Origin of the sequence: Stappia sp. WLB 29 (assembly GCF_023507705.1) — a bacterium.
Classification (GTDB): Bacteria; Pseudomonadota; Alphaproteobacteria; order Rhizobiales; family Stappiaceae; genus Stappia.
The window spans coordinates 512582-626231 of record NZ_JALBGD010000002.1 but is presented as its reverse complement, the minus strand read 5'-3'; the positions used below and the strand labels follow the sequence as shown (position 1 = coordinate 626231).

At 67.3% G+C, this 113650-nt stretch carries 104 protein-coding genes and 1 pseudogene (2 of these 105 cut by a window edge); 54 read left to right on the top strand and 51 right to left on the bottom strand.

What is annotated here, in order from left to right; genetic code table 11:
- The 10 genes from phnE to phnG all read right to left on the bottom strand — a co-directional run.
- Nucleotides 1-244 carry the 5' end (the start) of a phosphonate ABC transporter, permease protein PhnE gene (gene phnE / locus MNI96_RS06255; protein ID WP_249691334.1) on the bottom strand. Its footprint begins 614 nt before the window's first position, so the window shows 244 of its 858 coding nt (coding positions 1-244); it begins with the start codon at nt 242-244; its stop codon lies off the left edge, out of view.
- Between the two features lie 79 nt (nt 245-323).
- Nucleotides 324-1229 (bottom strand): phosphonate ABC transporter substrate-binding protein, encoded by a 906-nt coding sequence (phnD, locus tag MNI96_RS06250; RefSeq protein ID WP_249691333.1) that lies wholly within the window; start codon nt 1227-1229, stop codon nt 324-326.
- Between the two features lie 75 nt (nt 1230-1304).
- The gene (phnC, locus tag MNI96_RS06245; RefSeq protein ID WP_249691330.1) at nt 1305-2156 is read right to left on the bottom strand and encodes a phosphonate ABC transporter ATP-binding protein; all 852 of its coding nucleotides are present in this window, start codon (nt 2154-2156) and stop codon (nt 1305-1307) included.
- A gap of 122 nt (nt 2157-2278) precedes the next feature.
- The gene (locus tag MNI96_RS06240) at nt 2279-2899 is read right to left on the bottom strand and encodes a DapH/DapD/GlmU-related protein (protein ID WP_249691328.1); all 621 of its coding nucleotides are present in this window, start codon (nt 2897-2899) and stop codon (nt 2279-2281) included.
- 13 nt (nt 2900-2912) lie between these two features.
- Nucleotides 2913-3638, bottom strand: coding sequence for a phosphonate C-P lyase system protein PhnL (gene phnL, locus MNI96_RS06235; RefSeq protein WP_249691326.1), 726 nt, complete (start codon nt 3636-3638; stop codon nt 2913-2915).
- 2 nt (nt 3639-3640) lie between these two features.
- Complete coding sequence (gene phnK, locus MNI96_RS06230; RefSeq protein ID WP_249691390.1) at nt 3641-4417, bottom strand: phosphonate C-P lyase system protein PhnK; 777 nt, start codon at nt 4415-4417, stop codon at nt 3641-3643.
- A gap of 5 nt (nt 4418-4422) precedes the next feature.
- Entirely contained in the window at nt 4423-5352 is a 930-nt protein-coding gene (locus MNI96_RS06225) for an alpha-D-ribose 1-methylphosphonate 5-phosphate C-P-lyase PhnJ (protein ID WP_249691324.1), read from the bottom strand.
- Complete coding sequence (locus tag MNI96_RS06220; protein WP_249691322.1) at nt 5349-6467, bottom strand: carbon-phosphorus lyase complex subunit; 1119 nt, start codon at nt 6465-6467, stop codon at nt 5349-5351. Before MNI96_RS06220 ends, MNI96_RS06225 begins: the two co-directional genes overlap by 4 nt.
- Nucleotides 6467-7093: a phosphonate C-P lyase system protein PhnH gene (gene phnH / locus MNI96_RS06215; RefSeq protein WP_249691321.1), complete on the bottom strand. Its 627-nt coding sequence runs from the start codon at nt 7091-7093 to the stop codon at nt 6467-6469. Before phnH ends, MNI96_RS06220 begins: the two co-directional genes overlap by 1 nt.
- Nucleotides 7093-7560: a phosphonate C-P lyase system protein PhnG gene (gene phnG / locus MNI96_RS06210; RefSeq protein WP_249691320.1), complete on the bottom strand. Its 468-nt coding sequence runs from the start codon at nt 7558-7560 to the stop codon at nt 7093-7095. The genes phnH and phnG overlap by 1 nt, the downstream gene beginning before the upstream one ends.
- A gap of 287 nt (nt 7561-7847) precedes the next feature.
- Here phnG and phnF point away from each other — a divergent pair, with 287 nt between their 5' ends.
- The 3 genes from phnF (at nt 7848) to MNI96_RS06195 (ending at nt 10412) form a co-directional block, all read left to right on the top strand.
- Nucleotides 7848-8606, top strand: a complete 759-nt coding sequence (phnF, locus tag MNI96_RS06205; RefSeq protein WP_249691319.1) for a phosphonate metabolism transcriptional regulator PhnF — start codon at nt 7848-7850, stop codon at nt 8604-8606.
- 138 nt (nt 8607-8744) lie between these two features.
- Nucleotides 8745-10049 carry an NAD(P)/FAD-dependent oxidoreductase gene (locus MNI96_RS06200; RefSeq protein WP_249691317.1) on the top strand — a complete coding sequence of 435 codons (1305 nt, stop codon included), beginning with the start codon at nt 8745-8747 and terminating at the stop codon, nt 10047-10049.
- Nucleotides 10050-10061: 12 nt separating this feature from the next.
- On the top strand, nt 10062-10412 hold the full coding sequence (locus MNI96_RS06195) for a DUF5368 domain-containing protein (protein WP_249691315.1): 351 nt from the start codon (nt 10062-10064) through the stop codon (nt 10410-10412).
- Between the two features lie 31 nt (nt 10413-10443).
- On the opposite strand, the gene argE is transcribed toward MNI96_RS06195, so the two are convergent.
- Together argE and doeA are read right to left on the bottom strand one after the other, a co-directional pair.
- Nucleotides 10444-11607: an acetylornithine deacetylase gene (gene argE, locus MNI96_RS06190; protein WP_249691312.1), complete on the bottom strand. Its 1164-nt coding sequence runs from the start codon at nt 11605-11607 to the stop codon at nt 10444-10446.
- 19 nt (nt 11608-11626) lie between these two features.
- On the bottom strand, nt 11627-12811 hold the full coding sequence (gene doeA / locus MNI96_RS06185) for an ectoine hydrolase DoeA (protein WP_249691310.1): 1185 nt from the start codon (nt 12809-12811) through the stop codon (nt 11627-11629).
- Nucleotides 12812-12991: 180 nt separating this feature from the next.
- Between doeA and MNI96_RS06180 the strand changes: the two genes are divergently transcribed.
- The 3 genes from MNI96_RS06180 (at nt 12992) to MNI96_RS06170 (ending at nt 16513) form a co-directional block, all read left to right on the top strand.
- Complete coding sequence (locus tag MNI96_RS06180) at nt 12992-13477, top strand: Lrp/AsnC family transcriptional regulator (RefSeq protein ID WP_249691308.1); 486 nt, start codon at nt 12992-12994, stop codon at nt 13475-13477.
- Between the two features lie 146 nt (nt 13478-13623).
- Nucleotides 13624-15111 (top strand): NAD-dependent succinate-semialdehyde dehydrogenase, encoded by a 1488-nt coding sequence (locus MNI96_RS06175; RefSeq protein WP_249691306.1) that lies wholly within the window; start codon nt 13624-13626, stop codon nt 15109-15111.
- Nucleotides 15112-15142: 31 nt separating this feature from the next.
- The gene (locus tag MNI96_RS06170) at nt 15143-16513 is read left to right on the top strand and encodes an aspartate aminotransferase family protein (protein ID WP_249691304.1); all 1371 of its coding nucleotides are present in this window, start codon (nt 15143-15145) and stop codon (nt 16511-16513) included.
- 74 nt (nt 16514-16587) lie between these two features.
- Here MNI96_RS06170 and MNI96_RS06165 read toward each other — a convergent pair whose 3' ends face one another.
- Complete coding sequence (locus MNI96_RS06165; RefSeq protein WP_249691303.1) at nt 16588-17088, bottom strand: MarR family winged helix-turn-helix transcriptional regulator; 501 nt, start codon at nt 17086-17088, stop codon at nt 16588-16590.
- Nucleotides 17089-17303: 215 nt separating this feature from the next.
- On the opposite strand from MNI96_RS06165, the gene MNI96_RS06160 reads away from it, so the two are divergent.
- The 3 genes from MNI96_RS06160 to MNI96_RS06150 all read left to right on the top strand — a co-directional run bounded on the left by MNI96_RS06160 (nt 17304) and on the right by MNI96_RS06150 (nt 22127).
- Nucleotides 17304-19079 (top strand): N-acetylglutaminylglutamine amidotransferase, encoded by a 1776-nt coding sequence (locus tag MNI96_RS06160; protein ID WP_249691301.1) that lies wholly within the window; start codon nt 17304-17306, stop codon nt 19077-19079.
- Nucleotides 19080-19212: 133 nt separating this feature from the next.
- Nucleotides 19213-20964: an N-acetylglutaminylglutamine synthetase gene (gene ngg, locus MNI96_RS06155; protein WP_249691388.1), complete on the top strand. Its 1752-nt coding sequence runs from the start codon at nt 19213-19215 to the stop codon at nt 20962-20964.
- Nucleotides 20961-22127, top strand: coding sequence for an osmoprotectant NAGGN system M42 family peptidase (locus tag MNI96_RS06150; protein ID WP_249691299.1), 1167 nt, complete (start codon nt 20961-20963; stop codon nt 22125-22127). Before ngg ends, MNI96_RS06150 begins: the two co-directional genes overlap by 4 nt.
- 16 nt (nt 22128-22143) lie before the next feature.
- On the opposite strand, the gene MNI96_RS06145 is transcribed toward MNI96_RS06150, so the two are convergent.
- Both MNI96_RS06145 and MNI96_RS06140 read right to left on the bottom strand, forming a co-directional pair.
- Entirely contained in the window at nt 22144-23097 is a 954-nt protein-coding gene (locus MNI96_RS06145; RefSeq protein ID WP_249691297.1) for a dihydrodipicolinate synthase family protein, read from the bottom strand.
- A gap of 5 nt (nt 23098-23102) precedes the next feature.
- Nucleotides 23103-25298: a xanthine dehydrogenase family protein molybdopterin-binding subunit gene (locus MNI96_RS06140; RefSeq protein ID WP_249691385.1), complete on the bottom strand. Its 2196-nt coding sequence runs from the start codon at nt 25296-25298 to the stop codon at nt 23103-23105.
- Between the two features lie 186 nt (nt 25299-25484).
- Here MNI96_RS06140 and MNI96_RS06135 point away from each other — a divergent pair, with 186 nt between their 5' ends.
- On the top strand, nt 25485-26285 hold the full coding sequence (locus tag MNI96_RS06135; RefSeq protein ID WP_249691294.1) for an aspartate dehydrogenase: 801 nt from the start codon (nt 25485-25487) through the stop codon (nt 26283-26285).
- 53 nt (nt 26286-26338) lie between these two features.
- Nucleotides 26339-27292 (top strand): LysR substrate-binding domain-containing protein, encoded by a 954-nt coding sequence (locus MNI96_RS06130; protein ID WP_158193456.1) that lies wholly within the window; start codon nt 26339-26341, stop codon nt 27290-27292.
- Between the two features lie 7 nt (nt 27293-27299).
- Here MNI96_RS06130 and MNI96_RS06125 read toward each other — a convergent pair whose 3' ends face one another.
- The 15 genes from MNI96_RS06125 to MNI96_RS06055 form a co-directional block, all read right to left on the bottom strand.
- Nucleotides 27300-28562 (bottom strand): TRAP transporter large permease, encoded by a 1263-nt coding sequence (locus tag MNI96_RS06125; protein ID WP_249691292.1) that lies wholly within the window; start codon nt 28560-28562, stop codon nt 27300-27302.
- Nucleotides 28559-29107 carry a TRAP transporter small permease gene (locus MNI96_RS06120; protein WP_249691290.1) on the bottom strand — a complete coding sequence of 183 codons (549 nt, stop codon included), beginning with the start codon at nt 29105-29107 and terminating at the stop codon, nt 28559-28561. Before MNI96_RS06120 ends, MNI96_RS06125 begins: the two co-directional genes overlap by 4 nt.
- A 119-nt stretch (nt 29108-29226) precedes the next feature.
- A complete protein-coding gene (locus tag MNI96_RS06115; protein ID WP_249691289.1) occupies nt 29227-30228 on the bottom strand; it encodes a TRAP transporter substrate-binding protein in 1002 nt (333 codons plus the stop codon).
- Between the two features lie 89 nt (nt 30229-30317).
- Nucleotides 30318-30860 (bottom strand): 3-hydroxyanthranilate 3,4-dioxygenase, encoded by a 543-nt coding sequence (locus MNI96_RS06110; RefSeq protein WP_249691287.1) that lies wholly within the window; start codon nt 30858-30860, stop codon nt 30318-30320.
- A 137-nt stretch (nt 30861-30997) separates the two neighbouring features.
- On the bottom strand, nt 30998-32122 hold the full coding sequence (locus MNI96_RS06105; protein WP_249691285.1) for an NAD(P)-dependent oxidoreductase: 1125 nt from the start codon (nt 32120-32122) through the stop codon (nt 30998-31000).
- Nucleotides 32097-34772: a nitrate reductase gene (locus MNI96_RS06100; protein ID WP_249691283.1), complete on the bottom strand. Its 2676-nt coding sequence runs from the start codon at nt 34770-34772 to the stop codon at nt 32097-32099. The genes MNI96_RS06105 and MNI96_RS06100 overlap by 26 nt, the downstream gene beginning before the upstream one ends.
- 4 nt (nt 34773-34776) lie before the next feature.
- Nucleotides 34777-35112 carry a nitrite reductase small subunit NirD gene (nirD, locus tag MNI96_RS06095; protein ID WP_249691383.1) on the bottom strand — a complete coding sequence of 112 codons (336 nt, stop codon included), beginning with the start codon at nt 35110-35112 and terminating at the stop codon, nt 34777-34779.
- A gap of 5 nt (nt 35113-35117) precedes the next feature.
- Nucleotides 35118-37568, bottom strand: a complete 2451-nt coding sequence (gene nirB / locus MNI96_RS06090) for a nitrite reductase large subunit NirB (protein ID WP_249691281.1) — start codon at nt 37566-37568, stop codon at nt 35118-35120.
- Between the two features lie 4 nt (nt 37569-37572).
- The gene (locus tag MNI96_RS06085; protein WP_249691279.1) at nt 37573-39303 is read right to left on the bottom strand and encodes an ABC transporter ATP-binding protein; all 1731 of its coding nucleotides are present in this window, start codon (nt 39301-39303) and stop codon (nt 37573-37575) included.
- 4 nt (nt 39304-39307) lie between these two features.
- Complete coding sequence (locus MNI96_RS06080) at nt 39308-40387, bottom strand: ABC transporter permease (RefSeq protein WP_249691278.1); 1080 nt, start codon at nt 40385-40387, stop codon at nt 39308-39310.
- Between the two features lie 35 nt (nt 40388-40422).
- The gene (locus tag MNI96_RS06075) at nt 40423-41814 is read right to left on the bottom strand and encodes an ABC transporter substrate-binding protein (protein WP_249691276.1); all 1392 of its coding nucleotides are present in this window, start codon (nt 41812-41814) and stop codon (nt 40423-40425) included.
- A gap of 359 nt (nt 41815-42173) precedes the next feature.
- Nucleotides 42174-43322 carry a CmpA/NrtA family ABC transporter substrate-binding protein gene (locus MNI96_RS06070; RefSeq protein ID WP_249691274.1) on the bottom strand — a complete coding sequence of 383 codons (1149 nt, stop codon included), beginning with the start codon at nt 43320-43322 and terminating at the stop codon, nt 42174-42176.
- Complete coding sequence (locus tag MNI96_RS06065) at nt 43319-43918, bottom strand: ANTAR domain-containing response regulator (RefSeq protein WP_249691271.1); 600 nt, start codon at nt 43916-43918, stop codon at nt 43319-43321. The genes MNI96_RS06070 and MNI96_RS06065 overlap by 4 nt, the downstream gene beginning before the upstream one ends.
- A gap of 94 nt (nt 43919-44012) precedes the next feature.
- The gene (locus MNI96_RS06060) at nt 44013-44894 is read right to left on the bottom strand and encodes a MurR/RpiR family transcriptional regulator (RefSeq protein ID WP_249691270.1); all 882 of its coding nucleotides are present in this window, start codon (nt 44892-44894) and stop codon (nt 44013-44015) included.
- A 46-nt stretch (nt 44895-44940) separates the two neighbouring features.
- On the bottom strand, nt 44941-45330 hold the full coding sequence (locus MNI96_RS06055) for a RidA family protein (RefSeq protein WP_249691268.1): 390 nt from the start codon (nt 45328-45330) through the stop codon (nt 44941-44943).
- A 227-nt stretch (nt 45331-45557) separates the two neighbouring features.
- Between MNI96_RS06055 and MNI96_RS06050 the strand changes: the two genes are divergently transcribed.
- From MNI96_RS06050 to MNI96_RS06015, 7 genes and pseudogenes are all read left to right on the top strand, one after another.
- Nucleotides 45558-47099: an ABC transporter substrate-binding protein gene (locus MNI96_RS06050; RefSeq protein WP_249691266.1), complete on the top strand. Its 1542-nt coding sequence runs from the start codon at nt 45558-45560 to the stop codon at nt 47097-47099.
- Nucleotides 47100-47214: 115 nt separating this feature from the next.
- Nucleotides 47215-48162 carry an ABC transporter permease gene (locus tag MNI96_RS06045; protein WP_067219777.1) on the top strand — a complete coding sequence of 316 codons (948 nt, stop codon included), beginning with the start codon at nt 47215-47217 and terminating at the stop codon, nt 48160-48162.
- Nucleotides 48163-48205: 43 nt separating this feature from the next.
- On the top strand, nt 48206-49057 hold the full coding sequence (locus MNI96_RS06040) for an ABC transporter permease (protein ID WP_249691264.1): 852 nt from the start codon (nt 48206-48208) through the stop codon (nt 49055-49057).
- Between the two features lies 1 nt (nt 49058).
- A pseudogene (locus MNI96_RS22070) lies at nt 49059-50122 on the top strand (ABC transporter ATP-binding protein).
- Nucleotides 50119-51120, top strand: a complete 1002-nt coding sequence (locus MNI96_RS06025; protein ID WP_249691258.1) for an ABC transporter ATP-binding protein — start codon at nt 50119-50121, stop codon at nt 51118-51120. The pseudogene MNI96_RS22070 and the gene MNI96_RS06025 overlap by 4 nt, the downstream one beginning before the upstream one ends.
- The gene (locus tag MNI96_RS06020) at nt 51120-52589 is read left to right on the top strand and encodes a M81 family metallopeptidase (protein ID WP_249691256.1); all 1470 of its coding nucleotides are present in this window, start codon (nt 51120-51122) and stop codon (nt 52587-52589) included. The genes MNI96_RS06025 and MNI96_RS06020 overlap by 1 nt, the downstream gene beginning before the upstream one ends.
- Nucleotides 52590-52607: 18 nt before the next feature.
- Nucleotides 52608-53687, top strand: a complete 1080-nt coding sequence (locus MNI96_RS06015; RefSeq protein ID WP_249691253.1) for a D-TA family PLP-dependent enzyme — start codon at nt 52608-52610, stop codon at nt 53685-53687.
- Between the two features lie 25 nt (nt 53688-53712).
- Here MNI96_RS06015 and MNI96_RS06010 read toward each other — a convergent pair whose 3' ends face one another.
- On the bottom strand, nt 53713-54414 hold the full coding sequence (locus MNI96_RS06010; protein ID WP_249691251.1) for a GntR family transcriptional regulator: 702 nt from the start codon (nt 54412-54414) through the stop codon (nt 53713-53715).
- A gap of 268 nt (nt 54415-54682) precedes the next feature.
- On the opposite strand from MNI96_RS06010, the gene uxaC reads away from it, so the two are divergent.
- The 10 genes from uxaC to MNI96_RS05960 all read left to right on the top strand — a co-directional run bounded on the left by uxaC (nt 54683) and on the right by MNI96_RS05960 (nt 65089).
- Nucleotides 54683-56089, top strand: coding sequence for a glucuronate isomerase (uxaC, locus tag MNI96_RS06005; protein ID WP_249691249.1), 1407 nt, complete (start codon nt 54683-54685; stop codon nt 56087-56089).
- A 33-nt stretch (nt 56090-56122) separates the two neighbouring features.
- Nucleotides 56123-57103, top strand: a complete 981-nt coding sequence (locus tag MNI96_RS06000) for a TRAP transporter substrate-binding protein (protein WP_502960304.1) — start codon at nt 56123-56125, stop codon at nt 57101-57103.
- 80 nt (nt 57104-57183) lie between these two features.
- Nucleotides 57184-57693: a TRAP transporter small permease gene (locus tag MNI96_RS05995; RefSeq protein ID WP_249691247.1), complete on the top strand. Its 510-nt coding sequence runs from the start codon at nt 57184-57186 to the stop codon at nt 57691-57693.
- Nucleotides 57694-57696: 3 nt separating this feature from the next.
- A complete protein-coding gene (locus tag MNI96_RS05990; RefSeq protein ID WP_249691244.1) occupies nt 57697-58977 on the top strand; it encodes a TRAP transporter large permease in 1281 nt (426 codons plus the stop codon).
- A gap of 18 nt (nt 58978-58995) precedes the next feature.
- Entirely contained in the window at nt 58996-59313 is a 318-nt protein-coding gene (locus MNI96_RS05985) for a cupin domain-containing protein (protein WP_249691242.1), read from the top strand.
- 32 nt (nt 59314-59345) lie between these two features.
- Nucleotides 59346-60170: a 5-dehydro-4-deoxy-D-glucuronate isomerase gene (gene kduI / locus MNI96_RS05980; RefSeq protein WP_249691240.1), complete on the top strand. Its 825-nt coding sequence runs from the start codon at nt 59346-59348 to the stop codon at nt 60168-60170.
- Nucleotides 60167-60910: a 2-dehydro-3-deoxy-D-gluconate 5-dehydrogenase KduD gene (kduD, locus tag MNI96_RS05975; RefSeq protein WP_249691238.1), complete on the top strand. Its 744-nt coding sequence runs from the start codon at nt 60167-60169 to the stop codon at nt 60908-60910. The genes kduI and kduD overlap by 4 nt, the downstream gene beginning before the upstream one ends.
- Complete coding sequence (locus tag MNI96_RS05970) at nt 60900-62348, top strand: mannitol dehydrogenase family protein (RefSeq protein WP_249691236.1); 1449 nt, start codon at nt 60900-60902, stop codon at nt 62346-62348. Before kduD ends, MNI96_RS05970 begins: the two co-directional genes overlap by 11 nt.
- Nucleotides 62341-63534: a mannonate dehydratase gene (gene uxuA, locus MNI96_RS05965; RefSeq protein ID WP_249691234.1), complete on the top strand. Its 1194-nt coding sequence runs from the start codon at nt 62341-62343 to the stop codon at nt 63532-63534. Before MNI96_RS05970 ends, uxuA begins: the two co-directional genes overlap by 8 nt.
- On the top strand, nt 63527-65089 hold the full coding sequence (locus MNI96_RS05960) for a UxaA family hydrolase (RefSeq protein WP_249691232.1): 1563 nt from the start codon (nt 63527-63529) through the stop codon (nt 65087-65089). The genes uxuA and MNI96_RS05960 overlap by 8 nt, the downstream gene beginning before the upstream one ends.
- A gap of 46 nt (nt 65090-65135) precedes the next feature.
- On the opposite strand, the gene MNI96_RS05955 is transcribed toward MNI96_RS05960, so the two are convergent.
- From MNI96_RS05955 to MNI96_RS05925, 7 genes are all read right to left on the bottom strand, one after another.
- On the bottom strand, nt 65136-65885 hold the full coding sequence (locus MNI96_RS05955) for a class I SAM-dependent methyltransferase (RefSeq protein WP_249691230.1): 750 nt from the start codon (nt 65883-65885) through the stop codon (nt 65136-65138).
- Nucleotides 65886-66135: 250 nt separating this feature from the next.
- Nucleotides 66136-66345: a cold-shock protein gene (locus MNI96_RS05950; RefSeq protein WP_120269336.1), complete on the bottom strand. Its 210-nt coding sequence runs from the start codon at nt 66343-66345 to the stop codon at nt 66136-66138.
- Nucleotides 66346-66780: 435 nt separating this feature from the next.
- Nucleotides 66781-67692, bottom strand: coding sequence for a LysR family transcriptional regulator (locus tag MNI96_RS05945; protein WP_249691228.1), 912 nt, complete (start codon nt 67690-67692; stop codon nt 66781-66783).
- Between the two features lie 155 nt (nt 67693-67847).
- The gene (gene arsH, locus MNI96_RS05940) at nt 67848-68540 is read right to left on the bottom strand and encodes an arsenical resistance protein ArsH (protein WP_349629128.1); all 693 of its coding nucleotides are present in this window, start codon (nt 68538-68540) and stop codon (nt 67848-67850) included.
- Nucleotides 68541-68578: 38 nt separating this feature from the next.
- Nucleotides 68579-69004 (bottom strand): arsenate reductase (glutaredoxin), encoded by a 426-nt coding sequence (arsC, locus tag MNI96_RS05935; RefSeq protein ID WP_249691226.1) that lies wholly within the window; start codon nt 69002-69004, stop codon nt 68579-68581.
- On the bottom strand, nt 69001-69366 hold the full coding sequence (locus MNI96_RS05930) for an ArsR/SmtB family transcription factor (protein ID WP_249691224.1): 366 nt from the start codon (nt 69364-69366) through the stop codon (nt 69001-69003). The genes arsC and MNI96_RS05930 overlap by 4 nt, the downstream gene beginning before the upstream one ends.
- A 128-nt stretch (nt 69367-69494) precedes the next feature.
- Nucleotides 69495-71222 carry a Na/Pi cotransporter family protein gene (locus MNI96_RS05925; protein WP_249691222.1) on the bottom strand — a complete coding sequence of 576 codons (1728 nt, stop codon included), beginning with the start codon at nt 71220-71222 and terminating at the stop codon, nt 69495-69497.
- Nucleotides 71223-71483: 261 nt separating this feature from the next.
- On the opposite strand from MNI96_RS05925, the gene MNI96_RS05920 reads away from it, so the two are divergent.
- From MNI96_RS05920 to MNI96_RS05890, 7 genes are all read left to right on the top strand, one after another.
- The gene (locus MNI96_RS05920; protein WP_249691220.1) at nt 71484-72320 is read left to right on the top strand and encodes an inositol monophosphatase family protein; all 837 of its coding nucleotides are present in this window, start codon (nt 71484-71486) and stop codon (nt 72318-72320) included.
- Nucleotides 72321-72397: 77 nt separating this feature from the next.
- Nucleotides 72398-73441 carry an ABC transporter substrate-binding protein gene (locus MNI96_RS05915; protein WP_349629123.1) on the top strand — a complete coding sequence of 348 codons (1044 nt, stop codon included), beginning with the start codon at nt 72398-72400 and terminating at the stop codon, nt 73439-73441.
- The gene (locus MNI96_RS05910) at nt 73425-75596 is read left to right on the top strand and encodes an ABC transporter permease (RefSeq protein WP_249691218.1); all 2172 of its coding nucleotides are present in this window, start codon (nt 73425-73427) and stop codon (nt 75594-75596) included. The genes MNI96_RS05915 and MNI96_RS05910 overlap by 17 nt, the downstream gene beginning before the upstream one ends.
- On the top strand, nt 75596-76657 hold the full coding sequence (locus MNI96_RS05905) for an ABC transporter ATP-binding protein (protein ID WP_249691216.1): 1062 nt from the start codon (nt 75596-75598) through the stop codon (nt 76655-76657). The genes MNI96_RS05910 and MNI96_RS05905 overlap by 1 nt, the downstream gene beginning before the upstream one ends.
- Nucleotides 76658-76895: 238 nt before the next feature.
- Entirely contained in the window at nt 76896-78077 is a 1182-nt protein-coding gene (locus MNI96_RS05900) for an acyl-CoA dehydrogenase family protein (protein WP_249691214.1), read from the top strand.
- Nucleotides 78074-79393: an MmgE/PrpD family protein gene (locus tag MNI96_RS05895; RefSeq protein WP_249691211.1), complete on the top strand. Its 1320-nt coding sequence runs from the start codon at nt 78074-78076 to the stop codon at nt 79391-79393. Before MNI96_RS05900 ends, MNI96_RS05895 begins: the two co-directional genes overlap by 4 nt.
- Nucleotides 79390-80214 carry an HTD2 family dehydratase gene (locus MNI96_RS05890; protein ID WP_249691209.1) on the top strand — a complete coding sequence of 275 codons (825 nt, stop codon included), beginning with the start codon at nt 79390-79392 and terminating at the stop codon, nt 80212-80214. The genes MNI96_RS05895 and MNI96_RS05890 overlap by 4 nt, the downstream gene beginning before the upstream one ends.
- A gap of 8 nt (nt 80215-80222) precedes the next feature.
- On the opposite strand, the gene MNI96_RS05885 is transcribed toward MNI96_RS05890, so the two are convergent.
- Both MNI96_RS05885 and MNI96_RS05880 read right to left on the bottom strand, forming a co-directional pair.
- The gene (locus tag MNI96_RS05885; protein WP_249691207.1) at nt 80223-81161 is read right to left on the bottom strand and encodes a LysR family transcriptional regulator; all 939 of its coding nucleotides are present in this window, start codon (nt 81159-81161) and stop codon (nt 80223-80225) included.
- Between the two features lie 21 nt (nt 81162-81182).
- Nucleotides 81183-82307: a zinc-binding dehydrogenase gene (locus MNI96_RS05880; protein WP_067335824.1), complete on the bottom strand. Its 1125-nt coding sequence runs from the start codon at nt 82305-82307 to the stop codon at nt 81183-81185.
- A 271-nt stretch (nt 82308-82578) separates the two neighbouring features.
- On the opposite strand from MNI96_RS05880, the gene MNI96_RS05875 reads away from it, so the two are divergent.
- The 8 genes from MNI96_RS05875 (at nt 82579) to MNI96_RS05840 (ending at nt 90568) form a co-directional block, all read left to right on the top strand.
- Nucleotides 82579-83544: a cyclase family protein gene (locus MNI96_RS05875; protein ID WP_249691205.1), complete on the top strand. Its 966-nt coding sequence runs from the start codon at nt 82579-82581 to the stop codon at nt 83542-83544.
- A 62-nt stretch (nt 83545-83606) separates the two neighbouring features.
- On the top strand, nt 83607-84893 hold the full coding sequence (locus tag MNI96_RS05870; RefSeq protein WP_249691203.1) for an ABC transporter substrate-binding protein: 1287 nt from the start codon (nt 83607-83609) through the stop codon (nt 84891-84893).
- A gap of 165 nt (nt 84894-85058) precedes the next feature.
- Nucleotides 85059-85964 (top strand): branched-chain amino acid ABC transporter permease, encoded by a 906-nt coding sequence (locus MNI96_RS05865; RefSeq protein ID WP_067219993.1) that lies wholly within the window; start codon nt 85059-85061, stop codon nt 85962-85964.
- 10 nt (nt 85965-85974) lie between these two features.
- Complete coding sequence (locus MNI96_RS05860) at nt 85975-86928, top strand: branched-chain amino acid ABC transporter permease (protein WP_249691200.1); 954 nt, start codon at nt 85975-85977, stop codon at nt 86926-86928.
- Nucleotides 86925-87674, top strand: a complete 750-nt coding sequence (locus MNI96_RS05855) for an ABC transporter ATP-binding protein (protein WP_249691199.1) — start codon at nt 86925-86927, stop codon at nt 87672-87674. The genes MNI96_RS05860 and MNI96_RS05855 overlap by 4 nt, the downstream gene beginning before the upstream one ends.
- On the top strand, nt 87674-88351 hold the full coding sequence (locus MNI96_RS05850) for an ABC transporter ATP-binding protein (protein WP_249691196.1): 678 nt from the start codon (nt 87674-87676) through the stop codon (nt 88349-88351). Before MNI96_RS05855 ends, MNI96_RS05850 begins: the two co-directional genes overlap by 1 nt.
- Nucleotides 88351-89805, top strand: a complete 1455-nt coding sequence (locus tag MNI96_RS05845) for an aldehyde dehydrogenase family protein (protein WP_249691194.1) — start codon at nt 88351-88353, stop codon at nt 89803-89805. The genes MNI96_RS05850 and MNI96_RS05845 overlap by 1 nt, the downstream gene beginning before the upstream one ends.
- A gap of 13 nt (nt 89806-89818) precedes the next feature.
- Nucleotides 89819-90568 (top strand): SDR family oxidoreductase, encoded by a 750-nt coding sequence (locus tag MNI96_RS05840; protein WP_249691192.1) that lies wholly within the window; start codon nt 89819-89821, stop codon nt 90566-90568.
- A 114-nt stretch (nt 90569-90682) separates the two neighbouring features.
- Here the strand turns inward: MNI96_RS05840 and MNI96_RS05835 are convergent, their stop codons facing one another.
- Nucleotides 90683-91522: an HpcH/HpaI aldolase/citrate lyase family protein gene (locus MNI96_RS05835; protein WP_249691190.1), complete on the bottom strand. Its 840-nt coding sequence runs from the start codon at nt 91520-91522 to the stop codon at nt 90683-90685.
- A gap of 241 nt (nt 91523-91763) precedes the next feature.
- Between MNI96_RS05835 and MNI96_RS05830 the strand changes: the two genes are divergently transcribed.
- From MNI96_RS05830 to MNI96_RS05820, 3 genes are all read left to right on the top strand, one after another.
- Nucleotides 91764-92897, top strand: coding sequence for a CaiB/BaiF CoA transferase family protein (locus MNI96_RS05830; protein ID WP_249691188.1), 1134 nt, complete (start codon nt 91764-91766; stop codon nt 92895-92897).
- Nucleotides 92884-93588, top strand: coding sequence for a class I SAM-dependent methyltransferase (locus MNI96_RS05825; RefSeq protein ID WP_249691186.1), 705 nt, complete (start codon nt 92884-92886; stop codon nt 93586-93588). Before MNI96_RS05830 ends, MNI96_RS05825 begins: the two co-directional genes overlap by 14 nt.
- 122 nt (nt 93589-93710) lie before the next feature.
- Entirely contained in the window at nt 93711-94517 is an 807-nt protein-coding gene (locus tag MNI96_RS05820) for a class I SAM-dependent methyltransferase (RefSeq protein ID WP_249691184.1), read from the top strand.
- A 3-nt stretch (nt 94518-94520) separates the two neighbouring features.
- On the opposite strand, the gene MNI96_RS05815 is transcribed toward MNI96_RS05820, so the two are convergent.
- Nucleotides 94521-95453, bottom strand: a complete 933-nt coding sequence (locus MNI96_RS05815) for a LysR family transcriptional regulator (RefSeq protein ID WP_249691182.1) — start codon at nt 95451-95453, stop codon at nt 94521-94523.
- A gap of 163 nt (nt 95454-95616) precedes the next feature.
- On the opposite strand from MNI96_RS05815, the gene MNI96_RS05810 reads away from it, so the two are divergent.
- Genes MNI96_RS05810 through MNI96_RS05795 form a run of 4 tightly spaced genes read left to right on the top strand, consistent with a single transcriptional unit; the run spans nt 95617 to nt 100124 of the window.
- Entirely contained in the window at nt 95617-96585 is a 969-nt protein-coding gene (locus MNI96_RS05810) for a TAXI family TRAP transporter solute-binding subunit (RefSeq protein ID WP_249691180.1), read from the top strand.
- A gap of 24 nt (nt 96586-96609) precedes the next feature.
- On the top strand, nt 96610-98475 hold the full coding sequence (locus MNI96_RS05805; RefSeq protein WP_249691178.1) for a TRAP transporter permease: 1866 nt from the start codon (nt 96610-96612) through the stop codon (nt 98473-98475).
- Nucleotides 98472-99809 carry an acyclic terpene utilization AtuA family protein gene (locus MNI96_RS05800; protein WP_249691175.1) on the top strand — a complete coding sequence of 446 codons (1338 nt, stop codon included), beginning with the start codon at nt 98472-98474 and terminating at the stop codon, nt 99807-99809. The genes MNI96_RS05805 and MNI96_RS05800 overlap by 4 nt, the downstream gene beginning before the upstream one ends.
- 3 nt (nt 99810-99812) lie before the next feature.
- On the top strand, nt 99813-100124 hold the full coding sequence (locus MNI96_RS05795) for an AtuA-related protein (RefSeq protein WP_249691173.1): 312 nt from the start codon (nt 99813-99815) through the stop codon (nt 100122-100124).
- Between the two features lie 7 nt (nt 100125-100131).
- On the opposite strand, the gene MNI96_RS05790 is transcribed toward MNI96_RS05795, so the two are convergent.
- The 7 genes from MNI96_RS05790 to MNI96_RS05760 all read right to left on the bottom strand — a co-directional run bounded on the left by MNI96_RS05790 (nt 100132) and on the right by MNI96_RS05760 (nt 108181).
- Nucleotides 100132-102018 (bottom strand): bifunctional sugar phosphate isomerase/epimerase/4-hydroxyphenylpyruvate dioxygenase family protein, encoded by a 1887-nt coding sequence (locus MNI96_RS05790; protein WP_249691171.1) that lies wholly within the window; start codon nt 102016-102018, stop codon nt 100132-100134.
- Nucleotides 102015-103127, bottom strand: a complete 1113-nt coding sequence (locus MNI96_RS05785; RefSeq protein ID WP_249691169.1) for a Gfo/Idh/MocA family protein — start codon at nt 103125-103127, stop codon at nt 102015-102017. The genes MNI96_RS05790 and MNI96_RS05785 overlap by 4 nt, the downstream gene beginning before the upstream one ends.
- Nucleotides 103128-103205: 78 nt before the next feature.
- On the bottom strand, nt 103206-104732 hold the full coding sequence (locus MNI96_RS05780; RefSeq protein ID WP_249691166.1) for a tripartite tricarboxylate transporter permease: 1527 nt from the start codon (nt 104730-104732) through the stop codon (nt 103206-103208).
- Nucleotide 104733: 1 nt separating this feature from the next.
- Nucleotides 104734-105219 carry a tripartite tricarboxylate transporter TctB family protein gene (locus tag MNI96_RS05775; RefSeq protein WP_249691164.1) on the bottom strand — a complete coding sequence of 162 codons (486 nt, stop codon included), beginning with the start codon at nt 105217-105219 and terminating at the stop codon, nt 104734-104736.
- Between the two features lie 64 nt (nt 105220-105283).
- A complete protein-coding gene (locus MNI96_RS05770) occupies nt 105284-106276 on the bottom strand; it encodes a tripartite tricarboxylate transporter substrate binding protein (RefSeq protein WP_249691162.1) in 993 nt (330 codons plus the stop codon).
- Between the two features lie 138 nt (nt 106277-106414).
- Entirely contained in the window at nt 106415-107341 is a 927-nt protein-coding gene (locus MNI96_RS05765; RefSeq protein WP_249691160.1) for a LysR family transcriptional regulator, read from the bottom strand.
- 60 nt (nt 107342-107401) lie between these two features.
- Nucleotides 107402-108181 (bottom strand): amidohydrolase family protein, encoded by a 780-nt coding sequence (locus MNI96_RS05760; protein WP_249691157.1) that lies wholly within the window; start codon nt 108179-108181, stop codon nt 107402-107404.
- 86 nt (nt 108182-108267) lie between these two features.
- Here MNI96_RS05760 and MNI96_RS05755 point away from each other — a divergent pair, with 86 nt between their 5' ends.
- Genes MNI96_RS05755 through MNI96_RS05740 form a run of 4 tightly spaced genes read left to right on the top strand, consistent with a single transcriptional unit; the run spans nt 108268 to nt 111943 of the window.
- Nucleotides 108268-108999: a GntR family transcriptional regulator gene (locus tag MNI96_RS05755; RefSeq protein WP_249691155.1), complete on the top strand. Its 732-nt coding sequence runs from the start codon at nt 108268-108270 to the stop codon at nt 108997-108999.
- A 29-nt stretch (nt 109000-109028) separates the two neighbouring features.
- On the top strand, nt 109029-109985 hold the full coding sequence (locus tag MNI96_RS05750; RefSeq protein ID WP_249691153.1) for a tripartite tricarboxylate transporter substrate binding protein: 957 nt from the start codon (nt 109029-109031) through the stop codon (nt 109983-109985).
- Nucleotide 109986: 1 nt separating this feature from the next.
- Nucleotides 109987-110433, top strand: a complete 447-nt coding sequence (locus MNI96_RS05745) for a tripartite tricarboxylate transporter TctB family protein (RefSeq protein ID WP_249691150.1) — start codon at nt 109987-109989, stop codon at nt 110431-110433.
- Nucleotide 110434: 1 nt separating this feature from the next.
- Nucleotides 110435-111943, top strand: a complete 1509-nt coding sequence (locus MNI96_RS05740; RefSeq protein WP_249691148.1) for a tripartite tricarboxylate transporter permease — start codon at nt 110435-110437, stop codon at nt 111941-111943.
- A gap of 267 nt (nt 111944-112210) precedes the next feature.
- On the opposite strand, the gene MNI96_RS05735 is transcribed toward MNI96_RS05740, so the two are convergent.
- Both MNI96_RS05735 and MNI96_RS05730 read right to left on the bottom strand, forming a co-directional pair.
- Nucleotides 112211-113626 (bottom strand): M20 family metallopeptidase, encoded by a 1416-nt coding sequence (locus MNI96_RS05735; RefSeq protein WP_249691146.1) that lies wholly within the window; start codon nt 113624-113626, stop codon nt 112211-112213.
- Between the two features lies 1 nt (nt 113627).
- On the bottom strand, nt 113628-113650 hold the final stretch of the coding sequence (locus MNI96_RS05730; protein ID WP_249691144.1) for a gamma-glutamyltransferase. The gene runs 1561 nt beyond the window's last position; the window shows 23 of its 1584 coding nt (coding positions 1562-1584); its start codon lies off the right edge, out of view; the stop codon is at nt 113628-113630.

Here is a 113650-nt window from a genome sequence, read left to right as displayed (position 1 = left end):
TCAGGCCGGGCAGGTTTGCGGCCTTGGCCACGGCTTCCGAAACCACTTCGGAGGGGAAGTCGAAGAACTGGTGAATACCGGTCCAGAAACCGCCGGCATTTCGGGCATCGGCAAGCTGAAAACCCGACACCATCAACAGCACGAAGACGAGCAGCAGGATGCCGCTGTACATCTGCCGTTGGCGGGCATGGGCGAGATAGTCGGCGCGGATATCGCCCGATTTTGCGGAAGCCGTGTCCGTCATGAAGTCCTGCTGCAGGTACCTGTGGCAAAGCGCGCGGGCGGGACCTAAGTCCCGCCCGGCAATCACGAAGGTCGTTCGATCAGTTGCTCTTGGCCTTGCGGACCGCGATGATCGACTCGTAGGCGTCGTGGGTGATCGGGGCAAAGCCTGCGGTCTCGCCGGCTGCCACATTGTAGGCGCACTCCGGGTCCTTGCCGTGCAGGTCCTTCAGCAGAGCGGTGACCTTCTCCTTGGCGTCGGCCGGCAGGGCGCGGCGCAGGACGATCGGGCCTTCCGGTATCGGCTTGGAACGCCAGATCTCGACCAGGTCGTTCATGTCGATGAGACCGGCATCGACCGCCTTGCGCAGCGCACCGGAATTGTACCCGTCGATCCACTCGCCCTGGCCGTCGGCCCAGGTCACGCCGCCGTCGACATCGCCGTTCTTCACGGCGACGATGGTCTGCTCATGACCGCCGGTGAAGACGACCTCGCCGAAATAGGCGCCGTTCTCCATGGACGAACCCGTCTGCTGCGGGATCTCGATGGACGGGATCAGGTAGCCGGAGGTCGAGTTCGGATCGCCGAAGCCGAACTTCTTGCCCTTCATGTCTTCCAGCGAGGCGATGCCGCTGTCCTTGCGGGCAAAACCGATGGAGTGATACGAGAACGAGCCGTCGAGATTGGTCTTGACCAGAACGACGTCGACCGCTTCCGGATCGGTCAGATAGGTCTTCGCGTAGCCGGATGCGCCGAGCCAGGCGAGATCGATCGAGCCGCCGAGCAGGCCCTGGATGACGCCGTCATAGTCGGCTGGGGTGAAGATCTTGGTCTCCACGCCGAGCAGATCCTGAACATAGGCGCGCAGGCACTCGTTGGAGGCCAGGCGGTCCTGAGCGTTTTCGCCGCCGAGTACACCGATGCGGAACTCGTTGATGTCCTGCGCCGCGGCGCCGACGGACATGGTCGCAACCGCAGTGGCGGCCAAGAGAAGCTTCTTGAGCATGTGACGTCTCCTGAAAGAGTCGTTGGATGATTCTTGTGTTCGACCGCGCGCGGACGCCGCGCCGGATCCTGCGGCTCAGGCGGAGGCGGAGGCCGTCCGCAGCAAGGCCGGGGATGGGGTGGTCACCGCCGCCGGCACCGGCCGGGCGTCGATGCTTGTCGAGGTGATGGCCTCGGAGATTTCATTGCCGTCGCCGTCGGTCCCGTAGATCTCGCGCACCGCGTCAGCCGTCAGTTCGTCCGCCGTACCGTCGAATACGACCCGCCCCTGCGACATGCCGATGATCCGCTCGCAATAGGTGCGTGCGGTATCCAGCGTATGCAGGTTGGTGATGACGGTGATCCCCTCGCGCTCGTTGATGTCCTTGAGCGCATCCATGACGATCTTGGCGTTCAGCGGATCGAGCGAAGCGATGGGCTCGTCGGCCAGCAGCACCTTCGGAGACTGCATCAGCGCCCGCGCAATCGCCACGCGCTGCTGCTGGCCGCCCGACAAGGCCTCGGCGCGCTTCAGCGCATGCTCCGCAACGCCCAGTCGCTCCAGGATGTCGATAGCGCGCAGGATATCGGCCTTGGGGAACAGGTTGAACACGGTCGAGAGCGTCGAGCGGGTGTTCAGCGTGCCATGCAACACGTTGGAAACGACGTCGAGGCGCGGTACGAGGTTGAACTGCTGGAACACCATCGCGCAGTCGCGACGCCACGAGCGCAGAGCGGATCCCGACAGGGCCGAGACCTCCGTGTCGCGAAACACGATTCGTCCGCCATTGGGATCGACGAGCCTGTTGAGCATCCGCAGCAGCGTGGATTTTCCCGCACCCGAGCGGCCGATGACACCCACCATCTGTCCGTCCGGAATGTCGAGCGTCACGGCATCGACCGCGGTCAGCAATCCGAACTTTCGCGTCACACCGTCGAGCTTGAACATCTGCGCCTCAATCCTGATGATTGAAGTTTGCGTACTCGGTATAGATGACAGGGAATCTGCGGTTTTATGACAATTCCCTGACGTTTGCCGGATACAACGCAGTAATTCGACGGCTCACGACTTCATTTGACAGCCTCGTAACGTTCCAGGAAGGCTTCCGCATCGATATTTCGGAAGTCTTCAAGCGTTTCGCGCAAGCGTTCGTGGCTCCAGTGCCACCAGGCGAGCGCCTGCATTCGCGCAACGACATCGGCCGGAAAACGCTCGCGGATCAGCCGCGCCGGAACACCGCCGACGATGGTGTAGGGCGCGACGTTCCGGGACACGACCGCACCCGATCCGATCACCGCACCATCGCCCACAGACACGCCGGGAAGGACGGTGGCGCCATGGCCGATCCAGGTGTCGTGACCGATCCGCACTCGCAGCGCCCGTCGGCGGCGGAAGAAGTCAGCCTCCTGGTCGGCATCGTCCCAGTAATCGTTCGCACGATAGGTGAAATGGTGCAGCGTCGCCCGCTCCATCGGATGATGGGTGGCATTGATCCGTACGCAGGCGGCTATGTTCGCGAACTTGCCGATCTCCGCGTTCCATATCATCGCATCGCGCATCACGTAGGAATAGTCGTCCATGCGGGTCTCGCTGATGCTGACCCGCGCATCCACCTCCGTGTAGCGGCCGAACTCGCAGTCGCTGACCTCGGCCGTCGGATGGATGTAAGGGGTTTCGGAAAGTCGCGCCATCGCCCTCGCCTCCTCAGGCCGCATGCGCCGGCGCGAAGCCGCGCACGTCGATGATCCGGTCGGCAACGGCCTCGCGCACTTCCTCGTCGTGGAAGATGCCGATCTGCGCCACGCCCTGTGCCTTCTTCTCCGCGATCATCTCGATCACGACACGCCGGTTGGCCGCATCGAGCGAGGCCGTCGGCTCGTCGAGCAGCAGCACCGGATGGTCCGTGATGAAGCCCCGGGCGATGTTCACGCGCTGCTGCTCGCCGCCGGAAAAGGTCGCCGGCGGCAGCTGCCAGAGCCGCTGCGGCAGATTGAGCCGCTCGAGCGTCAGTCCGGCCCGCTCCCGCGCGGTGCCCGCATCGATGCCGCGCGCCACCAGCGGCTCGGCGACCACATCGACCGCCGCAACACGCGGGACGGTGCGCAGGAATTGGCTGACATAACCCAGCGTCTCGCGGCGGATGGCCAGCACCAACCGCGGTGAGGCCGCGGCAAGGTCGACCATCGCATCGCCGTGCCGGATCAGGATCTCGCCGCTGCTGGCTGCGTAGTTGCCGTAGAGCATCTTGAGGATGGAGCTCTTGCCGGCGCCGGACGGGCCGCCGAGCACGACGCACTCTCCGGCGCGCACCTCGAAGGACGCCCCCTCCACCACCGGCAGCTCGAGGCCGCCCTGCAGGTGCATGCAGAAGGACTTGGACAGAGAGCTCGCCCGCACGGCAATGGCATCTCGATTGACGGGATCGGGCATGGTCACACCTGCAGAATGGAAGAGACGAGAAGCTGGGTGTAGGGCGCCTGCGGATCGTCGAGCACCCGGTCGGTCAACCCTTCCTCGACCACGCGGCCATCCTTCATCACGATCATCCGGTGCGACAGCAGCCGTGCGACCGCGAGATCGTGGGTGACGACGATGGCGGCAAGGCCGAGATCGTTGACGAGGCCGCGCAGAAGGTCGAGCAGACGCGCCTGCACCGACACGTCGAGACCGCCCGTCGGCTCGTCCATGAACACGAGGCGCGGCCCGGTCACGAGGTTTCGGGCGATCTGCAACCGCTGGCGCATGCCGCCGGAAAAGGCGCGCGGCTGATCGTCGATGCGGTCCGCGGCGATCTCCACCCGCGACAGCCAGTGGGTGGCGGTGTCGCGAATGCGGCCGTAGTGGCGCTCGCCGACGGCCATCAGCCGCTCGCCGACATTGGCGCCGGCCGACACGGTCATGCGCAGCCCGTCCGCCGGGTTCTGGTGCACAAAGCCCCAGTCCGTGCGCATCAAGAGACGCCGCTCGGCCTCGCTCATCCGGTAGAGATCGCGGCTTTCGCCGTCCCGCATGCGGTAGCTGACGCACCCTGCGCTCGGCTCCAGCCGGGTCGAGATGCAGTTGAGCAGCGTCGTCTTGCCCGAACCGCTCTCGCCGACAATGGCCAGCACCTCGCCCGGATAGACCTCGAACGAGATGTCCCGGCAGCCGACCCGCTCGCCGTAGTAGCGAGATAGTCCCGTAACGCTCAGCAGCGGCGTTTCATCCAGCATCGTCATCGCACCGCCTCTCCTTCGGTCTTGCCATGGCCTGCATAGGCCTCGTCCGGCGACAGGCGGCCGCGATGGCCATCGGCCCGGCGGCTCTCGCAATGATCGGTGTCGGAGCAGACGAACATCCGCCCACCGCGGTCGTCGAGGATCACCTCATCGAGATAGACGCCCTCGGCACCGCACAGGGCGCAGGGTTCGTCGAATGTCTGGATCTCGAAGGGATGGTCCTCGAAGTCGAGACTGACGACCTTTGTGTGCGGCGGAATGGCGTAGATCCGCTTCTCGCGGCCGGCGCCGAACAGTTGCAGCGCCTCGCTCATGTCCATCTTCGGATTGTCGAACTTCGGCGTCGGCGAGGGGTCCATCACATAGCGACCCGACACCAGCACCGGATAGGCATAGGTGGTCGCGATATGGCCGTGACGGGCGATGTCCTCGTAAAGCTTGACGTGCATCAGCCCGTATTCCTCGAGCGCATGCATCTTGCGCGTTTCCGTCTCGCGCGGCTCCAGGAAGCGCAGCGGCTCGGGGATCGGCACCTGGTAGACCAGCACCTGCCCGGCCTGCAGCTTTTCTTCCGGAATGCGGTGGCGCGTCTGGATGATGCTCGCCTCGCGCGTCTTCGTCGTCACCGACACATTGGCGACTTTCTGGAAGAAGGCGCGGATCGACACCGCATTGGTGGTGTCGTCCGCTCCCTGGTCGATGACCTTCAGGACGTCCTGCGGCCCGATGATCGAGGCGGTGACCTGCACGCCGCCCGTGCCCCATCCATAGGGCATCGGCATCTCGCGGCTGGCAAAGGGCACCTGGTAGCCGGGAATGGCGATGGCCTTGAGGATCGCCCGGCGGATCATCCGCTTCGTCTGCTCGTCCAGATAAGCGAAATTGTAGGTGGCGAGGTCCCCGCCGAGTGCGGTTGCAGCGCTCATTCGGCGGCCTCCTGCGTGTCGCTTTCGCTTCTCTGCCGCGCCTCGAACTCCGCCCGCATCCGGCGGACGAGATCGAGTTCCGCCTGGAAGTCGACGTAATGCGGCAATTTCAGATGCTCGACGAAGCCCGTCGCCTGGACGTTGTCGGCATGGGAGATGACGAATTCCTCGTCCTGCGCCGGGGCGACGCGGTCCTCACCCAACTCCCCGGCGCGCAGCGATCGGTCGACCAGCGCCATCGCCATCGCCTTGCGCTCCGACTGGCCGAACACGAGGCCGTAGCCGCGGGTGAACTGCGGCGGCAGTTTCGCCGAGCCGGCGAACTGGTTGACCATCTGGCATTCGGTCACGCGGATGCGGCCGAGCGAGACGGCAAAACCGAGTTCCGGCACGTCCACCTCCACCTCGACCTCGCCGATGCGGATCTCGCCGGCGAAGGGGTGCGTGCGTCCATAGCCACGCTGGGTGGAATAGCCGAGCGCCAGCAGAAAGCCCTCGTCGCCGCGCGCCAGCGCCTGGAGACGCAGGTCCCGAGCCATCGGGAACTCCATCGGCTCGCGCGTCAAGTCGCCGGAGGGTTCCTGCGGCATCTCGGTCGGGTCTCCCGCATAGGCCCGCTCGATCAGGTCTTCCTGCGCGAGAATGTCGGCGACGCGGGTTAGCGGTTCGCCTTCGCTCTCGCGCGCCGGCGCAGCCTCGACCGCCTCGTCGCCGACAAGGGCAGGATCGAGCAGGCGATGCGTATAGTCGAAGGTCGGCCCGAGAACTTGCCCGCCCGGCAGGTCTTTGTAGGTCGCCGAAACCCGGCGCTCGGCAATCATCTCGCCGGTCTCCACCGGCTGCGAGGCGCCGAAGCGCGGCAGGGTCGTGCGATAGGCGCGCAGCAGGAAGATCGCCTCGATCATGTCGCCCCGTGCCTGCTTGACCGCCAGCGCGGCAAGTTCGGGCGCGTAAAGGGAGGCTTCGGCCATCACCCGGTCGACGGCCAGCGCCAATTGCTCGACGAGCTGCTCGACGGTGATCGAGGGAAGGGACCGGTCGCCGCGGCGGCGGTCGGCCAGCATCTTGTGGGCGTTGGCGATGGCCGCCTCGCCGCCCTTGACTGCGACATACATCAGCCCGCCTCCGTCTCGTTGTCATGGGATACGACCGTGCTGCGCGGCAGCGCCATCATGCGCAGCCCCGCGACGAGCACGATGTCGACCCCGCGAGGAAAGAGCGCCCGGCTCGCACTGCGCTGCGCCGCGAAATCCTCAGGCAGGCCCATCGGTTTCACCGTCCGCTGCCCGTCGATGCCGGGACCTTCCAGTATCAGTCGCGGGCCGCCCTCCAGCGCCTCCACCTCGACCACCAGCGTCGTCGAGCGATCGGGATATTCCTGCGTCCCCAGGGCGAGGGCATTTAGCGCCGGCATGGCGCCGGCCCGCACGAAAGCGAAGGTGGACTTGTCCGGCTCCTGCACCACCGGCGCACCACACTGGAAGGACAGCCAGGCCCGCACGCCCTCGCTGTCGGCGCCATCGCCCAGCCAGACCGGCGTGTCGGGATCGCACATCGACACCGCGATGGCCCCCGAGCCCGGCCCCAGGGGAGCGGGCGGCGCGACGGAGGCGGGAAGATCGTGAAGGGTACCGGGGCGCGCGGTCGCATCCATCAGGGCGCGAAAGACGCCCTGCGCCTCGAACACTGGATCGTTGAAACCGCCGGACACGGCGAGCGTGGAAAGAACGGCTTCGGTCATCAGTCGTCTCCGCGAACCATAGTGAAGAAGTCGACGCGGGTTGCGGCGGCCTCGCGCTTGACGCGGGAGACCTCATCGGCGCGGGCGGCAGCCAGCGGCGCCAACACTTGCGCCTCTATGTCGGCGCGGCGAGCGCCGTCGCTCCACATGGCCGCAAGCACCGCAGAAAGGCGCGCCTTCGCCCGGTCCTGCCCCAGCGCATAGGCGTGGCCGACGGTGCCACCGGCGAGCCGGACGGTGGCCCGCGTCACCGCCGCCTCTCCGAGGTTGAAAGGCGCACCGTCGCCGCCGATGCGGCCGCGCACCATGATCAGCCCGATCTCCGGTCCGCGCACCGGTATCGACTCCGGCAACGCACCGAGCGCGGCTGCGCAGGCGGCGATCTCGTCGCCGGGAGAGGCCGCCAGCACGTCCATCAGCCGCTTGAGGCCAGCCTCAGCCTCGCTTCGCGCTTCCGCTTCCCTCATGTGCCGCTCCGTTTCAGTTTCGCACTCGCCCGGAAGGCCCTCATGCCCCGCAATGGCAACAGCCAGACCTTCATACCCAGCGTGCCTACACCCAGCATTCATATTTGTCTAGTATTATAGACAACCGACAATCTCGACCTTACAAGCTACGCGTGACGGCGCCATGACAGGGCAAGCCACCCCGTGCCGGTCAGCGAAACCCCACCACCCCGGCTCCGCATCTGTTGGCTGTCGGCCTCCTGGCTTGCTAGAAGGGCGAAGGCCGAAGCGCCGGCGAAAGGACACGCATGAGCGGAATTGAACGGCAGACCGGCGTCGCCCTGTGGCGGCAGATCGCCGACGAGATTCGCGCCGGCATCGGCAACGGCGATCATGACGACACGGGACGCCTGCCGACCGAGGCCGTGCTGGCCGCGCGTTTCGACGTCAACCGCCACACGGTACGGCAGGCCCTGGCGGCACTTGCCCGGGAAGGCGTCGTGGAGACCGTGCAGGGGCGCGGCACCACAATCATTCCGCGCCGCCGCGTGACCTATCCGATCGGCACCCGCACCCGCTTTTCCGCCGGCCTCGGTGGCCAGGTGACCCAGGCCGTTACTCGTCTGGTCGGTGTCTCGCAGGAGAACGCGACGCCCGAACTTGCGGCACAGCTCCGGCTCGCTGCCGGCGCACCCCTGCTTCGGCTCGAAACACTGGGCGAGGCGGACGGCGTTCCCCTGTCTCGTGCGGTCCACTGGTTCGACGCGGAACGGTTTTCCGGCTTGCCCGAGGCCTATCACCGGGAACGCTCGATCACACGAGCCCTAGCGGCCTGCGGCGTTACCGACTACGTGCGCCAGTCGACCGAGATTTCGGCAGCACCGGCAACCGCCTCCGACAGGGAGGATCTTGCCCTGCAGCCGGGCGCGGTGGTGCTGCTCACCCGTTCGCTGAACGTCGACGGGCAGGGCTATCCCATCCAGGCCAGCCACAGCCGCTTTGCGGCGGACCGCGTCAGTCTTTCGGTCGCAACCAATCCCGCCAGCGCGCAGTCGGCCTCCGGCTGAAATTTCAGCAAGCTTGCGGCAGATCAATGCGTCGCATTTTTATATTCGATAATTAGAAATAAACAATGCATTCGGCGCTGCGCCGCGTGCAGTTGCCTTCATTCAAGCTGCCTTCATTGGGACGGGAGGACAGGCCCCTTGCTTGCAAACAGACGACAGTTTCTCGCCCTTGTGGCCGCAGCTTCGGCCACGGCGACACACAGCGGGCCGATACAGGCCCAGCCAGTACCGACCGGCGCACGTATCGTCATCCTCGGCGCCGGTGCAGCCGGAACCGCGCTCGCGAACCGCTTGACGGCCCGTTTGCCGGGCGCACGCATCACGCTGCTGGATCCGCGTCGGGCACATCTCTATCAACCCGGCTTCACTCTGATCGCCGCAGGCCTCAAGCCAGCCTCCTACTCGGTCTCGACGACAGCGGAGTGGTTGCCCCGCAAGGCGGAATGGATCCAGGAAGCGGCAGCTGAGATCGATCCGGAAGCCAGACGTGTCGTCACCACGTCGGGCCGCGCGCTTACCTATGACTTCCTCGTGGTCGCAACCGGCCTGAAACTTGACTACGAGGCCATCGAAGGCATGTCGACCGACCTTATCGGCAGCAACGGCATGGGCTCGGTCTATGCAGGGCCCGATCAGGCGGCCGCCACCTTCGCCGAAATGAGCCGCTTCGTGGAAAAGGGAGGTACCGCTCTCTTCACCCGGCCGGCAACGGAGATGAAATGCGCCGGCGCACCGCTCAAATACGCCTTCCTCACGGATGACGCCGCGCGTCGCAAGGGCACCCGCGACAAGATGAAGATCGTCTACGCGGCCCATTCGGGCGCGTTCTTCTCGGTGCCGATCGTCAACGAGAAGGTCCGCATGCTGTTCGAGGACCGCGGCTTCGACACGGTCAAGAACCACGTGATGGTCGCCATCGACCCCGGCAAGCGCATCGCAACCTTCGACACGCCCGATGGGCGCAAGGAGATCGGCTACGACTTCACCAACGTGATCCCTCCGATGCGAGCGCCCGACGCGATTCGCTTCAACAGCCCGCTCTCTTGGCAGGAAGGCCCATTTGCGGCTGACGGCTGGGTCGAGGTCGACAAGCACACGCTGCGCCACCTGCGTTATCCGGAAGTCTTCGCCATCGGCGACATCGCCGGCGTCCCCAAGGGAAAGACAGCCGCCAGCGTCAAATGGCAAGTGCCAGTGGTCGAAGACCATCTCGCGGCCCAGATCGCCGGCAAGGAAAGCACCGCCCGCTATGACGGTTATACATCCTGCCCGCTGATCACCCGAGTCGGCCGGGCGATGCTCGTCGAGTTCGACTACAAGGACAATCTCGTCCCGTCCTTCCCCGGGCTCATCGCTCCGCTGGAAGAACTCTGGGTGTCTTGGCTGATGAAGGAGATCGCCCTCAAGGCCACCTACAACGCAATGCTGCGCGGACGCGCCTGACAGGAGGACGCCATGAAGGAAATGACGCTTTCCACCCTGCTGGCCGTGTTCGAAGAAATGTTCGGCACCGGCCTGTTCTGGACCCTCGTCGCAGCGGCCGCGCTTGTCACCGCGGCGTTCCTCTTCGTCCTGCTGCGTGAGCGGCGGCTCGTCGGCCGCTGGCTTCTGCGGGCAGAATTGCTGGCACCGGTCGGCGCCGTCGCCGCGATCTTCTTCGTGCTGATGATCTCCAACTCGGGATTTTCCGACCTGGGAGGACCCATCGACGTGATCTTCATGATCCTGATCGGCGCCGCAGGGGCGGTCGGTCTGACGATTCTCGCCTATGTGATGCAGGCACTGCTGCTCGGCCACAGGCAATGATAGGCCCCGCTGCGAGGCCGGGACTGAACGCCTAGGAAACCGTCAGCCGCCCGGCCAACCGCTCCAGCATCGCAAGGCACGCCTGCAGCTGATCGAGCGACACGAACTCGTCCGGCTTGTGCGCCTGCGCGATCGAACCCGGCCCGCAGACGACGACCGACATTCCGAGCTGCTGGAAAAGGCCAGCCTCGGTTCCGAAGGAGACCACATCGGCGCCGTTGGCACCCGTCAGTTCGGCGACGATACGGCGCGCCTCGTTTTCCTCGACCGGCTCGAGGCCGGCGACCTCGCCCACCACCTCGCGGCGGATCGAGGCCTGCGGATGCACGCTGCGCATGGCCGGCAACAGTTCGTCATGGACATAGGCGTCGATGGCCTCGCAGACGAAAGCCCGGTCGGCCTCGGTGACGGGACGCATTTCCCAGTCGAGATTGGCGAGCCCGGGGATGACGTTGTGCGCCACCCCTCCCATCAGCCGCCCGAGCTGCAGCGTCGTCCAGGGCGGGTCGAAGCGGCTGGTGGCCGGCGCCCTCCCCTTCAACTGCTCCTTCAGCTCCATCAGCCGCATGCCATAGCGCAGGGCGAATTCCACCGCGTTGACGCCCGCATCGGGAACGGAGCCATGCCCCTCCAAGCCGCGAAATGTCGTTGTGTATTCGCAGCAGCCCTTGTGCCCCTCGATGATCCGCATTTCCGTCGGCTCGCCGATCACCGCGAGCGCCGGCCGCACGCCCATGCCGGGCAGCTCGCTCACCAGCTTGCGCGCGCCGAGGCAGCCCACCTCCTCATCATAGGTCAGGCAGATGTGCACCGGCCGCGACAGTTTCGCCGCGGCAAAGAGCGGGGCCGTGGCCAGGACCGCGGCGATGAACCCCTTCATATCGCAGGTACCGCGCCCGTATAACAGCCCGTCCGCCTCGCGCATGCGGAACGGGTCGGAGGACCAGTCCTGGTCCGCCACCGGCACGACATCGCTGTGGCCGGACAGCACGATGCCGCCATCCTCGTTCGGACCGATGGTCGCGAACAAGTTGGCCTTGCTGCCGGTCTCGTCGACCATCACCCGGGTCTCGGCGCCGAGATCTCCCAGCCGGTCGGCAGCCCAGGCGATGAGCTCCAGGTTGCCCTCGCTGGAGACGGTGGCGAAGGAGATCAACTCTTCGAGCAGGGTCTTGGTATCGTCGATCAGCGCCATGCCGGTCCGTCCCGCCGCCTCAATCCTTGACGAAGAGCGCGCGCGGGCGGTTGCACAGGCACTCCGCCGGCCCGTCTTCCTGGATCAAGATGCTCTCGGTGATCTCGAGGCCCCAATTGTCCATCCAGAGGCCCGGCATGAAGTGGAAGGTCATCCCCGCCTCCAGCACCGTGTCGTCCCCCGGCCGCAGGGAGATCGTCCGCTCACCCCAGTCCGGCGGATAGGAAACGCCGATCGGATAGCCGCAGCGCGCCGCGCGGTCGATGCCGGCCCGCTCCAGCGGAGCACCCAGCGCCTGCGCGATGTCGCTGGCCCGGTTGCCGGCTCGAGCCGCCTCAAGACCGGCCTCCAGCCCCTCGACCAGCGCCTTTTCCGCGTCGAGCAGAAATTGCGGCGGCTTGCCGAGATAAACCGTTCGGCAGAACGGCACGTGGTAGCGCCGATAGCAGCCGGCGATCTCGAAGAACGTCGCGGTGTCGGCGGCGATGTGGCGGCCGTCCCAGGTAAGGTGGGGAGCGGCGGCATCCGATCCGCTCGGCAACAGGGGAACGATGGAGGGATAGTCGCCCCAAGCATCCTCCGTGCCGCGGATCGCATCGGCATAGATGTCGGCGACGAGATCCGTCTTGCGCATGCCGGGATGGATCCGGTCGAAGATGCCGTCGATGATCTTCTCCGAGATCCGCGCAGCCCGGCGCATGAACACCAGCTCCTCGTCGGACTTCACTGCGCGCTGCCAGTTCACCAGCGCCGTCGCATCGACAAAGGTCGCCTGCGGCAGTTCTTCCTGCAAGGTAAGGAACGCCTTGGCGGAAAAATAGTAGTTCTCCAACTCGACGCCGATCCGCGCATTGCCGTAGCCGGCCTCGCGGATCAGCTCCGCCAGGGTCTGCATCGGGTGGCGGACGGTCGACTGCACATAGTGGTCTGGATAGAAGGCGACCCGCTCGTCCGGCATCCACACCGTGCGCACCGCGCCGTTGGCGTCCTGCCGACGTCCCCACCAAAGCGGATCCGCATCGTGGAAGACGAGAACACCCTGATGGACGTAGAAGGACCAGCCGTCATAGCCGGTCAGCCAGGACATGTTGGCAGGGTCCTCGACGAACAGCACGTCGATGTCCTGCTCGCGCATTGCCTTGCGCACCTTTTCAAGTCGCCTCGAGAATTCCGCATCGGAAAACGGAAGTTCAGTCGCCGGCATTCCTGTCACTCCCCAACGGCCGGATGCTCGCATGGCGATCCGGCAAATCATCGGCGTACTGTGCACGCTCTCCCTGCCACTTGAAAACCCGTCAGAATGAAGCGTCCCGGCCGCAGCTTGAATGCTACGGCATCCTCTGGCAGATGGACTCTCCTGTCCCAATCCCGCTATGACGCCTGCATGATCCGCCTCGACGACCGCGACATCGCCATCCTGAAGGTGCTTTCCCGCGAGGGCCGCCTGTCCAAGGCGGAGCTGGCGCGCCGGATAAACCTCAGCCCGACCCCCTGCTGGGAGCGGCTCAAGCGGCTCGAAAAAGCCGGGGTCATCGAGGGCTATCGGGCAGAGGTCGCCCTGCGCAAGACCGCCGCCCATGTCACGGTCTTCGTCACCCTGGAGCTGGAAAACCACAGTTCCGCGGCCTTCCAGGCCTTCGAGCGGGCCGTGGAGGCCTATCCGGAGATCGTTCAGTGCTGGGCCCTTGGCGGTGGCTTCGACTACCTGCTGCAGGTGGTCACGCGCGACGTCGACAGCTATCAGCGGCTGATCGACCGCCTGCTCGACCAGGGCCTCGGGCTCGCCCGCTACTACACCTACATCGTCACCAAGCCGGTAAAGACAGGGCATGCCCCTCCCTTCGATCTGCTGCTCGGTAAGTTAGACTGATCGGTCTACCGGCCAGCCGCAAAAAAGACGAATCGTCTACACGAGCGGCCCGCTTCAGACGCTTGTTCCCCTGTTTTTGCCCCATCCTCTCCCTGTCGCGGCCCCAGGCTGCGCACTGACCCTCAGTCATATGCGGGAGACGGAACATGACGGCACCGAACACCAGGTCCGCGGAACGGACCGCCCCCCTTCTCGACGACGCCCGCCTGCTCAGGCAGTTTTCCTACATTGCCGGCCGCTGGTCCGCGGCAACGGATGGCCGCACCTTCCCGGTGCGCAACCCGGCCGATGGTAGCCGGCTGGGCGACGTGGCGAGCCTGTCCGCCGGGGAGGCGCGCGCCGCCATCGAACCTGCCCACAAGGCCTTCTCAAGCTGGTCCGCCCTCCTGCCGCAGGAGCGGGCACACCTGCTGCGCCGCTGGTTCGAGCTCATCTGCGACAATCGCGAGGATCTCGCCCGGCTGATGACGCTGGAGCAGGGCAAGCCGATTTCCGAAGCGCGCGGCGAGATCGATTATGCCGCCGCTTTCATCGAATTCTATGCCGAGGAAGCCCGCCGGCCCGACACGCAGAGCGTCACCTCGCACCTGCCGGATGCGGAGATGGAGACCTGGCTCGAGCCGGTCGGCGTCGCCGCTCTCGTCACGCCCTGGAACTTCCCTTGCGCGATGATCACCCGCAAGGCCGCAGCGGCCCTTGCCGCCGGCTGCACCGTCCTCGTCCACCCCTCGCACGAAACCCCGTTCTCGGCCCTGGCGCTGGCAGAGCTCGCCGAGCGTGCCGGTTTTCCGGCGGGCGTGTTCAACGTGGTGACCGGCGATGCGGCGACCATTGTCGGCGCCTGGATGGACGATGCCCGCGTGCGTGCCGTGTCCTTCACCGGCTCCACCGAGATCGGACGGCTAATCTACCGGCAAGCAGCTTCGACGGTGAAGCGCCTGGTGCTGGAACTGGGCGGCCATGCTCCCTTCCTGGTCTTCTCCGATGCGGATCTCGACCGCGCGGTCGCGGAAGCGGTCAAGGCGAAATTCGCGACCTCCGGCCAGGATTGCCTGGGCGCGAACCGCTTCCTCGTCGCCCGCCCGCTCTACAAGGCCTTCTGCAAGCGCTTCGCCGAGGCGAGTGCCGCGCTCACCGTCGGACCGGGTCTTGAAGATCCGGCCATCGGCCCGTTGATGAACGAGCGCGCCGTCGCCAAGCAGGAGGCACATGTCGCCGATGCGCTGGAGCGCGGCGCGAAGCTTCTTGCCGGCGGCAAGCGCCTTGCGGCCGGCCCGCTGTTCTACGCACCGACCGTGCTGAGCGACGTACCCGATGACGCACTGATCATGCGCGAGGAGACCTTCGGCCCGGTTGCGGCGATCCGCCCCTTCGACAGCGAGGAGGAAGCTGTCAGGATCGCCAATGACAGCGAGTACGGCCTGATCGCCTATGTGCACAGCGAGGACCCGCGCCGCATCTACCGCCTGTCGCGGGCCCTGCGCTACGGCATGATCGCCGTCAACCGCACCAAGGTGACCGGCGCGCCGATCCCCTTCGGCGGCATGAAGCAATCCGGCATCGGCCGGGAGGGCGCTGCCGACGGCATGCGCGCCTTCATGGATCTCAAATATGTCTGCCGCGACTGGGCCTGATGCCCGCCGGCCTCAACCAAGGGAGCTATTCATGCTGACCAACGACCAACTCGACAAGTGGGACCGGGAGAACTTCTTCCATCCCTCCACCCATCTGGCGCAGCATGCGCGCGGCGAAAGCCCCTCGCGCATCGTCACCGGCGGTGACGGCGTGTTCATCCAGGATCGCGACGGCAATCGCCTCCTCGATGCCTTCGCCGGGCTTTACTGCGTCAATGTCGGTTACGGCCGCACCGAGATCGCCGAAGCCATCGCCGCCCAGGCGAAGGAACTCGCCTATTATCACGCCTATGTCGGCCACGGCACCGAGACGTCCATCACGCTGGCGAAGATGGTCGTGGAACGCGCGCCTGCGAACATGTCGAAGGTCTATTTCGGCCTCGGCGGTTCGGATGCCAACGAGACCAACGTCAAGCTGGTCTGGTACTACAACAATATCCTGGGCCGGCCGGAGAAGAAGAAGATCATCTCGCGCTGGCGCGGCTATCATGGCTCCGGTCTGATGACCGGCTCGCTCACCGGCCTTGAGCTCTTCCACAAGAAGTTCGACCTGCCCTTCGCCCAGGTGCTCCACACCGAGGCGCCCTACTATTTCCGCCGTCCCGATCTCGACATGAGCGAAGCCGACTTCACGGCCCATTGCGTCGCCGAGTTGGAAGAGCTGATCGCCAACGAGGGCGCAGACACCATCGCCGCCTTCATCGCCGAGCCGGTGCTGGGCACCGGCGGCATCGTGCCGCCGCCCGCCGGCTACTGGGAGCAGATCCAGCGCGTCCTGAAGAAGCACGACATCCTGATGATCGCCGACGAAGTGGTCACCGGCTTCGGGCGTCTCGGCACCATGTTCGGCTCGGATCACTACGGCATCGAAGCCGACATCATCACCATCGCCAAGGGCCTGACTTCGGCCTATGCGCCGCTGTCCGGCTCGATCATCTCCAGGAAGGTCTGGGAAGTTCTGGAACGCGGCACGGACGAGAACGGACCGATCGGCCACGGCTGGACGTATTCCGCCCATCCGATCGGGGCGGCTGCCGGCGTCGCCAATCTCAAGCTGATCGACGACATGGGCCTCGTGGCCAATGCCGGTGAGACGGGCGCCTATTTCAACGAGGCGATGCGCGCCGCCCTTGCCGGCCATGCGAAGGTCGGCGACGTGCGCGGCGAAGGCCTTCTGTGCGCGGTGGAATTCGTCGACGACAAGGCCTCGCGCCGCTTCTTCGACCCCTCCGCGAAAGTCGGCCCGGCGGTTGCCAGCGCACTGCTGAAGCGCGGCGTCATCGGCCGCGCCATGCCCCAGGGCGACATCCTCGGCTTCGCGCCGCCGCTCTGTCTGACCAGGGCCGAGGCCGACAGCATAGTCGAGGCCACGCGCGCCGCGGTCACCGAGGTCTTTGCCTGACCCGGCAACCCGGCATCACGACACAAGAAGGGCCGGAGCACATGCTCCGGCCCTTTTCCTTTTTGAAAGGCTTTTCAGGCGGACAGGCCCGCTTCCGCAGAGCCGTTGCCGGTTCCCCCGCCCGGCTCGTCCGGCTCCAGCAGGTCGGCCACCGTGTGAAACGCGCGGATGATCGATGCCTGATCCTCGGCGCTCATCGCCGCCATCCCGGAAAAGAATCGCTTGTGAATGAGCGGCGGGGCCTCGGCAAGAACCGCCTTGCCGGTTTCGGTCAATTCCGTGTGGACGATGCGGCGGTCCACGGTGCTCCGGCGCCGGGTGATGAGACCGCGCAATTCGAGCTTCTCCAGGATCGTCACCGTTGTCGGCGGGCTGATATTGGCAACGCGCGAAATTTCCGCCGTCGTCGCGGCCTCGAAGTCCCGAACGGCATTGAGCACCACGATCTGAGGGATCGTCAGACCCGTCTCTCGCGCCACCCGCTTCGACCGGACATCCATCGCCTGCACGATCCGCCGGATCGAGCGAATGACATCGCTTGCATCCTTTTGGGCGGCTGCGCGTTCATCCGTCACGAGGTCTCTCCTTGCGTTGGGTCTTGTCCAGCGGCTTGCACGAATAATTACACCACAAAAGATTTGATTTCAAATTATTTGTACTCTAACTAATAACGCAAGCCAGCCACCGGATGCGGTGGGCCCTGCGCCCGCCCCGATGGCAGAAGTCACCCGCAAGTCACGGAAAACCGGATCTTGCGGCACCACGATAAGCAGCAAAGGGGCTTCCTTTCATGTGCGGTATTGCCGGCGAATTTCGCTTCGATGGACAGTTTGCGGATGCGGAGGCGGTTGCCCGGATGACGGAACGCCTGTCGCCGCGCGGCCCCGACGGATCCGGCGTGATGGCACAGGGGCCCGTCGCGCTCGGCCATCGGCGGCTGAAGATCATCGACCTGTCGGAAAAGGCGTCCCAGCCCATGGCTGACCCGGCGCTGGAGCTGTCCATCGTCTTCAACGGCTGCATCTACAACTACCCGGAGCTGCGTAAGGAGCTGGAGGCCAAGGGCTACAGCTTCTTCTCGCATGGCGACACCGAGGTGATCCTTAAAGCGTATCACGCCTGGGGCGCTGACTGCGTGAAGCGCTTCCACGGCATGTTCGCCTTCGCCGTCCATGACCGCCGCGACGGCTCGGTCACGCTCGCCCGCGACCGCTTCGGCATCAAGCCGCTCTATCTGGCGGAAAAGGGCAAGCGCATCCGCTTCGCCTCCACCTTGCAGGCGCTGCTGGCCGGCGGCGATGTCGACACCGGCATCGACCGGGCGGCGCTGACCTGCTTCATGAGCTTCCATGCGGTCGTGCCCGCCCCGCGCACCATCCTGTCGGGTGTGCGCAAGCTGCCGCCTGCGACCGTACGCCGGATCGAGGCCGACGGCCGCTCCAGCGAGCACCGCTACTGGAATGCGTCCTACACCCGCCGCGAGGAGGACAACGGCCTGTCCGCCGACGACTGGCGCGACCGGGTGCTGGAGGCGCTGCGTCTTGCCGTGCGTCGCCGCATGGTCTCGGACGTTCCGGTCGGCGTGCTGCTGTCCGGCGGCGTCGACAGCTCGCTGATCGTCGGCCTCCTTGCCGAGGAAGGCCAGAAAGACCTGATGACCTTCTCCATCGGCTTCGAGGAAGCCAATGGCGAAAAAGGCGACGAGTTCGTTTACTCGGACCTGATCGCCCAGCGCTTCGGCACCGACCATCACAAGATCTTCGTGCCCTCGGCCGACCTGATGACGTCGCTGCCGGACACCATCGCCGCCCAGTCGGAGCCGATGGTCTCCTACGACAATATCGGCTTCTTCCTGCTCAGCCGCGAGGTATCCAAGCACATCAAGGTGGTGCAGTCGGGCCAGGGTGCCGACGAGGTGTTCGGCGGCTATCACTGGTATCCCCCGCTGGCCGGCTCCAACGACGTCGTCGCCGACTATGCCCGCGTCTTCTTCGACCGCTCGGGCGAGACGATGGGCCGCCACCTGTCGCCCGAGTGGATGGCGGACAAGGACGAGGCTCTCGACTTCGTCGCGGCCCACCTGATGCAGGACGGGGCCGAAACCCCGGTCGACCGGGCGCTGCGTCTCGACGCCGAGATCATGCTCGTCGACGATCCGGTCAAGCGGGTCGATAACATGACCATGGCCTGGGGCCTGGAGGCGCGCGTTCCCTTCCTCGACCACGAACTGGTCGAGCTGGCCGCGCGCATTCCGCCGGAGCTGAAGCTGGCGCAGGGCGGCAAGGGCGTCCTCAAGGAAGCTGCCCGCAAGGTCGTCCCGCATGAGGTGATCGACCGCAAGAAGGGCTACTTCCCCGTGCCCCAGCTGAAATACATCCAGGGCCCCTATCTCGACATGGTGCGAGATGCCCTGACCTCGGCGCCGGCGCGCGAACGCGGGCTGTTCCAGAAGGACTATCTCGACAGTCTCTTCACCGACCCGACGGCCCACATCACGCCGCTCCAGGGCTCCGAGCTCTGGCAGGTGGCCCTGCTGGAACTCTGGCTGCAGACCAACGACATCTGAGGACACGACGATGACGGCAAGCAAGACCGGCGGCTCCGGCGGGAAGCGTGGCGAAGGATCGGGGCGAACGCCCCGTGAATCCCGCCAGAAGGACGCACGGCACCGGGACGCCTATTCGCATCGGCTCAAGCGCATGCGCGAGCACGGCCTCAAGCCGCCCATCGACAACCAGCCGAGCGATGCGCCGGCGGTCACCGCCAACTGCGCGCTAGACCTCGGCTGGGGGCGCCTGATCTTCGGGCAGACCTTCTCGGAGCCCGAGCGGCTTGTCGCGACGCTGGAGGGCGAGTTGCCCGACCGCCGCGACATCGCTGTCTATGTGCGCGATCCGCATGTGCTGCTGGCCAACGCCCCGCAGGAGATCTTTCTCGATCCCTCCCATACGTTCCGCCTCGACCTCTCCACCTACCGAGCGTCCAAGCGGGCGCCCTCAGGCTTCTTCCTGCGCCGGCTCACTTCGCAGGCGGATGCGGAAGAGATCAACCGCATCTACGCTGGCCGCGGCATGGTCCCCGTGCCTCCGGACTTCTTCTGGTCCAAGCGCGATGCCCGCTCGATCTGCTATTTCGTGGCGGAGGACGAGGTCAGCGGCGAGATCCTTGGCACCGTGACCGGGGTCGATCACCTTCGCGCGTTCAACGATCCCGAGCGAGGCGGCTCGCTGTGGTGCCTTGCGGTCGACCCGCAGGCGCGCCATCCCGGCGTCGGCCAGGCCCTCGTACGACATCTGGCGGAATATTTCGCGGCGCGCGGTCTCTCCTATCTCGACCTGTCGGTCATGCACGACAACGAGCAGGCCATCGCGCTCTACGAAAAGCTCGGCTTCCAACGGGTGCCCTATTTCACCGTCAAGCGGAAGAACTTCATCAACGAGACGCTCTACACCGGTCCGGATGTCGACGACGCGCTGAACCCCTATGCCACGATCATCGTGCGCGAGGCGCGCCGACGCGGCATCCGCGTCGAGGTGACCGACGCCGAACACGGCTTCTTCTCGCTGTCCCAGGGCGGTCGCACGATCCGCTGCCGCGAGAGCCTCAGCGAACTGACCAGCGCCGTGGCCATGTCGATCTGCGACGACAAGACCGCGACGCGAAAGGTGGTCGAGGGCGCCGGCGTGCATGTGCCGGCACAGATCCTCGCGAGTGCCGGCGACGACGCACTCGAAGGATTCCTGCGGGAGCACGGCAAGGTCGTCGTCAAACCTGCCCGCGGCGAGCAGGGACGCGGCGTTTCCGTGGGCCTGACGTCGATTGACGACATGCGCGCTGCCATCAATGAGGCCCGCCAGCTCTGCGATACGGTGCTGGTGGAGGAATGCGTCGAGGGCCAGGACCTTCGGTTGATCGTCATCAACTACCGACTGGTCGCCGCCGCCGTCCGCCGCCCCCCGACCATCGTCGGCAATGGCCGCAGCACCATTCGCGAGTTGATCGAGGCCCAGAGTCGCCGCCGCGGCGCGGCAACGGGCGGCGAATCCCACATTCCGCTCGACGCGGAGACCGGGCGTACCATCGCCCAGGCCGGCTATACGCTGGACGATGTTCTGGACAGCGGCACACAGCTGCAGGTGCGCCGGACCGCGAACCTGCATACCGGCGGCACCATCCACGATGTCACGGACATCGTTCATCCGGCGCTTGTCGAGGCGGCAGTGCGCTCGGCCCGCGCCATCGACATCCCGGTAACCGGCATCGACCTGATGGTCGCCTCCCCCACGGAGGCCGACTACCGCTTCATCGAGGCGAACGAACGGCCAGGCCTGGCGAACCACGAACCGCAGCCGACGGCAGAGCGCTTCGTCGACCTGCTGTTCCCGCTGTCCATGCCGGCCACCGCCCGCCAGGTCGTCGCCGACCAGCATGCCAACCAGGGGGCTACATGACACGACTGAGCATCGATACGGACTATCTTTCTGAGACCCTCAAGGCGCTGCTCGCGATCCCGAGCCCCACGGGCTACACGGACACGGTGGTACGGTATGTCTCGGCCCAGCTGGAACAGCTGGGGTTGCCGGTCGAGCTGACACGCCGCGGTGCCATCCGCGCGATCCGGCGCGGCCATCAGGACCGCGGCGCCCGGGCGCTCGTCTCGCATCTCGACACGCTCGGCGCCCAGGTAAAGTTCGTCAAGGACAATGGCCGACTGGCGCTGGTGCCCATCGGCAACTGGTCCGCACGCTTCGCCGAAGGCGCACGTGCGACCCTGTTCTCCTATTCCGGTGCCTATCGCGGAACCATCCTGCCGCTCAAATCCTCCGGCCACACCTTCAACGAGGAGATCGACACCTCGCCCATCGGCTGGGATCACGTGGAGCTGCGCGTCGATGCCCTCGCCTTTGGCCGCGCAGATCTCGTTCGTCTCGGCATCGAGGTCGGCGACATCATCGCCATCGACCCGCAGCCGGAGTTCCTGGACAACGGCTTCATCATCTCCCGGCATCTCGACAACAAGGCGGGCGTCGCAGTCATGCTCGCCGCGCTGAAATCCATGACCGAGGCCAAGGCCGAAACGCCCGTCGACATCCATTGGCTCTTCACGATCGCCGAGGAAGTCGGCGTCGGCGCCTCGTCGATCATCACCAATGACGTTGCCTCGCTGGTTGCCGTCGACAACGGCACCACGGCGCCGGGGCAGAACTCGAGCGAGTTCGGCGTCACCTTCTCGATGGCCGACCAGACAGGCCCGTTCGACTACCATCTGACGAAGAAGCTGGTCGAGCTGTGCCAGGAGCACGACATCCGCTACCAGAAGGACGTCTTCCGCTACTACCGCTCGGACTCCGCCAGCGCCATCGAGGCCGGTGCCGACGTGCGCACCGCACTGATCACCTTCGGCGTCGACAGCTCGCACGGCTACGAGCGCATCCACATGCATGCGCTGCGCTCGCTGGCCGAACTGATCACCGCCTATGCCTCCAGCCCGGTGGAAATCCCCCGCGACTATGAGGAAACGGCCGGCGTCTCCGGTTTCACCCGCCAGCCGACAGCCGAAGCGGAGCAGACGCTGACGCCGGACGCGGAGAACACCGACCTGCCGCAGACCTGAGCCCGCGGCAGATGCCTCAGAGCGTCAGTCCGCAAGCCTCGAAGGCGGCGCGGGTCGCCTCCCGCTCCGCATCGGTCAGCTGCAGCAAGGGCGGGCGCACCGGCCCGCCGACCTGGCCCAGGAGCTCCTGCCAGTATTTCTGGTGCGCCTGCGGCTTGCCGCCGGGCCGCGTGCCGCGCAGCGCCTTGCGCACCGGATCGAGGCTGGCGCTGATCGCCCTCGCCCGCTCCGCGTCGCCGGCAAAGGCGGCCTGCGTGTAGTCGTGCATGCGCCGATCCTTCGCCGTCTGCAGCAGGTAGGGCGGCGAGGAACACAGGTAGAGCTGCCAGCCGAGCTCGAGAATGTTGTCGAGCCACTCCTCTTCCGAGGCGGTGGAGACGAGGATCTTGTCGCCGACCATTTCTGTCAGCTTCACATACATCGGCCGCGGCACGCTGTACTTGATGGCGACGATGTTCGGCAGCTCCGCAACGCGCGCGCACAGTTCCGGGCTCATCAGATAGCCCGAATCCGGGTGGCTCCACATGGCGATGCCGATGTTCACGCGCTCGCAGATCGCCTTGTAATATTCGTAGACCGTGTCGTCCTGATCGCTGATGAAATGCAGGATCGGCGCATGCACCACGATGTAGTCGGCGCCCACTGCCTCCGCGTGCCGGGCGAGCTCGATCACCGTGTCGAAGTTCTGGTCGGAGCAGGACATGATCGTCCCCGCCTTGCCCGCCGTCTCCTCCACCGCGATCTCGAAGTTGCGCTTGCGCTCGGCGAGCGACATGGAGAAGAACTCGCCCTGCTTGCCGGCGATGAACAGCCCGGCGATGGCAAGATCGTCCACCCAGTGGCGAATGTTCGACCGCAAGCCCTCCTCGTCGAAGGAGAAATCCTCGCGGAACGGATTGAGCGCCGCAGCCCAGATCCCCTTCATGTTGGCACGGGCATAGGCCTTGGCGTCGAGCCTCGAATAGTTCATTTCGGTCACCTCATTGGAGCCGAGCGCAGGGCGCGCCACAGCGCCTCGGCGGTCAGCGGCATGGACAGTATCGCGGCGCCATGGGGGCGCAGCGCGTCGTTGGCGGCATTGAGGATTGCGGCCGGGGCACCGATGGTGCCGGCCTCGCCGACCCCCTTGGCGCCGAGCGCGTTGGCGGGCGATGGCGTCGACATCTTGCCGATGGAAAGGTGCGGCATGTCGGAGGCGCGCGGCAGCGCGTAGTCCATCAGCGAGCCGGTCAGCAGCTGACCGTCGGCGTCATAGACGATCCGCTCCATCAAGGCCTCGCCGATCCCTTGCGCAAAGCCGCCCCGGATCTGCCCCTCGACCATCATCGGGTTGATCACCGTGCCGATGTCGTCGCAGCAATGCGCCTCCTCGATGGTTGGCGTGCCGGTGTCCGGATCGATGGTCAGAAGAACGAGATAGGCGCCGTAGCCCCAGGCCTCGCCCTTGGCCTCGTAGACCACCTTGGCGCTCACCGGCTTGCCGCGATCCGCACCGTCCGAAAGCTTCGCCAGCACTGCATCGCAGGCCTCCACAACCGCGCTTCCGCCGATCGGCGTGCTGCGGCTGGCCAGCGCGCCGATGCCGGTGGGGCAATCTTCGGTGGACCCGTGCAGCACGCGCACCCGCTCGAACGACAGGGACAGCCGGTCGGCGGCGATCTGGGCGAAGGCCGTTTCGCGGCCGTGCCCCTGGCTGCTGCCGCCGCTCGCCACCTCCGCGCGCCCGTCCGGATGCAGCGTCACCCGCGCGCTTTCCCAGCCCGTCCCGCAGGGCTCGACATAGAAGGCAAGGCCGAGGCCGGCGACGCCGCCCTCTGCCCGGATCCAGTCGCGCCGCTCCTTCAGCCGGTCGTAGTCCGCATCCCCTGCCAGCTTGTCGAGCAGTTCGGCATAGCGGCCGGAATCGAGCTTTGTACCGGTCGGCCCCGCATGCGACAGCCGGTCAGGTGCCAGCAAATTGCGGCGGCGGATTTCCAGCGGATCGATACCGCTGGCGCTTGCCGCCTCGTCGACGAGCCGCTCCATCAGGCAATTGGCCTCCGGACGCCCCGCACCGCGATAGATGCCGACCGCCGCGCTGTGCGTGAGCTTTGCTCGGGAATGGATATCGACCGCAGGAATGTCGTAGCCGCCCGGCAGGATCCGCCCTGCATTCCAGGCCGGAATGCCGGCGCTGTTGGGCAGCCAGTGGCCGAGCGGGCAGTCCACCTCGGCCGCCAGCGCGAGAAAGCGGCCCTCGGAGTCGAGCGCCAGCCGCCCCCGGCTGCGCGCGCCGCGCCCATGCGTTGCGGAGATCAGGTCCTCGCTGCGGCTGGATGCCCAGCGGATGGAACGGCGAAAACGGAAGGCGGCCCAGACGGCGAATACCTCTTCCGGATACAGCGAAGCCTTCATGCCGAAGGCGCCGCCGACATCCGGCGCCCGGACCGCGATCCGCGCCTCTTCGATGCCGAGTATCCGGCAGAGTTCACGCCTCGCCCGGTGCGGTGTCTGGCTCGAGTACCAGACCAGCACACAATCCCGCTCCGCATCGTAGTCGACGGCAATCGCGCGCGGCTCGAGAGGAGACGGCGCAAGACGCGGATGCTGCACCTCCACCTCGACCACAAGGGCGGCCGCGGCAAAGGCTGCGTCAACGTCGCCGCTGGACCAGTCGCCGCGAAAGCCCGGCACATCCCCGCCGGAATAGTCCGGCGCCGCGCCGTCCTCATCGATGTCGACGCCGACCAGGTCCGCGGCATCCTGCGCAATGGAACGCCCGCTCGCGAGAACCGCCGCAACCGGTTGGCCGACGGCCGCAACAAAACCGCGCGCAAGAACAGGAAACTCGGCCTCGCCCTCGAACGGCAGGACCGGGTTGACGGCGAGCCTGCCGAGGGCATCGCCTTCCCGCGGACCAAAGCCGGAAAGATCCTCGCCCGTCACCACGTGGGCGACCCCATCCATCTCCCGCGCGGCCTCGACATCGCAGCTCAGGATGGTCCCGCGCGGCAAGGGGCTGCGGACGAAGGCGATATGCAGCGCATCATGAAGCGGAATGTCGGAAACGTAACGGCCCCGCCCGGTCACAAGCGCATCGTCCTCGCGGCGGCGCACGGCACGCCCGACGAGCGCATTGGCGGCGGATTCGTCCCCGTCCCGCAGCGTCTGCGAAGCGTGCCCGGTCTTCATCGTCACGGCTGCCACCCGTCCTCCCACGGCCTGCCCTTACAACGGGCCGGCATCTGTCTGGCGGAGAGTGGCGTCGTTCAGATATCGCAGCAAATATCATGTTTCAAATCTGCTATCTGGATATTGGATAGCAAACCGCCTGTCGATCGCGCAGGATGGACGACAGGATATCCTTCGGAGTCTTGCATGAAACACGTCGCGATCATCGGCTACGGTGCCATCGCCAGCCACGTCATCCGCGCCATTTCCGCGTCCTCCGCCGTACAGCTCGGCGGAGTGATCGGCCGCGCCGGGCGCCTTGCCGCGGCACGGGAGGCGGCCGGCCCGAACGTCGCCGTGGCAGAAGACATCGGCGGCCTCGCGACACGTCCCGACTTGGTGCTGGACTGCGCCGGCCATCCCGGCCTGATCGCTCATGGCGTCGCCATCCTGCAATGCGGCATCGATCTCGTCAGCGTCTCCGCCGGAGCGCTGGCCGATGAGGAGCTTTACAAAACGCTGGCACGGGCGGCTTCAGCATCCGGCGCCCGCCTTCGCATCGCCTCCGGCGCCATCGGCGGTCTCGACGTCCTTTCGGCAGCGCGGCGCGGCGGGCTCGACCGGGTGACCTATCGCGGCCGCAAGCCGGTCGCCAGCTGGCGCGGCACACCGGCCGAAACCGTGCTCGACCTCGACAGTCTCGCGGACGCGCGGACCCATTTTCGCGGTACGGCGCGCGAGGCCGCGCGCCTTTATCCGAAGAACGCCAATGTCACCGCCAGCGTCGCCCTTGCCGGCATCGGCTTCGACGCGACCGGGGTGGAACTCGTCGCCGATCCGGCCTGCATCTCCAACTGCCACGAGTTGGAAGCGGAAGGCGCCTTCGGCAGTTTCTCTCTGCGCCTCAACGGACACCAGTTGGCGGACAATCCGAAGTCGTCGGCCCTGACCGCCATGAGTATGATCAATGCCGCGCTTTCGCTGGAAGAGCCGATCCTGGTTGCGTGAGCCCGGACGATCAGGTACCGGCTGAAGGCGCGCCTCTCGCGCAAGGACGGCCGATGAGCGAACCGACACCGAAGCATTTCCGCATTGTCGAGCGGATTCTGACCCGGCTCAAGCTGAAGCAGCTTCGTCTGCTGGTCGCGGTCGAGCGACACAATTCGATCCTGCATGCCGCACGCGAGCTGAACCTGTCGCAGCCGGCCGCCACAAAGCTGATCAAGGATCTGGAGACCGACTTCGGCGTCATGCTCTTCGAGCGGACCAACCGGGGCGTCGTCCCGACCATCTACGGCGAGGCGCTGGCCCGCCATGGCAAGCTGATCTTCGCGCAGATCTCGCACGCTGCGCAGGAACTCGACGACCTGTCGGAAGGCTCCAGCGGCCGGATCGTCGTCGGAACCCTGCTGGCTGCCTCGGCTCTCTTGCTGCCCCGTACCATCGCCCGGGTCCTGGCGGAAAAGCCCAACCTGTCGATCAAGATCCAGGAAGGCACCAACGAGGTGCTGATGCCGGCGTTGCGGTCCGGCGAACTGGACCTCGTGGTCGGGCGCCTGCCCACGCACCGGCATCGGGACGAGCTGCTGCAGGAACGGCTCTACGAGGAGAAGGTCATAGCCGTCACCCGCGTCGGCCATCCGCTGCAGGAGCGCAAGAAGGTCACCTTCGCCGACATGATGGAATACGGCTGGATCCTGCCGCCGCCGGAGACGACCCTGCGCCGGCAGATCGACATGGTCTTCCTCGACCACGGCCTGTCCTCGCCGATCAATGCGGTGGAATCGGTGTCGTTCCTCGCCAATCGCAGCCTGCTGGTCAATTCCAGCATGATCGGCGTCCTGCCGAGCCACGTCGCCGAGCAGGACATCGCCGCCGGCATCCTCGCCCGTGTCCCCTGGGACGTGCCGATCCCCATTGGCCCGGTCGGCGTCTCCTACCGCAAGGGCCGCAGCCTGACGCCGGCCGCAAGCTTCTTCCTGGAGCAGCTGCGCCAGGTCGCCGCGACCTTCTGAACGGGTTTCAGCGGATCATTACGGTCGAGATCGACGGCGCCCAGCTCAGCAGTAGCAGCACCGCAGCAACCGCCGCCAGGAACGGATAGAGCGCGCGGAAGATCGCCATCGGCTTCGCCCCGCTCATCGCCGAGGCGATATAGAGCCCTGCGCCCACCGGCGGGGTCAGAAGCCCCAGCACCAGGTTGAGGCAGACGATCACCCCGAACTGGAACGGGTCGATGGCATAGTGGGTCTGCGCGATCGGCAGTAGGATCGGCACCACCAGGATCACCGCGGCGATGCCGTCGATCACCATGCCGATCAGGAACAGCGCCAGGTTGACGATCAGCAGGAAGACGAAGGGATCCGAGGTCAGCGTGGTGATCTCAGCCGCCAGCTTCTGGGGGATCGCCTCGTAGATGATCACCCAGCCGAACACATTGGCCGAGGCGATCAGGAAGATCACGAGACTGGAATTGGCGGCGGTGCGAACGAACAGCGCGCCGAGCCGGGTGATCTTCAACTCGCCATAGACGAAACGGCCGATCACGAAGGCCACCAGCGAGGCGACGGCCGCGGACTCCGTCGGCGTCGCGATGCCTAGGAGAATGCCGCCGACGATGGCGAGCGGAATGAGCGCGGCCGGCAGGCAATCGCGGATCGCGGCAAGCGCCGCGCCTGTCGACATCCACTCGCCCTTCGGGAACTGCTCCTTGAGGCCCACCAGCGCGACGATGACGAAGAAGCTCGCCGAGAGGATAAGCCCTGGCAGAATACCGGCCATGAACATGTCGCCGATGGGGATCTGCGCCAGCACGCCGTAGATGACGAACAGCATGGACGGAGGGATGATCGGCGACAGCAGCCCTCCGGCCGCCGTCGTCGCGGCGGCGAACTCCCGGCGGTAGCCCTCCTCCTCCATCGCCGGCACCATGGCCCGCGACATCACCGCGATCTGCGAGGCGGCCGAGCCGATGATCGCCGCCATGAACATGTTGGCGAGCAGGTTGATATAGGCAAGACCCCCGCGGAAGCCGCCGACGAAGACCCGCGCCGCCTGGATCAGCCGCTGGGTCAGGCCGCCCTCGTTCATCAGCTCGCCGGTCAGCATGAACAGCGGGATCGCTAGCAATCCGTAGCTCTCGACACCGGCGAAAAGTTGCTGCGCAAAGCTGGAATACAGCACCTCGTTGCCGCTTGCCTGGATGTACCAGACCGCCGACAGGCACAGTACGAGGCTGATCGGCACGCCGGCAAACAACAGGACCAGAAAAACGACGCCGGTCATTCGCCGCTCCTGCCTGCTGTCCCGAGCGCAGGAAGCGAACGCGACAGGTTCGCCGCCGCATGCAGCAAGAAACCGAAGGTAAAGACGATCATGATCAGCCAGACCCAGGCCTTGCGGATCCCCAGCGTGGTGGTCGGTTCCGCATAGATGAAGTTGAACGTGTTGCCCTGGAACGCCTCGATGTCGAAGTCGGCGGCCGCAAGGCCGGCGGGATCGAACCACAGCCAGCAGAACCAGCCGAGCGCGAGGGCGAAGCCGAGCGCCACCAGGTCGAGCGCCGCGGTAAGCCGCGCTCTCGCCCGGTCCGACAGCATGTCGCCGACCAGCGTGACCGCAACGGCGCTGCGATCATGCACGGCAGCGGATGCGGCCAGGAAGGTCATCCAGATCATCGTGTAGATCGCTGCCTCATCGATCCAGTAGATCGCCATGCGGGCGGTGCGCGTGGCGACGTTGATCACGATCAGAACGGTAATAGCCCCCGCAAGCACGGCGGCCACGGCAATTTCGCAGCGCGCCCACAGGGCCGACAGGCGGTAGAGCATCGCGGGACCTCCCTCCCTCTGACCCGAAACGGCGCGGGCGACGACGTAACGCCATCCCGCGCCGGCAATCTCCGGCGGATCGGCCGGGCGGCGCGACGGCCGGCCCGGCGCATCCGTCCTCAGCGGGTTTCTTCGGCCACCTTGCGCAGATCGGCAAGCGCCGGGGCCTTCTGGGTCCAGATCGCCTCCCACTTGGCGATGGCATCGGCGAAGAATGCGGCATCCGCCTCGACGACCGTCTTGCCCGTGCCCTCGATGGACAGCAACCATTCGCCTTCCTTCTGGACGTAGGTGTCGATGGCCCCGTCGAGATGGCGCTTCATCAGGTCCGCGACCATCTTGCGGTCGCCCTCGGACAGGCCCTGCCACACCTTGGCCGAGACCAGCCCGACCATCGGGAACATCATGTGGTTGGACAACAGGATCGTATCGGCGTGCTCATAATACTTGAGCCCCCAGATCAGCTCCGCATCCATGTCGATCGCATCGACCTGTCCGTTCGCGAGCGCATCATAGACCGCCGGCAGCGGCATCGGCGTCGAGGCCGCACCGAGCGCATTGTAGAAGTCCTTGATCGGCTCGAACGGGGTGATGCGCAGCTTCTTGCCCGAAAGGTCCGCCGCCGCCGTCACCGGCGAACGGCTGACGATCTGGCGAAGTCCGCCCATCGAGTAACCGATGCCGACCACACCCGCCTTCTGCGGCAGGCCCTGGAGCAGGCCGGTGGCAACGTCGGAGCGCAGGATGCGGGCCGCATGGCCGACATCGTCGGCGAGATACGGCGCGTAGAAGGCGCCGAAATCGGGCACGCGGTTCGACACTTCAGCGATGGTCAGGAAGGCCATGTCGAGCGCACCGGTCTGCAGCTGCTGCATCATCTGTGCCTCGTTGCCGAGCTGCTGCGAGGGAAACACGGTGACGCTGTGCTCGCCGCCGGAGGCCGACTTCACTTCGTCGGCGAACGAGTTGGCCGCAACCGTCCAGATATGCGGCGGCGGGGTGATCAGGCCGAGGCGGAATTCCTTGGCCTCCGCAAGTCCGGCGCCCAGCGCCACCATGGCGACTGCGACAGGGGCGATGGTGGCGGGCAAGAAACGCGCAAGATGCTTGGCTTTGGTCATGTGATGCTCCTCCCGGCATGGCGCTGCCCCGGCGGGCGGGCCGGCCGTCTTCAGTCGATGGGAATGGACAGAATTGTCGCCCGGTTCGCTCAGAGAACGACCCAGCCTTCCGGCGGCTCCTTGCCGGGATGCACCGTGCCGCAGTTCGGGCAGGTGCGGTCTTCCTCGGAGGCGTAGAATGCCTTGTAGACCGGCGGCAGGTCGTCGACGATCGACTCCAGGTCGAGCTCGGCGCGATGGACCAGGTGCTGGCATTCGAAGCAGTACCACTCGATGGCGTCGAGCGCGCCTTCGGGGCGGGACGATTCGATGACGAGACCGACAGAGCCTTCCTGCGGGCGCTGCGGCGAGTGGCGCACATGCGGCGGTAGCAGGAAGATCTCGCCCTCGCGGATCGGCACGTCGTAAAACTCCTTGCCGTCGTAGACCTTCAGGACCATGTCGCCCTTGAGCTGGTAGAAGAACTCCTCCACCGGATCGTCGTGATAGTCGGTGCGCTTGTTCGGGCCCCCGACCACCGTGACCATCAGATCCGCGTCCTTGAAAACCTGCTGGTTGCCGACCGGCGGCTTCAGCAGGTGCTTGTGTTCCTCGATCCATTTCTGAAAGTTGAAGGCCGCAAGTCTCGACATCTATGGCTCCCCGCGCTGGCTGGCTCGCGCACGGCGCCGCTTCTTTCGGGGCCCCCGCCCCACGGTCGTCCGCACGTTTTTCTCAGCCAAGGAGACGGCAGAGTGGTATGTCAATCAAATACCAATATTCGAAGCAGCTATAATGAAAGCGGATAACCAACCGCTTGCGTCGCGTCGCTTTCCCCGCACGCAATGGAGCTCGTCACTCCAGGCACCAGGCGGATGGCCACTCCGCTTCTCCGCATGGCGTTGCGAAACACAGCAACCTCGGGCGAGTTCCCGTCGCCCGGCACCAGCCGCACCACCTGACGCCCTTGTGCGGCCAGTTGAGCCGCCAGTGCCGCACCCTCCGGGCCCGCAGCCTCGCCACTGACACCGCTGACCAGCATCCGCCGCGCCTCGCGCCGGGCCAGATCCAGCACCTCCCCAGACACCCCCTCGCCATAGAGAACCACATCCGCGCCTTGCAGCGTACGGATCGCCTTCATGGTCAGATGTTCCGCCGGCCCCGGTCCGGTTGCAACCAGGGTCACGCTTCCCGTGTCCCCGTCGGCATCGACAGCAAGACGGCCAAGGAGCTTATCAAGCCCGCCCGCCATGTTCTCGGGTGGGCGACCCGAGAAGGCCTGGCCAGCAAAGTCTTCCCAGAACAGCCGCCGGCGGCGGCCGGCGGGCAGCCGCGCCATTACACCGCTCCTGATGCGCGCGGCGAGAGCGGCCCAGTCGGCAAGCGCATTCGGCAGCAGGGTTTCGATCCGCTGACGGATCGCCTGTCCCAGGATCGGCGCCGCCCCGCTTGTCGAGATGCCGACGACCACCGGCGAGCGATTGACGATGGAACCGAACTGGAAGTCGCAAAAAACCGGCCGGTCGATCACGTTGCAAGGCACGCCGGCGGCTTTCGCAGCGGCGGCGAAGCGCTCGGCCTCCCTCTCGTCCTCGGCATCGGCAAGCGCCACTGCCATGCCGGCAAGGCTGTGCGGGCTCCAGGCCCTTGCATGATGGACGAGCCGTCCGTCGACAGTGGCGTCAGCGTCCTCCAGCAGCGCACGCATCGCATCGCCCGGCTCGGGCGAGCAGACGTGGACCTCGGCGCCGGTTGCCGCCAGCAGTTCCGCTTTCCAGGCGGCCGCATCGCTTCCACCGGCGACCAGGACGGGGCGGCCGGCCAGCGGCAGGAACACCGGCAGGCAGGCAAGCTTGCCCACCCGTGGCGCCCTGACGCCCTCCTGTCCCTCAGACGGCTTGCACAATCGGCGCATGATCCGCCTCCTCCTGGGCAAGCCGGACAAGGATCGCACCGATCTCCGAACGGCAGGAGCCGCACTGCGTCCCGGCCTCCAGCGCCTCGCCGATCGCTGCAACGCTCATCGCACCTCCGCGCGCAGCCGCAACGATCTGGTTGATGCCGATGGCGCGGCAGGAACAGACGATGGCGCCGATGTCCGACGCGGCACCGCCGGGACGGCCCGCCAGCAACGAGATCCGCTCACGCGCCGCAAGCATGTCGGCGGCAAGCAGCCCCGAGACCCAGCTACGTGACACGGCCACCGGCCCGCGTGAGAAGAAGAACGCGGCAGCGAGCCGCTGTCCCTCGAACCAGGCGATGCGCAGGTCACCGCTCGCCGCATCCAGGTACGAAAGCCCTGCTGCGGGATCGCAGCCGGACAGCCGGCCTGCAAGAGTAACAAGATCCACGTCATCCGCCCCGGCGCATTCCAACCGGAAGCCGCCGTTCGCCGGCGCCAGAGCCCAGTAGTCGGTGCCCACGCTTGCCGGGCGTGCCCTCATCACCGCAAATCCGTACCAACTCGCAGCGAAGCGCCGAACCGAGACCGGCGTGAATTTCGACCCCGGCTGCCCGGAAACCGGGTCCGTCCGCGGCACCACCACCGCATCGATCCGTCCAGCGGAGGAAAACTGCCCGCTCCAGTGCATCGGCGCGAAGACCGAGCCTTCCTGTGCCCGCTCGCTGACCAGCACCCGCAGCAAGGCCCGCCCATGCGGGCTTTCGACCGCCGCAAGATCCGCATCCTTGAGCCCGGCCGTCGCGGCGTCGCGCGGGTGGATCTCGCAGAACGGTTCGGCGAGATGGGTAAAAAGGCGCGGGCTCAGCCCGGTGCGGGTCATCATGTGCCACTGGTCGCGAATGCGGCCCGTGTTGAGCACCAGGGGATAGCGGCGCGGATTGGTTCGCGGCGACACATGAGCGACCGGCACCAGCACCGCCCGCCCATCGCCGGTGTAAAAGCCCCCGTCGCCAAAGAACCGCGCCCGGCCCTCCTTTGCGCCTGCCGGCTGCGGCCACTGGAACGGCGTCAGCGCCTCGTAGTCCTCCGCCGCAATCCCGGCATGGGCACCGATGTCGAAATCCCGGCTGCCGCCGTTGCCCGCTGCCGAGAGCGCTGCATGCTCGCGGAAGATGTCGACGGGCGCGCGGTAGTCGAACGCGTCCGCATGGCCCATCCGCCGCGCCACCTCGGCAAGTGCCCACCAGTCCGGCCGCGCCTCGCCGGCGGGCGTGCGGAAACCCCGCTGCCGCGAGATGCGGCGCTCGGAATTGGTGACCGTGCCGTCCTTTTCGCCCCAGGCCGCAGCTGGCAGCAACACGTGGGCACAGGGCACCGTGTCGGTGCGGCGGGTCACGTCGGACACGACGACGAAGTCGCAGGCCTCGAGCCCCGCGCGCACTGCATCCGCATCCGGCAGGCTGTCGACCGGATTGGTCGCCATGATCCAGATCGCGCGGATGCGCCCCTGGCGCACCGCCTGAAACATCTCCACGGCTTTCAGCCCCGGCCGCTCGGCAATGCGCGGGCTTTGCCAGAAGTCCTGCACCAGCTTGCGATGGTCGGGATTTTCCAGCGCCATATGCGCCGCCAGCATGTTGGCGAGGCCGCCGACTTCCCGCCCGCCCATCGCGTTAGGCTGGCCGGTCACCGAAAAGGGACCGCAGCCCGGCCGGCCAATCCGCCCGCTCGCCAGATGCACGTTGAGAATGGCATTGACCTTGTCGGTGCCGGTCACCGACTGGTTCACTCCCTGGCTGTAGACGGTCACCGTCCTCGGCGTCTCCGCCACCCAGCGGTAGAACAAGGCGATGTCGCCGGGCGCAAGACCCGTCTCGCGCGCCACCGCTCGCAGGTCTGCCGGACCGGCGGTGGCAAGCGCGGCCTCGGCACCGCTGGTGTGGCGCGCAAGATAGGTCCGGTCGAGCTTGCCCGCCTCGGCAAGATGCGCGAGCAATCCGTTGAACAGCGCCACATCCGTATCTGGATGAAGGGCGAGGTGCAGGTCGGCAACCGCGGCCGTCGCCGTTCGCCGCGGGTCCACGACTACGACCCTGAGCCCGGGCCGCGCCGCCCGCGCGGCCTCCAACCGCTGGAACAGCACCGGATGGCACCAGGCAAGGTTGGAGCCGACCAACACCACAAGGTCGGCCTGCTCCAGATCCTCATAGGTACCCGGGACCGTGTCGGAACCGAAGGCGCGGCGGTGACCCGCCACCGATGAGGCCATGCAGAGCCTGGAGTTCGTGTCGATATTCGCCGAGCCGATAAAGCCCTTCATCAGCTTGTTGGCGACGTAATAGTCCTCGGTGAGGATCTGCCCGGACACATAGAAGGCGACGCTGTCCGGCCCGTGCTCGGCAATCGCTTGCGAGAACCTGGCTGCGACGAGGTCGAGCGCAGCTCCCCAGTCGGCCCGCTCGCCGCCGATTTCCGGATGCAGCAGCCGCTCAGCGTCGACAAGCGTATCGGCCAGCGCCGATCCCTTCGAACACAGTCGCCCGAAATTCGCCGGATGGTCCGGGTCGCCGGTAACGCTGACCCGACCGTCGTCATGGCGGGTGGCGATCACCCCGCAGCCGACACCGCAATAGGGGCAGGTGGTGCGCACGCTGTCCGGCATCAGCCTATTCCTCCGCCGCCGGCAGCCGCGCTCCAGCGATCAGCAGCACGCCATCGCGCACCGTGACCGGATAGGTCGCGACCTGCCCCTCGTCGGCGCCCTGCGCCGCGCCGCTGGCAAGGTCGAACACCCAGTTGTGCAAGGGACAGGTCACGGAGGTGCCATGCACGATGCCCTGGCTGAGCGGTCCGCCCTTGTGCGGGCACCGGTCATTCAGCGCGTAGACCCGGTCGTCCTCAGTGCGGAACACCGCGATGCAGTCCGCCGGCGTCTTCACCACCCGCGCACCGGCACGAGGAATGTCGTCCAACCGGCCGATCTCGATCCACTCCGTCGTCATCGCGGTCATTGCGCCGCCTCCAGTTCCAGGATCGCCAGCGGGTTAAACTCGTGCTTGTCCTTGCCGGAGACGCGCTCCGACCACGGGTCCACCTGGGCGAACTGTTGCGAGAAGACGAAACGCTGGTAATAGGCCTCGCGGCGCGCCGCATCGTCCATGATCTGCCGGCGGATCTCGTCGAGGCCGATGCGCTTCGCCCATTTGTAGATCCGCTCCAGGTAGTGGCCCTGCTCGCGGTACATCTGCACCAGCGCGGCGATGTGGCGGAGCGCCTCCTCCGCGCTCACCACATGGCCGAGCACTTCCGTTCCCTTGATGTCGAGGCCGGCCGCGCCGGCGAAATGAATCTCGAAGCCGCTGTCGACGCAGATCACCCCCACATCCTTGCAGGTGGCCTCGGCGCAGTTTCGCGGGCAGCCCGACACCGCCATCTTGACCTTGGCCGGCGTCCACGAGCCCCACATGAACTTCTCGATGGCGATCCCGAGGCCCGTCGAATCCTGCGTGCCGAACCGGCACCAGTCCGAGCCGACGCAGGTCTTCACAGTCCGCAGTCCCTTGGCATAGGCGTGGCCAGAGACGAAGCCGGCCTTGCCGAGGTCCTCCCAGACCGCCGGCAGGTCTTCCTTGCGGATACCCAGCATGTCGATGCGCTGGCCGCCGGTCACCTTGACGGCGGGGATATCGAACTTGTCGACGACATCGGCGATCGCCCGCAATTCCTTGGCGGAGGTCATCCCGCCCCACATACGCGGCACCACCGAATAGGTGCCGTCCTTCTGGATGTTGGCGTGCACCCGCTCGTTGACGAAGCGCGACTGGTAGTCGTCCGCGTATTCGTCCGGCCAGTCGCAGACGAGATAATAGTTGAGCGCCGGCCGGCACTTGGCGCAGCCGCCGGACGAGCGCCACTCCAGTTCCTGCATCACCGCCGGAATGCTCTTGAGCTCTTTCGCACGGATCAGCCGCCGCACCTCGTCATGGCCGAGCGGCGTGCAGCCGCACATCGGCTTGACCGCCTGCGGCGTGAACGCATCCCCCAGCGTTGCCTGCATCACCTGCTCGACCAGCCCGGTGCAGGTGCCGCAGGAGGCCGAGGCCTTCGTGTGAGCACGCACGTCGTCGAGCGTGGTCAGCCCCTTTTCCCGGATCGCACCGACGATCCGGCCCTTGCACACGCCGTTGCAGCCGCAGATCTCCGCCTCATCCGGCAAGGCTGCAACGGCCGCCATAGGGTCCAGCGGAGCGCCCCCCTGGAACGACTGGCCGAAGATCAACGTCTCGCGCATCTCGGAGATGTCGGTGCGGTTGCGGATGTGATCGAAGAACCAGGGACCATCCGCCGCCTCGCCGTAGAGCACTGCCCCGACGATACGGTTCTCTTTGAGAACCAGCCGCTTGTAGATGCCGGAGGCTGCATCGCGCAGCACGATCTCCTCGCGGTCCTCGCCATCGGCGAAGTCGCCGGCGGAATAGAGGTTGACGCCGGTCACCTTGAGCTGGGTCGCCGTTTCCAGCGGCCGGAATGCCGCTGTCTCGCCCAGCAGCGTCTTCGCCGCGACATTCGCCATGGTGTAGAGCGGCGCCACCAGCCCGTAACAGACGTTCTGGTGCTCGACACATTCACCGACCGCCAGGATGTCCGGATCGGAGGTCAGGGTCTGATCATCGATGAGGATGCCGCGCTCGACCTCGAGGCCCGCATCGACCGCGAGCCGTGTCTCGGGGCGGATGCCCACCGCCATCACCACCAGATCGGCCGGATAGACGGTTCCGTCATCCAGCAGAACCGCCTCGACCCTCTCATTCCCGAGGATCGCCTTTGTCTGCGCCTGCGTGTGAACAGTGATGCCGCGCCCTTCCAGTTCCTTGCGCAGCAGGTGGCCGGCGGCCGGATCGAGTTGGCGCTCCATCAGGTGCCCCATCAGGTGCAGGACCACCACCTCCATGCCGCGCGACCGCAGCGCCGCCGCCGCTTCCAGGCCCAGCAGGCCGCCGCCGATCACCACGGCACGGGCGCCTGGCCGCCCTGCCGCCTCGATCATCGCCTCGACATCATCGAGATCGCGAAAGGCGCGCACGCCGGGCAAGTCGCGCCCGGCGACCGGGATGATGAAGGGCGCCGAGCCCGTGGCGATCACCAGCTTGTCGTAAGGCGTTTCGCCGCCTGCGCTCGTGACCGTCTTCGCATCCCGGTCGATGCGCGTCACGGCCTCGCCGAAACGGCAGACGATGCCCTGTTCCGCGTACCAGGCGGCGTCATGGGTGACGATATCCTCGTAGGCCTTGTCTCCCGCCAGCATCGGCGACAGCATGATGCGGTTGTAGTTGCCGCGCGGTTCGGCCCCGAACAGCGTGATGTCATAGGCGCCCGGCGCCGCGTCCAGCAGGGTTTCCAGCAGGCGGCCGGACGCCATGCCGGCACCGATCACGACCAGTTTCTTCTTCGTCGTCATTGTCTCACTCCGCGGCTGCAAGGCGGGCGTCCTTCTGACGCGCGATACGCACCGCCCGACGCTCGGTGATGGCGGCAAGCTGAGCCGCATCCGGATTGGCGCCGCCCTCATAGGCCTCGAGAAACTCCAGCAGTTCCTCGCGATAGGCGTAGTAGTCGGGATGGGAGATCAGCGCCTTGCGCGAGCGTGGCCGCGGCAGGTCCACCTCCATGATGTTGCCGATGCGGGCGTTCGGCCCGTTCGACATCATCACCACCCGGTCGGCGAGCAGGATCGCCTCGTCCACGTCATGGGTGACGCAGATCGCCGTCACCGCGCTGCGGGCCCACACGTCCATCAGGACATCCTGCAACTCCCACCGGGTCAGGCTGTCGAGCATGCCGAACGGCTCGTCGAGCAACAGCAGCTTGGGCGACAGGGCGAAGGCTCGGGCGATGCCCACCCGCTGACGCATGCCGTTGGACAGCTCCGACGCCCGCTTGTGCATGCTGTCGGCAAGTCCGACGCGGCCGAGATAATGCTCGGCGATGTCCCGCCGCTCCTCGCGCGTTGCGTCCGGATGCACCTGGTCGACACCGAGCGCGACGTTCTCGTAGGCCGTCAGCCAGGGCATCAGCGACGGCGCCTGGAACACGACGGCCCGGTCTGGGCCGGCTTTGGTCACATGGGTGCCGTCCAGCACCACCGCGCCGCCGGAGATCGGGTTGAGGCCGGCGGCCATCGACAGCACCGTCGACTTGCCGCAGCCCGAATGACCGATCAGCGTCACGAATTCACCCTTGCGCATGGTCAGTTCGAAGCCATCGACCACCGTCAGCGGTCCCTTTGGCGTCGGATAGACCTTCCGCAACTCGCTGAACTGCAGGAAGCGCTCGTCCGCCTGCCGCACCTCGCCCTGCTCGCCCCGTCCCGCCGGGCGGAGTTCGGGCAGGCGCAGCACGGCGGCCTCCTCCCCGCCCCGCGCGGTGCCGGCCTCCATCAGATACGCGGTCACCTCCGCCCGCAGCGCGATGAAGGCATCGTCATGGTTGAGCTCGCTGCGCTCGCGCGGCCGCGCGAAGGGCACGGCAAACTCGCGACCGAGCGTTGCCGGCCGGCCGGGAAGCAGCGGCACGATGCGGTCGGCCAGCAGGATCGCCTCGTCCACATCATTGGTGATGAGGACGATGGTCTTCTTCTCCTTCTCGCAGATCGCCGCGAACTCGTCCTGCAGCTTCGCCCGGGTCAGCGCGTCGAGCGCCGACAGCGGCTCATCCAGCAACAGCACCTCGGGGCGCATGGCCAGCGCCCGCGCCACCGCCACCCGCTGACGCATGCCGCCGGACAGTTCCGCCGGCCGCCGGTCGCGGGCATGGGCGAGGCCGACCATGGCGATATAGTCCTCGGCGATGGCCATCCGCTCCGCCTTCGGCAGCTTGCCGAAGACACTGTCGACCGCCAGCATCACGTTGCCGAAGACGGTCAGCCACGGCATCAGCGAATAGGACTGGAAGACGACGCCGCGTTCCGGCCCCGGCCCGTCGATCTCGCGGCCCTTGTAGATCACCCCGCCGCTGTCGGCTTCGATAAGCCCCGCCAGCAGCGAAATCAGGGTCGTCTTGCCGGTGCCGGAATAGCCGACGATGGCGATGAACTCGCCCTCGGCGACCTTCAGGTCGATATCGGCGAGCACCTCGGTGCGCGCATGGCCTTCGCCATAGCCCTTCGACAGCTTGGAGATTTCCAGGATCGTCATCGCCTCACCTCGTCGCGGAGAAGGTGAAGGCGCGCTGCAGCGCATACATCACCCGGTCGAGGGCAAAGCCGATCAAGCCGATGGTGAGAACCGCGACCATGATGCGGGCGAGCGACTGCGAGGAACCGTTCTGGAACTCGTCCCAGACGAACTTTCCGAGCCCCGGGTTCTGCGCCAGCATCTCGGCTGCGATCAGCACCATCCAGCCGACGCCGAGCGACAGGCGCAGGCCGGTAAAGATCAGCGGCAACGCCGAGGGCATCACCAGCTTCACCACCGTCTTGCGGGTGGAGAGCTGCAGCACCCGGCCGACATTCATCAGGTCCTTGTCGACCGAGGCGACGCCCAGCGCCGTGTTGATCAGCGTCGGCCACATCGAGCACAGCGTCACGGTGACCGCCGAGATCAGCAGCGACTTCGGCAGCCAGTCGGCCGGGTCCGCATAGAGCGCGGAGACGATCATCGTGACGATGGGCAGCCAGGCGAGCGGCGATACCGGCTTGAAAATCTGGATCAAGGGATTGATCGCGCCGTTGAACGAGCGCGACAGGCCCGAGGCGATGCCGAGCGGCACGGCGATCAGCGTCGCTATGCCGAAGCCCAGCCCCACCGTCACCAGCGAGGTGACGATCTGGTCGAGATAGGTCGGCTTGCCCGTATAACTGCGCCACTTCACCTGGTCGTGCCGGCCGGCCGCCTCCAGCTTGGCGTTGCGCTCATCCTGACGAGCATAGAAGTCAGCGGCCTTTTCCCGTTCGCGCAGGTGGTCCTGCCACAGGTTGCCGGCCTGCTCCCAGACCTCCGCCGGCCCGGGCACGGCACCGAGCGAGGTCTGCACCTTTGGCGCCAACACCGCCCAGGCGACCAGAAAGACGGCGATGCCGACCAGCGGAATGACCAGCAATCGCTTGAGCTCTCCGAACTGCTCGCGCGGATCCTCGCCGAGCGCCAGCCGGCCCAGCGGCACCAGCCAGGAGAGACCGAGGGCGTCGAGCCATCCGGCCGCACGCGACAGGGCGGAAAGAAACGAGCTGCGGCGGGAGGCGCCAGCCGCATCCGGTGCGGCGGTTTCGGCATGTGCCATGGAGACTGTTCCTCTTTGCGCGGGCGAAAGCGGCTTCAGCCGCCGATCACCTCGTTGCCTTCCACCGTCTGCCCGCTCTTCAGGCCGATCGGCAGGCTGTCGATGTAGGCGTTGGGGGTACGGCCATCGTAGGGAATGCCGTCGATGATGTCGGAGGCCGGGGTCGGCGCCCTGTAGCCGTCGCTGTCGAAGGGAAAATCGGCTTCCGCGGCCAGCCCCTCGTCGACCAGCAGGCGCGCTGCCTTGAGGTAGATCTCCGGGAGGTAGACCTGCTTCGCCATCTCCGCGTACCACTCGTCCGGCTTGTGTTCGGCGATCTGGCCCCAGCGGCGCATCTGGGTCAGGTACCAGATCGCATCCGAATAGAAGGGATAGGTCGCGTGGTGGCGGAAGAAGACGTTGAAGTCCGGCACCTCCCGCGTGTCGCCCTTCTCGTATTCGAACGTGCCGGTCATCGAGTTGGCGATCACTTCCCGGTCGGCACCGACATATTCGGGCCGCGACAGGATCTCGACCGCCTCCATGCGATTGGCGTTGTCGTTCTCGTCCAGCCACATGGCGGCGCGGATCAACGCCTTGGTCAGCGCCAGGACGGTGTTGGGATTTTCCTCGACGAAAGCCTTGGTCAGGCCGAACACCTTCTCCGGATTGTTCTTCCAGATCTCGTAATCGGTGATCACCGGCACGCCGATGCCCTTGAACACCGCCTGCTGGTTCCATGGCTCGCCGACGCAGTAGCCGTTGATCGTGCCGGCTTCGAGCGTTGCCGGCATCTGCGGCGGCGGCGTCACCGACAGCAGCGCCTCGGCCTTGATCTGCCCGGAAATGTCGGAGCTGGAATAGAAACCGGGATGGATGCCGCCGGAGGCGAGCCAGTAGCGCAGTTCGTAATTGTGGGTCGAGACCGGGAAGACCATACCCATGTTGAACGGGCGTCCTTGCGCGCGGAAAGCATCCACGACCGGCCTCAGCGCGCTTGCCGGGATCGGGTGCATCGGCTTGCCGTCGGCCTGCATCTCCAGATGCGGCTTCATCATCTCCCAGACCTCGTTGGAGACGGTGATGCCGTTGCCGTTGAGGTCCATCGAGAAGGGCGTGACGATATGCGCCTCGGTGCCGAAGCCGATGGTCGCCGCCAGCGGCTGGCCCGCCAGCATGTGGGCACCGTCGAGTTCGCCGGTGATCACCCGGTCTAGCAGCACCTTCCAGTTGGCCTGCGGCTCCAGGGTGACGAACAGCCCCTCGTCCTCGAAGAACCCCTTCTCATAGGCGATCGCCAGGGGCGCCATGTCGGTCAGCTTGATGAAGCCGAATTTCAGCTCGTCCTTCTCGACCATCAGCATGTCGGCCTGCACGCTCGCCGGTAGGATCGCGGCAAGCGCCAGAAGGCCGAGGGCCGCGCGGCGGACAGGGTGCGGGATCTGCATCACGTCTCTTCTCCCTCTGCTCGGGCCGTCCGCTTCGGATCGGCCTCGGGCCAACAAAAAAGCCGCCGTCGAGACGCAAGGCGCGGGAGGGCGCTGGCTGGTCTCAACGGCGGCTTTGCCGGAACGCCCGTCCTTGGGCGCGCTATGTCGTGGCCATCTTTGGCACGTCCTTTCCCTTGCAGGAGGCGTGCCAGTTACGGATCTTCCGGTAGATGGCTGATTTCACTGGAAAAGTCACGATGCTCGAAAACCAGGCAGATCCGCGAGCGCCGAAAGGCCGGGCACTTCGCACAGGCAGGTGACCAATCCTTGTGCAGCGCAACAAGAAACGGCGGCGCGAATACGAAAGGGAAAAGACCTCAGGCGCGGATCGGGAAAGCCCGCGCGTAGTCGGCGACCGCTTCGGGATCGAAGCCCACGCCATCGAAGAAGGAGAGGCTCGCGGCCTCGGTCCGCACGCCCGTCGCAGCTTCCAACAAGTCGGGGCGATAGGTCGCCCGCACCACCACCTCGCGCCCGGCACTGTGCGTTACCTGTCCCCAGCGGAGCATCTGGCTGTAGAACCACAGCGCATGGGCGGGCTGCGGGCTGAGAGCGGCCTTGCCGGCGAAGGACAGGAAGTCCGGGCGCGAAAGCAGCTCATCGCGCGACAGCATCAACTCGCCCGACAGCGCCGGCCGGCAGTAGTCGGCCGGACAGTCGAGATAGTCCGGCCCGGACAGCAGATCGGCGAGGTCGGCATGGTTCTGCGGGTCGGCGCACCAGGCCGCTGCCGCCGCCAGCGCCCGGATCAGCGCCGCCAGCATATCGGGATGCGCCTCCGCCCATTTGCGCGTCACCCCCAGCACCTTCTCCGGGCTTTTCGGCCAGATCGCCGCCTTGGTGGTGACGATGCGGCCTGTGCCGGCAAGGACGGCCGCCGTGTTCCAGGGCTCGCCGACGCAATAGCCGTCGAGCCGGTCCGCCGCCAGCGCGTCCGCCATCAGCGGCGGCGGCAGCACGGAAATCTCCACGTCCCTGTCCGGATCGATGCCGGCGGCGGCCAGCCAGTAGCGCAACTCGTAGGCATGTCCCGAGAACGGGTGGACGACACCGAAGCGCAGCGGAGCGCTCCCGCCGGATGCGGCGATCACCGCCTTGAGCGCCCCTCCCGTACCGGCCGGATCGCCGTCGCGAGGCGCGCCGTGATCGCACATCCGCCGCCACAGGATGTTAGACGCCGTGATGGCGTTGCCGCCGAGCCCCAGCGTCATCGGTGCCAGCATCGGCACGGCGAGCGAGGTGATTTCCAGCGAGGCGGCAATGGGCATCGGCGCCAGCATATGGGCAACGTCGAAATGGCCGATGGCGCTGCGGTCGCGGATATTGGCCCAGGAGGTCTCGCGCACCAGTTTCAGGCTCACCCCTTCGCGCGCGGCAAAGCCCCGCTCCGCCGCCGTCACCAGCAGCGCGCTGTCGAGAAGCGGGATGAAGCCCGCGATCACCGTGTCGCCGTCCGCTCGCCTCATGCCCCGTCCCGTTTCTCCAGCAGCCCTACGGAGATCACGAGGCCTTCCGCCACCTCGATGATCCTGCGGCCCTGGTCCATCGCCGTCTTGCGCAGCAGCCGATAGGCCTCGTCCTCGCCAATGCCGCGGTTGCGCATCAAGATGCCCTTGGCCCGCTCGATGGTCTTGCGCTCGGCCAGTTCGTTGCGTGCCGCCTCCAGTTCCTGCGACAGCCGGTTGAACGCGTTGAAGCGGCTGATCGCCATGTCGAGGATCGGCTTGACCCGCTCGCGCTTCAGCCCGTCCACCACATAGGCGGAGACGCCCGCGTCCACCGCCGCCTCGATGGCGCCGGCCTCGGAGCGGTCGACGAACATGGCGATGGGCCGGCGGACGGCACGCGAGATCTGGAAGATATGCTCGAGCTGATCGCGATTGGGGTTTTCCAGATCGATGACGATCACATCCGGATCGATCTCGGTGATCTTCCGCACCAAGCCGTCCATGCGGTCGAAAACGATCACCCGCTCGTGCCCGGCATCGCGCAATCCCTGCTCGATGATGGAGGAGCGGATCCGGTTCGTATCGATCACAAGAATGGCGAGCTGCTCACGCATGCCCACATAATGCGCATGCCATAAAATTGGTCAATCAAACTTTGCTGCAGCGCAGCACAGTGTGGGGAAAACCGCGGGGCAGCCAACAGGGAGCTCAGTCCCCGATAGGCTTCGGCCCCACATCCTTGGAAAGCGGCACCAGCGAGGTGCGGATCCGGCGCAGGTATTCTCGCACGCGCTCGGGCCGCTTGCGCGCGGCGCCCGCGGCCAGCACATCGATGATGGCCACATAGGCGAGCCGCGAGGCACTCGGCTTGTAGATGTCCTGGTCTTCCGGCAGATCGAGGCCGAGCGCGATGTCGGTGGCGCCGGCCAGGTCCGAGCCGGCCTTGGTCAGGCTCAGCGACTGGGCCCCGTACTGGCGGGCGATGGCGACGCTGTCGAGCAGTTCGGCCGGCGTGCCGCTCGCCGAGATCGCGAAGACCACGTCGCCGCGTTCCAGCGTCGAGGCGATCATCCGCTGCAGGTAGCCGTCCGAATGCGCCTCCGCCGGCACGCCGAGCCGGAAAAAGCGGTTCGCTCCTTCCCGCGCCACGTTGGCTGACCCGCCGCCGACGCCGAAGAAGACGATCCGCCGCGCCCCGGCCAGCAGATCGATCGCCGCCTCCACGGCCAGCGGATCGAGCTGGGCCCGCGCCCGGTTGAGCGTGTCCATCAGCGCGCCGAACACCTGCGCCACCAGCGCATCCGACAGCGACCCGCTGTCGGGCGCGTGCACGTCCATGTATTGCAGCGACACGGCCACGCTCTGGGCGAGGCGGATCTTGAAGTCCTTGAACCCGTCGCAGCCGAGCGTCTGGCAGAACCGGTTGACCGTGGCATCCGACACGCCCGCCCCGTTGGCGATCTCGCTCTGGCGCTGGTAGGCGATGGTCTCCAGGTTCGCCAGCACATAGTCGGCAACCCGCTGCTCGCGCTTGGGGAAGGCGCCGTCGAGCCGCCTGAGCTGCGCGATGATGTCGATCACCTTGGCCACGCCCCCGGCCCCTTCCTTGCCATCTGCCCCGGCTTCCGGGACAAGACTAATCGGCTTTATAGGCGATGACATCCATCTCGACCTTCGCATCCACCATCAAGGGCGACTGCACCGTGGAGCGCGCCGGCGGATGCGCGCCGAAATGCCGCTCGAACACGGCGTTGAAGCTGGAAAAGTCGCGGGCATCGTCCAGCCAGACATTGACCTTCACCACATGCTCCAGCCCGCAGCCGGCCAGCGCCAGAACCGACTTGATATTCTCGATCACCTTTTCGGTTTGCGCGACGATCCCGCCGGTGATGATCTCTCCCCCTTCCGCCGGCACCTGGCCGGAGACATAGACGAACCCGCCAGCGGTGACCGCCTTGGCGAAGGGACGCTTCTGCCCGCCGGCGGCGAGATCGGCGGTGTCGTGACGGGTGATACCCTTTGTCATGGAAATCCTCGGCTCATTATGAAAGTTTCTTTCATTATCTACCGCAGTTTAGCGGGATATTCAAATTCCCGTTTGACAGTTTAGGCAGATTATGAAAATTTTTTACACAACGAACAGCCGGCGCAGACACGGCAGATCGTGGGATGGCTGCACGGCCGGCGAATGCACGTCGCCCGCCCGTGTAGCCCATTCGGGCTACCCAGAGGACCCTGTATTGGAGGAGTGGAATGTTTCGGAACACCCGCTGGAAAACCGTGTTCGCCGCGGCGATCGCGACATCCATGGCCAGCACCGCCTTTGCGGCCGGCACCCTGCGCTACGCCACTGTCGGCGAGCCGCCCAGCCTCGACCAGCACGTCGTCACCTCGGACCTGTCGACGACCATCGCCCACCACATGTTCGAGGGTCTCTACACCTTCGACGCCAGCAATTCGCCGGTGCCGCTGCTCGCCGAGAGCGACCGGCTGGAGGATGACGGACGCACCATCGTCATCACCCTGCGCAAGGACGTGACGTTCCACAACGGCGCCGACATGACCTCGGCCGACGTGGTCGCCTCGCTGAAGCGCTGGGGCGAGTTCGGTTCGCGCGGCAGCCTGCTGTTCTCGAATGTCGACAGCATCGAGGCGACCGGCGACCACGAAATCACGCTGCGCCTGAGCAAGCCCTTCGGCCCCTGGAAGAACCTCCTCGCCTTCATCAATGGCGGCCCGGCGATCTATCCGGCCTCCGTGATGGAGGGCGCCGGCAAGGAGCCGATCGCACCGGAAAACTACATCGGCACCGGCCCCTACCGCTTCGGCGAGTGGCAGCCCAACCGCCATGTCGAGCTCGTCCGCTTCGACGATTACGAATCGCCCGAAGGTGAGCCGAACGGCTATGGCGGCGCCCGCAAGGCCGAGTTCGACGCATTGCGGTTTATTCCAGTTCCCGATGTCGGCACCCGTGTCAGCGGACTACAGGCCGGCGACTACGACTATGCCGAAACCATCCCGGGCGACCTCTTCGACGCCCTCGATGCGAGCCCGGACGTCACGACGATCCTCAACGGCGGCCCGATCTTCGGTCTCGTCTTCCTCAATTCCAAGGAAGGCCCGCTGAAGGAGAACTTCGCCCTGCGCCGCGCCATCCAGACGGCGATCAACAAGACGCCGGCGCTCCAGGTCGCCATCGGCCCGGAGAAGCTGTGGCGCGCCAACGGATCTTTCATGCCGGAGGGCAATGTCTGGTACACCGAATCCGGCGCAGAGAATTTCAGCAAGGGCGATGCTGCCGCCGCCAAGGAGCTGGCCAAGGAAGCCGGCTACAACGGCGAGCCCATCAAGTTCATGGTGTCGACCAACTACCCGTTCCACTACGACACGGCAATCGTCTACACCAAGCAGCTCGCCCAGGCCGGCTTCAACATCGACCTGCAGGTCTACGACTGGGCGACGCTCATTAAGAAGCGCGGCGAGCCGGACCAGTGGGACCTGTTCTTCACCCACCATGGCTTCGTGCCGGATCCGATCCTGATCTCGGTGATGAACCCGAACTATCCCGGCTGGTGGTCCACGCCTGAAATGACCGCGCTTTCCGAGAAGTTCACGGCCTCGGCCGACCCGGCTGAGCGGCAGAAGCTGTGGGGCGAACTGCAGGCACTGATCTACCAGCAGGTCCCGACCATGAAGACCGGCGATGTCTACACCTACAACATCGCCTCTCCGACGCTTAAGGGCCTCGGCGAAGCAACCCTGATCTGGCCGCACTTCTGGAACGTCTCGAAGTAACGCACGATCCTCTCGGTCCCCTCCGGTCTTTGCGAAACTCCGTCCCTCGGACGACACTCGCAACAGGCCGGGGGCGGGCTGGCCGCCTCCCGACATTTCGCGGAAAGTCACGCTCATGCTCGGATATGCCCTGCGGAGACTGCTGACGCTCGTGCCGACGCTGCTCGCCGCTTCGCTGCTGGTCTTCCTTTTCGTGCACCTGATCCCCGGCGATCCGGCTGCCGTCCTGCTCGGCGACAGCGCCACGCCCGAGGAGATCGCGAGCCTGACGCGCGAGCTCGGTCTCGACCAGCCGCTCTACACCCAATACCTGCTGTGGCTCGGCAACGTCTTGCAGGGCGATTTCGGCACCTCGATCTTCTTCCGCGTGCCCGTCACCTCGGTGATCGCCGACGGCGCGGAGACCTCGATCCTTCTCGCCCTGATGACGATGGTCTGGATCGTCATCCTCGGCGTGCCCATCGGCGTCGTCGCCGCCAGCTATCGCGGCACCTGGGTCGACCAGGTCACGTCCGGCGGCGCCATGCTCTTCGCCTCCGTGCCGACCTTCTGGCTCGGCCTCTACCTGATCCTCATCTTCTCGGTCACGCTCGGCTGGCTGCCCTCGTCCGGCTTCCCATCCGTGACCGACGACGGCGGGCTCGCGAACCTGCGCTATCTGCTGCTGCCGAGTTTCACGCTCGCTGCGCCGAACGCCGCGCTGATCATCCGCCTGGTGCGCGCCTCCATGCTCGACGTGCAGCGCGAGGACCATGTGCGCACCGCCCGCGCCAAGGGCCTCGCCCCGTGGAAGGTCTCGGTAAAACACGTCTTCCGCAACGCGCTGATCGCCGTTGCCGCCGCCTTCGGCTTCACCTTCGCCGCCCTCGTCTCCGAGGCGGTGGTGACCGAAACCGTCTTCTCGCTGCCCGGCATCGGCCGCCTCGTGGTGCAGTCGATCCTGCGCCGCGACTACCCAGTGATCCAGGGTGTCATCCTGGTGATCGTCGTCCTCTATATGGTCATCAACCTTCTGGTCGACCTCGCCTATGCGCGCCTCGACCCCAGGGTGTCGCTGAAATGACCCGGACCCGTTCTCTCAAGCCGCAAAGCCAGGGAGCTGAGGCATGACCGCGATCCTCACCATGGGCCGCATCTTCCGCGGGCGCTGGCTCGCCACCGCCGGGCTGTGCTGGCTGATCCTGATTGCGCTCGCCGCGATCTTCGCCCCGCTCGTCGCGCCCTACGATCCGTTGGAGATCGATCCGCTCGTGCGCCTGTCGCCGCCGAGTCTCGAACACCTGTTCGGCACCGATCACTACGGCCGCGACAGCTTCTCGCGCAGCCTCTACGGCGCGCGCATGGCCATCGTCATCGGCATCGGCAGCGTCGTCGTGGCGCTGGTCGCCGGTGGCCTCGCCGGCATGGTGTCCGCATATTTCAGCCGCCTCGGCCATGTGATCATGCGCGTCGTCGACGTGCTGATGGCCTTCCCGGCGCTGCTGCTCGCCCTCGTGCTGATGACCCTGCTGGAGCGGAGCGTCGTCAACACGGTGATCGTGATCGGCATCGTCTATGCCACCACCACTGCCCGCATCCTCTTCGGCATGACCTTGAAGCTGAAGGGCGAGGTCTTCGTCGATGCCGCGACCTGTTCCGGCGCCGGCCACGCCAGCATCCTGTTCCGCCACATCCTGCCGAACCTCGTCTCGCCGCTCCTGGTGCAGGCGAGCTTCATCTTCGCCTTCGCGCAGTTGCAGGCCGCGGCCCTCGACTTTCTCGGCCTCGGCCTGCCGCCGGAAGTGCCGAGCTGGGGCAACATGCTGTCGGAATCGCGCATCTACGTCACCCGCGCCTCCTGGCTGCTGCTGTTTCCCGGCGCGCTGATCATCCTGTCCGTCTTCTCCATGAACCTGGTCGGCGACGCCCTGCGCGACAGCATCGACCCGCGGTTCCGCAACGACATCAAGGGGGTGTGAAATGACGCGCCCGAATAAGGACGCCAGCGAACTGCTGCTCGACATGCGCGGCCTGACGCTCGGCGTCGCCACGCCCGACGGCATCCTGCCGGTGGTGCAGGACCTCTCGCTCAGCCTGTCGACCGGCGAGACGCTCGGCATCGTCGGCGAGAGCGGCTGCGGCAAGAGCCTTACCTCGCTCGCGATCATGGGACTGCTGGAGGGAACACCCGTGCGCGTTCTGGCCGGCGAGATCTTCTTCCGCGGCCGCGACCTCCTGCGTCTGTCGCCACGCGAGCGCCGCGCGGTCATGGGCAACGAGATGTCGATGATCTTCCAGGAGCCGATGACATCGCTCAATCCAGTCTACCGGATCGGCGACCAGATCGTCGAGGCGATCCGCGAGCATCAGCCGATGTCGCGCCGGGCCGCCCGCGACCGGGCGCTGGAGCTGCTGACCATGGTCCGCATCCCCGATCCGGCCGGGCGCATCGACAGCTTCCCGCACCNGAGCTGCTGACCATGGTCCGCATCCCCGATCCGGCCGGGCGCATCGACAGCTTCCCGCACCAGCTGTCCGGCGGCCAGCGCCAGCGCGTGATGATCGCCATGGCGCTCGCGGGCTCGCCGCGCCTCCTGATCGCAGACGAGCCGACCACCGCCCTCGACGTCACCGTGCAGGCACAGATCCTCAAGCTCATCGTCGAGTTGCAGAAGGAGACCGGCATGGGCGTCATGCTGATCTCCCACGATCTCGGCGTCATCGCCGAGACCTGCGACCGCATCGCCGTGATGTATCGCGGCCGCGTGGTCGAGACGGCGGGTGCGCACGAGCTCTTCCAGGACATGCGCCACCCCTACACGCGCGGCCTGCTGGATTCGATCCCCGAGGCCGACGAGGACGTCGACCGGCTGTCCGCCATTCCCGGACGCGTCCCGACGCTGGACGAGACCATCACCGGCTGCGCCTTCCATCCGCGCTGTGCACGTAGAGGAGCCGGCTGCGACAGCGACCAGCCATCGCTCACCGCCTTCGCGCCTGCCCATTTCGCCCGCTGCCACTACCCGCTGGAGCCGGACGCATGACCGACGCCGCCCCCCTCCTCCAGGTCCGCGACCTGAAGACCCACTTCACCTTCCGCGCGCCCTCCACCGGCGTATTGCCGGGACCCAAACGCATCCTCAAGGCGGTCGACGGCGTCTCCTTCGACCTTGCCGAAGGCGAGGTGCTGGGCATCGTCGGCGAAAGCGGCTGCGGCAAGTCCACGGTCGGGCGCACGCTGACGAAGCTTGAGCCGGCAACCAGCGGCGAGGCGCGGTTCCGCGGCCGCGACATTCTGGCACTTTCGGCGGGCGCCTTCCGGCCGCTGCGGCGCGAGATCCAGATGATCTTCCAGGACCCCTTCGCCTCGCTCAACCCGCGCCTTACCATCGAGCAGACGCTGGCCGAGCCGGTGCGCATCCACGGCCTTGCCCGCACCCGCGAGGAGGTGCGCGCGCGTATCGCCGACACGCTGGTCAAGGTCGGCCTCGATCCGAAGGTGATGACCCGCTATCCGCACGAGTTCTCCGGCGGCCAGCGGCAGCGCATCGGCATCGCCAGGGTGATGATCGTCGAACCGCGCCTTGTCATCGCCGACGAGGCAGTCTCCGCCCTCGACGTGTCGATCCAGGCGCAGGTTCTCAATCTCATCAAGGACCTGCAGCGCGACAGCGGCATCTCGATGCTGTTCATCTCCCACGACCTCGGCGTCGTGCGGCACATCTCCGACCGTGTCGCCGTCATGTATCTCGGCCGCATCGTCGAAACGGCGCCGAAGGCCGCCATCTTCGAAAAGCCGGCGCATCCCTATACGCGCCTGCTGCTCGCCTCCATCCCGCGCATCCGGCCGGGACGGCAGCCGGTCGCCGATCTCGGCGAACCGGCCAGCGCCGCCTCGCCGCCCTCCGGCTGCGCCTTCCATCCGCGTTGCCCGCTGGCCACCGACATCTGCCGCTCGACACGGCCCGATCCGGTGGACCTCGGCAACGGACGTTCCAGTGCCTGTCACCATGCCGGCCAGCTTCTCGGGGAGGCCGCCTGATGGCCGAAATGAAACGCGTATTCGTCGGGTCCCTGGCAACGGAGACCAATACCTTTTCGCCGCTGCGCACCGACCTGCAGGATTTCCGCGACAGTTTCTATGCCGGGCCCGGCGAGCATCCCGCAACCCCTACGCTGTGCAGCGCGGTCTTTCCGGTCGCCCGCGACCGCGCGCGGCAATACGGCTGGGACATGATCGAAGGCACCGCGACCTGGGCGGAGCCGGGCGGGCTCGTCAACGCCCGCACCTGGGAGTTTCTGCGCGACCAGATGCTGGCCGAGATCCGCGCCGCACTGCCGCTCGACATCGTGCTACTGGGGCTGCACGGCGCGATGGTGGCCGACGGCTGCCTCGACTGCGAGGGAGAGATCCTGGAGGCGGTGCGCGCCATCGTCGGGCCGGGCACGGTCGTCGGAGCCACCTTCGATCCGCACAGCCACCTGTCGGCAAAGCGCACCACCAATGCCGACCTGCTGGTCGCCTTCAAGGAGTTCCCGCACACCGATTTCGTCATCGCCGCCGAAAGCCTCATCGATCTCGCCCAGCGCACCTCGGTCGGCGAGGTGACGCCGGAAATCTCCGTCTTCGACTGCCGGATGATCGAGGTGCTCCCGACCAGCCGCCAGCCGATGCGTGGCTTCGTCGACAAGCTCAAGGCGCTGGAAGGGCGTGACGGCGTCCTCTCGATCTCGGTGATCCACGGCTTCATGGCCGCCGATGTGCCGGATCTCGGCTCCCGTCTCGTCGTTATCACCGACGGCGACCGTGCTGGCGGCGACCGCCTGGCGCGCGAACTCGGCATGGAGCTCTTTTCCTTCCGTGGCCGCACCCGGCCGGACTTTCTCACTCCGGCGCAGGCGCTCGACAGGGCGGCCGAGATCGACGGCCGGCCGGTGGTCATCGCCGACGTCTGGGACAATCCGGGCGGCGGCGTGCCGGGCGATTCCACTATCGTGCTGCGCGAGATGATTGCCCGCGATCTCGCGGACGCCGCGCTGGCCTCCATCTGGGACCCGGTCGCGGTTCGCACCTGCATTTCCGCCGGCGAAGGCGCGACGCTTCCCTTGCGCTTCGGCGGCAAGATGTCGGCCGCCGCGGGCGAGCCCATCGATGCCGAGGTGACGGTGGAGAAGGTGGTGCGCAACGCGGTGCAGAGCTTCGGCACCAGCGTCGTGCCGCTGGGCGATTCGGTGACGATCCGCGTTGGCGGCCTGCGCGTCGTGCTCAACACGGTGCGCTCGCAGATCTTCAGTCCGGACGCCTTCGCCAACATGGGGATCGACCCGACGGCGATGAAGATCCTGGTTGTGAAGTCGACCAATCACTTCCACGATGCCTTCTCGCGGATCGCCGCCGACATCCTCTATGCGGCGGTCGACGGGCCCTACCCCAACGATCCGGCGACCAACACCTACCACACCCTCACGCGCGCCATCTGGCCGCGCGTCGAGGATCCCCACGCCGCCTGAGACACACGGGACCACGCCATGACCGCCGACGCGCCCTTCCAGCCCGAAACGCCCGCCCTCGTGCTGGACGAGGCGGTTGCGCTCGCCAACATCGCCCGTTTCCAGGCCCATTGCGACCGGCTCGGCCTCAAGAGCCGGCCGCATATCAAGACGCACAAGCTGCCGCGCTTCGCCAGGGCGCAGATCGAGGCTGGCGCACGCGGCATCACCTGCCAGAAGATCGGCGAGGCGGAGGTGATGGCCGATGCCGGCATCGACGACATCCTCATCACCTTCAACATCCTCGGCGAGGCGAAGCTTGCGCGGCTGAAGGCGCTTGCCGGGCGCCTCGCCCGCCTTGCCGTCGTCGCCGACAGTCAGACGACAGTGGACGGGCTCGCCGCCACCTTCGCGGAAGGTGCGGCAACGCTGCATGTGATGGTGGAATGCGATACCGGCGCGGGGCGCTGCGGTGTCCAGACGCCTGCGGAAGCGGCGGATCTAGCCGCCCGCATCGCGGCTGCGCCCGGCCTCGTCTTCGCCGGGCTGATGACCTATCCCGCCCCCGGCAAGGCCGGCAATGTCGAGCGTTTCATGGGGGAAACGCTCAGGCTGCTCGCCGCGCGCGGCATCGAGTGCCCGGAAATCTCCAGCGGCGGCTCCCCCGACATGTGGCATGCGGGCGAGGCGGAAGGCGGGTCCCGCAGCCTCGTCACCGAGTACCGGGCCGGCACCTATATCTACAACGACCGCTCGCTGGTCGAGCGCGGCGCCTGCACCCTCGACGACTGCGCCCTGACGGTGCATGCCACCGTCGTCAGCCGGCCGACACCGACGCGTGCGGTGCTGGATGCCGGCTCCAAGGCGCTATCCTCGGACCTGCTCGGCCTCACCGGCCACGGCACCATCATCGGCCATCCGGATGCGCATATCGCCGCGCTCAGCGAGGAACATGCGGTGGTCGAGATCCCGGCCGGCAGCCTGGCCGTCGGCGACCGCGTCCGCATCGTGCCGAACCATTGCTGCGTGGTGACGAACCTGTTCGACAGCGCCTGGCTGCTCGGCGCCGACGGCAGCGTTCAGCAGATCGATATCGCCGCGCGCGGCCGCATGACCTGACGGACTGACCGGCGCGACCCTCTCCTCAGGCCTCGTCGGGATCGAAATAGTCTGCGTGGGCGGCCCGGATATCGTCGATGATACCGGCGATACGGGCCAGATGCGACCGCATCCGCGTGATCGCCGCGTCCTGATCGCCGCCGCGCACTGCCGCCAGGATCGAGATGTGGTCCTCGAGCGCCAGCCGGGCGCCGTTTTCCAGCGACAGATAGCGGACCCGGTCCATATGGGCCTTGTGATCGCGGATGAGCGCCCACACGTGCCCCTGCCCGGCGATCTCGCAGATGCGATTGTGGAAACTGTCGTCTAGCGCATGGAAGCCCGCGCGGTCGTCCCGATCCACCGCCTTTTCCTGCTCGCCGATCATGTCTTCCAGCTCGCCCATTTCCGCCTCGGTCATGTTGGCCATGGCCGCGCGCATCGTCTCCAGTTCGAGCGCGGTGCGGATGAAGCGGGCACGGTGCACCGCCTCCACCGAGATCGGCGTCACCACCGTGGCGCGCTGCGGGCGGATCAGCAGGAAGCCCTGCTGCGACAGCCGGTAGAAGGCATCGCGCACCGGCTGGCGGCTGACCCCCATCTGCTTGGCGACTTCCGCCTCCGACAGCTTGGTGCCGGGCAGCAGGTCGAGCCCGACCACCCGATTGTAGAGCTCGGCAAACACCAGATCGGTCACGGACGGCACGCGCGACATGTCGAGCGTCCTGAGCTTGATCTGTTCCGTCATTCACCTGCCCTCCCTGCGACCACCGCAGCCCGCCCGCAAGATCGGACGAGGCCTTGGCGCCGCGCTGCCGGACCACTCGTCCGCGCCGGTTTTCCGGCATTTGCCGGGAGGCTCGTCCTAGCGACTGCCGCCCGGTTTGACAATTCGCCGCCCCTGTTTCGGGAGGCGTTGACTCGACTTGTCGACTAACATATTAGATTACTAGTTAGTTCGCCAGCCCCAAGAACGAGACGCGGAAAACGCGACCGGGGCGGCAGGGAGGATCGGAATGGCGCTACTGGACGAGGACCGGCTGTTTCCGGTGGAGCCGCGCACGCGCGGCCTTGCCCGCGGCATCTATCGGACCATCCGCGACCTGCCGATCGTCAGCCCCCACGGCCACACGGATCCGGCCTGGTTCGCGCTGAACGAGCCCTTCCCCGACCCGGCCGAGCTCTTTGTGGTGCCGGATCACTACGTCTTCCGCATGCTGTGCTCGCAGGGCATCCCGCTGACCGATCTCGGCGTGCCCCGCGTCGACGGCGGCACGAGCGAGCGCGACCCGCGCCGCATCTGGCAGCTCTTCGCCGACAATTTCCACCTCTTCCGCGGCACGCCCTCCGCGCTCTGGCTGAACCACTCCTTCCAGGAGGTCTTCGGCATCGACGAGCCGCTGGGCCCGCAGACCGCGACGCGCATCTACGACCACATCGCGGATTGCCTCGCCCGGCCCGAATTCCGGCCGCGCGCCCTCTTCGACCGCTTCAACATCGAAGTCATCGCCACCACGGAATCGGCGCTCGACCCGCTGCAGCATCATCGCGCGATCCGCGACAGCGGCTGGGGCGGACGGGTCATCACCGCCTATCGCCCGGACGCGGTAATCGATCCCGAGTTCGAGGGCTTTGCCGCCAACATCGCCCGTCTCGGCGAGATCACCGGCGAGGATACGACGACCTGGCCCGGCTATCTCGCCGCCCACCGGGCCCGCCGGACCTTCTTCAAGCAGCACGGTGCCACCTCGACCGACCACGGCGCGCCCAGCGCCCGCACGGAGGATCTGTCCCCGGCCGAAGCCGCCGGCCTCTTCGACAAGGCGTTGGCCGGGCGCTGCACGGCGGAGGAAGCCGACCGGTTCCGTGGCCACATGCTGACCGAGATGGCGCGCATGAGCCTGGACGACGGGCTGGTGATGCAGATCCATCCGGGCGCCTACCGCAACCATTCTCCGGCGATCATGGCCCGGCACGGTCGCGACAAGGGCTTCGACTTTCCGACCCGCACCGACTATGTCCGCGCGCTCAAACCGCTGCTCGACGCGGTCGGCCACGAGCCCGGCCTCACCGTCATCCTCTTCACGCTGGACGAGACGTCCTACGCCCGGGAACTGGCGCCCCTTGCCGGCGCCTATCCGGTGCTGCGCCTCGGCCCGCCCTGGTGGTTCCACGACAGCGCGGAAGGCATGCGCCGTTTCCGCGAGATGGCGACGGAAACCGCCGGTTTCTACAACACCGTGGGGTTCAACGACGACACCCGCGCCTTCTGTTCCATCCCCGCCCGCCACGACGTGGCCCGGCGGTCGGATGCGTCATTCCTTGCCACACTCGTCGCCACAGGGAGGCTCGGCGAGGGCGAGGCATACGAGGTCGCACGCGACCTCACCTACACCCTGGTCAAGGCCGCCTACAGGCTGTGACCGGGCTGAAACTGCTCTAGGGAGGAACTGAAGATGAAACATTGGAAGACTATGACGGCAGCCTTCGGGCTGCTTGCCGCCTCCGCCATGACGGTGCAGGCGGCCGACATCGTCCTGCGGTCCTCGGACACCCACCCGGACGGGTATCCGACTGTCGAGGCGGTCAAGTATCTGGGCGAACTCGTCAAGGAGCGCTCCAACGGCCGCATCGAGATCGAAGTGTTCCACTCGGCCCAACTCGGCCAGGAGAAGGACACGATCGAACAGACTCAGTTCGGTGTGATCGACATGAATCGCGTCTCGCTCGGGCCGTTCAACAACATCATCGAGGAAACCCAGGTTCCCTCGCTGCCCTACATCTTCCGCTCCGTCGACCACATGCACAAGGTGATGGACGGCCCGATCGGCCAGGAGATCCTCGACGCCTTCTCCGCCCATGACCTCGTCGGGCTCGTCTTCTACGACGCCGGCTCGCGTTCCTTCTACAACCGCCAGAAGCCGGTCGAGAGCATGGCCGACCTCTCGGGCATGAAGTTCCGCGTCATGCAGTCGGACCTGTTCGTCGACATGGTCAACGCGCTCGGTGCCAACGCGACGCCCATGCCCTACGGCGAGGTCTATTCCTCGATCCAGACCGGCGTCATCGACGGTGCCGAGAACAACTGGCCGTCCTTCGAGAGCTCCGGCCACTACGAAGTCGCCGGCTACTTCACCCTCGACGAGCACCTGATCGTCCCGGAAGTGCTGGTCATGTCGAAGAAGAGCTGGGACAAGCTCTCGGCGGAGGACCAGGAACTGATCCGCCAGGCCGCCAAGGATTCCGTCCCGCACATGCGCAAGCTGTGGGCCGAGCGTGAGGCAGCTTCCGAGGCGAAGATCCGCGAGGCGGGCGTGAAGATCGTCAGCGACATCGACAAGACGCCGTTCATCGAGGCGATGAAGCCGGTCTACGAGAAATACGTGACCTCCGACAAGCTGAAGGACCTCGTCGCCCGTATCCAGGCGACCGAGTGATCCCTGCCTGACTTCGAACCCGCGGCGGCCGGTCCGCCGCGGGTTTCTTCTTGCCGGGAGGACGCATCTTGCAAGGGACAATGCGCGACATCGCGCGGATCACGGGCATCCTTGGCCGCATCGCCCTGTGGCTGTCGGGCACGGGCCTCGTGCTGATGACCGCTTTCATTTCGGTCCAGGTCTTCTGGCGCTACGCGCTCAACGACAGCCAGTCCTGGACGGAGCCCGCTTCGGTCATGCTGATGGGCTGGTTCATCTTCCTCGGCGCCGCCGTCGGCATCCGCGAGGGCTACCACCTGTCCTTCGACGTGCTGCTCTACGTGCTGCCGCTGAAGGTCAAGCTGGTGCTGCATTCCATCTCCGACGCCGTGGTCATCGCCTTCGGTGCGGGCATGGTCTGGTACGGCGCCGAACTCGCCGTGAAAACCGCCGGCAACAAACTTCCCTCGCTCGGCATCTCCGGCGCGTTCGACTTCCTGCCCCTCGTCGGCGGCGGGGTCCTCATCGTGCTGTTCTCGCTCGAGCGCCTCGCCCGTCGCGCCGCCGGCCTACCGACCGCCCGCTTCGGCGAAACCGAACTGGAGGATTGACCGATGGAACTGTTGATCCTCTTCGGCACCTTTACCACCTTGCTGCTGATCGGCACGCCCGTCGCCTTCTGCCTCGGCGTCTCGTCCTTCGCCACCATCGCCTATATGGGCCTGCCGCCGGTCGTGGTGTTCCAGCGGCTGAACTCCGGCGTGTCGGTCTTCGCGCTGATGGCGATCCCGTTCTTCATCTATGCCGGCGAGCTGATGGTGCGCGGGGATATCGCCCGCCGACTGGTGGCGCTGGCCGGCGCCTTGGTCGGCCATCTGCGCGGCGGTCTCGGCCAGGTCAACATCACCGCCTCGGTGCTGTTCGGCGGCATTTCCGGCTCGGCCGCGGCCGATGCCTCGGCCATCGGCGGCCTGATGATCCCGCAGATGAAGGCCCGCGGCTACGACGTCGACTACGGCGTCAACGTCACGGTGGTCTCCTCGATCATCGCCCTGATGCTGCCGCCCTCGCACAACATGATCATCTATTCGATCTCAGCGGGCGGACGCATCTCCATCGCCGACCTGTTCACGGCCGGCATCCTGCCCGGCCTGCTGCTCGCGCTGTCGCTCATGTTCGCGGCCTGGTACGTCGCCAAGAAGCGCAACTACCCCATCGATCCGTTCCAGGGCTGGGGCATGGTCGGCCACCTGCTGATCAACGCCACCCCAGGCATCCTCCTGATCGCCATCATCTTCGGCGGCGTGCGCTCCGGCATCTTCACCGCCTCGGAGAGCTCCTGCATCGCGGTCGTCTACGCGCTCTTCATCACCGCCGTCGCCTATCGCACCATGCACTGGAAGAACTTCGTTCTGGCGACGACCGCCGCGGTGCGCACCACCGCCATGGTCCTGCTGGTGATCGGCTGCGCCGCCTCCTTCGGCTGGCTGCTCGCCGTTCTGCGCGTACCCGCGACGCTCGTCGCCGTCATGCAGGACGTCTCGCAGAACCCGTTGCTGGTCCTGCTGTTGATCAACGTGATCCTGCTGATCCTCGGCACGTTCATGGACATGTCGCCGCTGATCGTCATCACCACACCGATCTTCCTGCCCGTCGCCCAGGCCTTCGGCGTCGACCCGGTCCATTTCGGCGTCATCCTGATCCTCAATCTCGGCATCGGCCTGTGTACCCCGCCGGTCGGCGCGGTGCTCTTCGTCGGCTGCGCCGTCGGCCGGATCACCGTCTGGGATGCGGTCAGAACGATTTGGCCCTTCTACTTCGCCGCCGTCGGAACCCTGCTGCTCGTCACCTACGTGCCGGCGCTGTCGCTCTGGCTGCCGTCGCTGTTCCACTGATCAAATCGGAGTTCGTTCATGTCTCCCCTTGCCGTCTTTCCAGAAGTTGCGACCGGCCCCGGCGTCACCCGCCGCGTCGTGGCCGACAGTCCTCAGATGATGGTCGTCGCCTTCACCTTCGAAGCCGGCGCGGAAGGCCCTCTGCACGACCATCCGCACATCCAGTCGACCTATGTGGAGAGCGGCCGCTTCGTCTTCTCGCTCGACGGCGAGGAATTCGAGGTTGGCCCCGGAGACAGTTTCGTCATCCCTTCCAACGCGGTGCACGGCTGCCGCTGCCTCGAGGCAGGGCGCCTGATCGACGGCTTCACGCCGCGCCGCGACGACTTCCTCTGATCCTGCAAAGCCCCACCCTTCAAGGAGCCGCCATGCTGAGCGTAGAGACCCGCCACGCCGTCCACCAGGACCATGCCAAGGCCATGGACACGGACGAGCTGCGCCGCCACTTCCATGCCGGAGGCCTGTTCCGCGACGGCGAGATCCGCCTCGTCTACACCCACTACGACCGCTTCGTGCTGGGCGGCGCGGTGCCGGGCGCCGGCAAGCTCACCCTCGACAAGGTCGAGGAGACCCGCACCGCCACCTTCCTGGAGCGGCGCGAGATGGCCGTCGTCAATATCGGCGCGACCGGCGAGGTCTCGACGGACGGCGACAGCTGGACGCTGGAGCGCGGCGACGTGCTCTATCTCGGCATGGGCGCCGGTCCGGTCACCTTCTCCGGCGGCGGGCGGTTCTACATCACCTCCGCCCCGGCCCACCGCTCCCTGCCCTCGCGGCTGATCCGTCTGTCGGAAGCCCACAGCCTGAAGCTCGGCGCCACCGAGACCTCGAACAAGCGCACCATCAACCAGTTCGTCCATCCGCTGGTGATGGAAAGCTGCCAGCTCGTGCTCGGCTACACCACGCTGGAGGACGGCTCGGTGTGGAATACCATGCCGGCTCACGTCCACGACCGGCGGATGGAGGCCTATCTCTACTTCGACATGACGGAGGATCAGCGCGTCCTGCACCTGATGGGCGAGCCGCAGCAGACCCGCCACCTCATCGTCGCCAACGAGGAGGCCGCGATCTCGCCGCCCTGGTCGATCCACTCAGGCGCCGGCACCGGCAGCTACACGTTCATCTGGGCGATGGCCGGGGACAATGTCGACTACACCGACATGGATTTCGTCAGCATGGCGGAGATGAAATGAGCCCGTCCTTCTCGCTCTCCGGCCGCAAGGCGCTGGTGACCGGCGCCAATACCGGCATCGGCCAGGCCATCGCACTCGCGCTGGCCGCCGCCGGCGCCGAGGTGACCTGCGCCGGCCGCCGCTCCTGCCTTGAGACTGTCGCCGCGATCGAGGCGGCCGGCGGCCGTGCGACTTCGCTGGCCCTCGACCTTGCCGACCCGATGGCGGCGCGCGACGTCTTTGCCGGCACGAGACATTCGATCCTCGTCAACAATGCCGGCATCATCCGCCGTGGGGAGAGCGCCGACTTCACGGAAGCTGACTGGGACGCGGTGATGGACGTCAATCTCAAGGCGCTGTTCTTCACCACCCAGGCCTTCGCCCGCGACCTGCTGGCGCGCGGCGAGGGCGGCGCGGTCGTCAACATCGCCTCCATGCTGTCCTTCCAGGGCGGCATCCGCGTGCCGTCCTACACCGCCGCCAAGCACGGCGTTGCGGGGATAACCAAGATCCTCGCCAACGAGTGGGCGGCCAGGGGCATCAACGTCAACGCCATCGCGCCCGGCTATATCGCCACCAACAACACCAAGGCGCTGCGCGACGACCCGGACCGCTCCGCCGCGATCCTCGACCGTATCCCGGCCGGCCATTGGGGCGCGCCCGAGGATATCGCCGGCACCGCCGTCTTCCTCTGCTCCCCGGCCGCCCGCTACGTGCACGGCGCGGTGATCCCTGTCGATGGAGGCTGGCTTGCCCGCTGATCTGCCCCGCCTTGCCCCCCGCCGCGACGGGTCCCGCCCCGGCACCGGCATCGTCCATCTCGGCCTCGGCGCCTTCTTCCGCGCCCATGGCGCTCTCTACATCGCCGAGGCGATGGCCGCATCCGGCGGCGACTGGGGCATTGTCGGCGTCTCGCTGAAGCGGCCCGACCAGCGCGACCGGCTGGCGCCGCAGGACTTCGCCTATACCGCGCTGGAGCTCGGCCCCGGCGGCGAGGTGCCGCGCCTCGTCGATGTTCTGGCTGGCGTCCTCGTCGCGCCGGAGGACCCGGAAGCGGTGGTCGCGCTGATGGCCGCCCCCGCCACCCGGATCGTCACCCTCACCGTCACCGAAAAGGGCTATTGCCACGAGCCGGCGACCGGGCGCCTGTCGCTCGCCCATCCAGACATCGCAGCCGATCTTGCCGATCCGGAGCGGCCCGCCTCGGCGCTCGGCTTCCTGGTGCGCGCGCTCGCCCGCCGCCGCGCGGCGGGGATCAAGCCCTTCACCGTGCTGACCTGCGACAACCTCCCCCACAACGGCGCGATGCTGCGCGGTCTGGTGCTGGAGCTGGCCGAGCGGATCGACCCGGCGCTTTCCGAGTGGATCGCGGCGGAAGGCCGCTTCCCCTCCACAATGGTCGACCGCATCGTGCCGGCGACCAGCTCGGAAGATCTCGACCATGTCGCCCGCCTGATCGGCTGCCGGGACGAAAGCCCGGTGCTGCACGAGCCATTCCGCCAATGGGTGATCGAGGATGATTTCGTCGATGGCGAGCGGCCGGACCTTGGCGCCAGCGGTGCGGAACTCGTCGCCGACGTCGCCCCGTACGAGCTGATGAAGCTGCGCTGCCTCAACGGCACGCACAGCTCGCTCGCCTATCTCGGCTACCTCGCCGGCTTTGAGACCATCGCCGAGACCGTCGCCGATCCGGCCTTCTCGGCCTTTCTCGATCACCTTTGGGCCGAGGAGATCCTGCCCGGCCTCACCCCGCCGCCCGGCGTCGACCTTGCCGCCTATGCGGCACGGCTGAAGGAGCGCTACGCCAATCCGGCGATCCGCCACCGCACCTGGCAGATCGCCATGGACGGCTCGCAGAAACTGCCCCAGCGCATCCTCGGACAGCTGGAGGAAGGGCTTGCCGCCGGGCGGCCGGTGTCCGGTCTCATCCTCGCGGTCGCCGCGTGGATAACCTATGTCGGCGGCACCGATCTTTCGGGGAAAACCATCGACGTGCGCGACCCGATGGCCGACCGCCTGCGCGCCTTGTCCAATGCGGCCGAAGGCTCGGCCGCGAAGGTCGCCGCCCTTTTGGCACTGCGCGAGATCTTTCCGGCAAGCCTTGCCGGCAACACGACGTTCCGAACACGTCTCGTCGAGGCCCATGCGGGCCTTGCCGAACGGGGCGCCCGCACCATGGTCGAGGCCTGTCATGCTTGAGAGCTGGCGCTGGTACGGACCGCTCGACCGCATCGGGCTTCACGAGATTTCGCAGACCGGCGCGCGCGGCATCGTCACCGCGCTGCACGAGATCCCTTACGGCGAGATCTGGAGCCGGCAGGCCATCGCCGACCGCAAGAGGCTCGTCGCCGCAAGCGGCCTCGATCTCTCATGGCAGGTGGTGGAGAGCCTGCCAGTGCACGAACGCATCAAGCGCGGCGAAGGCGACCTTGCGCCGCTCTTTGCCAACTACCGCCAGTCGCTCGCCAATCTTGCGGCCGAGGGCATCTTCACCGTCTGCTACAACTTCATGCCGCTGCTGGACTGGACGCGCACCGACCTTGCCAGCCCGGTCCGCGGCGGCGGCACCTGCCTGCGCTTCGACGCGGCGCGCATGTGCGCGCTGGAAATGTTCATGCTGGAGCGTGAAGGCGCTGCGGACGACTACCCCGAGGAGGTGCGCATCCGCGCCCGCCGGTGGTTCGAGGCAAGCGATGAAGCCGCCCGCGAGGAACTCGTCGCCGCGATCATGGCGGGCCTGCCCGGCGCCTACGACCGCTACGACATCCCGGCCTTGCGCCGGGCCCTCACCCTTTACGAGGGCATCGACGCGGGTGCCCTGCGGACGAACTTCGCCCGCTTCCTCGACGAAGTGGTGCCGACAGCGGCCGAGCTCGGGATGCGCCTGTGCGTCCACCCGGACGACCCGCCGCGCGACATTCTCGGCCTGCCGCGCATCGTCTCGGATGCCGACCACATCGCCTGGATCCTCGGCCGCGACGATTCGCCGGCCAACGGCCTGACCCTGTGCTCCGGCTCGCTCGGCGCCAATCCGGCAAACGACGTGCCGGCCATCGCCCGGCGCTTCGCCCCGCGCATCCACTTCGCGCATCTGCGTAACGTGGCCAAGGAGGCGGACGGCAGCTTCGAGGAAGCCGCCCATCTTGCCGGCGACACCGACATGGTGGCGCTTGTCGCCGCGCTGCTCACCGAAGAACGCCGCCGCCGGGACGAGGGCCGCACGGACGCGGAAATCCCCTTCCGACCCGATCACGGACACGAGCTGCTGTCGGACTTCGACCGCGACACCCATCCGGGTTATCCTCTGATCGGACGCATGCGCGGCCTTGCCGAGCTGCGCGGCGTCGTCACGGCCCTCTCCCATCCCGGAACCCGCCATGCCTGATACCGAAACCGGCCTCGCCGCCCGCCCGCCGCTCGTCCTGTCGGAGCGCGACAATGTCGCGGTGCTTGCCGCCCGCGCGGAGGCCGGCAGCGATCCGCTGGGCCTGGGCGCGCCGCTCTCCGCCGCGATCGCACCGGGCCACAAGATCGCCCGCCGCCCGATCACCGCGGGCGAGCCGGTGGTCAAGTACGGCCAGGTGATCGGCTATGCGACGGAATCGATTGCCGCCGGTGCGCATGTCCATTCGCACAATTGCGAGATCGGCGAGCACGAGCGCGCCTACCGCATTTCCGACAAGCTGGCCGAGGCGCGCGCCGCGATCCCGCGCCTCGATCAGATGACCATCGCCGACAGTTTCCTCGGCTACCCGCGCGCCGACGGGCGCGCCGGCACGCGCAACATGATCGCGCTGGTCGCCACGGTGAACTGCTCGGCGACCGTGGTGCGCCGGGCCGCCGACATTCTCAACGCCTCCGGCATGCTGGACGACTGGCCGAACATCGACGGCGTCGTCGCCTTCGCCCACGGCACGGGCTGCGGCATGGCCTCAAACGGCCCGGGCTGGGAGATCCTCCAGCGCGTGCTGTGGGGCCATGCGACCCATCCCAATGTCGGTGCTGCGGTTTTCGTCGGCCTCGGCTGCGAGGTGATGCAGGTGGCCCGGATGAAGGCGCTCTATTCGGACGGCGCGGAGACCCGCTTCCACGGCCTTGCGATCCAGGAAAACGGCGGCACCCGCGCCACCATCGAGCGGATCGTCGAGACCGTGCGCGAGCTGCTGCCGGAGGTCAACCGCACCGCCCGCCGACCGCTGCCGGTCTCGGCGCTGAAGCTCGGCCTGCAATGCGGCGGCTCCGACGGCTGGTCGGGGATCACCGCCAATCCGGCGCTCGGCATCGCCTGCGACCTGCTGGTGGCGCAGGGTGCAACCGTCGTCCTGTCGGAAACCCCGGAAATCTTTGGCGCCGAACAGCTTTTGCTGTCGCGCGCGGCCTCTCAAGGTGTCGCCGACCGTCTGATCGAGCGCATCCGCTGGTGGGAGGACTATGCGGCGCAAAACGGCGCTTCGCTCGACCAGAACCCCAGCCCCGGCAACAAGGCCGGCGGTCTCACCACCATCCTGGAAAAATCGCTCGGCGCCGTTGCCAAGGCCGGCGCCACGCCGCTGAACGAGGTCGTCGGCTACGGCGAACAGGTGAAGGGACCGGGCCTCGTCTTCATGGACACGCCGGGCTACGACCCGGTCTCGGCGACGGGCCAGATCGCCGGCGGCTGCCAGCTCGTCGCCTTCACCACCGGGCGCGGCTCCGCCTTCGGCTCCAAGCCCGCTCCCACCCTGAAGATCGCCACCAGCGACCGGCTCTACCGGGCGATGCGCGAGGACATGGACGTCAATGCCGGAGACGTGCTGGAAACGGGCGTTTCATTGGCGGAAAAGGGCCGCGAGATCCATGATCGGCTGATCGCCGCCGCCTCGGGCGAGCAGACGAAATCGGAGGCCCTGGGCCTCGGCGACCACGAATTCGTACCCTGGCAGATCGGTGCGGTTCTGTAAGGATCGGGCCCGGCGCCCATAGCCAAGCGCCGGATCCAGGAGACGGTCAGGTTTTGAGCACGAAGTCCTGAGGAGACGGATTCCCTTTCGTTCCGACCGGCGGCTGCCGCTGCTTGTCGGAATTCACTCGCCGGAAAATCGGAGGACTGTCCTTCTCCAAGACAACGACACTGTCATAGAAATGGACACCTCTAACATGCCCGAACCGGTCCAGAAGGTCCTGGCTCACGTGAGGTCCGGCGGGAGTCGGCCCTACGCCCAAAGCAAACTTGGTGTGCCGCTCGTTCACGACATCCGCCAGTTTCTTGGCATATTCTACAAAGCTGTCCTTGCTTTCCAGCCCGCCGCCTTCGACACGGACACCGTTATAGTAACTGGTGTGTACATCCTCGCAGAAATATATTCCGCCATCTTTTAGCATGGCAAACGATTCATTCAGCGTCACGATCTGGTCGCGGTTCTCATGACTTCCATCTTCTATGACGATATCGAAGTAGGAAACACCGAAGCGATCTCTCAGATTGTTCCAGGATTCTTCACTGCCCTGATCCATGACGATCAGCTCAAGATAATCGCATGGCTCGCATTGCGGATTAACATCGACACCCGTTACTAAAGTACCTGGACCGAAATAATCTCGCCAAAGCTTGGCGCTACCTCCAAACTGGACACCAACCTCCAAAATCTTTGGCCCCTGCCCCACGAATTTGTGAAACCACTGATCGTAAAGATCGAAGTAGTGCTCGATCTTGTCGCATGGCCTATCGAGACGCTCAAAGACTTCAGCGATCCGCATTGCAAATTCAGCCTTTTCGAACTCCGGCCTCCAGAGCCGGGCAGTCAACGCACCGAAAGCGAGACCACACGTCAACATATAACGGGCTTCAGGAAAAGTCCGTCTCCAGACGCAAAAAAGGCCGGGCGAGCCCGGCCTTTCCCAAGTGCCTCGATGAGTGCTGCCAGTACATCCGTGGTCAGCGCTCAGAAGCACAATTTGCGTTGTCAGATGCGCGCTTCAGGAGCGCGCGCCCTGACCCTGCGGATCGTTAGGCGACCTGCAGGTTGTCGGCAGCAGCCTTGCCGCTGCGGCGATCGGTGACGATCTCGAAGCTGACCTTCTGGCCCTCGACGAGGCTGGTCATGCCAGCGCGCTCGACCGCGGAGATGTGAACGAAGACGTCGGGCTGACCGCCGCCCTGCTCGATGAAGCCGAAGCCCTTGGTAGAATTGAAGAACTTGACGGTACCGGTGTTCATGGCGATTTCCTTTTCAGATCGCGAACGGGTAGGTGCCTGCCGCACGAAGACCGCGTGGCAAACGGTTCAGATCGATTTTGAGAGAGGAAGATCGCCGTTCGCACGCCAAGCGCGCTCAGGAACAAAGTTCAACAGCCAAGATCGATGACACGTATATGGACGGCAACGGTGTCCAAAACAAGGCCGTATTCTCGCCAAGGCAAAAATAAGTTCGGCGGCCAAGGCCGCGAGGGGGACAACGGACAAGACAGGGACGGGGATAACCCGCTTGCCCGGAAAATCCGGAAATGAGAACGGAAACGGCGAGGAATCCGCAAAAATCAAGAATACCTTTTTTATTTCAATAACTTGAGCGCGATACGAAATTGAGACGGATTTTGCGAAATTCCGTCTCGAAATTCGAAAAATTCGAGTTTCGCCGCTCCAAACCCGGTGTCACACGGCGAGCCGACGCGCCACGTCCGACAGGGTCGCCAGCAGCGGCGTCAGCGGCTCGCGCTGGACCATGACGAGACCGACCGGCTCGCCCTTGTCCTCCCCTTCCCCGTCAGGATGTCCCCGCCCCTCGCCGGAGATCGGCACGGCGGCGATGGCCCCGGCGGAGACGAACATGCCGGCGAGCTTTTCGGGAACGACCGAGGCCCACTTGCCGGACATGACATGGGCGACGAGGGCGATGATGGAATTCGATTCCACCTGCGCCTTCGGCGTCACGCCGGCGGCCGCAAGATGCCGGTCGACGATGGCGCGGTTCTGCATGTCGGGAGTCAGGAGGCAGAGCTGCTCGCCGCCGAGCTCGTGCCAGCCCACCCGGTCGCGCGCTGCCAGCGGATCGGACACGGCGACAAGCAGACGATAGCGCTCGCGGTAGAGCGGCAGCACGGTGCGGCGCCGCCTTGCATCGGCGTCGAGATAGGTGATGCCGGCATCGAGGTCGAGCCGGTCCATCTGGTCGAGGATCTCGACCGAGGTGCGCGACAGGATCTGGAACCGCACGCGCGGATGGCGCAGCGCATAAGGAGAGACGAGATCGGCGACCATCGGCAGCGCCGTCGGGATGACGCCGATGCGCAAGGTGCCTTCCAGGTCGGAGCGTACGGCGCGCATCTCCTCGCGCAGGGCCCGCATGTCGCCGACGATCCGCAGGGCCAGAAGGTGCACCCGCTCGCCCTCCGGCGTCAGCCCCTGGAAGCGCGAGCCGCGATGCACGAGCTGGACGTTGAGCTGGTCCTCGAGCTGGCGGATGGCCGAGGACAGCGTCGGCTGGGTGACGCCGATGCTCTCCGCCGCGCGGCCGAAATGGCGCTCGCGCACCAGCGCAATGAACATTTCCAGCTTGTCGATCATGCCTGCCGAACCCGGTTTCCGCCCTTTATCGACGATCCGCCCTCAGGCGTCCGTCGCGTTTGCGCCGGACGATAGCACGGGCACGACCGCGCCAGACATAGCATGGGCGCGACCGCGGCGGGCGGCAGCGGCAGGCAAGAGCAGTGGAAACCGCGTCAGATCGAGCGCTGGTTGACGCGAGCGGAGACCTCCGCCGCCGTCTCGACCCGCTCCGAGTAGCGGTCGACCAGCGCGACTGAACGCCCGCGCACCATCAGCGTGAACTTCACCAGTTCCTCGGTGACGTCGACGATCCGGTTGTAATAGGAGGACGGCTTCATCCGGTCGTCCTCGCCGAATTCGGCAAAGGCACGGGCGACGGAGGACTGGTTGGGGATGGTGACCATCCTCATCCAGCGGCCGAGAATGCGCATCTGGTTGACCGCGTTGAAGCTCTGCGAGCCGCCGCAGACCTGCATCACCGCCAGCGTCTTGCCCTGGGTGGGCCGGACGCCGCCGAGCGACAGCGGCAGCCAGTCGATCTGCGCCTTCATGATGCCGGTCATCGCCCCGTGCCGCTCCGGCGAGACCCAGACCATGCCTTCCGACCACATGGCGAGCTCGCGCAGCTCGCGCACCTTGGGATGGTCCGGCTCCGCCGCATCGGGCAGCGGCAAGTCGCGCGGATCGAACATCCGCGTCTCGCAGCCGTGCCAGTCGAGCAGGCGGCGGGACTCCTCGGCGACCAGACGCGAGAAGGAGCGCTGGCGCAGCGACCCGTAGAGCAGCAGGATGCGCGGGGCATGAAAGCTCTCGCCCGGCAGGGCGTAATCCGCCGGATCGACCCGGTGCATCTGCGAAAAGTCGATGTTCGGCAGGTCGGCGGCTGCAAGATCGGCAACAGAACTCACGAGGCGCCTCCCGAAGCGAAGCCGGCGACGACGATCTCGCCGTCCTCCTTGCGGAAGGTGCCGATCTCGGCATTGGGCAGGATCTCCAGCACGACTTCCGACGGACGGCAGAGGCGAATGCCCTTTTCCGTGACGACGATGGGCCGGTTGACCAGAACCGGATGCTCCAGCATCGCGGCGAGAATGGTCTCGTCGTCGACGGACGGATCGGTGAGGCCGAGCTCCTCGGCCGGCGACTTCGACACGCGCAGGGCGGTGCGCGGGGTCAGCCCGGCGCCGGCGAACAAGGCCTGCAGCTGCGGCCGGGTCCAGCCGGTCTTCAGATACTCGATGACGACGGGCTCCTCGCCGGAGGCGCGGATCATCTCCAGCACGTTGCGCGAGGTGCCGCAGTCGGGATTGTGGTGAATGACGATGGTCATGAGGTTCCTTCGCAGGTAACGGGGCTCGGCGCACAGCAGGCCGGCAGCGCCGCCAGGACGGGACGGCAGACATCGGGCGCGCCGCCGCAGCAGTCTTCCATCAGGAAGGCGAGCAGCGCCGTCAGACCGCCCATGTCGGCGAAATAGCGGATCGTGCGCCCCTGCCGGTGACTGCGCAGCAGGCCGGCGCGGGTGAGGATCGCAAGGTTTGTGGAGAGCGTGTTCTGCCGCACGTCGAGCGCGGCCGCGATGTCGCCCGCCGCCATACCCTCGCCGCCCGCCCGGATGAGCAGGCGCAGGACGTCGAGGCGGGTCTCCTGCGACAGGGCGGCAAAGGCCGAAAGGGCGGCTTTCTTTTCCATATTTCGAGAATATTCGATATATTGCGCCCGTCAACCCCCGCGGGACGGGAAAGGCGAGAGACAAAACGCAGGACGGCCGCGCGAGGCACGCGCGGCCGTCCTGGCTTGAACCGGGAAAGGCGGAGCCGTCAGGCGGGCTGCGCGCCGCTGGTGCTCGTGTCGCGGAACTCTTCGTTCTTCTTCTCCCGGGCGGCCGGTGCCGGCGCCGAGACGCGCAGGCGCGTGTCGGCGAGCTCGCCGCAGGCCTCGAGGATCGGCTGGGCGACGACGACGAAATGGCCGTGGATGCGCTTCAGATCGCGCAGCACGTCCATATGGATCGAGGTCGTCTCCATCGACAGCTTCACCCCGTCGCGCAGCCGCGCATAGTGACGCTCGGCATAATGGCGCTCCAGGTCGCGGATGGCGGTCTTTTCGGCGAAGAGCCGGCGCGCCAGGTCCGCGTCGCCGGTGGCGAAGACGTTGAGCGCGGTGGCGAAGTTCGACGCGACCCGGGCATGGAACGCCTTGAGGTCGGCAAGGCCTTCCGAGGAGAAGGCGAGATTGCCGCGCCCCTTCTTCTCCGCCAGTTCCAGGAGCTGCTTGTCGATGACGTCGCCGATATGCTCCAGGTTGGTGGTGAAGGAGAGGATCTCCATGAAGCGGCGCGAATCCTCCTCCGACATGCCCTTGCGGGACATGCGCACGAGATGCAGCTTGATCGCCTCGTTGACCGCGTCGACCGCATCGTCCGAAGTGCGGATCTCGCGGATCAGCTTCGGATCGCCGGTCTCCAGCGCCTCCATCGACTTGATCAGCATCGCCTCGACCCGGTCGCCGAGCGCCAGCGCCTCGCGATGGGCGGCGGCCAGAGCCTCGGACGACATGTCGGTGGCGGCGCTGCCGAGATAGCGCGGACGCTTGGGATCGGCCGGCTGCGCCGAGGCCGGCACCAGCCGCTCCAGCAGCCGCGACACCGGGCCGACCAGCGGAATGAAGATCAGCGCCACGACGATGTTGAACGCAAGATGCACGTCGACGGTCAGCCGCGCCCCGACGAGCCCGTGGCTGGTGGCGATGTCGGCGAGCACGCCGGAAAACGGCACCAGGATCGCCGCGACCGCGCCGCGCATCAGCATGTTGCCGAGCGGCACGCGCTTGGTCTCCGGCGCCCCGCCCCAGTTGGCCGAGAGCGGCGCTGCGGCAGCGCCGACATTGGCGCCGAGCACGGCGGCGATGGCCAGCGTCGGCGTCACCGCGCCGGTGAGCGCCAGCGTGGCGATGACGAGCACCACGGCGAGCGAGGAATGCGCCGCCCAGGTGATGCCGGCGGCGAGGATCGCGGCGAGGATCGGCTCGCTGCCGAGCGCGGCGAGCACGAGGCCGAAGGTCTCCGATTCGGCCAGCGGCACCACGGTCAGCCGCAGGGTCTGCAGCGACAGGGTGAGCAGGCCGAGGCCGATCAGCGCCCGGCCGATGCACTGGGCCCGGTCGGCCTCCATCGAGAGGAACATGAAGACGCCCGCGGTGACGAAGACCGGCCACAGGTAGGAGACATCGAGCGACAGGATCTGCGCGGCGATGGCCGAGCCGACATCGGCGCCCAGCACCACGGCCAAGGCCATGGCGAGCGGCACCAGGCCGCTGCGCGAGAAGGAGGTGAGCAGCATCGCCGTCGCCGTCGCGCTCTGCATCAACACGGTGACGCCGGCACCGGCAAACGCCGCCATCGTCCGGTTGCGCGTCGCCGACGCAAGAACCGCCCTGAGGGAGGAGCCGAACGCCCGCACCACCCCGGTGCGCACCATCCGCACGGCCCAGATCAGCAGCGCCACGCCGCCGATCAGCTGCACGAAGACCGCACTCGCACTCATCATCTTTCTGTCGTCCTCTCGTCGCGCCGGCTTTCGCGGCAACGGCTCTTGTCGCTTTTCGGGCACTTGTCCCGGGAGCGGCAATCGCCGATTGCTATTGGCGCCGGCGCCATGATCCGGTGTCCTGCCTCCCATTTTCCGGCCAGATTGCTGATTCTGACAGGGAATAATGGCGGCAACATGCCGAGGAAAACGCTTTTCCGTCGGCTGAATACGTGGAAAAACAATGATGACAGATATTTGTCGGCTAAGTAAGAGGAAAGCATGAGCGGATCCGCCAACCCCGAAGTGACGTTGCGTTTTCTTGCTCTTCAGGGACTTGCCGCGGAAGCCGCGGCCCTGGCGATGCGGTATTTCGAGAACCGCGACGCCATGGCGATCTCCCTGAAAGGCGCCCAGGACTGGCTCACCGAGGCCGACGGCGCGGTGGAAGCCCTGATCCGCTCGCGCATCGCCGAAGTCTTCCCGCAGGACAGCGTGCTGGGCGAGGAAGGCGGCGGCGAGGTGAGCGAGCGCATGTGGATCGTCGATCCGATCGACGGCACCGCCAACTTCGCCCATGGCGACACGACCTGGTGCATTTCCATCGGCTTCCTCCTGGACGGCACGCCGGAACTCGGCTGCATCGCCGCCCCCGCGCTCAGTGAGACCTATCTCGCCCGCCGCGGCCACGGCGCCACGCTGAACGGCAAGCCGATCCGGGTCGCCGCCACCGATACGATCACCCGTGCCACGCTGGAACACGGCTGGTCGCCGCGCCTGCCGGTCGCCGGCTACATCGACAATGTCCGGGCCCTGTTCGAGGCCGGCGCCAATGTCAAGCGCTCTGCCTCCGGCGCGATGGGCCTTGCCTCCGTCGCCTGCGGACGCAGCGACGGTTATCTGGAAGGCCACATCAACTCCTGGGACGTGGCCGCCGGCGTCGTCATCGCCAGCGAGGCGGGCGCCCGCGTCAGCGACTTCTTCAGCGGCGACTGGACCCGCGGCAACCCGATCATCGTCGCAGCCCCCGGCATCGCCGAGGATGCAGCGCGCGTCACCGGCCTGCCGCTCGCCCCGGCGCCGCGCCGAAAAGACGCCGCGTCGCAGACAGGAGATTGACGGCCGGCGCTGCGCCGTCCAATTTGAACCAACGAATGCACAGCTTTGCAACGATGCATCGTAAAGGGAGGAGAACCATGAAGATCGCTATCAGCCTGCAGGCGCTTGCGTCGGGCGCCGCCTTCGGCCTTGCCGGCCTGATGTGGGCCGTGCCCGCCTCGGCGTCCGGCGAGCTCACCGTCTATTGCTCCGTGCAGGAAGAATGGTGCCGCCCGATGGTCCAGGCCTTCGAGCGCGAAACCGGCATCAAGGTCAACATGACCCGCAAGTCGTCCGGCGAAACCTTCGCCCAGATCAAAGCGGAAGCCGCCAATCCGCGCGGCGACGTGTGGTGGGGCGGCACCGGCGACCCGCACCTACAGGCGGCCGAAGAGGACCTGACGGTCGAATACAAGTCGCCGATGCTGGCCGAACTGCAGCCCTGGGCGGTATCGCAGGCCGAGCAGTCGGGCCATAAGACCGTCGGCATCTACGCCGGCGCGCTCGGCTACTCGTTCAACACCGAGATGCTGGCCTCCACCGGCGCGCCGGAGCCGGCCTGCTGGTCGGACCTTCTGCGCGAGGAGTTCCGCGACGAGGTGCAGGTCGCCAACCCGAACTCGTCGGGCACGTCCTACACGATGGTCGCGACCCTGGTGCAGCTGATGGGCGAGGACAAGGCCTTCGACTACATGAAGGCCCTGCACAAGAACATCAACCAGTACACCAAGTCGGGCGCCGCTCCGGCGCGTGCCGCCGCCACCGGCGAGACGCTGATCGGCATCACCTTCCAGCACGATGCGGTCACCCAGGCCGTGCAGGGCGCGCCGGTCAAGGTCGTCTCCCCGTGCGAGGGCACCGGCTACGAGATCGGCTCCATGTCGATCATCAAGGGCGCCCCGAACATGGACAACGCCAAGAAGTGGTACGACTGGGCGCTGACCGCCGAGGCCCAGGCCCTCGGCGCGGAGGCCAAGTCCTATCAGGTGCCGTCGAACAAGTCGGCCAAGGCGCCCGAGGGCGCGCCCGACCTGTCGACGATCAAGCTGATCGACTACGACTTCGCCAAATACGGTTCGTCGGCCGAACGCACCCGCCTGCTGTCCAAGTGGGATACGGAGGTCGGTGCCGCGCCGAAGTAAGGCGCGCCACCGTCCCCCCACCGACCGCATCGCGATGATCGACCGTTTCCCGGTGATCCTGGCCGCCGCCGGACTGATCGGCCCGGCGGCGCTGGCCTACCATGCCGACGACGGAACCCGCCTGGCCGGGGCGCTTGCCGCCGGCCATGCGGCGCCCGCGCTCGGCTGTCTGGCGCTGGTCCTTGCGGCCGGCGCGAGCTTTGCCGGGGCCCAGCGCGCCAGCGCCCTTTTCGGGGCGGTCGGCGGCATGCTGGCGCTCGTCGCGATGATCCTCGCCGGCTTCTTCCCGGCCCTTGCCGCCGGGATCGGCTTTGCCGACAACGAGGTCGGCCGCCCCATCGGTCCGGGCGCCGGCATTCTCGCCCTCGCCCTCGTCGCGCTTTTCGCCGGCGCCATCGCCCGCTTCGGCGCCTTCCGCAACGACCGCTTCGTCTCGGTCAGCGTCATCACCATCGGCACGCTGGTGGTGCTCTTCGTGTTCTGGCCGGTGCTGCGGATGCTGTCCGAGGCCTTTCAAGGGGAAAGCGAGGCGCGCGCCGCCGTCTTCCTCGACCGGCTGCTGCAGGGCGACATCTGGTCGCTCGCCTGCCTCTGGTCGACGGCACGCTGCGGCGTTGCCCCCAACACCGTCATTCTCGGCATTCTCGCCGCCTTCTTCTCCACGACGCTGGCGCTCGGGCTGGCGCTGCTCGCGGTGCGTACCAACGTGCGCTTCCCGCGCGCCTTCGACGCGCTCGCCATCCTGCCGATCATCACGCCGCCCTTCGTCATCGGCCTCGCCCTGATCGTGCTGTTCGGGCGCACCGGCCTCGTCACCGGCGCCCTGTGGGACTGGTTCGGCATTCCCCGCTCGCGCTGGCTCTACGGCCTGCCCGGCGTGCTGCTGGCGCAGGTCCTGTCGCAGGTGCCGCTGTCCTTCCTGATCCTGGTCGGCTCGCTGAAGGCCCTGTCGCCGACGCTGGAGGAGGCCGCGCAGACCCTGCGCGCCACCCGCACCCGCATCCTCATGACCGTGACGCTGCCGCTGCTGCTGCCGGCCATCGCCAACACCTACCTGCTCGCCTTCGTCGAGAGCCTTGCCGACTTCGGCAACCCGCTGGTGCTCGGCGGCAATTTCGAGGTGCTGTCGACCAAGATCTTCTTCGCCGTCGTCGGCGCCCAGCACGAGCCGGGCCGCGCCGCGGTGCTCGCCATGGTGCTGCTCGCCTTCACGCTCGCCGCCTTCCTGCTGCAGATGCGCCTGCTCGCCAACGCCTCCTTCGTCACCGTGTCGGGCAAGGGCGACAGCGGCGTGCCGGCCGCCCTGCCCAAGGGCCTGCCCGCCGGCCTGTGGAGCGTCATCATTCCCTGGATCGGCCTGACCATCGCGGTCTACTCGATCGTGCTGATCGGCGGGTTCGTGAAGGATATCGGCCGCTTCGACATGACGCCGACGCTCGATCACCTGCGCACCGGCTTCCTGGTGGAGTGGACCGACAACGGCCTGTTCTGGGCCGGCTCGGCCTGGGACAGCTTCTGGACCACGGTGCTGGTCTCGGCGGCGGCAGCGCCGCTGACGGCGATCATCGGCCTGCTGACCGCCTATGTGCTGGCGCGCCAGAAATTCCACGGCCGCAGGTCGCTGGAATTCCTGACCATGCTGTCCTTCGCCATTCCCGGCACGGTGATCGGCGTCGCCTATATCCTCGCCTTCAACGTGCCGCCGGTGGAGATCACCGGCACCGGCTTCATCCTCATCGCCTGCTTCGTCTTCCGCAACATGCCGGTCGGCGTGCGGGCCGGCATCGCGGCGCTTTCGCAGATCGATCCCTCGCTGGACGAGGCCTCGGCCACCTTGCGCGCCCGCACGGGCCGCACGCTGGTCGCCGTCGTGCTGCCCCTGATGAAGCCGGCCATCGTCGCCACCCTGATCTTCTCCTTCGTGCATGCGATGACGGCGGTCTCGGCGATCATCTTCCTCGTCACGGCGCGCTACAACATGGCGACCGCCTATATCGTCGGCCGGGTGGAGGCGGGTGAATACTCGCTCGCCATCGCCTATTGCGCCTTCATGATCGTCTTCATGATCGTTGCCATCGCCACCATCCGTCTCCTCGTCGGCGAGGCACGGCTGGGCCGGCGCGGCAGCGAAGCCATCGCCGCAGGGGGACACTGATGGGACCGGCAAGCCTCGACTTCATCGGCGTCACCAAGCGCTACGGCGCGGTGACCGCCGTGGACGACGTCTCCTTCCGCTGCGAGGCCGGATCGCTGACGACGCTGCTCGGCCCCTCCGGCTGCGGCAAGACCACCACCTTGCGGATGATCGCCGGGCTGGAACTGGCGAGCGAGGGCAGAATCCTGATCGACGGCAAGGACGTGACGCATCTGTCGGCGGCCGAGCGCGACGTCACCATGGTGTTCCAGTCCTATGCGCTGTTCCCGCATATGAACGTGCTGGACAACGTCATGTACGGGCCGCGCTCGTCCGGCATCGGCAAGGCGCAGGCGGCCGAGATGGCGCGCGAGAAGCTCGGCCTGCTGGGCCTGTCCGGCTACGACACGCGGCTGCCCTCGGAACTGTCCGGCGGCCAGCAGCAGCGCGTCGCCGTCGCCCGCGCGCTGGTGCTGGAACCCTCGATCCTGCTGTTCGACGAACCGCTGTCGAACCTCGATGCACGGCTGCGCCGCAAGGTGCGCGAGGACATCCGCGCGCTGCAGAAGGATCTCGGCCTGACGGTGGTCTATGTCACCCACGACCAGGAGGAGGCGCTGGCCGTCTCCGACGAGGTCATCGTCATGTCGAATGCCCGCATCGCCCAGAAGGCGAGCCCGCGCGAATTGTGGAATGCGCCGGCGAACCTCTTCGTCGCCGACTTCATCGGCGATGCCAACGTGGTCGACGGCACCATCGCCAGCGTTGCCGGCGACACGGCGGTGCTGGACCTTGCCGGCGCCAGCGTCGAGGCGCCCGCGCGCGGCCTCGCGCCCGGCCCGGTGAAGGTCGCCCTGCGGCCCGACGCGCTGCGCCTTGCGCCGCTTGCGGCCAGCGATGCCGGCGGGCTGACCGGAACGGTGAGGACCGCCAGCTATCTCGGCAAGCACATGGAATACGAGATCGAGACGCCGCTCGGCGAACTCTTCGTCGTCGCGCCCGCTGATGGCGACGAGGTCGGCGCCGGTGCCGAGGTGCGGCTGCTGCCCAAGGGGCACGGCATCGCCGTCATTCCGCAATAGCCCGGCCCGCCCCGACGGGTCCGCAAACATGGCGAAAAACCCCGCCGCGCCCGCCACATGGGCGAGGGACGGCGCCCGTATGCGCGCGCGACCGGACCGCGCAAGGCTATAGGGCTGCGCAATAGCTCCGTGCATGCAAAGATATTTCCGGCCGGCCGCCGGACCTGCGATTTTGCGGCCAGCCGAATTTCCGGGCCGGCCCGCGTGCCTCGGTCCACCCAAGTTCTCAGGAAAGACCATGAACGCCTTCGATCCGACAGCCGAATACAGTGCCATTCGCGACGGTGTCGCCAAGGTCTGCGCCGAGTTCCCCGGCGAATACTGGCGCGACCTCGATGCGCGCCGCGCCTATCCCAAGGACTTCGTCGACGCCCTGATCCGCGAGGGCTATCTCGCCGCGATGATCCCGGAGGAATATGGCGGGTCGGGCCTGAACCTGTCGGCCTCCGCCGTGATCCTGGAGGAGATCCACCGCAACGGCTGCAACGCCGCCGCCTGCCACGCCCAGATGTACACGATGGGCACCGTGCTGCGGCACGGCAGCGACGAGCAGAAGCAGAAGTATCTGCCCGGCATCGCCGACGGCACGCTGCGCCTGCAGGCCTTCGGCGTGACCGAGCCGACCAGCGGCACCGACACGCTGGCGCTGAAGACGACGGCAAAGCGCGATGGCGACGACTACATCGTCAACGGCCAGAAGATCTGGATCTCCCGCGCCGAGCACTCCGACCTGATGGTTCTGCTGGCCCGCACGACGCCGCGCGACCAGGTGAAGTCGAAGACCGACGGCCTGTCGGTGTTCCTCATCGACCTGCGCGAGCTCAAGGGCAACGGCGTCGAGATCCGCCCGATCCGCACGATGATCAACCACGCGACGACGGAGATCTTCTTCGACAATGCGCGCATCCCCGCCTCCAGTCTGATCGGCGAGGAAGGCAAGGGCTTCCGCTACATCCTGTCGGGCATGAATTCCGAGCGCATCCTGATCGCCGCCGAGTGCATCGGCGATGCCAAGTGGTTCATCGAGAAGGGCTCCAATTACGCCAAGGAGCGGGTGATCTTCGGCGCGCCGATCGGCCAAAACCAGGGCGTGCAGTTCCCGCTCGCCCGCGCCTATGCGCACATGATGGCGGCCGAGGCCATCGTCTACCGTGCCGCCGCCATGTACGATGCCGGCCACAATCCGGGGGTGGAAGCCAACAGCGCCAAGATGCTGGCCGCCGACGCCAGCTGGGAAGCGGCCGAGGCCTGCCTGCAGACCCATGGCGGCTTCGGCTTCGCCGAGGAATACGACGTGGAGCGCAAGTTCCGCGAGGCGCGGCTCTACCAGGTGGCGCCGATCTCCACCAACCTGATCCTGTGCTTCATCGCCGAGCAGGTGCTCGGCCTGCCGAAATCCTACGGGGCCCCGAAGGCATGACGCTGATCGACCGCATCCTCGACCTTGCCATGACACCCGCCGACGAGTTGCCGGCTCCGGCACTCGCCATGGCCCGCTTCTCGCTGTTCGACTGGCTGGTCTGCGGGCGGGCCGGCATCACCGAGCCGCTGGCGGGCAAGCTGCGCCAGCTTGCGGAGGAAGAAGGCGGCCGCGGCACGGCCTCGGTCTTCGGCGGCGCGCCCGCCCCGGCGCGCATGGCCGCGCTGGTCAACGGCGCGACCAGCCACGCGCTCGACTACGACGACACCCATTTCGGCCATATCGGCCATACCTCCGTCGGCATCTATCCGGCGGCGCTTGCCGCCGGCGAGACGATGGGCGCGGCCGCCCGGGCCGTGGTCGAAGCCTTCCTCGTCGGCGCGGAAGGCTCCATCCGCATCGGCATGGCGCTGGGGTCCGTCCACTACAATCGCGGCTTCCATCAGACGGCGACGGCCGGCGCCTTCGGCGCGGCGATTGCCGCCGGGCGCCTCTTCGGCCTGACCCGCGAGCAGATGCGCGTCGCCCTCGGCCTGTGCGCCACCCGCGCCTCCGGCCTCAAGTCGCAGTTCGGCACCATGGGCAAGCCCTACAATGCGGGCATCGCCGCCGCCAATGGCGTCGAATGCGCAAGGCTCGCGGCCCTCGGCTTCACCTCCGCCGACGACGGGTTGATGAACGCGCAAGGCTTCATCCCCACCCATTCCGACACGCCCGATCCGGAGGCCGCCTGGCAGTCGCCGCCGCCGGAGACGTTCCTGTTCGAGGACATCAAGTACAAGCTGCATGCCTGCTGCCACGGCACCCATGCGATGATCGAGGCGCTGCGCACGGTGCGTGGGCAGGAAGGCATCGGCGTCGACGATGTCGCGGCGATGGTGCTGCACACCAACCCGCGCTGGCTGTCGGTCTGCGACATCAAGGCGCCGCGCACCGGGCTGGAGGTGAAGTTCAGCTATGCCTGGCTGGCCGGCATGGTGCTGGACGGGCGCGATACCGCGCGCGACGACACCTATACCGACGCGCTCGCCGCCGATCCGCAGCTCGCCGTCTTCGCCGACAGCATCACCGTCGACGGCGACCCGGCCTTGAGCGACATGCAGGCCAAGGGCCTGCTCCGGCTGAAGGACGGGCGCAGCATCGCCTTCTCGCACGATCTTGCCCGCCGGCTCGGCGAGGCGGAGCTGTCCGCCGGCCTCTCCGCCAAGGCGAAGGCGCTGCTCGGCGAAGAGGGCGAACGGCTGCGGCAGGCGGTCGAAAAGCTCGACACGCTCACCGCCGCCGACCTCGGCGCCCTGGTGGGAGCACGGGCATGAGCGACTATGCGCAGTGGATCGGCAAGCAAAGGCGGGTGAGCGAGGCGCTCGACCGCGAGCTGCTGGAGCGCTACCGGGCGACCCTGTCGGGCATGCTGTGGCAGACCGACGTTCCGGCCGGCGTGCACTGGTGCCTGGCGCCCGACGTGGTGGAGCCGGCGGATCTCGGCCGCGACGGCCATCCGCGCACCGGCATCTTCCTGCCGGTGCTCCCCCTGCCCCGGCGCATGTGGGCGGGCGGCCACCTGGAATACCGCAAGGCCTTTTCGCCCGGCGACGAGGTGACGCGCGTGACGACGATCCGCGACGTGACCTTCAAGCAGGGCCGCAGCGGGCCGCTCGGTTTCGTCACGCTGGACCATGTCTACGAGGTGGCGGGCGAGGCCCATGTCGTCGAGCGCCACGACATCGTCTATCGCGAGGACCCCAAGCCCGGCGCCGGCACCGCACCGCAGCCGGCAGAAGACTGGCAGGCGCTGCTGGCGCGCTGGCAGGTGACGCCGACGCCGACGCTGCTGTTCCGCTATTCGGCGCTGACCTTCAACGGCCACCGCATCCACTACGACCAGCCCTACGCCACCGGCGTGGAAGGCTATGACGGGCTGGTGGTGCACGGGCCGCTGCAGTCGATCTGGATGCAGAACCTTGCCGCCTCGCTGCTCGGCAAGCTCCCCGCAGCCTTCACCTATCGCGGGTTGTCGCCGCTGACCTGCGGGAGGCCGGTGAGCGTCGAAGCGCGCGAGGGCGAGGACGGCGGTTTGGCGCTGCGCGTGCGGCGCGACGAGGATGGGGTTGTCACCATGCAAGCGACGGCTCGTTAGAAAGAGCCTCAGCTCTCGATCAGGTCGCCTTCCCAGATGCCGCGCCGCACCAGGTCGCGGGCGACCTCCAGCGTGATCTGCTCGACCGCGCGGCAGGCCCGGCTCATCGAGCGGGCCGGCTTGCTGACGAGATAGACCGGACGCGAGATCGTCGGCTCGACGATGGGCGCCTTGAGCAGCTCGCCGCGGGCGACGAAGTCGTGCACGGCGGCGGGCGCGAAGATCGTGTGGCCGGAGCCGCGCGCCACCAGCTCCTTGATCTGGGTCATCGCGTCCATCTCGATGACCACGTTGAGATCGACGTCGCAGGCCGCCGCGTGCCGCTCGATGGTCTTGCGCAGCCCGTGCGAAACGCCGGGCAGGATCATCTCCAGCTTTTCCAGCGCCTGCATCGGCACCGGCGTTCCCGGCGGGGTGTCGAGCGGCCAGGTGTCCGGCGCGGAGAAGAAGAACAGCTGCTCGTCCAGCACATGGATGATGCGGAAATGCTCGACCTTCTCCAGGTCGTAGATGAAGCCGATATCGACCGTCTCGTCCTCGATCCAGCTCTTGATGTAGCCGCTCATCGCCTCGATGGCGCGCAGCCGCACGTCCGGCAGCTCGACCCGCACGGTCTCGGCCAGCGGCACCGACATCACCATCGACACCGAGGGCGGCATGCCGAAGCCGACCTTGCCGCGGATGCCGCCGCCGAGATCGCGCATCTCCGAGATGCAATGCTCCATGCTGGCGCAGATCTCGCGGGCATGGCGCACCAGGAGGTGCCCTTCCTCGGTCAGCATCGTGCCGCGCGGCGAGCGCTCGACCAGCTGCACGCCGAGCTCCTGCTCCATGCGCTGGACGTATTGCGACAGGGACGGCTGGGCGACGCCCAGCACCTGCGCCGCCGCGGAGAGCGACGGCGCCTCGGAAATGGCGATGAAATAGCGAAGGTGGCGGATGTCCATGGAGGGCAGATTAGCCGGTTTTCAACCGATCTCCACCACCTGGCGGATCGCCGAACCGTCTTCCAGGCGGTCCATCGCCAGGTTGATGTCGGCAAGCGGCAGCCGGTGGCTCAGCATCTTCTCCACCGGCAGCAGGCCGCGGCGATGCAGCGCGAACATGCGCGGCAGGTCGCGCTGTGGCACGCAGGAGCCGATATAGCTGCCCTTCAGCGAGCGCTCCTCGGCGACCAGCTTCAGCGCGTTGAGCGCCATGCGAGAATCCGGATGCGGCAGGCCGGCGGTGACCGTGGTGCCGCCGCGCCGGGTGATGTCGTAGGCGGTCTCCAGCGCTCGCACCGAGCCGGCCAGCTCGAACGCGTAGTCGACGCCGCCGCCGGTGAGGTCCCGCACCGCCTCGACGACGCCCTCGCCCGCCTTGACCGCATCGGTCGCGCCCATCTGGCGGGCGACCTCGAGCTTGTTCTCGAACGGGTCGATGGCGACGATCTGCCCGGCTCCGGCGGCTGCCGCGCCGAGGATCGCGGCCATGCCGACGCCGCCGATGCCGACCACCGCGACCTTGGCGCCCGGCTTGATATGGGCGGTGTTGAATACCGCGCCGGCGCCCGTCAGCATGGCGCAGGAAAACAGCGTCGAGATGTGCGGGGCGATGTCCTGGTCGGCCTTGACCAGCGACTGGCGCGCGACCACCGCATGGCTGGCGAAGGCGGAGATGCCGACGTGATGGTGGACGGGCCGCCCGTCCATCGACAACCGGCGATGGCCGGTCATCAGCTCGCCGACGCCGTGATGCTTCGCCGCCTTCTCGCACAAGGCCGGCCGGCCTTCCGCGCAAGGGGTGCAACGGCCGCAGCCGGGGGCGAAGATGCACACGACATGATCGCCGGGCGCAAGGTCGTCGACGCCGGCGCCGACCTCCTCGACATAGCCGGAGGCCTCGTGGCCGAGCACCATCGGCAGCGGACGCGGCCGCGTGCCGTTGATCACCGAGAGGTCGGAATGGCACACGCCGGCGGCCGCGATGCGGATCAAGACCTCGCCGGGACCGGGCGGCGCCAGCTCGACCTCGCGCACGGTCAGCGGCTTTTCCGCCGCGTAGTTGCCCTTGACCTCGCCCCGCTCCAGCACCGCCGCCGTGATCTTCATGTCTCCACCCTTTTGTCTCTAGGGTCGCCGCCGCCGCAGCGCGGCGTTGCCCGTTTGCTTGCGATGGTGCACCCTCAGGGCCGTGCCGGCCGGCGGATCGCACCCCGCTGTCGGGCGGATGCTAGCGGCAAACACGCGTGAAGACAGAGCTTAAATGGCTTTTCGGCTTCAGTCATAGGTTTTTGCAATAGCCGAGCACCAAGCAAATTATTGGTGCACCCTGTCGGCAATACCTAGGCTTCTTCATCTCACATGCTTTGGGAGGAAAGCCATGAGGGTCTTCAACTGCACTGCGGCGCTCGCCGGGCTCGCGCTCGTCGTCGCCACCAGCCTTGCCCAGGCCGACAATCACAATCACCAATGGACGGAATCGCGCTGGGGCAAGGACGACCAGATCGGGTCGGCGAACCTGATGACGCCGGAGCGCATCAAGCTGGCCGCCGAACTCGTCAACACCGGCAAGGTCTACAGCCTCGGCATGATCGTCGGCAGCGACACGCCGGCCTTTCCGCCGCGCAGCCTGTCCGTGACCGTGCTCCAGCCCAACCAGATCACCAATAGCGGGCTGGGCGAAAACGCCTTCACCTACAACGACGACATCTTCATGGGCTGGCTCGGCATCGGCCCGCAGATCGACGGTCTCGGCCATGCCGGCATCGACCATGTCTACTACAACGGCCACAAAGCCGGCGACTTCGCCAAGGCCGCGGGCCTGACCGAACTCGGCCTGCACAACCTGCCCGGCCTCGTCGGCCGCGGCGTGCTGCTCGACATGGCCAAGTTCTACGGCGTCGACATGATCGAGGAAGGCAAGGCCTACACCGCCGACGACATCAAGGCCGCCGCCGCCCAGCAGGGCGTCGAGCTGCGCGAGGGCGACGTCGTCCTGTTCAACTCCAACTGGATGAACCTGCTCGACGGGCCCAATCCGGATCCCAAGCGCTTCGGCGCGGCGGAGCCGGGCCTCGGCGTCAGCGGCGCCGAATATCTCGCCGAACTCGGTGTGATGGCGGTGGGCGCCGACACCTGGGGCATGGAGGTCGTTCCGGCCGAGGTCGAGGGCGAGGCATTCCGCGCCCACCAGATCCTGCAGCCGCAGAACGGCATCTACATCCTGGAGAACATGGATACCCGCGAACTGGCGAAGGACGAGGCGTACGAGTTCCTCTTCGTTCTCGGCCAGGCCCGCCTCAAGGGCGCGGTGCAGATGATCATCAACCCGATCGCGATCCGCTGATCGGGCAAACGGACACGCGGGCGGCACGCAATCGCCCGCGGCTACTCGAAGGGAGTGAAACCATGCGGAAATTCCTGCTCACGACGGCGGCGATCCTCGCTGCCCCGATCGCCGCGCTGGCGGCGGAAAAGCCGGCCGAGCTCAAGGTCGGCATCACCACGTTCCTCACCGGCCCGGCCTCCGTGTTCGGCGTGCCGGCGCGCGATGCGGCCGAGATCATCGTCGAGAAGCTCAATGCCGAAGGCGGCATCGGCGGCGTACCGGTCGCCCTGTCCTTCATCGACGAGGGTGCCGGCGCCGAGGCGCTGACCACCGAGTTCCGCCGCCAGGTCGAGGGCGGCGCCCATGCCATGATGGGCGCGATCTCCTCCGGCAACTGCCAGACGCTCGCCCCGCTGGCGGAGGACCTCCAGGTCCTGAACCTGATGTGGGACTGCGGCACCCAGCAGATCTTCGAGCAGAACGACTACAAGTACGTCTTCCGGACCCAGGCGAACGCTACGCCGGAAATGCTCGCCACCGTGCTCTACCTGCTGAAGGTGAAGCCGGACTTCAAGACCATCGCCGTCGTCAACCAGGACTACGCCTGGGGCCGCGACAGCTGGCAGATCTTCTCCGCCGCGCTGAAGGCCCTGAAGCCGGACGTCGAGGTGGTTGGCGAGTTCTTCCCCAAGTTCGGCGCCGCCGACTTCTCGACCGAGATCTCCCGCCTGCAGGCGATGCAGCCCGACGTCATCCTGTCGACCTCCTGGGGCGGCGACCTCGACACGTTCATCCAGCAGGCGGCCCAGCGCGGCCTGATGAACACCTCGACCTTCGTCATCCCGCTGGCCGAAAGCTCGCTGGAGCGTCTCGGCTCGACCCTGCCGGCCGGCCATATCGTCGGCGCGCGCGGCGACCACTACTTCCTGCATCCGGACCGTCGCGACGACGCGGACTTCCAGGAGTTCATGGCCGCGTTCCGCGAGAAGACCGGCGCCCACGCGATCTACCCGGTCTTCCACATGTCGCAGGCGCTGGCCGCGCTGAAGGCGGCCTACGAGAAGGCGATCGCGGCCAAGGGCGGCGAATGGCCGGAAGAGGACGAGGTCATCGCAGCCTTCGAGGGCCTGACCTTCCAGGGCCTCGGTCGTGAGGTCACCATCCGCGAAGACAACCAGGGCATCGAGGCCCAGCTCCTCGGCATGAGCGTCCAGTCCGGCGACTATCCCTTCGCCACGCTGGAAAACATCATGATCTTCGACGGCGAAGCGCTGACCACCCCGGTCGGGCAGGAATCCGTCGAATGGGTCAGCAAGCTCACGCCGGAATATGCCGCGAGCGTGAAAGTCGACACCTACGAAAAATAAGAAGCGCCGGGACAGCACGAGCGGACCAGGGCAGGCGTGCCTGGGTCCGCTCCCCCCGGCCTTCCTCCCGGCCCGCCCCGGACGGTGACCCGTCCGGGGCGGTTCCGAAACACGCCGCCGCGGCAAGCCTGCGGACCGTTCCGCCCATCGACCGAATGGACGACCATGAACCTCACCATCTTCCTTCTGGCCCTGTTCGACGGCATCGCCTATGCGGCCCTCGTCTTCAGTGTCGCCGTGGGGCTCACGCTGATCTTCGGCGTGATGCGCATCCTCAACGTCGCGCACGGCTCGCTCTATGCGGTCGGCGCGTATCTGACGGCCACGCTCACCGGCTACGTGCTGGCGCTCGGCTTCGCGCCGCTGCTGGCCTTCCCGCTGATGATCGTCTCGGCGGTCCTGGTCGGCGTGCTGCTCGGCGGCCCCATCGAATGGCTGCTGCTGCGCCGGATCTACAACAAGCCGGAAGTGCTCCAGCTCTTGGTGACCTTCGCGGTCTTCATGATCCTGGAGGACGTGCAGCGGCTGGTCTGGGGTACCCAGCCCTATTTCCAGGCCTCGGCGCTGCAGGCGCTCGGCATGGTGAAGGTCTTCGGCGTCAACTACACCGTCTATCAGCTGATCCTGCTGCCGCTGCTGGCCTTGACGCTGCTGGTGGGCCTGCGCTTCTTCCTGCGCCACACCATCCTCGGCAAGCTGATCCTGGCGACCACCGAGGACCGCGAAGCGGCCCAGTCCATCGGCATCGACGCCGACAAGGTGTTCCTGGTGACCTTCATCGTCGGCGCGGCCCTTGCCGGGCTCGGCGGCGCGCTGGCTTCGCCCACCACCTCGATCCTGCCGGGCATGGGCGCGGACATGATCGTGCTGTCCTTCGCCGTGGTGGCGACAGCCGGTCTCGGCCAGATCGAGGGCGCGGCCTTCACCGCGCTGCTGATCGGCCTCGGCCGCTCCTTCGCGGTCTATGTCTGGCCGGAGACGGCGGTGCTCGTTCCCTATCTCATCATGCTGATCGTCCTGCTGGTGCGCCCGGAAGGGCTGTTCGGCAGCCCGACCGCCCGCAAGATCTGAGGAGGAACGGATGACCTTTCGTCTGGCCATTCCGGCCCTTCTCGTGCTCGCCGTCGCCGCGATTCCCTTCGCCGCGCCGCAGCTTCAGCTCCTGATGAACCTGGCGCTCGCCAAGGGCATCGCCGTCGTCGGCGTGACGGTGCTGCTGCGCGCCGGCCAGGTCTCGTTCGGCCACGCGCTCTACTTCGCCATCGCCGCCTATGCCGCCGCCTTCCTGTCGGCCTCCATGCCCGGCGCCGACCTCGTGCTGGTGCTCGTCGTCGCGGTTGCCGGCGCGGTGCTGTCCGGCATCATCGTCGGCCTGTTCGTGGTGCGCTACCGCGGCATCTTCTTCGGCATGCTGAACCTCGCCTTCTCGATGATCTTCTGGTCGATCCTGGAGAAGTTCTACCACTACACGGGCGGCGCCGACGGCATCCGCCTACCGCGCCCGACCGTGTTCGGCATGGCGCTCGAGCGCGGCCCGTTCGAGCTGATCATGTTCTACCTGTCGGTGGCCCTGGTGCTCCTTCTCGGCTGGTTCACCATGCGCTGGTTCGCCTCGCCCGCCGGGCAGATCTTCCAGACCATCAAGACCAACGAGACCCGCCTGCAATATCTCGGCGTCTCGCCGCAGCGCGCGCTGCTGTCCGGCTACATCCTGTCGGCGGCCCTGTGCGGCACCGGCGGCGTCATCATGGGCATCGTCCAGGGCGTCGTGACGCCGGAATTCGCCTGGTGGATCCGCTCGGGCGAGATGGTCTTCATCGCCGTGCTGGGCGGTGCCGGCTCGGTCGCCGGCGCCTTCGTGGGCGCGGTCATCTACGAGACCATCCGCACCTACGCCTCGGCCTTTGCCGGCGACGTGTGGCAGATGGTGCTCGGCGGCTTCCTGCTCGTCATCATCCTGTTCGCGCCCAAGGGCGTGATCGGCATCTACGATGCGGCGCTGGCCCGCCTGACCGGCAAAGGGAGGTCGGAATGAGCGAGATCCTTCTCGAAGCCCGCAACCTGCAGATCAGCTTCGGCGGCGTCGTCGCCGCCGACGACGTGTCGCTCGCCATCGAGCGGGGCAAGAACCTCGCCATCATCGGCCCGAACGGCGCCGGCAAGACGACGTTCCTCAACATCTGCACCGGCTGGATCAAGCCGACCAGGGGCAAGGTCTATTTCGAGGGCCAGGACGTCACGCCGCTGCCGCCGCGCCGCATCGTGCGCCTCGGCGTTGCCCGTGCCTTCCAGATCCCGCAGCTGTTCACCGAGCACACCGCGCTCGAAAACCTGCTGATCTCGGCCGCTGCCCGCGAGCAGCTGCGCCATCCCTTGCAGAACCTGCACCGCATCCGCGAGCGGGCCGAGATGCTGCACCTGCTCGACATGGTCGGCTGCGCCGATGTCGCCGACCGGCTGGTGGTGGAGCTCTCGGAAGGCCAGCGCAAGCTGGTCGACATCGCCGTGGCGCTGGCCCTGCGGCCGAAGCTGCTGCTGATGGACGAGCCGACCTCGGGCGTCGCCTCCTCGGAGAAGTTCAAGATCATGGAAATCCTGGTCAAGGCGCTGTCCGAGGCGAAGGTGACGAGCGTCTTCGTCGAGCACGACATGGGCATCGTCTCGCGCTACGCCGACGAGGTGGCCGTGTGGGCCGCCGGCCGGCTGCAGATGCAGGGATCGCCGGAGGAAATCCTGCGCCATCCCGACGTGATCCGCGACGTCATCGGGGAGGCCGTGTGATGCTGGAACTGAGCAATGTCGGCGCCTCGATCGGCATCATCCCGATCCTGCGCAATCTCGACGTCACCATCTCCGCCGCCGAGACCGTCGCCCTGATCGGTCGCAACGGCGCCGGCAAGACCACCTTGCTGCGCTCGATCATGGGCTTCACCACGGTCACCGGCAGCATCCGCTTCGAGGGCGAGGACATCACCGGCCTGTTGCCGGCAAAACGCCCGGGCCTCGGCATCGGCTATGCGCCGGAGGACCGGCGGCTGTTCTCCGCCTTCACCGTGGAGGAGAACATCCTGCTGCCGGCGCAGGTCGCCAAGCTGGACGCGGCCGAGACCAAACGCCGGCTCGACCGGGTCTACCACATCCTGCCGGAGCTGAAGACGATGGCCGGCCGCCCGGCCGGCAACGTCTCCGGCGGCCAGGGCAAGATGGTCGCCCTCGGCCGCGCCCTGATGCTGGGCACCCGCCTCATCATGCTCGACGAGCCGTTCCAGGGTCTCGCCCCGGCGCTGGCCCTGCGCTATGCCGAGGCGCTGAAGGCGTTGCGCGACGCCGACCGGACGGTGACCCTGATCATCACCGAATCCAACCCCTCCCTGCTGCGCGGCTTCGCCAGCCGCACGCTCCTGATCGAGCGCGGGGAAGTCTCCGAAAGCTCGCTCGAGCACGAAAGGACCCACTGATGACTGTCACAAACGTCCCCCTGCCCCGCGCCCTCAACCTGATCGACGGGAAATGGGTGCCGGCGGCCTCCGGCAAGGAGATGGACGTGCGCTCGCCCATCGACGGCGAAGTGTTCACCCGCATCGCCGACAGCGGCCCCGAGGATGTCGATGCGGCGGTTGCGGCCGCCCGCGCCGCGTTCGACGGCGGGCCCTGGTCCAAGCTGACGGCGGCCGAGCGCGGCCGGCTGATGGTGCGCCTCGGCAACCGCATCCTGGAGGAGGCCGAGGCGCTCGCCCGGCTCGAGACCATGGACAACGGCAAGCCGATCAAGCAGGCGCGCGCCGACATGATCGCGACGGCCCGCTACTTCGAATATTACGGCGGCGCCGCGGACAAGGTGCATGGCGAGGTCATTCCCTTCCTCAACGGCTACAACGTGCAGGTGCTGCGCGAGCCGCATGGCGTCACCGGCCACATCATCCCGTGGAACTATCCGGCGCAGATGTTCGGCCGCTCGATCGCCCCGGCACTTGCCATGGGCAACGCCACCGTGCTGAAGCCGGCGGAGGACGCCTGCCTGACGGCGCTGCGCATCGGCGAACTGGCTATGGAGGTCGGCTTCCCGGCCGGCGCCATCAACATCGTCACCGGCCGCGGCGAGGTCGCCGGCAAGGCCCTGTCCGAGCATCGAAAGGTCGACTTCCTGTCCTTCACCGGCTCGCCGGAAGTCGGCGTGCTGATCCAGACGGCGGCGGCGCGCAACTTCATCGGCTGCACGCTGGAGCTCGGCGGCAAGTCGCCGCAGATCATCTTCGACGATGCCGATCTCGACGCGGTCTATCCGGTGCTGGTCAACGCCATCATCCAGAACGGCGGCCAGACCTGCTCGGCCGGCTCGCGCGTGCTGTTGCAGCGGGGCATCTACGACAAGGTGATGGCCGAGCTGAAGACCCGCTTCGAGGCGGTCGCGGCCTCCGGTTCCGGCGAGGACGCCGTGCTCGGGCCGCTGATCTCGGCCCGCCAGAAGAAGCGGGTGGAGACCTATATCGCCGAGGCCGATGCACCGCTGGTCGCCCGCGGCAGCATCGCCAAGGGCTCGCCGGAAGGCGGCTACTACGTCGCCGCCGCCCTGTTCGGCCCCTGCGACCCGAACTCCAGAATCGCCCAGGAGGAGGTGTTCGGACCCGTTCTGTGCGCCATCCCCTTCGACGACGAGGCGGAGGCGATCCGCATCGCCAACGGCACCGAATACGGCCTCGTCGCCGGCATCTGGACCCGCGACGGCGGCCGCCAGCAGCGCGTCGCCAAGGCGATGCATTGCGGCCAGGTCTTCATCAACGGCTACGGCGCGGGCGGCGGCATCGAGCTGCCCTTCGGCGGCATCCGCAAGTCCGGCCACGGCCGCGAGAAGGGCTTCGCGGCGCTGCACGAATTCTCTCACATCAAGACCGTCGTCCACAATCACGGCTGAGGACAGCAAAGACATGCGACTTCAAGGAAAAACCACTCTCGTCACCGGCGCCGCCTCCGGCTTCGGCAAGGGCATCGCCGAGACCTATGTGCGCGAAGGCGCCAAGGTGGCGATCGTCGACCTGAACGAGGACGGCGCCAGGGCCGTCGCCGCCGAGCTCGGCGATGCGGCCATCGCCGTCAAGTGCGACGTCTCCAAGGCCGAGGACGTGGCGGCGGCCGTGGCGAAGACCTGCGATGCCTTCGGCTCGCTCGACATCGTGGTCAACAATGCCGGCTGGACCAACCCGAACCGGCCCTTGATGGAGACGGACGAGGCGACCTTCCGCAAGATCTACGACATCAACGTGCTGTCGATCTTCCACATGACCAAGACCTGCGTGCCGATCTGGCGCGAGCAGGGCGCCGGCGTGATGATCAATGTCGGCTCGACCGCCGGCATCCGGCCGCGTCCGGGCCTGACCTGGTACAACTCGTCGAAGGGCGCGGTGAACCTGATGACCCGCAGCCTTGCCGTCGAGCTCGCCCCCGACAAGATCCGCGTCAACGGCATCGCCCCGGTGATGGGCGTCACCGGCCTGCTGGAGCAGTTCATGGGCATGCCGGACACGCCGGAGAACCGGGCGAAATTCCTCGCCACCATCCCGCTCGGCCGCCTGTCGCAGCCGCGCGACATCGCCAATGCCGCGCTTTACCTCGCCTCGGACGAAGCCGACTTCATCACCGGCGTCATCCTCGAGGTCGATGGCGGGCGCACGATCTAGCCAGTCTGACCGAGCAGCCAGGGGTCCCCTGCCCCACCACTGGAAACGCCCGTGCCGATGGCACGGGCGTCTTTTTTTGGCCGATGGCACGGGCGTCTTTTTTGCGGAACCCGGTCAGCCGGCGGCGGAGGCGGCGCGGGCCAGGATCTGCCGGGCCTTGATGATCACCGGCGCATCGACCATCGCGCCGTCGACGGCGACCGCCGCAGCGCCCCCCTCCACGGCCGCAAGCACCCGCTGCGCCCACGCGCACTCGGCCTGCGACGGCGCAAAGCCCCGCCGCGCCGGAGCGATCTGCGCCGGATGGATGATTAGCTTGCCGGCAAAACCCATCTCCACCGCATGGCGGCAGTCGCCGGCAATCGCCTCCTCGTCCTTGAGTGCGGTGGTCACCCCGTCGATGGGGCCGCACTGGCCGGCAAGGCGCGCGGCCATCGCCAGGGCGAAGCGGGCCGGGCGCAGCACCTCGCGCGCGTGCGCCATACCGAGATCGGCGGCAAAATCGATGGAGCCGAAGGCGAGCCGAGCGCTGGCGCCGGCCACCTCCCCGGCATTGGCAAGGCCTCTTGCGCTTTCCACCAGCGCGATCACCGGCAGGCCGGTCGCCTCGGCAACGCCGGCGCAATCGGCTCCCGTCTCCGCCTTGGGCAGGACGACGCCGGCAAGACCGGCAATGCCGGCGCAGGCGGCAAGATCCGCCGCATGCCAGGGCGTGCCGCCGGCATTGACGCGCACCAGGATGCTCGCCTCGCCGACCAGTGGTGCCAGTGCCTCGGCAAGCCCGGCACGCGCCGCCTCCTTGGCGGCGGGCGCGACCGCGTCCTCCAGGTCGACGATGACCGCGTCGGCGCCGGCGGCGACCGCCTTGGCGAAACGCTCCGGCCGGTCGCCGGGCACGAAGAGCGGCAGGGTGATGCGGTCGACCTTCGCGGTCGTCTCGTTGCGATGTGTCATGATGGGTCCGCCGGATGGGTTGGTCAGAAGTCGCAGGCGCCCACAAAAGCGCGAGCGGCGCGCGCCGGCCAATAGCGAATTGCGTCCGCCCTCATTGATTGCGGCTATGGCAGGGGCTGCGGCAGGGCGAGAATGGCCGCCGGGGCATAGATTGCGGCAATAGCTGCGGGCGCTCCCCTCTATTACTCCCGATGCCGCGCTTCGGGCATACTGGCGATACTTACAGGGAGAAGCTTTGAAAATGCAGGGTGATCTTTCCGGTCTCTTCGTGGTGTCCGTCGAGCAGGCGGTGGCCGCGCCCTATCTGTCCGGGCGGCTGGCGGAAGCCGGCGCGCGCGTCGTCAAGGTGGAGCGGCCCGAGGGCGATTTCGCCCGCGCCTACGATCATCTGGTGCATGGCGAAAGCGCCTATTTCGTCTGGCTCAACCGCGGCAAGGAGTCCGTCTGCCTCGACCTGCGAGACGATGCCGACCGCGCCCTGCTGGCGGCGATGATCGCCAAGGCCGACGTCTTCATCCAGAACCTCGCGCCCGGCGCCATCGACCGTCTCGGCTTCGCCCCCGACCGGCTGCGCCAGGAGAACCCGCGGCTGATCACCGTGTCGATCTCCGGCTATGGCGACGAGGGTCCGTTCCGCGACCTGAAGGCCTACGACCTCTTGGTGCAGGCCGAAAGCGGATTGTCGGCGATCACCGGCAATGCGGAAGGCCCGGCGCGCGTCGGCGTCTCGGTCTGCGACATCGCGGCCGGCATGACCGCGCACCAGGCCGTGCTGCAGGCGCTGTTCGCCCGCGAGCGCAGCGGCGAGGGCCGCCATATCGCCGTGTCGCTGTTCCACGCGCTCGCCGACTGGATGAACGTGCCCTACCTGCAGTTTGCCTATGGCGGCAAGGAACCGGAGCGCAACGGCCTCAACCATCCGACCATCGCTCCCTACGGCGCCTATTCGGGAAGCGACGGCAAGGACGTGCTGTTCTCGATCCAGAACGAGCGCGAGTGGGTCAATTTCTGCCGCGACGTGCTGGAACGTCCTGAAGTGGCGACCGACAGCCGCTTCACCAGCAATTCGCGCCGGGTCGCCCACCGCGCCGAACTGGACGCGATCATCAACGAGGTGTTCTCCGGCCACACGCGCGATGCGCTGGCCGACCGGCTGCGCGATGCCCGCATCGCCTTCGGCCGGGTGAGCACCATGGACGACCTGGTCCGCCACCCGCAGAACCGCCATGTCGAGGCGGACACGCCGACCGGCCCGGTGCGCCTGCTCGCCCCCGGCGCGCTGGTCGACGGCAAGTCGCCGGAGTTCGGCCCGGTGCCGGCGCTCGGCGCCGATACCGACAGGGTCCGCGCGGAGTTCTCCCGTGTCGAGGCCTGAGGCGGTTCCCGTCCCGCAGACCGGCGAGCGGTTGCTTGAGATCCTGACCGGCCGCAAGGCCCGCAAGGTACTCGACATCGGCTGCGGCCATGGCGCGCTGTCGCGCTCGCTCGCTGCCAAGGGCTTCGAGATGACCGGCATCGACCCGGACGCGGCGGCGATCGAGGCTACCCGCAAGGCGGTACGGCACGCCCGCTTCGAGCGCGCGACCGCCGAGGCCATGCCCTTTGCGGACGGCAGCTTCGACGCGGCGATCTTCCTCAACGCCCTGCACCACGTGCCTGAAGCGGTGATGCGCCAGGCGCTCGCCGAGACCCGGCGGGTGCTGACGAAAGGCGGCGCGCTGATCGTCGTGGAGCCGCTCGCCCGCGGCAGCTTCTTCGAGGTGATGCGCCCGGTCGAGGACGAGACGGAGATCCGGGCCGCGGCCCTGCGCGCGCTCGATGCCGACATCGCCAGCGGAAACTGGCACGTCGCCCGGCACGACACCTACGACCGCCTGTCGGACTTCGCCGCCCTGGAGGAGTTCATCGACTATCTCGTCGCCGTCGATCCGGCGCGCAAGGCGGCGGCGCGAGAGCGCCGCGGCGAGCTGGACGCCCTGTTCAAGGTCAATGCGACAGCGAGCGAGAAGGGCTTTCGCCTGATCCAGCCGCTCACGCTCTACGAGCTGCATCCGGCCGCCGGCTGACGCCCGCCCCTTGCAAGTCTCGCCAGCTTGCCCGCTTTGCGGTGCGGTGCTTAACTCGCAAGGCCCACCCAGGGGCCGGTCCGCATCGGGCCGGCCCCTCCCAAGCCATGCAGGAGCGCGCCATGCCGGAGACCCCGGTTGCCGATCAGTACCGCACGAGCGGCAATCTCAGGGCGCGCGGCGGGTTGCACGCGCGCTACGCCAATCGAAACTGGTTCGACTGGGTGAGCGCGCAGCTGGAGCTGACGCCGGACAGCGACGTTCTCGATATCGGGTGCGGCGCCGGCTGGTTCTGGCTCTCCGCCGGCAACTCCTGCCCCTCCGGCCTGCGGCTTACGCTCACCGACAATTCCGCCGGGATGGTATCGGAAGCGATCGCCAATCTGGAGCGAGACGGCCGTATCCCGTCGCTCACTGGCAAGGCCTGCGACGCAGCCGACCTGCCCTTCGCCGACGCCAGCTTCGACGCGGCCATCGCAATGCACATGCTCTATCACGTGGAGGATGCCGGACGGGCGCTCGACGAGATGGCCCGCGTGTTGCGCCCGGGGGGCCTTGCCGCCGTCACCACCAATGGCGAGGACAATCTCGGCGCGCTGTTCGATCTCGGCAGCCGCGCCTTCGGCGGCGCCCCGCGCGATCCCGCCGCCCGCATCTTCGGCCCCGGCCGGGCGCTCGAGTTGTTCGGCGAGCGGTTCGATGATGTCGCCTTGCACCGCTTCCAGGACATCTATGTCATCGCCGACGCCGACGACATCGTCCAGTATCTGACGTCCTACCCGCCCGGAAACCGGGCCGGCGAAGCGGAGATCGCGGCTCTGCGCCGGCTCGTCGCCGCGCGGCTGGACGAGGCCGGCGGCGTGCTGAACGTTGCTCGCGAGGCGGTTCTCGTGTGCGGCCGCGCCCGAGATGCCCGGCCGGCGCGCTGAGGCTCAGCCGGTTCCGAACGGATCCGGCACCTCGCTGGACAGATCGACGCCGCGCACCAGGTCGAGAAAGGCGGTGGCGGCCGGCGACAGCACATGGCCGGCCCGCCAGATGATGCCGACATGGCGCAGCACCTCCGGCTCCACCAGCCGGCGGTAGATCAGATTTCCCGAACTCAGCACCGGCAGGGTCAGCACCGGCAGGGCGGTGACGCCCAGCCCCTGCGACACGAAGGCCCCGGCGGTGGCGAGATGCGCCACCTCGAAGCGCGGGCGGAACGGCAGGTTCTGCTGCGAGCAGGCCGCATCGATCAGAAGCCGCACGCTGGTGCCGCGCGCCATGGCGACCAGCGGCATTTCGCTGAGTTCCCGCCAGGTGCAGCTGTCGCGATCCTCCAGAATGCCGCCGGCCGCCCCCACCGCCACGAACGGGTCCGACAGCAGGGTGCGGAACGAGATCCGGTCGGAATTTTCCACCGCGCCGGCCGTGAAGCCGAGATCGGACTCGCCCTGCTCGACCGAGCGGATGACGCTGTCGGACAGCGCGTCGTTGATCTGCACGTCGATATCGGGATGGCGGGCGAGGAACCGGGCGACCAGCGAAGGCAGCAATCCGGCGGTCACCGACGGCAGGCCGGCAATCGTCAACCGGCCGCGCCGGGCCGCGAGATAGGCGTCGAACTCCGCCCCCGCATTGGCAGCGGTGTTGAGCACCTGCTGCGCCAGCCGCAGCAGGGTGTGGCCCTGCGGGGTCAGCGAGACATTGCGCGTGTCGCGGTTGAACAGGCGCGTGCCGAGCCGCTCCTCCAGCCGGGCGATCTGCCGGCTGAGGGCGGAGGCGGACATGCCGATCTCGTCGGCGACGGCGCGAAACCGCCCGCCTGTGGCGAGGCTGGAAAAGACCCGCAGGTCCTCCAGATCGAATTTGTTGCGATCCATGCATCAATTATCGCAAAATAAGCACTTCTGACAACAAAGATCCTAGGACACTCTTGCAAAGGGTACAGGTCCGCCGTCGGTGCGGGCGCCGGAGGAGCGGCGTCCAGGCGGAAGGACCGGCCCGAGATCGCTGCCCGCCAAGGGCACATGGGAGGAAATCACGATGCGACTTTCACATCTCGCCATGGCGGGCGCGTTCGCGCTTGCGCTCGCCCAGCCCGCCGTTGCCCAGGAGAAGCTGCTGATCGGCTCCACCTCGGCCTCGTCCAACCACTACGGCTATTTCGTCTCCGTCGCCAAGCTGGTGAACGAGAAGGCGGAGGGCCTCGAGGCCTCCGTCGTGGAAACCGGCGCGACGCTCGACAACCTGCGCCGCATCGAGCGCGGCCAGGTCGACTTCGGCCTCGTCACCACCAACGTCGCCCAGCATGCCCATGCCGGCACCAACGAGTTCGACGGCCGGCCGATGAAACTCGGCCTGCTGTGGGTCTATACCGGTGCGCCGCAGAACGTCATCGTGCGCGAGGACGCCGAGGTCGGCAGCCTTGCCGAGCTGAAGGGCGTGCGCTTCAACCCGGGCATCAAGGGCTCGGCGACCGAGAGCACCACCGAGGCGGTGTTCGAAGCGCTCGGCCTGTCGGCCGACTATGTGCGCGGCTCGACCACCGACGTCGTCGACATGATCAAGGACAACCGCGTCGCCGGCTACGTGAAGTCGGGCGCCGGCACCAAGCTCGACGGCTCGACCCTCGACATCGCCACCTTCACCCCGATCAAGGTGCTCGGCCTGACCGACGAGCAGAAGGCGGTGCTCGCAGAGAAGATGCCGGACGTCTCCATCGTCGACGTGCCCGCGGGCGCGGCCGACGGGATGCCGGCCTATGCGACCTGGAGCTTCGGCGTCGGCGCGGCCGCAGGTCCCGCCCTGTCGGAAGAGGCGGCCTACAAGATCGTCAAGGCGGTGATGGAGGACAAGGAGGCCCAGGGCGCGGCGCTCGCCTCGGTCAAGGGCGTCGATCTGGCTCAGCTGACGCTGCAATACGCGACGATCCCGCTGCATCCCGGCGCCGCCCGCTGGTACCGCGAGCAGGGCATCGAGATCCCGGCCCGCCTGCAGCCCGCCGCCAACTGACACCCGAGCCTTCGGAGGATCGCCGTGCTGAACCGGACCCGCGACGCCCTGGCGCTGCTGACGGGCATCTTCGTCTTCTACACGGCAGCGACAGGCCCGTTCGAGAGCCTGATCCAGCGCGCGGTCTTCCTGGCGCTCGTCGTCTGCCTCGGCCTTGCGGTCTATCCGCTGGGCCATGGCCGGCGGTGGCGCCCGCTCGGCCTTGCCGTCGACCTTGCGGCCGCCGGCATCTCCATCGCCGCCTGCAGCTACATCGTCGTCAACTACGACCGGATCATGACGACCCTGCCCTGGGCGACGACGCTGGACATGGCGCTGACCGTCGGCCTCGTCGCCTCGGTGCTGGAGATCGGCCGGCGGGCCGTCGGCGTCATCTTTCCCGCCCTCGTTCTCGTCGGCCTCGCCTATGCGCTGTTCGGCGACATGCTGCCCGGAACACTGGCCCATCGCGGCTTCGACGGTGCCTTCGTCACCGAGACCATCTTCCTCGGCGATCTCGGCATCTGGGGCATGCTGACGGGCGTCGCCGCCACCGTCATCGCCGCCTTCGTGCTGTTCGGCTCGCTGCTGCTGCATACCGGCGGCGGGCAGAGCTTCATGGATCTCGCCATGCGCATCGGCGGCCGCCAGGCGGGCGGCGCGGCCAAGATCGCCACCATCGCCAGCGGCCTGTTCGGCATGATCTCCGGCTCGGCCGTGGCCAATGTGGCGACCACCGGCAACTTCACCATCCCGATGATGAAGCGCCTCGGCTACCCGCCGGCCTTCGCCGCCGCCGTCGAGGCGGTCGCCTCCACCGGCGGCCAGTTGGCCCCGCCGATCATGGGCGCGGCCGCCTTCGTCATGGCCGAGATCCTCGGCGTCTCCTACATCCAGATCATCACCGCCGCGATCATCCCGGCGCTGCTGTTCTATCTCTCCGTCTTCGTCACGGTGCACATCGTCTCGGTGCGCAAGAACCTGACGCTGGTGCCCGAGGACGAGCTGCCGGCCTGGTCGACGATCCTCGCCCCGCGCCGGGTGCTGCCGATCCTGGCCGCCATCGGCGGACTGGCCGTCGGCGTCTATCTCGGCCGCTCGGTCGCCACCACCGCCTTCTACGGCATCACCGGGCTGATGATCGCCTTCGTCGCCACCTCGCTCGGCCAGATGCCGGCCGCGAAGATGGCGCGCCTCGTCGTCGCCGGCATCAAGGATGCCGGCAAGGGCATGGTGATCATCGGCGTGCTGCTGGCCGGCGCGCAGATCCTCGTCTCGATGATCAACCTCACCGGCATCGGCGTCACCTTGAGCTCGATGATCGTCTCGCTGGCCGGCGACTCCGCCCTGCTGGTGGCGCTGATCGTCGGCGGCGTCTGCCTGATCATGGGCATGGGCCTGCCGACGACCGCCGCCTATGTGCTGGTCGCCGCCGTGCTGGCACCGGCCATGACCGCCGTCGGCATCGACCCGCTGGCGGCCCATCTCTTCGTCTTCTACTTCGCCACCATCTCGGTGATCACCCCGCCCGTCTGCGTCGCCGTCTTCGTCGGTGCCGGCATCGCCCAGACCAACTGGCTGCCCGCCGCGATGGAAGCCGTGCGCCTCGGCGCGGTCACCTATGTGGTGCCCTTCATGCTGCTGCTCTATCCCGGCATGACGGCACAGGGCGACTGGATGGCCATCGGCAACGCGCTCCTGTCGGGGCTGGTGCTGGTGATCGCCATTCCGTCCCTGCTGAGCGGGCAGAAACTCTTCGCCATTCGCGCCCTGAACATCGCCGTGTTCGCCACTTCCATCGCTCTCGCCATCTGGCCGCACCCGGCCGCGCCGCTGCTTGCCGGCCTGCTGCTCGCCCTGTCGTGGCATTTCGGCAAGGCGCGACGGCCCCTGAGCGGAGCGGCAGGATGAAGAGCCTGAGGATCGGAACCGGCGCCGGCTTTTCCGGCGACCGCATCGAGCCGGCGGTGGATCTCGCCGCGCGCGGCGAGCTCGACTATCTCGTCTTCGAGTGCCTGGCCGAGCGCACCATCGCGCTGGCCCAGCAGGCACGGCGCGCCGACCCGGATGCCGGCTACGATCCCCTGCTGGAGCGGCGCATGCGCGCGGTGCTGCCCGCACGCGGGGCAAACGGACCGCGCATCGTCTCCAACATGGGCGCCGCCAATCCGCTGGCCGCCGCCCGCAAGACGCTGGACATCGCCCGCGAGCTGGGGATCCGCGGTCTGAAGATCGCCGCCGTAACCGGCGACGACGTGCTGGCCGCCGTCGAGGGATCGGAGCTGGAGCTGCTGGAGACCGGGGGCACGGTGCGCGGCCTCGGCCGCCCGCTCCTCTCCGCCAACGCCTATATCGGCGCCGGCCCCATCGTCGCCGCGCTGGAAGCGGGCGCCGACATCGTGCTCACCGGACGCGCTGCCGACCCGGCGCTCTATCTCGCGCCGCTGGTCCATGCCTTCGGCTGGGCGATGGACGACTGGCCGCTGCTCGGCCGCGGCACCCTGGTCGGCCATCTGATGGAATGCGGCGGCCAGATCACCGGCGGCTATTTCGCCGATCCCGGCTTCAAGGACGTTGCCGGTCTTGCCCGCCTCGGCTTTCCCATCGCCGAGGTGGAAGCGGACGGCACCGCGGTCATCACCAAGCTCGCCGGCACCGGCGGCGCCGTCACCGAGGCGACCTGCAAGGAACAGTTGCTCTACGAGGTGCACGATCCGGCGGCCTATCTGCAGCCCGACGTCATCGCCGACTTCTCCGGCGTCGAGATCGCCGCGGAAGGTCCCGACCGGGTGCGGGTCTCCGGCGGCTCGGGCCGCGCGCGCACCGGCACGCTGAAGGTCTCGCTCGGCTATGTCGACAGCCATGTCGGCGAGGGGCAGATCTCCTATGCCGGGCCGGGAGCGGAAGCGCGCGGCCGACTGGCGCTGGAGATCCTGCGCGAGCGGATCGCGGAAAGCCCCGTGCCCTATCTGGAGACGCGCGGCGAGCTGATCGGCGTCGACGCGATCCTCGGCGGATCGACCTCCGCCGCCCGTGAGGCGCGCGAGGTGCGGGTGCGCTTTGCCGCGCGCGCCAGCACGGCGGAGGAGGCCCGGCTGGTCGCCGACGAGGTGGAGAGCCTTTATCTCAACGGCCCGGCGGCCGGCGGCGGCGTGACGCGCCAGGTGCGCGAGATCGTCGGCATTCTTTCCACCCTGATCCCCGAGGCCGAGGTCTCCCCCGCCCTGACCCTGATGGAAAGCTGAGCCATGCTGCTGCGCGACATCGCCCATTCGCGGACCGGCGACAAGGGCAACATCTCCAACGTCTCGGTCATCGCCTACGAGATGGCGAACTGGCCGCTGATCGAGGCCTCGGTGACGCCCGAGCGGCTGCGCGCCCATCTTGCCTGGCTGGAGATCGGCGAGATCGAGCGCTTCGTCCTGCCCCGGCTCGGCGCGCTCAATTTCGTGCTGCACGGCGCGCTGAAGGGCGGCGTCACCCGCTCGCTCGCGCTCGATGCGCACGGCAAGTGCCTGAGCTCGGCGATCCTCGACATGGAGATCGCCGGGCCGGCGTGACGCGCGCTCAGCGGCGCGGGACGGTCTCGGGCCGCAGGTGGCGCTTCTGCGCGGCGATGCGGAACTGCGCATTGGCCGCGCCATAGCCGCGATAGCCGCCGCGCCGCTCGACGATCTCGAAGAAGAAGCCTTCGCCGTAGTTCGGGCCGTAGAGCTGGAAGTATTCGCCCTCCCCGTCCCGGTCGTAGAGAATGTTCTCGGCCCGCAGCCGGTCGGCGAAGTCCGGGTCGAGGCCGAAGCGCGCCTCCAGGTCGTCGTAGTAGTTGCGCGATATCTCCAGAGCCTTGAAGCCGCAGGCCTTCAGCGCTTCGGCGGTCGCGAAGATGTCGCGGCTTTCGAAGGCGACATGCTGGACCGCCGAGCCGAAGCTCTCGGCGATGAAGCGGCCGGCGAGCGTGCGTCGGTTCTCCGCCCCGTTCAGCGTGATCCGCAACGCCCCGTCCGCCGTCTCGATCGCCTGGCTGCGCACCAGCCCGGCCGGGTCGACCACATCCACCATCGGCGTCTTCGCTGTCGCGAAGATCGAGGTGTAGAACAGCGTCCAGGTCAGCATCTCCTCGTAGTTCATCGTCTGCGCCAGATGGTCGATCGACACGAGCCCGCCGGCGGCGGCCGCCTTGCCGCCCCCAGCAAGGCGGAAGTCGGTCTCCCACAGCCCTGCGAGCTTCTCGTCGACGAAATGCATCACGCCGCCGCCGACGCCCCGGATCGCGGGAATGGCGAGCTCGCCCGGGCCCACCGGCTGGTCGAACGTGTCGGCGCCCAGCGCCCTGGCGCGCGCCACGGTGGCCGCGGCATCGGCGACCCGGAGCCCGATGGCGCAAACGGACGTGCCGTGCACCAGGTAGGAGGAATGGGCAAAGCCCTCCCGCTCGGTGTTGATCAGCAGGTTGATCCCGCCCTGCCGCCACAAGGTGACGTCCTTGGAGACGTGGCGGCCGGCCTCGACGAAGCCGAGGCTGGCGAACATGCGCGCCAGCTCCTCCGCCTCCGCCTCGTCGGCGGCGAACTCGACGAACTCGATGCCCTGCGCCTCGATCCGGTCGGGCATCTCGGGCAGCGGGATGCGCACGTCCGGCTCGCGGCGGCGCACCTGGTCCATCAGGTAGACGAGCGAGCGGTGGCCGTCGACGGCGATGGATTTCGGCGAGCCGCCGCGGAACTGGTCGTTGAAGATCTCCAGCGATAGCACCCCGTCGTAACCGGTCGCGGCGACCGCCCGCATGAAGTCGGTGACCGCAAGGTCGCCCTCGCCCGGCATGTTGCGGAAATGCCGGCTCCAGTAGAGCAGGTCCATGTCGATCAAGGGCGCGTCGGCCAGCTGGACGATGAAGATCCGGTCGCCGGGGATCGCGCGGATCGTGTCGACATCGGTCTTGCGCGCCAGGGTATGGAAGCTGTCGAGGATGAGGCCGACATTGGGATGATCGGCCCGGCGCACCACCTCCCAGGCATCGCGGTGGTCGTTGACGTGCCGGCCCCAGGCCAGCGCCTCGTAGCCGACGCGAAGGCCGCGTGCGGCCGCGCGCTCGCCGAGCTCGGCGAAATCGTCGGCCGCGCGGTTGATGCCGCCGAGCGAGACCGGAGAGACGTTGGAGCAGACCAGCATCAGGTCGGTGCCCAGCTCCTGCATCAGGTCGAACTTGCGCTCCGCCCGGTCGAAGGCGCGCGCCCGATGCGGCTCCGGCATGCCCTCGAAATCGCGAAACGGCTGGAACAGCGTGATCTCCAGCCCGGCATCGCGGATCATCGCGCCGACGTCCCGCGGACTGCCGTCGAAGGCGAGAAAGTCGTTCTCGAAGATCTCGATCCCGTCGAAGCCGGCGGCCGAGATCGCCGCCAGCTTTTCCCGAAGGTCGCCGCTGATCGAAACGGTGGCGATGGACGTCTTCATGGGGCACCGGCCTTGCTGTGAGAGGAAAGGGAAACGCCAGGCTCCGGCGGGACGGGCGAAACGGACGCGCCGAGCGGCGGGGGGACCTCGACCTCGCCGCCTGTTTCCGCCGCCCGGCGGATGGCGGCGAGCACGTCGAGCGTCGCAAGGCCCTCCTCGCCCGGCACCAGCGGTACGGCCCGGCCGAGCGCGACCTCGCAGAAATGGCGCATCTGCAGCGCGAAGGGGTCCCCGCCCTGCCGGGTCAGCACCTTGCGCGAGATCGGCTGCGCCCAGTCGGCGGCGCCCTCGTAGTGCCAGAGCCCGAGATCGGGCAGCGACAGCGAGCCGGCCGTGCCGCCGATCGTGTAGCAGCTGGCCGAGGTTTCCGGATAGTCGGGGTTCTCGCCGGCCGTCAGCTCCCAGCTCCAGGGCGCGGCGACCGCATCGGAAACGGTCACGGTGCCCAGCGCGCCATTGGCGAAGCGCAGCAGCACGGCCGCCGTGTCCTCCACCGCGTGGCCGCGCGCCAGGGACGAGGCGCGCGCCTGCACGCCGGCGACGTCGCCGCACAGGTGGCGGAGCAGGTCGATGTCGTGGATCAGGTTGGTGAGGATCGGCCCGCCGCCCGGCTGGGTGCGCCAGGGCACCTCGAAATAGCTGTCCGGCTTGCGGAACCAGCACAGCGCATTGACCGCGACCAGCCGGCCGATGGCACCGCCGGCGATCTCGGCCCGCGCTGCCGCGATCAGCGGATTGTGCCGTCGGTGATGGCCGACCAGAAGCGCAACGCCGGCCGCGCGTGCCGCCACGACTGCTTCGCGCGCCGCCTCGGCCGTGTCGGCCAGCGGCTTTTCCACCAGCACCGGCACGCGGGCCGCGATACAGGCGAGCGCTTGCGGCGCGTGCAGCCGGTTCGGCGTTGCCAGCACCACCCCGTCGGGCCGCAGCCGGGCGAGCATCTCGTCGAGAGTTTCGAACCACGGCACGCCGAAGGCTTCCGCCGCCTGCCGCCCGTCCGCGGACGGATCGGCGACGCCGGCAAGCTCGCCCTCGCGGGCGGCCTGGGCCATGTGCACGCGGCCGATCTTGCCGGCCCCGACAATGGCGATGCGGGCTTTCGTCTTCATCTCTTCGCTCTTTCGCCCGTTCACTTTGCCAGTGAAGGCGCGGGTCTCAGGTCTGCGGCCGCACGGCCCTGCCGGCGGTCACCCCGCTCCGCGCCCCTGCGCCCGCCTTCCCCGCCACGCCTCGCGCGCCAATCGGCCGAGCGGCGTCTGCGAGATCAGCAGCGCCAGGAAGGCGATCAGCAGCACGCAGGAAATCGGATGCGACAGGAAATCCCAGATGAAGGTCGCCGGATCGTTCCGTGCTCCGATCATCGCCCGCCGGTAGTTGGAATCCATCATCGGCCCCAGGATGACGCCGAGGATCACCGGCCCGACCTGGAAGCCGTAGACCTTCAGGAAATAGCCGAACACGCCGAACAGCAGCATCCAGTAGATGTCGACCGGGTTGTTCTGGATGGCGTAGGAGCCGACCGCCGACAGGATGATGATCAGCGGGATCAGGATCGCCTTCGGGCACTCGACGATCTTGGTGAAGATGCGGATGCCGGTCAGGCCGAAGATCAGCAGGAAGATGTTGGCGAGCGCCAGGTTGCCGACCGTGAACCAGAACAGATGCGGGGTCTCGACCAGGAGAAGGGGGCCGGGCTTCAGCCCGTGGATGAACAGCGCGCCGATGATGACGGCGGTGACCGCATCGCCCGGAATGCCCAGCGTCAGCATCGGCACGAAGGCGCCGCCCACCGCCGCGTTGTTGGCCGCCTCCGGCGCCACCAGCCCTTCCTTGGCGCCCTCGCCGAAGGGCACCTCCGGGTTCTTCGTCGCCCGCTTGGCATCGTCGTAGGCCAGCAGGGCAGCGATGTCGCCGCCGGTCCCCGGCAGCGCGCCGATCACGGTGCCAATGCCCGAGGCGCGCATGGCGACCCGGAAATAGCGGCGCACGTCGGCAAGACGCGGGATCACCCGGTCGATCTTCTGTTTCACCGCCGGCAGGTCGAGCTGGTGCAGCTGCACGAAGGCCTCGGCGACGCCGAAGAAGCCGATCATCGCGACCACATAGGGAATGCCGCCCATCAGGGTGATCGTGTCGAAGGTGAAGCGCCCTTCCGCCGTCATCGGGTCGAGGCCGACCATGCCGATCAAGACGCCGAGCGCCCCGGCGAAGACGCCCTTGGCGAAGCTCTCGCCCGACAGGGTGCCGACCAGCAGGATGCCGATCATCGCCAGCAGCAGGTAATCGCGCGAGGTGAACATCAGCGCGAAGTCGGCGAGGAGCGGGGCGAACAGGGCGAGCGCGGCAACGCCGACGAAGCCGCCGAACACCGACATGACCGTGGTCAGGCCGACCGCCTCGCCGGCCTCGCCGCGTTTGGCCATCGGGTAGCCGTCCAGCGCGGTGGCGATGGCGCTCGGCGCGCCGGGAATGTTGAGCAGGATCGCGGTGCGCGACCCGCCGTAGACGCCGCCGACGAAGACGCCGGCGATCAGCGCCAGGGCGTCGTTGACGCTCCACTTGAAGGTGAAGGAGATCAGGATCGACACGGCCATCGTCACCGACAGGCCGGGGATCGCGCCGACATAGATGCCGGCGAGCGTGCCCGCCGCCGTCAGCATCAGCAGCCAAGGGTCGAGCCAGGAGATCGCCAGGTATCCGAAGGACTCGAGCATGTCAGTACAGCCCCTGCAGCAGGGTTCCCTTCGGCAGCACCACCTGGAACACCAGGGTGAAGATCACATGGATCGCCGCCAGTCCGGCAAGGCTGACCAGGGCCGTCAGCCACGGGCTGCGCCGCCACAGGAACTGGATCGACACGAACAGGAAGAGGCCCGAGGCGGCGAGGAAGCCAAGCCAGGGCATCGCCAGGATATAGAGGCCGACCAGCACCACCATCACGGTCTGGCGCAGCGGCGTGATGTCGGCGAGGAACTGGCGCAACCCGCCGCCGGCCGGCGACATCGCCAGCGCCTTCAGCAGGATCGCCAGCGAGGAGGCGACCATCAGCCCGCTCGCCAGCATCGGAAAGACGCCGGGGGTCGACAGGCCGGAAAAACCGGAAATCTTGAAAGCCTCGCCGAACAGCCACAGGCTGAGCGCGAGAAGGGCGACGGCGAAGGCGAGCTCGCCCGGCCGCCGCTGGGCTCGCGAGGACATCATGACCCTCCTGGCAGCGTGGGGGCCGCGGCCGGAACCCCGTCGTCCCGGCCGCAGCGCTGAGGCGTTACGGGCGCGGGATACCGAGGCTCTCCGGGCTGACCTTGGCGGCGCCCGTGTCCTGCAGCGCCCAGGCCGTGACCTGCTGCCACTTGGCGAGGAAGCTCTCGGCCTCCTCGCCGGAGATGTTCATCATGACGTTGCCGCGGTTGGCCATCAGCGTCTTGAACTCGTCGCTGCCGGCCGCCGTTGCGAAGGCGTCGACCAGCTTGGCCTTGACGTCGTCCGGCGTGTCCTTGCGCACGAAGACGCCGTAGAACGGCCCCCAGGGCAGATAGGACGCCATGGCGGGAAGCGTGTCGGTCACCGCCGGAACGCCCGGCAGCGTGTCGACCGGCTCGGCATTGACGACCGCAAGCGCCCGCATCGTTCCGGCCTTGATCTGCTCGGCCGCGGCCGACAGGCCGGACGGCATGAAGTCGACCTCGCCGCCCAGCATCGCGGTCAGGCCGGGGCCCTCGCCGTCGAAGGGAATGGCGGTGACGTCGAAGGGCGCGGAATTGGACAGCAGCGCGCTGACCGTGGAGGGCAGGCCGCCGGGGCCGGTGGAGCCCATCTTGATCTGGCCCGGATTGGCCTTGATGTCGTCCAGCAGCTCGGCCAGCGTCTGGTACTTGGAGGCCTGCGGCACGACGATTACGGCAACGCCGCGGCCCAGAATGTTGACCGGGTAGAAGTTCGAGTAGTCGAGCTTGCTGACGCCCATGATCGGGTGCAGCTGCGGGTTCTCGGCGCCGTAGAGGAACGTGTAGCCGTCGGCGGGCGCCGCGTTTACATAGGCGGTGGAGATGGCGCCGGCGCCGCCGGCCTTGTTCAGCACCACGATGGGCTTGCCGAGCGCGGCTTCGGCGGCCGGGTTGACCGCACGGGCGACGACGTCGGTGGCACCGCCCGCGCCCCACATCACCACGCCCAGCATCTCGCGCTCGGGGAAGTCGGCGCTGGCAACGCCGGCGGACAGGGCAAGAGCAGCGACTGCTCCGGCAAGACTGCGGATCATCATTTCCTCCCAGGATCGTTGTTGCGGCCTGCCGGGTCCTCCCAGACCATGAAGATGGCGGCCGCTATTGCCTGTCAAAAATCGCATGACGAAAAACTTAACGCAAATACCAATAATGCAGAGATCAATAACCTGTGGTTATGTCGCTGTCCGCCGGGTCGTCGTCTCCATTTCGCCGCGCAACAGCTCGACGAAGGCCTCGGCGAAGCCCGAGATCTCCAGGTCCGAGCGCCGCGCCACATAGGTGCGGAACGGCGTCGGCTCGGCGATCGGGATCAGGCGGATGTCCGGCTCGACGCGTGGCAGGTCGGCGACGGTGAAGTTGTCGAGAACGGCAACGCCGAGGTTCTGCCGGACCAGCCCCAGCACCGTCGTGCCGAAGCGGGCGCGGATCTCGATGTGGAAGTCGAGACCCTGGCGGGCGAAGATTTCGGCGAGGATCGCGCCATAGGGGTCCGCCGGGTCGATGCCGATCAGCGGAAAGGCGGCGATCTCCGCCGCGGTGACCTTGGTCCGCGCGGCAAGGGGGTGGTCGCGATGCGCGACGCAGAACAGGTGCCCCTGGGCCAGCGGCTCGAAGACGATCGAGGAATGCTCGAAGCGGTGGCTCATGCACACGAACTGACCCTTGCCGAGCAGCAGGAAGTCGATGGCCTCCTCGATCTTCAGGATCTCGATGTTCATGCGGATGTCGGGATAGCGGGCCTTCAGCCCGGCCGCCGCCAGCGGCACCATCACATTGGCGATGCTGGGCACGGAGGCGAGCGAGATCTCGACGTCGTGGCCGCGCTCCAGCTGGCCGATGGAGACCTGCAGGTGGACGAGCTTCTTATGGACCTCCTGCAGCTGCAGGAACACCTGCTGCGATTCCGGCGTCGGAACGTAACGGCCGCCGCTGCGGGTGAACAGCTTGATGCCGAGCGAGGCTTCCAGATGCTTCATCGTCCGGCTGATACCGGGCTGGGCGACGTTGAGAATGCGCGCGGCACCGGCGATCGAGCCCGCCACCATGACGGCGCGTAGCACTTCGATCTGGCGGAGCGTCAGCGGGGTCTCGTTGGCCATGCGCCGGCAAGGCTACAGCCGCGCCCGCCGCTTGGAAAGCGGCAGCTTGCTAGAAGTCCCTCAGGCGAGGGAGAGGCCGTAGAGCGCCTTCACCGCACCCGCATCGTCGGCAATGCCGAAGGCCTCGCGGCCGGCCGCCGCCCGGTCGTAGTCGGTGACGGCCTCGTGCTGGGTATGCGGCCAGTCGGTGCCCCAGACCACATGGTCCGGCGGCAACAGCTCAAGCAGCGCGCGCGCATGCGGGGCGACATCGACCGGCGAGCGGTAGGGGGCGGAGAATTTCACGAAAAGGCGCGACAGGTCGCCGGCCTGCGCCAGCGCGCAAAGCCAGGGATCGCGGGCAGGATCCGCCTCGTCCGGCAGGCCGAAATGATCGACCACGACGGTGATGCCGCGCGACAGCAGCGGGCCGACGATGGCGGGCAGGCGCGGCCCCTCGAGCTGGATCTCCACGTGCAGGCCGCGTTCGCGCAAGCGCTGGAGCAGCCCGGCGACGGCCGGGCTCTCCAGGTCGGGCACCGGCGCGCCGCGCACCAGGTTCCAGCGGATGCCGCGAATGCCGGCGGCGGCCAGCGTATCGAGCGCGGCCGCGTCGATGTCGTCGGGCACCACCGCGACGCCGGCAAAGCGCTGCGGGTCGAGCCGCGACAGAGCGTCGAGCAGCTGCGAATTGTCGAAGCCGAGAAAGCTGACCTGGACGATGACGCCGCCGGAAAGGCCGTGCCGCGCCATGCCGGCCTGCCAACCGGCCAGCGGCGCCGGCACCGCCGGCACGTAGCGCGCACCGCGCGTCGCCGTCACTTCCTCATAGACATGAACGTGGCAATCGAACCGGATCATCCGCAACTCCCGAGAAGAATTCATATATATGACTAGTTGACTGAATGGGTCAACATCCGCTAAGGAAGGTTCGAGGAGGAAACGGAATGGCCCACAGGATACCCAGCGCGGACGAGCGGCTGCCGGCCTATGCCAGGCTGCGCGACGCCCTTGCCTCCCGCATCGCCAGCGGCGAATGGGGTCCGAACCATCCGATCCCCTCCGAGGCGCGTCTGGCGCGCGAGTACGGCATCTCCATCGGCACGGTCCGCAAGGCGGTCGACGGGCTGGTGGCGGAAGGCCTGCTGGAACGCCGCCAGGGCTCGGGCACCTATCTGCGCCGCCCGTCCTTCGACGCGACGCTCTTCCGCTTCTTCCAGGTGCGCGGCCCCGACGGCGCCCCCTCCTCCATCCCGACCAGCGAGTTGATCCTGCGCGCCCGCACCAGGGCGCCGAAGGAGGCCGAGGCGGCGCTCGGCACGCACGACGTGATCGGCATCATCCGCCTGCGGTCCCTCTCGGACCAGCCGGTCCTCTTCGAGGAGCTCTACATTCGCGCAGATCGCTTTGCCGGCTTCGAAAGCCTGCCGGACAGCGCCTTCGGGCCGCTGCTGTATCCGCTCTATTTCGAACGCTTCGGCGTGCTGGTGAAGCGCGCGACCGACGACCTGTCCTTCGGCCGCGCCGACGATCAGGTCGCCGCCCGGCTGAAGCTCAAGGCCGGCGACCCGCTGGCGATCATCCGGCGAACCGCCTTCGACATCGACGGCACGCCCGTCGAATGGCGCATCGCCCGCGGCAGTGCCGCGCAATTCCACTACCGCAGCGAAATCGGCTGACAAAAGCCGCCTTACGGGAGAGAAACAACATGAAAATCAACAAGATCATTGTCGCAGCAGCCCTGCTCGGCTGCACCTCCAGCCCCGCGCTTTCCGACTATCCCGAGCGCCCCATCGAACTCACCATCCCGGCCGGTGCCGGCGGCGGTACCGACACCAGCGCCCGCAAGCTGGCACTGCTGCTGGAAGAGAAGCTCGGCACCTCCATCGCCGTGCTGAATGTCGGCGGCGGCGGCGGCTCGGTCGGCGCCTCGCAGTTCATGCAGGCCAAGCCCGACGGCTACGCGCTCTTCGCCACCTGGAACAGCCCGCTGACCACCGTGCCGCAGGTCCAGAACGTCGCCTACACGCTCGACAGCTTCACGCCCATCGCCTCGACCTCCGAAACGGCCTACACGCTGTGCGTCCATCCGGAGTTTCCGGCCGAGACGGGCGAAGAGTTCCTGGCCGAGCTCGCCGCCAACCCGGACAAGTACACCTACGGCAACGACGGCATCGGCGGCACGATGCAGCTGGCCGCCGAACGCATCTTCCAGGCCCGCGACATCAAGGCGGTCGCCATCCCGTTCGGCGGCGCCGGCGAGACCCTGCAGAACTTCCTCGGCAAGCATGTCGACATCTATGGCGGCTCGATCTCGCCGGTCCTGCCCTACGTCGAAGAGAAGCAGGCCAAGTGCCTCGTCGTGACCTCGGCCGCCGACGTGCCGGCGCTGCCGCAGGCGGCGGGCCTCGAAAGCCTCGGCCTCGGCGACAAGGAGACCCTGCTGTGGCGGGCGATCCTGGGCCCGAAGGGCCTCGACCAGGCCATCGTCGACAAGCTCGCCGCCGTCATCGACGAGGCGGTCAACGACCCGTCCTATGTCGAGTTCCTGGCCTCCAAGGGCGAAGTCCCGAACGTGGTCAAGGGCGAGGCGCTCGGCGAGCGGCTGAGGGAAGAGTTCGACGCGCTCGCCGTCGTCTCCAAGAACCTGGGTCTGGCGAAGTAAGATGGAGCGCAGCCAGGACCTGGCCCTTGGCCTGCTCTTCGCGGGCCTCGGCCTGGCGGCCGCATGGCAGGCCGGCTCCTACCAGGGAGCCGGCGGCACCTACCCGATGGTGCTGGGTCTGGGCCTGGCGCTGTGCGGCGCTCTGGTGATGCTGCGCGCCGCCCGTTCCAAGACCGATGCGCCGCGACGGCTCGTCGACGTGCCGGCCAACCTCGTCAAGGCGCTGGCCGCCGGCGTGATCTACGTGGCGCTGATCCTGCCGCTCGGCTTCTACACCGCCTCGGCGCTCCTGATGCTGGCGCTGCCGCCGGTGCTGGGCTTCCGCCGGCCGCTCTACACGGCGGTCGTGGCGGCGAGCTTCGTCGCTCTGGTCTGGATCGTCTTCTCGCTGGTGCTCAACAAGCCGCTGCCGGCCGAGCTTTGGGCCGCCTCGCGCCTTGGAGGCTGAGATGGACTTCCTGCTGAACGCCACCTCCGCCGTGATGGCGACCGGGCCGCTCGTCGCCATGCTGGGCGCGACGCTGCTCGGCGTACTGATCGGCGCCCTGCCCGGCCTCAACCCGGTCATGGCCATTGCCCTGCTGCTGCCACTGACCTACTCGATGGATCCGCTGGTGGCTCTGGCGATGGTCGCCGGCATCTACAACGGCTCGATGTATGGCGGCGCGATCCCGGCGATCCTGCTGCGCATTCCGGGCACCCCGGCCTCCATCGCCACGACCTTCGACGGCTTCCCGATGGCCGAGAAGGGCGAAGCGGCCAAGGCACTGAAGATCGCCTGCTGGTCGTCGGCCGTCGGCGGCATCGCCAGCGCGCTGGCCCTGATGACCGTCGGGCCGCTGCTGGCCCGCGCGACGCTGCATTTCGGGCCGGCCGAATATTTCTGGATCGCCATGTTCGGCATGGCCTCGGTCGGCGTCATGGTCGGCAGCGACCCGGTCAAGGGCGTGATGGCGGCGGTGCTCGGCCTGCTGCTCGGCACGGTCGGCATCGACCAGCTGTCGGGCCAGGCGCGCTACACGTTCGACCAGCCCTGGCTGCTCGGCGGGCTCGACCTGGTGGTCGTGCTGGTCGGCCTCTACGCCTTGCCGCCGGTGCTGCAACTGGCCGAAAAGTGCGACTTGAAAGGCCTTTCGGCCGCGCAGCTGCGGCTCGCCAGCGTGCCGTTCCGCAAGGGCGAGGTCAAAGGCCTGCTGCCGACCTGGGGCCGCTCGTCGCTGATCGGCATCTTCGTCGGCATCCTGCCGGGGGCGGGCGGCAACATCGCCGCGTTCCTGAGCTACAACGCCGCCAAGAACGCCAGTTCCGAGCCCGAAAGCTTCGGCAAGGGCAACCCGCAAGGCGTGGCGGCGGCCGAATGCGGCAACAATGCCGACAACGCCGCCTCGATGATTCCGGCGCTGACCCTTGGCATTCCTGGCAATGTGGTGGCCGCGCTGGTGCTGAGCGCGCTGATGATCCACGGGCTGCAGCCGGGGCCGCAGCTGTTCCACCAGAACCCGGTGCTGGTCGGCGGCTTCATGATCGAGATGCTGCTGACCTCTGTGCTGATCCTGCTGGTCGGCGGCGCCGCCGCGACCAGAATCTTCGCGCAGATTCAAAGACTTCCGGGCGTGTTGCTGGTGCCCTCGATCCTGGTGCTGATGTGCGTCGGCGTCTATGTGATCAACGGGCGGCCGGTCGACCTGTGGGTGATGCTGGCGGCGGGCACGGCCGGCTACCTGCTGGAAAAGCTGAACGTGCCGCTGGCGCCGATCATCCTGGGCATGATCCTGGGGCCGATGGCCGAGCAGAGCGTGCGCCGCGCGCTGCTGATCAGCCGGGGCGACCCGGTGGAGCTGCTGACCCGGCCGATCTCGGCGGTGCTGGCGGTGGCGACCGTGGCGATGATCCTGTGGCCCGTGATGAAGGCGATCAAGCGCCGCCGCGCAAAAAACATGAGCGAAAACAACGCCTGAGAGAATTTCGAGAATTTTCGAGACGGATTTTGCAAAATTTCGAGAAATCTTGACGCAAGCGCTCTCAATCGTCGCAAAAAACGACGCCCGGACGAAGACCCGTCCGGGCGTTGTCGTGTGCGGGGATATCTCAAGCCTATCCCCGGAAGCGGCCAAGCGCCGGCGGGACGCTTGTCCCCGCACCCAGTTCGAGTAATCCCCGCCGGTCCGGCCCGTGGCATGATGGCGACGGATCGGACGAGCGGGAAATCCGGTTCAGGCCGCGTCTTAGGCGGTCGCTTCGGCCGTCTTGCCGGCGCGGGCCGCGTTCGCCTCGCCGATGTCCCAGAACAGGCCGGCCATCATCGCCAGCGCCTCGCGGGTCATGGAATGGAGCGCGTGCTCGTTCGGCGCGTGCTGGGAGCAGCCGGGGTAGGAATGCGGCACCCAGACGGTCGGCAGGCCGAGAATGTCGGCGAAGGTCTCGTTCGGCAGCGAGCCGGCGAGATTCGGCAGGATCGCCGGCTTCTTGCCCGTGGTCGCCTCGATGGAGGTCTTGACGCGCGTGACCCAGGGATGGTCGGGGTCGAGGCGCGTTGCGTGGAAGAAACCGCGGTCGGCCGGGACGATCTCGACCATCTGGAAGCCGTTGGCATCGAGATGGCGACGCAGCGCCGGCAGGATGTCGTCGGGATCGGTACCGACCACATAGCGCAGCTGGCAATGCGCATGGGCGCGGCCGGAGATGGCGTTGACCGGGGCGGACGGCACGCCGCTGGTCTGGGCGAGAATGGCGAAGCTGTTCCAGCCGAAGACGCGCTCGGACGGGGTGAGGCTCTCCTCGCCCCAGTCGGTGTCGACGGAGGGGCCGTCGAAACCGCCGACCGGGCAGTCCTTCAGCGCCTCGCGCACGGCCGGCGTCAGGCTGGTCGGGCGCCATTCCGGCACCTGGATCTGGCCGCGCCGGTCGGTGATCGAGGCGAGCGCATGGGCCAGCACCATGGCCGGGTCGCGCAGCAACCCGCCCCAGTTGCCCGAATGGTGGGCGCCCTCGCGCAGCTCGACGCGCAGGTCGAAATTGACCGCGCCGCGCGAACCCATGAACAGGGTCGGACGGTCGGGATGCAGGCGCGGGCCGTCGGAGGCGATCAGCACGTCGGCGGCGAAGGTCTCGCGGTTCTGCGAAAACAGCTCGGCCAGGCCGGGCGAGCCGCATTCCTCGCCCATCTCGATGATGATCTTGCAGTTGAAGCCGAGCGCGCCGCGCTCCTCGAGAATGGTGCGCAGCGCCGCGATGTTGATGCAGTGCTGGCCCTTGTTGTCGGCGGTGCCGCGCCCGTAGAGCTTGTCGCCCTCGCGCACCAGGCGGAAGGGATGCAGCCCCTCGCGCCACTGGTCGGTCTGGGCGCGGATGACGTCGCCATGGCCGTAGGTGAGCACGGTCTCGAAGGCCGGGTCCTCGATGCGCTCGGCAAAGAGGAAGGGCACGGACGGGTCGACCGGGTTGGTCATGATGCGGCAGGCGAAGCCGAGCCCGGTGAGCTTGGGCTCCATTTCCTCGACGAGATAGCGCATCAGCTCCGGCCGGCGGGACGGGTCCTGGCTCTCGGTCTCGAAGGCGAGCATGCGGGCGAGCTCGGTCTCGTAACCGCCGCTCGAAAGGAAAGTGTCGATGCGTGCGATGACGCTCTCACGGTTTGCCACGTCAGGCTCCCTCGGTTTCGGGCA

Bases quoted from the DNA above. Each gene is read 5' to 3' on its own strand.
- phnD (WP_249691333.1), bottom strand. From the start codon at position 1,229: ATGCTCAAGAAGCTTCTCTTGGCCGCCACTGCGGTTGCGACCATGTCC.
- phnC (WP_249691330.1), bottom strand. From the start codon at position 2,156: ATGTTCAAGCTCGACGGTGTGACGCGAAAGTTCGGATTGCTGACCGCG.
- MNI96_RS06240 (WP_249691328.1), bottom strand. From the start codon at position 2,899: ATGGCGCGACTTTCCGAAACCCCTTACATCCATCCGACGGCCGAGGTC.
- phnL (WP_249691326.1), bottom strand. From the start codon at position 3,638: ATGCCCGATCCCGTCAATCGAGATGCCATTGCCGTGCGGGCGAGCTCT.
- MNI96_RS06225 (WP_249691324.1), bottom strand. From the start codon at position 5,352: ATGAGCGCTGCAACCGCACTCGGCGGGGACCTCGCCACCTACAATTTC.
- MNI96_RS06220 (WP_249691322.1), bottom strand. From the start codon at position 6,467: ATGTATGTCGCAGTCAAGGGCGGCGAGGCGGCCATCGCCAACGCCCAC.
- phnH (WP_249691321.1), bottom strand. From the start codon at position 7,093: ATGACCGAAGCCGTTCTTTCCACGCTCGCCGTGTCCGGCGGTTTCAAC.
- phnG (WP_249691320.1), bottom strand. From the start codon at position 7,560: ATGAGGGAAGCGGAAGCGCGAAGCGAGGCTGAGGCTGGCCTCAAGCGG.
- phnF (WP_249691319.1), top strand. From the start codon at position 7,848: ATGAGCGGAATTGAACGGCAGACCGGCGTCGCCCTGTGGCGGCAGATC.
- MNI96_RS06195 (WP_249691315.1), top strand. From the start codon at position 10,062: ATGAAGGAAATGACGCTTTCCACCCTGCTGGCCGTGTTCGAAGAAATG.
- argE (WP_249691312.1), bottom strand. From the start codon at position 11,607: ATGGCGCTGATCGACGATACCAAGACCCTGCTCGAAGAGTTGATCTCC.
- doeA (WP_249691310.1), bottom strand. From the start codon at position 12,811: ATGCCGGCGACTGAACTTCCGTTTTCCGATGCGGAATTCTCGAGGCGA.
- MNI96_RS06180 (WP_249691308.1), top strand. From the start codon at position 12,992: ATGATCCGCCTCGACGACCGCGACATCGCCATCCTGAAGGTGCTTTCC.
- MNI96_RS06175 (WP_249691306.1), top strand. From the start codon at position 13,624: ATGACGGCACCGAACACCAGGTCCGCGGAACGGACCGCCCCCCTTCTC.
- MNI96_RS06170 (WP_249691304.1), top strand. From the start codon at position 15,143: ATGCTGACCAACGACCAACTCGACAAGTGGGACCGGGAGAACTTCTTC.
- MNI96_RS06160 (WP_249691301.1), top strand. From the start codon at position 17,304: ATGTGCGGTATTGCCGGCGAATTTCGCTTCGATGGACAGTTTGCGGAT.
- ngg (WP_249691388.1), top strand. From the start codon at position 19,213: ATGCGCGAGCACGGCCTCAAGCCGCCCATCGACAACCAGCCGAGCGAT.
- MNI96_RS06150 (WP_249691299.1), top strand. From the start codon at position 20,961: ATGACACGACTGAGCATCGATACGGACTATCTTTCTGAGACCCTCAAG.
- MNI96_RS06145 (WP_249691297.1), bottom strand. From the start codon at position 23,097: ATGAACTATTCGAGGCTCGACGCCAAGGCCTATGCCCGTGCCAACATG.
- MNI96_RS06140 (WP_249691385.1), bottom strand. From the start codon at position 25,298: ATGAAGACCGGGCACGCTTCGCAGACGCTGCGGGACGGGGACGAATCC.
- MNI96_RS06135 (WP_249691294.1), top strand. From the start codon at position 25,485: ATGAAACACGTCGCGATCATCGGCTACGGTGCCATCGCCAGCCACGTC.
- MNI96_RS06130 (WP_158193456.1), top strand. From the start codon at position 26,339: ATGAGCGAACCGACACCGAAGCATTTCCGCATTGTCGAGCGGATTCTG.
- MNI96_RS06125 (WP_249691292.1), bottom strand. From the start codon at position 28,562: ATGACCGGCGTCGTTTTTCTGGTCCTGTTGTTTGCCGGCGTGCCGATC.
- MNI96_RS06120 (WP_249691290.1), bottom strand. From the start codon at position 29,107: ATGCTCTACCGCCTGTCGGCCCTGTGGGCGCGCTGCGAAATTGCCGTG.
- MNI96_RS06115 (WP_249691289.1), bottom strand. From the start codon at position 30,228: ATGACCAAAGCCAAGCATCTTGCGCGTTTCTTGCCCGCCACCATCGCC.
- MNI96_RS06110 (WP_249691287.1), bottom strand. From the start codon at position 30,860: ATGTCGAGACTTGCGGCCTTCAACTTTCAGAAATGGATCGAGGAACAC.
- MNI96_RS06105 (WP_249691285.1), bottom strand. From the start codon at position 32,122: ATGCGCCGATTGTGCAAGCCGTCTGAGGGACAGGAGGGCGTCAGGGCG.
- MNI96_RS06100 (WP_249691283.1), bottom strand. From the start codon at position 34,772: ATGCCGGACAGCGTGCGCACCACCTGCCCCTATTGCGGTGTCGGCTGC.
- nirD (WP_249691383.1), bottom strand. From the start codon at position 35,112: ATGACGACGGAGTGGATCGAGATCGGCCGGTTGGACGACATTCCTCGT.
- nirB (WP_249691281.1), bottom strand. From the start codon at position 37,568: ATGACGACGAAGAAGAAACTGGTCGTGATCGGTGCCGGCATGGCGTCC.
- MNI96_RS06085 (WP_249691279.1), bottom strand. From the start codon at position 39,303: ATGACGATCCTGGAAATCTCCAAGCTGTCGAAGGGCTATGGCGAAGGC.
- MNI96_RS06080 (WP_249691278.1), bottom strand. From the start codon at position 40,387: ATGGCACATGCCGAAACCGCCGCACCGGATGCGGCTGGCGCCTCCCGC.
- MNI96_RS06075 (WP_249691276.1), bottom strand. From the start codon at position 41,814: ATGCAGATCCCGCACCCTGTCCGCCGCGCGGCCCTCGGCCTTCTGGCG.
- MNI96_RS06070 (WP_249691274.1), bottom strand. From the start codon at position 43,322: ATGAGGCGAGCGGACGGCGACACGGTGATCGCGGGCTTCATCCCGCTT.
- MNI96_RS06065 (WP_249691271.1), bottom strand. From the start codon at position 43,918: ATGCGTGAGCAGCTCGCCATTCTTGTGATCGATACGAACCGGATCCGC.
- MNI96_RS06055 (WP_249691268.1), bottom strand. From the start codon at position 45,330: ATGACAAAGGGTATCACCCGTCACGACACCGCCGATCTCGCCGCCGGC.
- MNI96_RS06050 (WP_249691266.1), top strand. From the start codon at position 45,558: ATGTTTCGGAACACCCGCTGGAAAACCGTGTTCGCCGCGGCGATCGCG.
- MNI96_RS06045 (WP_067219777.1), top strand. From the start codon at position 47,215: ATGCTCGGATATGCCCTGCGGAGACTGCTGACGCTCGTGCCGACGCTG.
- MNI96_RS06040 (WP_249691264.1), top strand. From the start codon at position 48,206: ATGACCGCGATCCTCACCATGGGCCGCATCTTCCGCGGGCGCTGGCTC.
- MNI96_RS06025 (WP_249691258.1), top strand. From the start codon at position 50,119: ATGACCGACGCCGCCCCCCTCCTCCAGGTCCGCGACCTGAAGACCCAC.
- MNI96_RS06020 (WP_249691256.1), top strand. From the start codon at position 51,120: ATGGCCGAAATGAAACGCGTATTCGTCGGGTCCCTGGCAACGGAGACC.
- MNI96_RS06015 (WP_249691253.1), top strand. From the start codon at position 52,608: ATGACCGCCGACGCGCCCTTCCAGCCCGAAACGCCCGCCCTCGTGCTG.
- MNI96_RS06010 (WP_249691251.1), bottom strand. From the start codon at position 54,414: ATGACGGAACAGATCAAGCTCAGGACGCTCGACATGTCGCGCGTGCCG.
- uxaC (WP_249691249.1), top strand. From the start codon at position 54,683: ATGGCGCTACTGGACGAGGACCGGCTGTTTCCGGTGGAGCCGCGCACG.
- MNI96_RS06000 (WP_502960304.1), top strand. From the start codon at position 56,123: ATGAAACATTGGAAGACTATGACGGCAGCCTTCGGGCTGCTTGCCGCC.
- MNI96_RS05995 (WP_249691247.1), top strand. From the start codon at position 57,184: ATGCGCGACATCGCGCGGATCACGGGCATCCTTGGCCGCATCGCCCTG.
- MNI96_RS05990 (WP_249691244.1), top strand. From the start codon at position 57,697: ATGGAACTGTTGATCCTCTTCGGCACCTTTACCACCTTGCTGCTGATC.
- MNI96_RS05985 (WP_249691242.1), top strand. From the start codon at position 58,996: ATGTCTCCCCTTGCCGTCTTTCCAGAAGTTGCGACCGGCCCCGGCGTC.
- kduI (WP_249691240.1), top strand. From the start codon at position 59,346: ATGCTGAGCGTAGAGACCCGCCACGCCGTCCACCAGGACCATGCCAAG.
- kduD (WP_249691238.1), top strand. From the start codon at position 60,167: ATGAGCCCGTCCTTCTCGCTCTCCGGCCGCAAGGCGCTGGTGACCGGC.
- uxuA (WP_249691234.1), top strand. From the start codon at position 62,341: ATGCTTGAGAGCTGGCGCTGGTACGGACCGCTCGACCGCATCGGGCTT.
- MNI96_RS05960 (WP_249691232.1), top strand. From the start codon at position 63,527: ATGCCTGATACCGAAACCGGCCTCGCCGCCCGCCCGCCGCTCGTCCTG.
- MNI96_RS05955 (WP_249691230.1), bottom strand. From the start codon at position 65,885: ATGCGGATCGCTGAAGTCTTTGAGCGTCTCGATAGGCCATGCGACAAG.
- MNI96_RS05950 (WP_120269336.1), bottom strand. From the start codon at position 66,345: ATGAACACCGGTACCGTCAAGTTCTTCAATTCTACCAAGGGCTTCGGC.
- MNI96_RS05945 (WP_249691228.1), bottom strand. From the start codon at position 67,692: ATGATCGACAAGCTGGAAATGTTCATTGCGCTGGTGCGCGAGCGCCAT.
- arsC (WP_249691226.1), bottom strand. From the start codon at position 69,004: ATGACCATCGTCATTCACCACAATCCCGACTGCGGCACCTCGCGCAAC.
- MNI96_RS05930 (WP_249691224.1), bottom strand. From the start codon at position 69,366: ATGGAAAAGAAAGCCGCCCTTTCGGCCTTTGCCGCCCTGTCGCAGGAG.
- MNI96_RS05925 (WP_249691222.1), bottom strand. From the start codon at position 71,222: ATGATGAGTGCGAGTGCGGTCTTCGTGCAGCTGATCGGCGGCGTGGCG.
- MNI96_RS05920 (WP_249691220.1), top strand. From the start codon at position 71,484: ATGAGCGGATCCGCCAACCCCGAAGTGACGTTGCGTTTTCTTGCTCTT.
- MNI96_RS05915 (WP_349629123.1), top strand. From the start codon at position 72,398: ATGAAGATCGCTATCAGCCTGCAGGCGCTTGCGTCGGGCGCCGCCTTC.
- MNI96_RS05905 (WP_249691216.1), top strand. From the start codon at position 75,596: ATGGGACCGGCAAGCCTCGACTTCATCGGCGTCACCAAGCGCTACGGC.
- MNI96_RS05900 (WP_249691214.1), top strand. From the start codon at position 76,896: ATGAACGCCTTCGATCCGACAGCCGAATACAGTGCCATTCGCGACGGT.
- MNI96_RS05895 (WP_249691211.1), top strand. From the start codon at position 78,074: ATGACGCTGATCGACCGCATCCTCGACCTTGCCATGACACCCGCCGAC.
- MNI96_RS05890 (WP_249691209.1), top strand. From the start codon at position 79,390: ATGAGCGACTATGCGCAGTGGATCGGCAAGCAAAGGCGGGTGAGCGAG.
- MNI96_RS05885 (WP_249691207.1), bottom strand. From the start codon at position 81,161: ATGGACATCCGCCACCTTCGCTATTTCATCGCCATTTCCGAGGCGCCG.
- MNI96_RS05880 (WP_067335824.1), bottom strand. From the start codon at position 82,307: ATGAAGATCACGGCGGCGGTGCTGGAGCGGGGCGAGGTCAAGGGCAAC.
- MNI96_RS05875 (WP_249691205.1), top strand. From the start codon at position 82,579: ATGAGGGTCTTCAACTGCACTGCGGCGCTCGCCGGGCTCGCGCTCGTC.
- MNI96_RS05870 (WP_249691203.1), top strand. From the start codon at position 83,607: ATGCGGAAATTCCTGCTCACGACGGCGGCGATCCTCGCTGCCCCGATC.
- MNI96_RS05865 (WP_067219993.1), top strand. From the start codon at position 85,059: ATGAACCTCACCATCTTCCTTCTGGCCCTGTTCGACGGCATCGCCTAT.
- MNI96_RS05860 (WP_249691200.1), top strand. From the start codon at position 85,975: ATGACCTTTCGTCTGGCCATTCCGGCCCTTCTCGTGCTCGCCGTCGCC.
- MNI96_RS05855 (WP_249691199.1), top strand. From the start codon at position 86,925: ATGAGCGAGATCCTTCTCGAAGCCCGCAACCTGCAGATCAGCTTCGGC.
- MNI96_RS05850 (WP_249691196.1), top strand. From the start codon at position 87,674: ATGCTGGAACTGAGCAATGTCGGCGCCTCGATCGGCATCATCCCGATC.
- MNI96_RS05845 (WP_249691194.1), top strand. From the start codon at position 88,351: ATGACTGTCACAAACGTCCCCCTGCCCCGCGCCCTCAACCTGATCGAC.
- MNI96_RS05840 (WP_249691192.1), top strand. From the start codon at position 89,819: ATGCGACTTCAAGGAAAAACCACTCTCGTCACCGGCGCCGCCTCCGGC.
- MNI96_RS05835 (WP_249691190.1), bottom strand. From the start codon at position 91,522: ATGACACATCGCAACGAGACGACCGCGAAGGTCGACCGCATCACCCTG.
- MNI96_RS05830 (WP_249691188.1), top strand. From the start codon at position 91,764: ATGCAGGGTGATCTTTCCGGTCTCTTCGTGGTGTCCGTCGAGCAGGCG.
- MNI96_RS05820 (WP_249691184.1), top strand. From the start codon at position 93,711: ATGCCGGAGACCCCGGTTGCCGATCAGTACCGCACGAGCGGCAATCTC.
- MNI96_RS05815 (WP_249691182.1), bottom strand. From the start codon at position 95,453: ATGGATCGCAACAAATTCGATCTGGAGGACCTGCGGGTCTTTTCCAGC.
- MNI96_RS05810 (WP_249691180.1), top strand. From the start codon at position 95,617: ATGCGACTTTCACATCTCGCCATGGCGGGCGCGTTCGCGCTTGCGCTC.
- MNI96_RS05800 (WP_249691175.1), top strand. From the start codon at position 98,472: ATGAAGAGCCTGAGGATCGGAACCGGCGCCGGCTTTTCCGGCGACCGC.
- MNI96_RS05795 (WP_249691173.1), top strand. From the start codon at position 99,813: ATGCTGCTGCGCGACATCGCCCATTCGCGGACCGGCGACAAGGGCAAC.
- MNI96_RS05790 (WP_249691171.1), bottom strand. From the start codon at position 102,018: ATGAAGACGTCCATCGCCACCGTTTCGATCAGCGGCGACCTTCGGGAA.
- MNI96_RS05785 (WP_249691169.1), bottom strand. From the start codon at position 103,127: ATGAAGACGAAAGCCCGCATCGCCATTGTCGGGGCCGGCAAGATCGGC.
- MNI96_RS05780 (WP_249691166.1), bottom strand. From the start codon at position 104,732: ATGCTCGAGTCCTTCGGATACCTGGCGATCTCCTGGCTCGACCCTTGG.
- MNI96_RS05775 (WP_249691164.1), bottom strand. From the start codon at position 105,219: ATGATGTCCTCGCGAGCCCAGCGGCGGCCGGGCGAGCTCGCCTTCGCC.
- MNI96_RS05770 (WP_249691162.1), bottom strand. From the start codon at position 106,276: ATGATCCGCAGTCTTGCCGGAGCAGTCGCTGCTCTTGCCCTGTCCGCC.
- MNI96_RS05765 (WP_249691160.1), bottom strand. From the start codon at position 107,341: ATGGCCAACGAGACCCCGCTGACGCTCCGCCAGATCGAAGTGCTACGC.
- MNI96_RS05760 (WP_249691157.1), bottom strand. From the start codon at position 108,181: ATGATCCGGTTCGATTGCCACGTTCATGTCTATGAGGAAGTGACGGCG.
- MNI96_RS05755 (WP_249691155.1), top strand. From the start codon at position 108,268: ATGGCCCACAGGATACCCAGCGCGGACGAGCGGCTGCCGGCCTATGCC.
- MNI96_RS05750 (WP_249691153.1), top strand. From the start codon at position 109,029: ATGAAAATCAACAAGATCATTGTCGCAGCAGCCCTGCTCGGCTGCACC.
- MNI96_RS05745 (WP_249691150.1), top strand. From the start codon at position 109,987: ATGGAGCGCAGCCAGGACCTGGCCCTTGGCCTGCTCTTCGCGGGCCTC.
- MNI96_RS05740 (WP_249691148.1), top strand. From the start codon at position 110,435: ATGGACTTCCTGCTGAACGCCACCTCCGCCGTGATGGCGACCGGGCCG.